Raw genomic sequence first — 113,758 nt, forward strand, 5'->3', positions numbered from 1 at the left:
ATTCGGGAGCCATGATCATGCCCGGGGAAGATCGCCGGACAGGATGGCCGGCATCAGCCGTTCGGCAAGCGCCGCGTGGAAGCGCCCGATCCTGGCCGCCACGAAAGCGTTCGCGTCGGGCGAGGGCGGTGCGCCCCGGAAGATGTTGCGGCTGACGGCTTCCTCGAGCCCTTCGCCCATATCAAACGCGGCGCGGAATGCGCCGATCCGGCCGCCCAATGTTCCCATCATCTTGCCGATGCGCTTGCCAACGACCAGGTCGCCGGTGCCGAGCTGGCGGATATTGCCGTCCATGTCGGCGATGAACAATTCGGCGAGCAATGCGGAATCGGCCCGCGTTTCCGCCCCGCCTTGTTCAACCCGGATTAAGACGAGGGCGAGGATGGTGGCGATCATGTCGAACCGTCCGTCGATCGTGTCCGGAACCTGGCCATCGCGATACCAGATGGGATCGCGGCCGATTGCGACCACCGCTTCGTAAAGCGGCCGCAATTTTTCCGTGTCCCGCCGGCGTCCGAAAAGTCGTGAGAGAAAAGACAATGGTTTTCCTTGGCTGCGTCCCCGGGCTTGCGCCCGGCGTTGTGGAGCGCATATTGGGGCTTCACGTCGCGGCCTGCAAGGCGGACACCGGCGTCATATCGGCGATGGTGTGTTCAGGAGAATGATTAAGATGACCGTCCGGACGGCAAAAAGCTTTGCCTTGGCCTCACTCCTCGCCGCGAGCGCGCTCGTGTCCGGCTGCGGCCAGATCGTCGACCGGCAGGGCTATATTCAGGATCCCGTGCTGACCGCCGCGATCCAGCCCGGCATCGACAATCGCGATTCCGTCGCCGGGACGCTCGGCCGCCCGACCTTCGTTGGCCAGTTCGACCAGCGCGACTGGTATTATGTGACGCGCACAACGAAGCAGTTCGGCTTCAACCTGCCGCGCGTCGCGGACCAGAGCGTGCTTCACATCCGCTTCGACGATGCCGGCAATGTGACGACCGTCGAGCGGAGCGGCGTCGACAAGGTCGCCTCGATCGAGCCTTATGCGGACAAGACCCCGACTTTGGGCCGCGACCGCAGCTTCTTCGAGGAACTGTTCGGCAATATCGGCACCGTCGGCGCCCCGGGCGCGGGCACGAACCCAACGCCTCAATAACACCCACCCGTCATTCCCGCGAAAGCCGGAATCTCGTGTCGAAAGGGTGCTTTTCCCTCCTGAGACCCCGGCTTTCGCCGGGGTGACGTTCAAGAGGCGAGGGCGCGGGCCAATTCGCCCAGGGTAACGACCAGGCTCAGCGCGCGATGCCGCCCGCCGACAGCACGGCGAGCGTCACGAGTTCCGAAGCCGTCGCCGACATGGACGCGATCTGCACCGGCTGATCCATGCCGACCAAGATCGGCCCAATCACCGAATCGCCGCCAAGCTCACGCAGCAATTTCGCCGACAAGTTCGCCGACTGAAGCCCCGGCATGACGAGAATGTTCGCAGGACCCGACAGCCGCATGAACGGATATTTTTCCGCCATAGCCGGGTTGAGCGCCACGTCCGGTGACATTTCGCCTTCATATTCGAAATCGGTCTGGCGCGCGTCGAGCAGGGTCACGGCGTCGCGGACATTATCGAGCCACTTACCTTCCGGATTCCCGAAGTTCGAATAGGAAAGGAACGCGACACGCGGTTCGTGCCCCATGCGGCGGGCGACGGCGGCGGCCTGCACCGCGATATCGGCAAGCTGGGCCGCGGTCGGCCGCTCCGTCACCGTCGTATCGGCCATGAACACCGTGTGGCTCTGCCCGACGAGGATGTGCATGCCAAAGGGCGTGCTGCCCTCCGCCGCGTCGATCACGCGGCGCAGCTGGCTGTAGGTCTGGGCATAGGGACGGGTCACGCCGCTAATCAGCGCATCGCCCGCGCCGAGAGCGAGAAGGGCGGCGGCAAAGACGTTGCGGTCCTGCTTCACGTTCCGCTCGACTTCGCGGGCGAGATAGCCGCGCCGCTGCAGCCGGGCGTAGAGATGGTCGATCATGCGCGGCACGAGCGGCGAATTGCGGCTGTTATGCACTTCGTAGCTTTCAGCGTCCGCAACGCCCATGGCGCGCAGGCGGTCGTGCACGTCGTCACGGCCGACCAGCACCGGAATGCCGTAGCCGCCTTCCTTGAAGGCGACGGCGGCGCGCAGCACCACTTCCTCCTCGCCCTCCGCGAAGATCACGCGGCGCGGATTGGCGCGGGCGGCTTCGTAAGCCAATGTCAGGACCGAGGTGGTGGGATTCATCCGCGCGCGCAGGGAATGGCGATAGGCGGCCATATCCTCGATCGGCTTTTGCGCGACATTGCTGTCCATCGCGGCCTGGGCGACGGCGGCGGGCACCATTTCCATGAGGCGCGGGTCGAAGGGCGCGGGAATGATATAGTCTGGGCCGAAGCTGTGCGCCTTGCCGCCATAGGCCGCCGCCACTTCCTCGGGCACCTGCTGGCGGGCGAGTTCGGCGATGGCATTGGCGGCGGCTATCTTCATTTCATCGTTGATCGTCGTCGCCCGCACGTCGAGCGCGCCACGGAAGATGAAGGGGAAGCCAAGCACATTGTTGACCTGGTTCGGATAATCGGAACGCCCCGTCGCGACGATGGCGTCGGGCCGCGCGGCCTTGGCTTCGGTCGGCAGGATTTCGGGATCCGGATTGGCCATGGCGAAGATGATCGGCTGGGCCGCCATATCCATCACCATGTCGGGCTTGAGCGCGCCAGCGGCGGACAGGCCGAGGAAGATGTCGGCGCCGACGAGCGCCTCCTTCAGCGTCCGCGCGTCCGTCGCGGCGGCATGGGCGGACTTCCACTGATCCATACTGTCGGTGCGGCCTTGATAGATGACGCCGGTGCGGTCGCACATGATGACATTGTCATGCGCCACGCCCATCGCCTTGATGAGTTCGGTGCAGGCGATCGCCGCCGCGCCCGCGCCGTTCACCACGACCTTTACGTTCTTCAAATCGCGGCCGGTGAGGCGGCAGGCGTTGATGATCCCGGCGGCGGTGATGATCGCCGTGCCGTGCTGATCGTCGTGGAAGACCGGAATGTTCATCCGCTCGCGCAAGGCCTGTTCGATGATGAAGCAGGATGGGGCGGCGATGTCTTCGAGGTTGATGCCGCCGAAAGACGGCTCAAGCAGCGCGACCGCATTCACGAACGCGTCGACATCCTCGGTCGCAAGTTCGAGATCGATCGAATCGACGTCGGCGAAGCGTTTGAAGAGGACAGCCTTTCCTTCCATCACCGGCTTCGACGCCAGCGCGCCGAGATTGCCAAGGCCGAGGATCGCCGTGCCGTTGGAGATGACCGCGACCAGATTGCCCTTGGCGGTATAATCATAAGCGCAGGCCGGATTTTCTGCGATGGCGCGCACTGGCACCGCGACGCCGGGCGAGTAAGCGAGGGAGAGGTCGCGCTGCGTCGCCATCGGCTTCGACGCCACGATCTCGATCTTTCCGGGCCGGCCCTTGGAATGGAAATGCAGCGCTTCGGCTTCGGAAAATTTGATGTTGCTATCGCTCATGCGGGGCTCCTCGTTGCAAGCTCACTAGAGCGCAACGCCGGGGAGTTGAACCCCATTGTGCTCCGGCGAAAGCCGGAGCTCAGCGGCACCGGTCGAGCGGCTGGGTTCCGGCCGTAGTTTATCCTGAGCTTCGCCGAAGGGCCGGAACACAATGCACCTTGTCTCAAACTATCGAGCCTTTATCGCTGCTCCCATGGCAACGAAGGCGAAGACGGACAGCGGGCCGACCCCGATGATGGCGCAATATCTGGCGCTGAAGGCCGAGGCGTCCGATTGCCTGCTTTTCTACCGCATGGGCGATTTCTTCGAATTGTTCTTCGATGACGCGAAGGCGGCCGCCCAGTGCCTCGACATTGCATTGACCGCGCGCGGTGAGCATGATGGGGAGCCCGTGCCGATGTGCGGCGTACCCGTCCACGCCGCTGAAGCCTATCTCGCCCGCCTCATCAAGGGCGGCTTCCGCGTCGCCATCGCCGAACAGACCGAAAGCCCCGCCGAAGCCAAGAAGCGCGGTGGCAAGGCCTTGGTATCCCGCGCCATCGTCCGCGTGGTGACGGCGGGCACGCTCACCGAAGAGGCGCTGCTCGACAGCCGCGCCGCCAATTGGCTCGCCGCAGTCGTGAAGGTCGGCGAGCGCTACGGCATTGCCGCCGCCGACGTGTCGACCGGCACGTTCGAGCTGTTCTCGGTAGAGCCCGGCGCGATCGATGCCGAACTCGCGCGTCTTGGCGCGTCGGAAATCGTCGCCCCCGAATGCTACGAGGCACTCGCCGGGCAGGACGTGCGCGAGCGCCGCGGGGGCTTTGACAGCGTCGCGGCCGAACGGCGCCTCAAGGAGCGGTTCGAAGTCGCGACCCTCGACGGCTTCGGCCAGTTCGACCGTGCGGCCCTCTGCGCGGCGGGCGGCCTCCTCGCCTATCTCGACGAAGTCGCACGCGATTCGCTGCCCTTCCTCCGCCCGCCCGCGCCGCGCCTTGCCGATGGGCATATGATGATCGACGCGGCAACGCGCGAAAGCCTGGAGCTTTGCGTGTCACAGGGCGGCACCCGCGCCGGAAGCATGCTCGCCGCCATCGACCGCACGGTGACGGGTGCTGGCGCCCGCCTCCTTGCTGCCGACATCGGAGCGCCCTTGCTCGACCCGGCCCGGATCGGCGAGCGGCTCGATCTTGTCGCCTTGTTCGAAGGCGATGGCGGCCTCCGCGACAGCCTCCGTCGACAGCTGAAAGCCCTCCCCGATATTGGCCGCGCGCTCGGGCGCCTCGTCGCGGGCCGGGGCAGCCCGCGAGATTTGGGGCAACTCCGCGACGGCCTCAGCGAAGCGCGGCGCCTGCACGACAGGCTCGCCGCCCTGCCCGAGGCGCCCGCTCTGCTCACCGCCTTGCTCCCGGCCCTGCGCGGCCATGGCGCGCTCGTCGATCACCTGTCCCGCGCCCTCGTCCCCTCGCCGCCGATCGATACGGCGCAGGGCGGATACATCGCGGAAGGCTATGATCCCGCGCTCGACGCCCTGCGCAGCACCGGCGGGGAAGGGCGCCGCGCCATCGCCTCATTGGAAGCGCGCTACAAGCAGCAGACCGGCATCACCGCATTGAAGATCCGCCACAATGCGGTGCTCGGCTATCATATCGAAGTGCCCGCCCGGCATGGCGATGCGCTGATGGCCGCTGATTCCGGCTTCACCCATCGCCAGACGCTCGCCGGAGTCGTCCGCTTCAATGCGCCCGAACTTCACGATGAAGCGATGCGCGTCGGACAGGCGGGCGCCCATGCGCTTGCCGCCGAAGCCGCGCATCTCGAAGAACTGATCGACGAGGCGCTGAAGCGCGTCCACCCGATTGCCGCCGCCGCCGATGCCCTCGCCCGGCTCGACGTCGCCGCCGCTCTCGCCGAACGCGCCGCGGAAGGGGGCTGGTGCCGTCCGCACTTCGAAGACCGCAATTGCTTCGAGATCGAGGGCGGCCGCCATCCGGTGGTAGAAGAGGCGCTGAAGAGCAGCGGCGCCCGCTTCGTCGCCAATGATTGCGGCCTTTCCGAAGCCTCGCGCCTGTGGCTCGTCACCGGCCCGAACATGGGCGGTAAGTCGACCTTCTTGCGCCAGAATGCGCTGATCGCCGTGCTCGCCCAGGCGGGCTCCTATGTGCCTGCATCGAAGGCGGTGCTCGGGCCAGTCGACCGCCTGTTCAGCCGCGTCGGCGCCTCGGACAATCTCGCGCGCGGGCGTTCGACCTTCATGGTCGAAATGGTCGAAACCGCAGCCATCCTCGCGCAGGCGACGGAGAAGAGCTTCGTCATCCTCGACGAAGTCGGGCGCGGCACGTCCACTTATGACGGCCTCGCCATCGCCTGGGCGGTGGTGGAGGGCATTCACGACCGCAACCAGTGCCGCTGCCTGTTCGCGACCCATTATCACGAATTGACGCGCCTTTCGGAGCGATTGGACGCCCTCTCCCTCCACCATGTCCGGGCTCGCGAGTGGAAGGGTGAGCTCGTCTTCCTCCACGAACTCGCCGACGGCCCCGCCGACCGCAGCTACGGCCTTGCTGTTGCCAAGCTCGCCGGAATGCCGCCGCCCGTCCTCGCCCGCGCCAAGGCGGTGCTGGCGAAGCTTGAAGAGGGAAAGGCAGCCACCGGCGGCATAGCGGCGGGCCTGGACGATCTCCCCCTCTTCGCCGCCACCGCCGCGCAGGAGGAAGAGGCGCCCGATCCGCTCGTCGACATGCTCGCCGGGATCGACGCGGATGCCTTGAGTCCGCGCGATGCGCTCGACCTCATCTATCAGTTGAAGCGGCTGGCGGCAGAGCAAAGCGTGTAAGTGTTCCTGCTTTCGCGGGAACGCACTACATTCCCCTTATGCCGATCCGCGACACAGCGATTCCCAGCCGCCGCTCTATCATCGACCGCCGTTCGCTCGCCGAGCAGCTGGACGCGATCGGCGGCGAGGGCGAAGGGCGGCGGCAGAAGGCCGTTTGTCTCCTGAAAGACGCGCTCGCCGCAGGGCGCGCCGAAATCGCCCGCCGCCTTGCCGATGCGCCTTATGCGGGCACGGAAATCGCTGCGGCCTACGCCTTTCTCACCGACCAGATCCTCCGCCTTGTCCACGACTTCACCGTGGCGCACCTCCACCCGCTCTCCAATCCCACCGATAGCGAGCGGCTGCTGCTGCTCGCTGTCGGCGGCTATGGGCGCGGCGAAATGGCGCTCCATTCGGACGTCGACATCGCCTTCATCACGCCGTGGAAGCCCAATGGCTGGCCGGAGCAGGCGATCGAATCGATGCTCTATCTGCTCTGGGATCTGGGCCTGAAGGTCGGCCATTCGAGCCGCAGCCTCGACGAGACGATCGGCGTCGCGATGAACGACCATACGGTCCGCACCGCGATCCTTGAATCCCGCTATCTCTGGGGCGACGAGCGGCTGCATGACGAAATCACCGCCCGCTTCTGGCGCGAAGTGGTGGGCGACAAAGCGGGCGCATTCGTCAATGAGAAGCTGGAAGAGCGCGACGCCCGCCACCGCAAGCTTGGCGACAGCCGCTATGTCGTCGAACCCAATGTGAAGGACGGCAAGGGCGGTCTTCGCGATCTCCACACCCTCTACTGGATCGGCAAATATGCCTATCGCGTAACGTCGGTGCCGGACCTCGTCGAAAAGGGCCTGCTCACTCCCGAAGAGCTCCGTCTTTTCCAGAAAGCGGAGCGCTTCCTGTGGGCGGTGCGCTGCCATCTCCATATCCTCGCCGGGCGGCCCGAGGAGCGCCTCACCTTCGACGTCCAGCCCGAAATCGCCGCGCGCATGCATTATGCCAATCGCCCGGGGCGTTCGGCGGTCGAGCGGTTCATGCAGCATTATTTTCTCAACGCCAAAGCGGTGGGGGATCTGACCGGCCTCTTCCTCGCGCATCTCGACGAAAAATTCGCGCAGAAGGAGCGTCGCTTCGGCCTGCCCACCTTGCGCCGCCGCCCGCGCAAGCTGGAAGGCTTCGTGCTCGACAAGGGCCGCCTCGCTCTCCCGTCCGACGATTTCCTCGAGCGCGATCCGGTCCGCCTTATCCAGATGTTCGCGCTTGCCGACCGTCACGAACTCGATATCCACCCGCTCGCCATGCGGGCGGCGGCGCGCGACGCGAAGCTGATCGACGCAGCCGTACGCGAGAACAAAATCGCCAACGCCCTCTTCCTGGAAGTCCTCACTTCCCCGCGCGATCCGGAAAAGGTGCTGCGCTGGATGAATGAGGCTGGCGTGTTCGGCCGCTTCGTTCCCGATTTCGGCCGCGTCGTCGCGCAGATGCAGTTCGACATGTATCATCATTATACGGTCGACGAACATTCGATCCGCGCCATCGGCCTCCTCTCCCGCATCGAGAAAGGCGAGCTGAAGGAGGACCACCCCCTTTCCACCGGCCTGTTCAAGCGCATCGCCTCGCGCCGGGCCCTCTATGTCGCCGTCCTCCTCCACGACATCGCCAAGGGCCGGGGCGGCGATCACAGCATCTTGGGCGCCGAAGTCGCGGACCAGCTCTGCCCGCGCCTCGGCCTCGACGAAGCGGAAACGCAGACCGTCGCCTGGCTGGTGCGCTGGCACCTCCTCATGTCCGCAACCGCCTTCAAGCGCGACCTATCCGATCCGGAAACGATCGCTGACTTTGCCGAGCGGGTGAAAAGCCCGGAGCGGCTGCGCCTGCTGCTTCTCCTCACCGTCGTCGACATCCGGGCCGTAGGTCCGGGTGTGTGGAACGGCTGGAAGCGGCAGCTCCTGCGCACCCTGTTCGAAGGCGCCGAAGAATTGCTGCGCCTCGGCCACAAGCAGAAAGGCCGGAGCGAGCGGATCGCGGCGATTCAGGACGATCTTGCCGCCCGCCTCGATTGGGAGGAGAGCCGCTTCGCCCGTCACATGACGCGCCTCGCCGATTCCTATTGGCTCGCCGAACCGGTCGAGGTGCTGGAGTGCAACGCCCGGCTGATGGACGCGGCGGACCGCGTGCCCGACGGCGGCCCCGCGCTTGCGATGAATGAGGAGGAACGCGGCGCGACCCTCGTCACCCTCTATGCCAAGGATCAGCCCGGCCTCTTCTACCGCACCGCCGCCGCGATCAGCATGGCGGGCGGCAACATCATCGACGCACGCATCCACACGACCTTGGACGGCATGGCGCTCGACAATTTCCTCGTTCAGGGCGCGGACGGCGCGCCCTGCTGCGACCGCTATCAGCTCGAACGGTTGGAAAAGGCCGTGCTTGCGGCGGCCAATGGCGAAGAGCCCGAAATGGCCCGGCTCGAAGCGCGCGCATTGCCTTTGCCGCGCGCCAATGCCTTCCCGATCCAGCCCGCCGTCTTCATCGATAATGGCGCGTCGAGCCGCTACACGATCGTCGAGGTGAATGCCCGCGACCGCGCCGCACTGCTGAGCGGCCTCGCGGGCGCGATCCTGCACGCGAAGATGGATATCCACTCTGCCCATATCGCCACTTATGGTGAACGCGCGGTCGACGTCTTCTATCTAACCGACGCCAAGGGCGCGAAGATCGAAAGCCCGGCCAAGCTCAAGACCCTGAAATCGCGCCTCACCTCAGCGGCTGCCGGAATGCGAAAGGTGAAAACGGCGGCCTGATTGGCGGCGGAGCGGTGGTTTGTAAGCGCCCTCGAAATCTTGAATCCAACCTCCGCTAGCCCTGAGCCTGTCGAAGGGCGTGTGAATCGCGCGTTGCCCACGCCCTTCGACAAGCTCAGGGCTAGCAGTTGTGGGGAGGGTGCGGCTGAAGCTTTCAACCCAGAAGAAAAGCCTCCCGCCCGAAGGCGGGAGGCTCTCTTATTTCATAAATGCGTGCCCCGCTCAGAAGCGGCCGCGCACCGTGACGCCGTAGGTCCGCGGTTCGGCGAGATAGCTCGAGAAGAGCTGGTTCGCAGCCGCGAAGGACGGGGCACCGAAGGCCGCGACATGCGCCCGGCTGTTTGCGCCCTGGAACGGCGAGTTGAACGCGACCTGCTGGTAATCTTCGCCAAGCAGGTTCTGCGCCCAAAGTTCGACCGCCCAACGCTCGTCCCGGCCGCGAACGCCGATGCGGGCGTTGACCAGGGCATAGCCATCCTGTTCCTTCTCAGGGAACAGGTCGGAGCCGGTATTATAGTCCGACGTCAGGCGGCTATCGACGTAGACAAGGCCGGTCAGACCCGAATTGCCGAGCTCCGGCGTCCAGGAGAAGGACGTCGTCACCACATGTTCCGGCGCGTTCGAGACATTGTCGCCCGGCAACAGGAACAGGAACGGATCCAGCGGATCTTCGCCCGCGCCGGTCAGGTTGTTCCGATATTTGGTCTGGGCGTAGGTGTAGCCGATATTGACGTTGATATCGCGGTGCGGACGAAGCGAGGCTTCAACCTCGACGCCGCGCGAGCGCACGCCCGGCTTCTTGTCGCCGGTGCAGGCGCCGGTCGCCGCCGAAGCATCGCCATCGCCGCCGCCCAGATCGTCCGAGCAGGATCCGATATTCTGGACGATGAAGACCGATCCGTTGAAAGTGTTCAGCTGGAAGTTGCTGAACTCCTGCCAGAAGCCAGCGACGTTGAGCGTGAAGCCACGGCCCGAATATTTGAAGCCAAGCTCATAGGCATCCACCTTCTCTGCGTCGAAGCGCAGGTCGGTGACATCGTCATTGTCGCGCAGGCCAAGGGTGGGGTTCGCGCCCACCGGACGGGTGCCGAGCGCGGAGCGGTCGAGATTGTAGCCGCCCGCCTTGTAACCCTTCGAATAGCTCGCATAGGTCATCAGATTGTCGGTCGGCTTGAACGAGATGATGCCGGTGCCGGTCAATTCGCCATCGTCAAATTCGTCGGCGAGATCGAGGCCATTGAGGGATGGCGATGAATTGCCCTGACAAGTCAAGGTTATGATGCCCCCCACAACCTGCTGGAGCTGCGCGCGAGCGGCAGCGGCCAAGAGCGGATCGGTGGAAATATCTTGCAGGACCGGCAAGAGCGCCGCTTGCTGCGCCGGGCAGGCGGCATTGTCGTTGTTGAAGTCCGCAGAGAACTTCTTGTTCTCGTTGGTGTAGCGCAGGCCGAGCGTCAGGCTGAGCTGATCGGTGATGTTGAAGATGTTGTGCGTGAAGAAGGCGTAGTTCGTGCTGTCCTGATAATAATTGGCACGAATGTCGCCCGCATCGCTGATGTCGCTCAGGCGATCGAGACCGGCAAGGATCGTACCCGCGCGGGCCAGGCCGGTTGCGCCACCGCCGGCAAGGCCGACCAGCTGGCCGGTCAGCGCTTGGCGGAAGTTGACCGGAAGGCCGGGCACCGGCGCCGTGCTGACGCAGCCCGGATCGTTGATGCCGATGAGAAGCGGATTGTTGAGCCCCGCGACCACGCGGCACGATGCGAACGTGCCATAATCCGTGCCGAAGCGGGTATTGTCCGCGACGTGCAAATCTTCCTTGGCGTAATAAGCGCCGACCAGCCAGTCGAGGCGGTCTTCGAACGCGGAGCCCTGAAGACGAAGCTCTTGGCTGAACGTCTCGAACTTCCGGAAGTTGTTTCCATCATCGGGTCTGTAGGCGATGTCGGCGCGGCCATAATCGACGTCGGCTGCGCCCCCGGCCTTATAGCCGCGATAGGCGGTGATAGAGGTCAGGGTGCCGAAACCCGCATCCCAATCGATCTGGCCGGAAATGCCGTAATCTTCCGTTTCGTTGCGATAGGTCCGGCCCGGGCTGATCGATACGTTGCGGCGATAGGGATTCTGATCGTAGGCGTTCGGGCCGTTGGGGAAGGTTTCGCCCAGCGCCTGAAGAATGTTCACGATCGGATTGGCGGCCGAATAGGCATAGTCGCCCGGAGCGCCCGGCGTCGGATCGAACGTCTGGCGCGTCTCGATATAGACGGCGCCGCAGCAGCTTTCGTCGCGCTTCGAATAATCGCCGATCAGGCGGACTTCGAGGTCATTCCCGGGTTCATAAAGCAGCTGGCCGCGCACGAAATAGCGGTCGCGATCATTGACGCGGCTTTCGGTGCCCTCGGCGGGATCTTCCACGCGATAATAGCCGTCACGCGTCACATAGACGCCGTCGAGCCTGTAGCCGAGGCCGCTGTCGCCGATCGGGCCGGTGATACCGCCGCCAAGGCGCAGCAGGTCATAATTGCCGAGCGTCGCCTCGCCATAGCCTTCCATCTGGTTGAGGTTCGGCTTTTTTGAGACGATGTTGAGGATGCCGGCCGATGCGTTGCGGCCGAAGAGGGTGCCCTGCGGACCGCGCAACACTTCGACGCGGTCGATTTCGCCGAGTTCGTTGAGGCCGATGCCGGTGCGCGAGCGATAGACGCCGTCGATGAACACCGCGACCGAGCTTTCAAGGCCGGGATTGTCGCCGACCGTGCCGATGCCGCGGATACGCGCGGAGCCATTCGACTCCGAACCGGTCGAAGAAACGAGGAGCGAGGGCGCGAGCTGATTGAGCGCGCGAATGTCGGTGGCACCCGAATTTTGGAGCGCTGCGGCATCGACGACGTTCACCGCGAGCGGCACATCCTGCAGAATCTGCTCGCGCCCTTGCGCGGTGACGATGATGTCGGCGTTCATGTCGAGATCCTGATCCTGCTGAACCGCCGCTGCTTCGGTAGCGGTGTTGTCCGCAGTCTCGCTCGTATTATCCTGCGCGAAGGCCGGCGTGGAAATCGCAAGCGCGCCAGCCGACAGCAACCAGATGGATTTCGTCATTCCCCTCTCCAATTCTTATTGGTTCAACCTTATGGGCCGAGCGTATCGGAAAGGTTGGGGGGCAGCTAGCGGGAAAATGGCGGATTCCCGCGCGTATCGGCAACGTCATTGCAAAATCGCAACAAGCCGGTTTCAAATAAAAACTGTGCAGATAAACGCCGCGTCGCTTGACCCTACGGCAAGCTCAATTCTCCACTGTTGCGACGCAGCAAATAATTTCGCGAGTGCAGCATATCCGCAGCGATATTACTGCGGATATGCTGTTTCGAACTGAGCTATTATTTGGGCGCAAGCACCATCAGCATCTGGCGGCCTTCCATGCGCGGATGCTGTTCGACCTTCGCGGTTTCCACGGTGTCGGCCTGAACGCGTTGGAGAAGCTGCATGCCGAGCTGCCCGTGGGCGAGTTCGCGGCCGCGGAAGCGCAGGGTGACCTTCACCTTGTCGCCTTCGCCGATGAATTTGTGGATCGCCTTCATCTTCACGTCATAATCGTGATCGTCGATGTTCGGACGCATTTTGATCTCCTTGATCTCCTGCGTCCTCTGCGATTTACGCGCGAGGTTCGCCTTCTTCTGCGCCTCGTACTTATATTTGCCTACGTCCAGGAACTTGGCCACGGGCGGATCGGCGTTCGGCGACACTTCGACAAGGTCGAGACCGACCTCGGCTGCCTGCTCGATCGCTTCGCGGGTGAACATCACCCCCAGATTTTCGCCTTCTTCATCGATCACCCGCACCTTGGGCGACTGAATGAATTCGTTATAACGAGGGCCGTTCATGGGCGGCGCCATCGGGCGCCGGTTCAGAGGGGGACGTATAGCTCAATCTCCTTCGAGCCTGTTGAAGGCCGCTTATCTAGTGATTTGCGCGGCGAAAGGGAAGACGGGACAGGCGGCCCGCTTCCATTTCACGCCGCAATGTTGCCGCACGGTCGCGGGTTTCCCTCGTTCGTCATGCTGAACTTGTTTCAGCATCCATCCTGCGGGCAGGCAGACTGTCTCCGGCATGGACCCTGAAACAAGTTCAGGGTGACGAAATGGGCTTAGCGCAGATCCGGCGGTGTTGCTTCGTCCTTGAGCATGGCGATGAGGTCTTCCACCTTTACCACTTGCTGCCCTTCCTGGCCAAGGCGGCGGACGGCTACGGTGCCTTCTTCTGCCTCGCGCTTGCCGACGACGAGCAGGGCCGGAACCTTGGCGAGGCTATGTTCGCGGACCTTGTAGTTGATCTTCTCGTTGCGCGTGTCGGTTTCAACGCGCAGGCCTGCGGCGGCGAGCGTGGCGCGCACCTCTTCGGCATAGCCGTCCGCATCCGACACGATCGTCGCGACCACCGCTTGTACTGGCGCGAGCCACAGTGGGAAGCGGCCGGCATGATGCTCGATCAAAATGCCAATGAAGCGCTCGAACGTGCCCAGGATCGCGCGGTGAAGCATGATCGGGCGGTGGCGCTGGCCATCCTCGCCGACATAGCTTGCGTCGAGGCGTTCGGGCAGCACCGTGTCGGTCTGCAGCGTGCCGCACTGCCAGGTCCGGCCGATCGCATCGGTCAGGTGGAATTCGAGCTTCGGTGCATAGAAAGCACCTTCGCCCTCTAGTTCCTCCCAGCCGAATTCGGGAGTTGCACGGCCCGTCGCGGCGACGGCATCGCGCAAGGATTGCTCGGCCCAATCCCACATTTCGTCGGAGCCGAAGCGCTTTTCCGGGCGCAGCGCCAGCTTGATCGCGTAATTTTCGAAACCGAGATCCTTGTAGATCCCGTCAAGCAGATCGCAGAAAATCCGCACTTCCTCGACCAACTGGTCCGCGCGGCAGAAAATGTGCGCGTCGTCCTGCGTGAACTGGCGTACGCGCATGATGCCGTGCAGCGCGCCATGCGGCTCGTTGCGGTGACAGCAGCCGAATTCCGCAAGGCGCATCGGCAGGTCGCGATAGGAGGTGATGCCCTGGCGGAACACCTGGACGTGTGCCGGACAGTTCATCGGCTTCAGCGCCATCCAGGCGGCGTCGCCGCTAATGACCGGTCCTTGCTCTTCCGTATTCGGCACTTCGTCCGGCACCACGAACATATTCTCGCGATATTTGCCCCAGTGCCCGGACTGCTCCCACAGCCGCGCGTCCATCAGCTGCGGCGTCTTGATCTCCTGATAGCCGGCCGCGTCCAGTTTGCGCCGCATATAGGCTTCAAGCTGGCGCCAGATCATCCAGCCTTTCGGATGCCAGAAGACGCTGCCATGCGCTTCCTGCTGGAGGTGGAAGAGGTCCATCTCCTGCCCGATCTTGCGATGATCGCGCTTGGCCGCTTCCTCAAGCCGCGTCAGATGCTCCTGCAGCTGCTTCTTGTTGAGCCAGCCGGTGCCGTAGATGCGCGAAAGCATCGCATTCTTCTGGTCGCCCCGCCAATAAGCGCCGGACACGCGGGTGAGCTTGAACGCCTGCGGGTCGAGCTTGCCGGTCGAAGCCAGATGCGGCCCACGGCACATATCGAGCCAGTCGCCCGCGCGGTAGACGGTCAGTTCCTCGCCCTCGGGAAGCTCGGCCGCCCACTCCCCCTTGAACGTCTCGCCCTGCGCTTTGAAATAGGCAATGAGATCGTCGCGCGTCCAAACCTCGCGTACCAATGGCGCGTCCTTGGCGATGACGCGGCGCATCTCCTCCTCGATCGCGGGGAGATCCTCTTCGGTGAACGGCCGGTCCTTCGGCGCGAAATCGTAATAGAAGCCGTCGTCCGTCGCCGGACCGAAAGTGATCTGCGTGCCGGGGAAGAGGTTCTGCACCGCTTCGGCCAGCACGTGGGCGTAATCGTGCCGCGCTAAATCCAGCGCGTCCGCCTCGTCCCGGCTCGTGACGAGCGCAAGCTGCGCGTCGCCTTCGAACGGCCGGCCGATGTCGCGAAGCTCGCCATTCACCCGTGCCGCGATCGCCGCCTTGGCGAGCCCCGGCCCGATCGCCGCCGCCACGTCGCCCGGAGTGGTGCCGGGCGCCACTTCGCGCACGGAACCGTCGGGAAGGGCGATCTTGAACATTTCGGACATGGGAAACCTGCGCTCCGGCAATAAAATCAGCGTTCCGCCATATAAGGGGACTTCAACCTGTCAAGCCAAGGCCTCCCCGCTTAACCTTCGCCTTTTCGTCCTTCGATCCGGCACCGAAGTATCCCCAATCAGGACGAGCGGAGTTGGGAGTGGCCTTTGGATCAGCCTACCGCGCTTGCGCCGCTGCCTATCCAGCATCCTTTAGCTTGACCTCGCGCCCGCAATGGCTTTGTTGACCCCAACAACAAGCGAGGGGCTGCCTGGTGGCGAAGCGTTTAACTTATTTCATCTTGGCTGGCTTGGTGCTCGGCATCATCGTCGGTTGGGCGATCAACGCCGGGGTCGGCAGCGACACGCCGGAAAGCCAGGCGCTGCTGACGGATATCGCCGGCTATTTCTCCATCGTCACGACGCTGTTCCTGCGCCTCATCAAAATGATCATCGCGCCTTTGGTCTTCGCGACCCTGGTGTCGGGCATCGCTCATATGGGCGACACGGCGGCTCTCGGGCGCGTCGGCTTCCGCTCGGTCGCATGGTTCATCTGCGCAAGTCTTGTTTCGCTGACCCTCGGCCTCATCCTCGTCAACCTGCTCCAGCCCGGTGTCGGTCTCAACTTCCCGATCCCCGACGCGACCGCGGCGAGCGGCGTTGAAAAGGCCGCCTTCAATTTGAAGGATTTCATCACCCACCTTGTCCCGGCTTCGATGATCGCGGCGATGGCGGACAATGAAATCCTGCAGATCGTCGTCTTCTCGATCTTCGTCGGCGTCGCGCTGACCGCTGTCGGCGAAAAGGCCGCGCCGCTCGTCAAGGCGGTCGAGGCGCTCGTCCACGTCATGCTGCAGATCACCGATTATGTGATGCGCGTGGCGCCGATCGCGGTGTTTGCCGCCGTCGCGGGCACGATCGCCGAGCGCGGTCCGGCGATCCTTGGCACCTTCGGCTATTTCATGGGCAGCTTCTATGTTGGCCTCGTGCTCCTCTGGGTGTTGCTCATTGCCGTCTGCTTCCTGATCGTCGGCCCGCGCACGAAACTGCTCGTCCGCTATATTCGCGATCCGCTGATCCTCGCTTTCTCGACGGCCTCCTCGGAGGCAGCCTATCCGCGCACGCTCGAAGCTTTGGACAAGTTCGGCGTGCCGCCGCGCATCGCGAGCTTCGTGCTGCCACTCGGCTATTCGTTCAACCTCGATGGCTCGATGATGTACATGACCTTCGCGACGATCTTCATCGCGCAGGCTTATGGCATCGATCTGACTTTGGGACAGGAGATCACCATGCTCCTCGTCCTCATGGTGACGTCGAAGGGGATTGCGGGCGTGCCACGCGCCAGCCTCGTCATCATCGCGGCGACGCTGGCTTTTTTCGACATTCCGGAAGCAGGCCTGCTCCTCATCATCGCGGTTGACCATTTCCTCGACATGGGCCGCTCGGCGACCAACGTCGTCGGCAACGCGGTGGCGAGCGCGGTCGTGGCGAAGTGGGAAGGCCATCTCGACCCAATCGAACCGTCCGAGATCGTGCCGCCCAAGGCGCCCTCGCACATGCCGCCGCCGGCCGGGGATGAAAGTTTTCGCTGATGCCGGAATTGAAGTTCCTCGACCGCGACGGTCGGCGCCTCGCTTACCGGTTCCGCGAAGGAGACGGCCCCGCCATCATCTTCCTGCCCGGCTACATGTCGGACATGGATGGGACGAAGGCCCTCGCGCTCGATGCCTGGGCGGAGGCGCAGGGCCGCGCGATGCTGCGCTTCGACTATGGCGGCTGCGGGCAGAGCGAAGGCGCGTTCGAGGATCAGGCGCTGTCGGACTGGTGGGATGACACCCTGCATGTAATCGACACGGTCGTGCGCGGCCCATGTGTCATAGTGGGATCGTCGATGGGCGGCTGGCTGATGCTGCTCACCGCGCTCGCTCGCTCGACCCAAGTGAAGGGCCTCGTCGGCATCGCGGCCGCCCCCGATTTTACGAGCTGGGGTTTTAGCGATTCTGAAAAGGCGACGATCCGCGGCATGGGGCGCCTGGAAGAAGCCTCGCCTCATGGCGACCAGCCCTACGTCACCACCCGCACCTTCTGGGAGAGCGGTGAAAAGTTGAAGCTGCTCGAAGGGCCGATCGACATTCGATGCCCGGTGCGGCTGCTCCACGGCCTCAATGACGATGATGTGCCTTTCGCCATATCTCTCAACATCATGGACCGCGTGCGTTCATCGGACGTGCAGGCGACATTGATCAAGGACGGCGATCATCGCCTGTCGCGGGATTCGGATATCGCGCTGTTGATCCGGACGGTTGGCGGGCTGCTGGAGGCCCTGTGATCCTTTCCCTGCTTTTGGCTGCCGCCCAGTCCGCTGCCGCGCCCGCCCTCGTCGCCCCGCCGGAGGATCCGGCCTACAAAAATTGCATCGCGAAGGTGCAGACCGCGCCCGAACAGGCGGTGGAGCATGCAAGCGACTGGCGCGTCCAGGGCGGCGGCCTCGCCGCCCGCCAATGCCTCGGCCTTGCTTATGTCGCGCTCGAACGCTGGCAGGACGCCGCGCTCGCTTACGAGCAGGGTGCGCGCGATGCGGCGGCGATGAAGAATCCGGCAGCGGCTGATTTCTGGGCGCAGTCCGGCAATGCCTGGCTCGCCATGAACGATGCCGCCCGCGCCAAGACCGCCTTCGACGCGGCGCTGACAGTGGAAGGCACCGTGCCCGCGCTTCGCGGCGAAATCCATCTCGACCGCGCGCGTGCCGACGTCGCCCGCGGCGATCTCGTCGCGGCGCGCGTTGACGTCGATCAGGCGCTCACCCTCGTCGCGGAAGACCCCTTCGCCTGGTACCTCTCCGCAGCCCTCGCCGACCGGCAGAATGACGCGGTCCGCGCCGCCAGCGACATCGCCAAGGCCGTGGAACTCGCCCCCGACGATGCCGACGTCCTCCTCCAGGCCGGAACGATCGCCGGCAAGGCGGGCAAGGAAGATGAAGCCCGCGCTTATTACGAACGCGCCGCCAAGGCCGATCCGAACGGCCCGGCCGGACGCGCGGCGGCAGCGGCTCTGGGCGGTCCCGGAGAGGAGTGAACCGTTCGCCCTGAGTAGCCGCTGATCCTGAGCCTGTCGAAGGATCGAAGCGGCGTATCGAAGGGTTCTGTGCAGGCGCTTCGATACGGGTCTTCGGCTTCGCTCAGCCCCTACTCAGCACGAACGGTCCGGCTGGAATAGTTGGGATTCGCCTCCCATATGGCGGCCACGCCAGCGAAGAAGGGAAAGTCCGTGAAATATCTCCACACGATGATCCGCGTGTCCGATCCCAAGGAGACGATCCGCTTTCTCGAACTCGTCGGCCTCAAGGAAGTCCGCCGGATGGAGAATGAGAAGGCGCGCTATACGCTGATCTTCCTCTCCGCGCCGGGCGATGAAGGGGCGGAGGTCGAGCTCACCCACAATTGGGACGAAAAAGGCTATGATGGCGGCCGCAATTTCGGCCACCTCGCCTATCGCGTCGAGAACATCTACGCGGTCTGCCAGCGGCTGATGGACGCGGGCTATACGATCAACCGCCCGCCACGCGACGGCCACATGGCCTTCGTTCGGACGCCCGACAATATCTCCATCGAACTCCTCCAGGACGGCTATCTGGAACCCGCCGAACCTTGGGCGTCGATGCCGAACACCGGCACATGGTAGACATCGCCCGCATCCCCGTCCTCAGCGACAATTATATCTGGCTGATGCACGATGCGGGATCGGGCGAGACGGTGGTGGTTGACCCCGCCGTCGCCGATCCGGTGCTGGCGGAAGCGGCGGCGCGCGGCTGGCACATCACCCAGATCTGGAACACGCACTGGCACCCGGATCACACCGGCGGTAATGAAGCGATCAAGGCTACGACCGGCTGCACGATCACCGGTCCCGCCGCCGAAGCGCACCGCATCCCGACGCTGGATGTGCTGGTGAAGGAGGGCGATCGGGTCGCGATTGGAGGGGTCACGGCTGACGTGCTCGACGTGCCCGCGCACACCGCCGGACACATTGCCTATCACCTCCCCTCGGAGAAGGCCGCCTTCGTCGGCGACACGCTCTTCGCCATGGGCTGCGGGCGGTTGTTCGAGGGAACAGCGGAGCAGATGCACGCCAATATGCAGCGCCTCGCCGCTTTGCCCGAAGACACGTCCATCTATTGCGCGCACGAATATACGCTGTCCAACGGGCGGTTCGCGCTCAGCGTGGACCCGGGCAATACCGCCCTTGTTGAGCGTATGAAGGCTGTAGAAAATGCCCGTGCGCGCGGAGAAGCGACGGTGCCGACGACAATCGCCCTGGAGCGGGCTACCAACCCGTTCATGCGGGCTTCTTCGGCGGAAGAGCTTGCGCAGCGGCGTCAGGCCAAGGATAATTACGCCGGATAGACAAGGGAGAAGAACGATGCGCCTGCTGACCGTCCCCGCACTCCTCCTCGGCCTTGGTGCCTGCGCCCAGACGCCCCCGACCGATCCCGATGCCCCGCCCGGCCCGGAACTCGCCGCCGCCATCAGCGGCCACACGCCCGGCAAGCCCGCCAGCTGTGTGCTCCAGCGCGACCTGCGCGGCAATCGATCGGTCGATAATGGCGCCGCGATCATCTTCGACGGGCCCGGCAATCTCATTTACGTCAACCGCGCTCCGGGCGGCTGCCCCTCGCTGCGTTTCGGGCGAACCCTGGTCACGAAGACGACCACCGGCTCGCTGTGCCGGGGCGATATCGTCGACATTGTCGATCTATCCACCCGCGCTCATTACGGCAGCTGCAGCCTCGGCGATTTCGAACCGTATCGGAAGGTGGAGCAATAAACCGATGCGTCACCCCGGCGGAAGCCGGGGTCTCCTGCCAGGCAAGGCGCCTTGCTGTCCCGAGATCCCGGCTTCCGCCGGGATGACGGTGCGGGGTTGGAGTGCATCGTCACATCGCAGCCACGCCCCCCGCTCCCGCTAGTCCTGAGCCTGTCGAAGGACGTTCCAGCGCGTTCCGGCTACGATTATAGATCAGCGCTTGTACAAAGCGTCCAGCCGCGCGCCGTACACATCCTTCACCACGTGACGCCGCACTTTAAGCGATGGCGTCATCTGCTCGTTCGCCGTAGTGAACGGCTCATCGGCAATGATGAAGCTGCGCACCTTTTCGATCACCGAAAGCTCAGCGCTCACCCGATTGACCGCCGCGCCCACCGCCTTCACGAAATCGGGATCGCTCTTCAGCACCGACAGGTCGCTCGCCTTGCCATTGGCCTTCGCCCATTCCGCCATCCACTCGGCTTCGGGCACCATCAGGCCGACCAGATAGGGGTGACGGTCCCCCACCACCATCGCCTGCGCGATTTCGGGCTGCAGGGTCAGCATGCCTTCCACACGCTGCGGCGCGACATTATCGCCCTTGTCGAGGACGATGATGTCCTTCTTGCGATCGGTGATGACGATGCGGCCCTTGTCGTCGATATGGCCGACATCGCCCGTATGCAGCCAGCCGTCGACGATCGTCGCGGCGGTATGCGACTCATTGCGCCAATAGCCCTTCATGACGAGCTCCCCCTTCACCAGGATTTCGCCATCCTCGGCGATCCTGACTTGGGTATTTTTGAGCGGCGGGCCCACCGTATCCATCTTGAGGCCGAATTTCGGGCGATTGGCGCTGATCACCGGCCCGGCCTCGGTCTGGCCATAGCCCTGAAGCAAAGTGAGGCCGATCGAATGGAAGAAGATGCCGACGTCCGGATTCAAGGGCGCGCCGCCTGAAATCATCGCCTTCATCCGCCCGCCGAATTTGGCGAAGATCTTGGGCCGGAACGTCTTGTCGAGGATGAAATCCATCGGCCGGTCTTTGAGCGGCACACTTCCCGCATAATCCTTGGCGCCGATCTCCAGCGCGCGCTTCAATAGATATTGCGTGGCTTTCCCCTGCTTCTCGATATTTTTCAGGATGCGGGTGCGCAGCACTTCGAACAAGCGTGGCAGCACCATCATGATGGTGGGCCGCACTTCCTCGATATTGGCCGCGAGCTTCTCGAGGCTCTCGGCATAGTAAATCTGCCCGCCAAGGCTCGTCGGGAACATCTGCCCGCCGCTATGCTCATAAGCATGGCTGGCGGGGAGAAAGGAGAGGAACACCTCGTCGTCCCAGCCGAAATCCTCGGAAATGACAGCTGCCGCGCCCTCGCAATTGTGGAGGATCGCGCCGTGATGCTGCATCACCCCGCGCGGCGCGCCGCCCGTGCCGGACGTATAGATGATGCAGGCAAGGTCGTCGCGGGCGATCACTTTGGCTTCCTCCGCGCAAGCCGCGACATCATTGCTCCCCGCGTCGATCAGCGCATCCCAATCGTGGAAGCGCAGGTTGGATGCCTGGTTGCGGATCGGCTCCATGCCGATGATATGCTCGCAGCCCGAACGGACGGCGGCGGGAAGCAGGGTCTTGGCGAGCTTCTCGCTCGACACGAAGATCGCCCGCGCGCCGCTATCGTCGATGATATGCTGGTGATCGCGCGTCGTATTGGTGATGTAGGTGGGAACCGAAACGCAGCCCGCCGCCATGATCGCCAGGTCCGCGATCAGCCATTCGGGCCGGTTTTCCGAAACAATCATCACCCGGTCGCCGCGCTGAAGGCCGAGCTTCCTGAGGCTCGACGCGAGCGCCGTGACGCGGGCCGCGGCCTCCGCCCAGGTCGTCGTCTGCCACGTCCCGTTCTTCTTCGCCCAAAGGTAGGGCGCATCGCCTTTCTCGCTGGCGCGCGTGAAGAACATGGTGACGAGATTGTTGAAATGTTCGAGTTGCCGCATCGCTCTCCCCAGCGCGGTTTGACCGCGTCTGCTGCTCTAGTCCTAAGCGAACGATGTGAGGGAGCAAGCCCCTATGACGTCAAACTCCTCTCTCATCCCCACCCCGCTAGCCCTGAGCCTGTCGAAGGACGGATCCAGTACGCGCGAACGCCCTTCGACAAGCCCAGGAGTAGCGGTAGAGTGGCTATTCTGAGAGCGCGGTTCCCTCGCTGCGCGGGTCAGCGGCCCCCCGCCATGCCCCATCCACATATTCGGCGGCATTCACCTTGGAGCCAAGATCGCTCGAGCTGACGAGGCCGTTATAGCGCGTCAGATCGGCCTGCATTTCGCTCAGGAACGTATCCTTTTCGACCAATGTCGCGTCGCCGCCAAAATAGATATTGGGAAGTGCGATCGCCTCGGCGGCCGGCAGGCCGAAGTCGATCCAGCCGATCAGGGTTTTGGCCACGTGCATGATGATGCGCGGTCCGCCCGCCGATCCCAGCGCGAAGACCGGCCTGCCTTTCGCGTCGTAGACGATGGTCGGCGACATGGACGAACGCGGGCGCTTCCCCGCCTCGACCCGGTTGGCAAGTGGCGCGCCGTTCTTCTCCGGCGCGAAGCTGAAATCGGTCAACTCATTGTTGAGGAAGAAGCCGTCGGCGACCAGCTGGCTTCCGAAAATCCCCTCGATGGTCGACGTCATGCTTGCGACGTTCCCCGCCGCGTCGACGGCGACGAAATGGGTTGTGCTCGGCACTTCACCGGACGCGGCAGCGGTGCGCGGCTCGGCGCCCGGCGGCGTGCCCGCTTCATAAGTGCCGAGCGGCCGGGTGAGCGAAATCCTCCCCGCACGTTTTTTCAAATAAGCGGGATCGATCAGGCCCGCGACCGGCACCGACACGAAATCGGAATCGCCGATCCATTTATCGCGATCGGCATAAGCGAGCTTCATGGCTTCGGCGATGACATGCCAGGAGCGCGGATCGTCCTTCCCCAAGCGCTTCAGGTTGAACCGCTCGACGAGCTTCAGGATCTGCAAGACGGTGACCCCGCCCGACGATGGCGGCCCCATACCGCAAATCTTGTAGGTCCGGTACGGTGCGCAAACCGGGGCACGCTCCTTTGCTCGGTAGGCGGCCAGATCCGCGAGGGTTAACGGCGCGGGATTAAGCTCCGCGCCGGCGACGGCCTTCTCAATGTCGGCTGCCACCGGTCCGGCATAGAAGCCTTCCGGTCCTTTAAGCGCGATGGTGGACAAGGTGACGGCAAGGTCCGGATTGCGAACAAGCGCGCCTTCGGCCAGAGGCGCGCCGTCCTTCCAGTAAATAGCCTGCGCGGCCGGAAAATCCTTCCACAAGGGCGCGACCTGACGCAGGAAACCGGCGGTGGATTTGCTGACCGTAAAGCCTTGTTCGGCAAGGCGGATGGCAGGTTGGAACAGCCGTTCCCACGGCAATTTGCCCCAGCGGCGATGGGTTTCGGCCATCAATGCGATATTGCCTGGCACGCCCACAGACAGGCCGCCCGGAAACGCATCGCGGAACGGCACGGGCTTGCCGTCCGGTCCAACGAAGCGATCCGGCGTCGCCGCTGCCGGGGCCGTCTCCCGCCCGTCAATCGTCTGCGTGCGCTTGTTCGATGCGTCGTGGTGGACCAGGAAGCCGCCGCCGCCAATGCCGGACGATTGCGGTTCGACCACGGTCAGCGCCAGCATCATCGCCATCGCCGCGTCCGCCGCGCTCCCGCCCTCGCGCAATATCTCCTGTCCCGCTTGCGTCGCGCGCGGATCGGCGGAGGAGACGACGCCCTGCGCCGAAACGGCGGCCGGGGCGACAAAGAGGGCGATGATGAGGAAGAGGCGGGTTAACATGGCCGCAAGTCTTAACGCGCCCGGCAGGCGCCGCAAAGCGTTAGCGCAAATCTGCTCCCACCGCTTCGCTGACATTCGCGAAGCCGTCGCGGCGCAGCAGGGCTTTCAATTCCCGATTGATCCGCCGCGCCAATCCCGGCCCTTCATAAACCAGCGCCGAGTATAGCTGGACGAGACATGCCCCCGCCCGAATGCGGGCATAAGCATCCGCGCCGCTCGCAATACCGCCCGCTGCGATCAGGGGAATGGCGCCGCCCGACGCGGCACGAAATTGCTGCAGGGCGTCGAGCGCTATGGCTTTTAGCGGCGCTCCGGAAAGCCCGCCCTGCTCGCGGCAGTGGAGTGAATGGAGATGCGGCCGGGCGAGCGTAGTGTTGGACACGATCAAGGCGTCCATCCCGCGCGCCATCGCCACCGCGACGATATCGTCAATCTCGCTCCGCTCCAGATCGGGCGCGAGCTTGAGGAAGACAGGCGGCCCGCCCGGCCCCCGCGCCTCGGCCACTGCGGCGAGCAGGTCGTCCAGCGCCTGCCGGTCCTGCAGCGCCCGCAGTCCCGGCGTGTTGGGTGACGAGATGTTGACGGTCAGATAGTCGGCAACCGGCGCCATCTCCCGCACGCCAATTGCATAATCCGCGATCCGGTCGGCAGCGTCCTTGTTGGCGCCGATATTCACGCCGACGATGCCCAGCCCCCGCGCGGCGAGGCGCGGTTTGGCCGTCGCCTGCCCGTCATTATTAAAGCCCATGCGGTTGATCACCGCCTGATCCTCGACAAGGCGGAACAGGCGCGGCCGGGGATTGCCCGCTTGAGCGCGCGGCGTCAGCGTGCCCACTTCCGCAAAGCCGAAGCCCAGCCGCAGCATCTGCCCGAACACCTCGGCATTTTTGTCGAAGCCTGGAGCGAGGCCCACCGGATTGGGGAAGTCGAGGCCAAACAGCTGGGTGTGCAGCATCGGATCGGGCGCGGTGACGCCTGCGGGCATCATCTTCAGCGCCGTCAGCGTCAGGCCATGGGCGCGTTCGGCATCGACCTTGAAGACGATCGGGCGGAGGGCGGCATAGAGCGTCATGGGCGATAGCCTATGGCAGTGCGGGGGAGGCTGGTCAAAAGCCGCGATACCGTTAGGTTGACGCTCAATATAACCATCCGGGGAGGCCCAACCATGATCCGCGCTCTTCTGCTCGCTTCGACAATCCTGCTCGTCCCCGCTGCAGCGAGTGGGCAGACCACGCCCGCCCCAGCCGCGGCGGCGACTGTGCAGAAGAACGCCGATCTCGCCGCCTTGTTCGAAGCCTATGACAAGGCCGAACTTGCGCTCTCCCCTCTGTCCAAGGCTTATCGCGGCATCAAGGACGCCGATTATGGCAAGTGGGACGAGATCAGCGATGTCGCCGACGCGCGGAGCCGCGCGCTCGACCTACAAACGCTCGCCGGCATGCGTGCCCTCTTCCCTCGCGCCTCCCTCTCACCCGAAGATCAGCTGAGTTTCGACATTTTCGAGAACCGGGTCGCGCGGGGCGAGGCGCTCCACCCCTATCGCGACTATGGCTATGTCTTCGATCAGATGAACGGCGCGCAGAGTGATGGGCCGGCCTTCCTCATCAACATTCACCGCGTCGACACGCTGACGGACGCTGAGGCCTATGTGTCGCGTTTGCGCACGCTCGACACCTTCCTCGATCAGGCGGTGACCGAGGCGAAGAAGCGCGCGGCTCTGGGCGTCCTGCCGCCCAAATGGGTCTTCCCATATGTGATCGATGATGCGCGCAACGTCATTTCCGGCGCGCCGTTCGAAGCAGGCGAAGACAATGACGTCTTCGCGGACTTCAAGGCCAAAGTCGCCAAGCTCTCCATCGCCGATACCGAAAAATCCAGGCTCGTTGAGGATGCGCGCAAGGCGTTGGTCGACGAGGTGAAGCCCGCTTATGAGCGCGTCATCGCGCTGATGCAGGATCAGGAAAAGCAGGCAGGCACCGACGACGGCATCTGGCGCTTCGAAAATGGCGCGGCCCAGTACAAGGCGCTCCTTGGCTACTATACGACCACCGATATGACGCCCGATCAGGTGCACGACCTCGGTCTCGCGCAGGTCGCGCGCATCCATGACGAGATGCGTGGGATCATGAAACAAGTCGGCTTCACCGGCACGCTGCAGCAATTTTTCGAGAAGATGCGGACGGATCCGCAATTCTATTTCGCGAACACCGACGCGGGGCGGCGGCAATATCTGGACAAGACCCAGGCCTTCAATGTCGAGATGGAAAGGCTGCTGCCGACATATTTCGGCACGACGCCCAAATCGCCGCTGCAGGTGAAGCGTGTGGAGGCCTTCCGCGAGAAATCGGCGGGCAAGGCCTTTTACAATAGCCCGGCGCCCGACGGCTCACGTCCCGGGACTTATTATGTGAACCTGTTCAGCATGGCCGATATGCCCGCGACCGAGGTCGAGGCGCTTTTCTATCATGAAGGCATTCCCGGCCACCATCTGCAGCGCGCCGTGCAGACCGAGCTTGGCGGCAGCGTCCCGCCTTTCCGTCAGTTCGGCGGCTTTACGGCTTATTCCGAAGGCTGGGGCCTTTATGCCGAGCGGCTCGGCAAGGATATGGGCCAGTATAAGGATCCCTATAGCGACTTTGGCCGCCTGCAGCTCGAACTCCACCGCGCCATCCGCCTCGCCGTGGATTCCGGGCTCCACCACAAGCGCTGGACCCGCGAACAGGCGATCAAATATGTCGAGGATAATAGCGCGGATGCCAAGGGCGGCATCGTCAAGGCGATCGAACGCTACATCGTCTATCCGGGCCAGGCGACCGCTTACATGGTCGGCAAATTGAAGATCGAGGAACTGCGCGACCGCGCGCAAAAGGCGCTCGGGGACCGCTTCGACTATAAGGGCTTCCATGACGCCGTTCTGCTCTCGGGTCCGGTGCCGCTCGACATCCTCGAGCGCAATGTCGATCAGTGGATCGCCAGCAAGAAGGTCAGCTAACCGCCGCCTCACGTCACCCCGGCGAAAGCCGGGGTCTTATGCCTTAATGCCCACCTTCGAGCACGAAATCCCGCAATGCCCGCGCGTCGTGCAGGGCATTGTGGGGCACCTTACTGTTGCGAGCCGTGGAAAAGCCCGGCGTGCGGAGCAATTCGAACTTCAGACGGTAGACGTCCGCGATATCGCCCGGTCCGGTGACGAGCAGCTGGCAGAAAAGCGCGATATCCTCCGGCCAATCCGCGACGATCAACGTATCGTGATCGTGCGACAAATAGCGCGCCACCTCATGCGGCGCCGATTCCCGGCTTGTCCGTCCACCGGGAAAATCGGCCGGGATCATATCGAGATAGGGGACGACATTCTTCTGCACCCATTCGTGCACCGTCTCGGGCAGCGGCAGGACGAGATACAATTCCTCGCCGCCATCTTCCGGCACCAGAGCAAGGCTGATCAGCTCACCGCCCGTGCCATTATATTCGGTGTCGAGGAAATAGCGCATGGGGGCGCCCTACAACCTTCCCGCCCCAACCTCCACCACCGTTCGCTTCGAGCGAAGTCGAGAAGCGTTGGCGCAAGCGTGTCTCGACTTCGCTCGACACGAACGGAATGTGAGTGGTTGATTTCCTGGAGCTACGCGACCACATGGCAATCGGAACGAATCAGTCCGATTAGCTATGAAACTCACCTCCCTTGCCGATTATGCCGTCGTGATGATGGCCGCAGCCGCCCGACACGGGCCGGGCGCGCGCCTCAACGCGACCATGCTGGCGGACGAGACGGGCGTGCCGCTTCCCACCGCGCAGAAACTGGTGGGCCGCTTGGCCTCCGCAGGCCTGCTCGCTTCGGCGCGCGGCGCGGGCGGTGGCTTCCAGCTCCTCAAGGCCGCCAGCGAAATCACCCTTGCGGATATCATCGAAGCGGTGGAAGGGCCCATCGCGATGACCGCCTGTGCCGAAACGGCGCGCCACGATTGCGCGCTGGAACGGAATTGCCAGGTCAAACCCCATATGAGCGCCGTTTCGGGCGCGGTGCGCGGCGCGCTTGCAAGCGTCAGCCTCGCCACCCTCAGCCAAGGTGAACCAGCGTGACAGACGTGCGTAACCGCGAAGCCCAGGAGGCGGCCGACAAGGCCTCGACCTACGAATGGGGTTTCTCGTCCGACATCGAACAGGAATTCGCGCCCAAGGGCCTGAACGAAGACACCGTCCGCTACATTTCGGCGAAGAAAGGTGAGCCGGAATGGCTGCTCGACTGGCGCCTCAAGGCCTATCGCGCTTGGCTCACTATGGAAGAAGTCGACTGGGCGAAGCTCGACATCCCGGCGATCGACTATCAGGACGCATATTATTACGCCGAGCCCAAGAAGAAGCCGACGCTGGCGTCGCTGGACGAGCTCGACCCCGAAATCCGCCGCACCTACGAAAAGCTCGGCATTCCGATCGAGGAGCAGAAGGTGCTGGCTGGCGTCGAAGGCGCGCGCAAGGTCGCGGTCGACGCCGTGTTCGACAGCGTCTCGGTCGCCACCACCTTCCGCAAGGAACTGGAAGCCGCCGGCGTCATCTTCCGCTCCATATCCGAAGCGGTGAAGGAATATCCCGACCTCGTCCGCAAATATCTCGGCAGCGTCGTTCCGCAGCGCGACAATTATTTCGCCTGTTTGAACAGCGCGGTCTTCTCCGACGGCACCTTCGTCTACATTCCCGAAGGCGTCCGCTGCCCGATGGAGCTTTCCACCTATTTCCGCATCAACGCCGAAAATACCGGCCAGTTCGAGCGCACTTTGATCGTCGCCGACAAGGGCAGCTACGTCTCCTATCTCGAAGGGTGCACCGCCCCGATGCGCGACGAAAACCAGCTCCACGCCGCAGTCGTCGAAATCTTCGCGCACGAGGATGCGGAGGTGAAATATAGCACCGTCCAGAATTGGTATCCGGGCGACGCGGAAGGCAAAGGCGGCATCTACAATTTCGTCACCAAGCGCGCTTTGTGCGCGGGCGACCGATCGAAAGTGTCGTGGACGCAGGTCGAAACCGGCTCCGCCATCACTTGGAAATATCCGTCCTGCATCTTGAAGGGCGAAGGCAGCGTCGGCGAATTCTATTCCGTCGCCCTCACCAACAATTATCAGCAAGCCGATACCGGCACCAAGATGATCCACATCGGCAAGAACAGCCGATCGACCATCGTGTCGAAGGGCATTTCAGCGGGCCGCTCCAACAACACCTATCGCGGCCTCGTCCGGGTGAATGCGGGCGCGGAAAATGTCCGCAACTTCACCCAATGCGACAGCCTTCTCCTAGGCGATCAATGCGGCGCCCACACCGTCCCCTATATAGAGGTGAAGAACCCCTCGGCGCAGATCGAGCATGAGGCGACCACCAGCAAGATCAGCGACGACCAGCTCTTCTACGCCATGCAGCGCGGTTTGAACGCGGAAGACTCCGTCGCCCTCATCGTCAACGGCTTCGCCAAGGAAGTCCTCCAGCAGCTCCCCATGGAGTTCGCCGTGGAAGCGCAGAAGCTGCTGGGCATTTCGCTGGAAGGCTCAGTCGGATGACGGACCTCCTCTCCCGTCATGCTGAACTTGTTTCAGCATCCATGCCGGTGACAATCGGACAGTCGTACGGATGGACCCTGAAACAAGTTCAGGGTGACAATGTGCGGGTTGCGAAGGAGGCCCAGAAGCTGTTGGGAACCAACCTCGAGGGGAGCGTGGGATGATCACTTTGTGGGGCGCCGTCGGTATTGCGTTCGGACTATGGTTCGCAACTGGTTGGTATCTAAATGAGCGCCTGCAGTTAGTTCACGCAAAGCTAGATAGGCTTTTAGAAAACTTCGACGGTCTTCGAGAGTATCTCTACGAAATTGACCCTCAGTTCGATGATGAGCGCCGACTTTTGACTGAACTGTTCTCGGATAAGCCCGGAACGATGTTCTCGGGCATGGACCACATGGAGCTTGAAAAACGGAAGAGAGAAGAGGGTTATCGTACTTTGAACGCTCATTTTTTAGACGGAGGCTTCCGTGCTCCAAATCAATAACCTCCACGCCGAAGTTGACGGCAAGCAGATCCTGAACGGCCTCAGCCTCGAGGTGAAGGCGGGCGAGGTCCATGCGATCATGGGCCCCAATGGCGCGGGCAAATCGACGCTCGGCTATGTGCTCGGCGGCCGCCCCGGCTATGAGGTGACGAAAGGATCCGTCCTTTTCCGCCCCAACACCGTTCGGGCTGAGCTTGTCGAAGCCCTGCCTTCTTCTTCAAATACCGAAGAAGGGAAGGACAGCCCTTCGACAAGCTCAGGGCGAACGGACGGGTGGGTCGATTTGCTCGACCTCGATCCCGACGAACGCGCCGCCGCGGGCCTGTTCTTGGGCTTCCAATATCCGGTCGAAATTCCCGGCGTGTCGAACGTCCAGTTCCTGCGCACCGCGCTCAATGCCCAGCGCCGCGCGCGCGGTGAGGCGGAGATCAGCGCGGGCGATTTCCTCCGCCTCTCGCGCGAGCAGGCGGGCGGCCTCGGCCTCGACATGGAGATGCTGAAGCGCCCGGTGAATGTCGGCTTTTCGGGCGGCGAGAAGAAACGGAACGAGATGGTCCAGATGGGCATACTCGATCCCACCTTCGCCGTGCTCGACGAAACCGACAGCGGCCTCGACATCGACGCCCTTCGCGTCGTCGGCGAAGGCATCAACCGCATCATGCGCCGCCCGGACAAGGCCGTCCTCCTCATCACCCACTATCAACGCCTGCTCGACATCGTGCAGCCCGACGTCGTCCACGTCCTCGCTGCGGGGCGCATCGTGAAAACGGGCGGTCCCGAACTCGCGCTCGAACTCGAACGCGAAGGCTACGGAGCGATCGCGGCGTGAGTAACGTCCCCAATCGTCACCCTGAACTTGTTTCAGGGTCCATCTGGACGACCGTTCCGTCGCTTCAGAGATGGATGCTGAAACAAGTTCAGCATGACAGAAGGGCTTTGGCTCTTTCAACTTTCCTACACCCCCTCACCCGTGCTGAAAGGGAGGCGGCTCATGCAGCTTGATCTCCCCTCCAACCGGGCGGAAGCCTGGCGCTGGAGCGACCTTTCGGCGCTCCCGGCTCTTGCCGGGGAGCCGAAATTTGCCGGGACGTACCCCGACTTTCATCAACTTCCGTGGCTTGGCGACGCCCCGGAAGGCCCGCGCCTCGTCTTCGTCGACGGCACGCTGGACGCGGACCGCAGCAATCCCGGCCCCATCCGATTCGGCCCGGTCGAAGCCCGCGCCGAGGATCACCCCCTCGCCCGCCTTGCCGGGCAGCAAGGCTGGTCGCTGCGCCTTGGCCCCGATCATGCCCCCACCGGCCCCGTCCAGATCGTCCACATCTCGACCGGCGCCGCCGATCATCTACCCGCCGAAATCGCGCTCGATACCGACGCGCAGGCGAGCATCGTCGAAACCTATATCGGCAGCGGCTGGACGAACCGCCTGACCGCCATCCGCCTCGCCAAGAGCGCTCGCCTGATGCTGAGCCGCCGCCTGATCGGCGACAGCGGCTTTGTCAGTCTCACCGACCGCGCTGAACTTGGCCAGGCCGCGAGCCTTATCTCGGTCACGCTCGCTGCGGGCGGCACCGACACCCGCCTCGACGGCCGCATCGACCTTCAGGGCGAAGAAGGCTTTGCCGAAGCGGGCGGCACCCTGCTCGCACGAGGGCGTCAACGCCATGACGCCAATCTCGTCCTTCGCCACAGCGCCGCGCACGGCATGAGCCGCCAGGTCTGGCGTTCGGTCGCGGACGACAAGGCAACCTGCTCGGTGGCCGCCCGCGTCGAAGTCGCGCGGGCTGCGCAGAAGACGGACGGCGAACAATCGCTGCGCGGGCTCCTCCTCCAGCGCTCGGCGACGATCAACGCCAAGCCGGAACTGGAAATCTTCGCCGACGACGTCAAATGCGCCCATGGCGCGACCGTTGGCGAGATCGACCGCAACGCCCTCTTCTACCTCGCCAGCCGCGGCGTGCCGGTGGAGGAAGCGAAAGCCCTTCTCACCCAAGCCTTCGTTGCCGACGCCATCGACCGTATCGGCGAGGAAGCCGTGCGGGAAGCGTTCCACGCCGACGCGATGGCATGGTTCGGCTTTCCTCTCCCTTTGGGAGAGGAAGGGGCCCGCCGCGAAGCGGTGGGAAGGTGAGGGCGATGAACAAGCCGGATCACCTTCACCCTCCCATTGCTGGCACAATGGGCCCCTCCCTCTCCCAAGGGGAGAGGGAGGGGCCCCTCGACGTCGTCGCCGATTTCCCGGCGATCCCGGAAGGCTGGCACTATCTCGACACGGCGGTCAGCGCGCAGAAGCCCAGGCCGGTGATCGACGCGATCGACCGCGCTTATGCGGAAACCTACGCCTCCGTGCATCGCGGCGTCTACACGCGCTCGGCCGACATGACGGTCGCTTATGAAAAGGCGCGGGAGCGGATCGCCCGCTTCATCAACGCGAAGAGTCCGTCCGAAATCGTCTTCGTGCGCGGCGCGACGGAGGGCATCAATCTCGTCGCCCAAAGCTGGGGCGGGATCAGCCTGAAGCCCGGCGACCGCATCCTACTTTCCGTGCTGGAGCATCATTCCAATATCGTTCCGTGGCAGATGATCGCCGAGCGGACCGGCGCGGCGATCGACGTCGCGCCGCTGGCGCAGGATGGCCGCATCGACCTCGACGCCGCCGAGGCGATGCTGACCGATCGTCACAAGATCGTCGCCTTCGCCCATGTCTCGAACGTTTTAGGCTCCATCCTCGACGCCAAGCGCGCGGCAAGGATCGCGCACAAGGTCGGCGCCAAATTGCTCCTCGACGGCTGCCAGGCCGTACCGCGCCTTCCGGTCGATGTGCAGGATCTGGATTGCGATTTCTACGTCTTTTCCAGCCACAAGCTTTATGGCCCGACCGGCATCGGTGTCCTCTGGGCGCGCGCGGAACTGCTGGAGGCCATGCCCCCGATGCAGGGCGGCGGCGCGATGATCGACCGCGTCACCTTCGCAAAGACAACCTATGCCCCGCCGCCGATGCGGTTCGAGGCGGGGACGCCGCACATTGTCGGCGCGCTGGGCTTGGAAGCCGCGATCGATTATGTCGAAGGCATCGGCCTTGAGGCCATCCACGCCCATGAAACGGCTTTGGTCGCGCAGGCCCGCGAGGCGCTGTCGCGCATCAACAGCGTCCGCCTGCTCGGGCCGGAGGAAAGCGCGGGCATCGTCAGCTTCGTCATGGAGGGGGTTCATCCCCACGATATCGGCACCATATTGGATGAGGCCCAAGTGGCGATCCGCGCCGGGCATCATTGCGCCCAGCCTTTGATGGATCATTTCGGCGTCCCCGCCACCGCCCGGGCAAGCTTCGGCGTCTATAACGGCCCGCAAGATGTCGAGGCGCTGGTGAAGGGCATCGAACGCGTAGCGAGAATTTTCGGATGAATCAGGAACGAAAAATCGAGGTCGAGGAAGTGACGGAGGCTACAAAGCCGCCCAAGGCGCGCGTCGACGACGCACCACGCGAAGGCTTCGAGCGCAAGCGCGATTATCTCGCCGGCTTCCTCGCGCAAAAACCGCAGGACGATCTGCCGACCGATCCCGGCGGCAACCTCTATGAAGCGGTGATCGAGGCGATCAAGGAAATTTACGATCCGGAAATCCCGGTGAACATCTACGATCTCGGCCTCATCTACGATGTCCAGATCAGCGCGGACAATCACGCCAAGGTGTTGATGACGCTGACGACGCCGCACTGCCCAGTTGCCGAATCGATGCCCGGCGAAGTGGAACTGCGCGTCGGCTCCGTCCCCGGCGTCGGCCATGCCGAAGTCGAGCTCGTCTGGGATCCGCCCTGGGACCCGCAGAAGATGAGCGACGAGGCAAAGTTAGAATTGGGGATGCTCTAAACATGCCAAGCACCTCGGTCCGTTCGTCTCGAGCGAAGTCGAGAGGCGCATGTGGGATGATCGTGCCAGCGCCCCTCGACTACGCTCGGGACGAACGACAATCGGATGAATTGAAATGACAACAACAACCCGCGCCCGTCCCGCAGCCCTGACGCTGACCCCGACCGCTGAACAGCGCATCACTGACCTCATGGCCCGCGCGCCCGAAGGTGCGGTGGGCGTGAAGCTCTCGACGCCCCGTCGCGGCTGTTCGGGCCTCGCTTACTCGGTCGATTACGTCACGGATGCCGATCCGTTCGATGAGCGGATCGACACACCAGGCGGCACCTTGTTCGTCGACGGCGCCTCGATCCTCTATCTGATCGGCAGCCGCATGGATTGGAAGGAAGACGATTTCACCGCCGGTTTCGTCTTCGACAATCCCAACGCCAAAGGCAGCTGCGGCTGCGGCGAAAGCTTTACAGTCTGATCAGAGGCCGAGCGTAAACCGAACGGCCGCCCCCACATCCGCGCTCGCCGCCTGGATGTGGCCCGGCTGCATCCGATAGAAGGCATTGCCGCTCACATAGCCGCCGAACGCCGGAAGCCCGTAAGCCGCCTCGAAATCCAGCTCCCGTCCGGTCGGCGCGAGGTTGAACAGCTGCCGCTCGAACGTCGCGGTGCCTGTCTCGTAATCCCAGGCGATAGGTACATTCATCCCATAGCCGCCCGACCGCACCCGTAGCGGCTGGCTGATCCGCAGGGCAAGGTTGTCGCCCAGCGCCCAATTGCCCCGCCGCGAAAGATCGAAGGAAAAGGCATCGCTGACGACGCTTCCCCGATCCGTGAGCGCGCCCACATTCATGCTGGTCCAACCCCGGCGATAGGTGGCGAGTGCATTCCACCCCTTCGCGACCGGGAAGCCGATCGCCGCATCCACGAAACGCGTCCGCGATCCGCCGCCGCCAAAGGCTCCACTGAAGCGACCGCCGAGCACCGTGTCTGTCTCGGTCAGCTGCGACACACCCACCGACAAGCCGGCAGGCCCGGCCTTGCGATCGACCGTCACCCCGGCGATCCGGTACGAAGCATCGCTCGCATCGAAATCGGATCCGGAGCGATAGACATTCCCGGCCTCGTGCGTCGCCGTGACGCCAAAGCCCTTAACCTCCTGCCGCAAGCCAAGGCTCGTGCTGCCTTCCGCGAAGAAGCCGTTGCGGGCGCCCGGGTCGCGCGCGACGAGGAAGGCGTTGCCGCTCCGCCCCGCCAGCTTCTGCTGCAGGGCATGGCCGCCTTCGGAAAAACCGATCGCCGCCGCCGTCTGCGGGGTGAGGCGTGTGACCGCAATGCCCGCTATGGCCCGTGCTTCGCGGCTGTCGTCATAGGTGAGGCCCATCTGCGCGAAGCCGACATGCGCCCTGCCGGTAAAATCCTGCTTCATGGTGAGCGATACGGCGACCGGTCCGGCATCGACCGAGCGGGTCCGGGTGTTCGCGGCAAAGGCGGCGGACAAGGGCCGCTCCACCGGCGCCCGCGATATCGTCCGGGCGAGATCCAGCGCATAGGCGCGCGAATAGCCGTCGAGGATGATCGCGCCCTTCATCGCGGGCCGCGCATCACCCATCGGGCCGGATGCCGTGCCGTTCGACGACGTGGAGACCGGAACGGCGGTCCCGGCCATCATCGTCTGCCCCTGCGGCTGGAAGGCGCGGGCTATGTTGAGGATGCCGCGTCCGTAAACGCCATCCTGCCCCGTCGCGCCCGCATCATCGGCGGTCGACAGGAGCAATTGCACGATCTGCTGACCGTTGAGGTTCGGGAAGGCGCTGGCGAGAAGCGCCGCCGCCCCGCTGATCACCGGCGCGGAAAAGGACGTGCCGCTCCAATAGAGCAAGGTGCCGTTCTCATCCGGCGCCACCACGCGGCTTCCCAAAGCGGTAAGATAGCTGCCTGCTCCATTTCCCGCCCGATTGGAAAAGGACGATAAGGCTCGTGCTCCATCATGGGCGCCCGCGATGATGAGCAGGCCGTTGCCCTGCGCTGCCGACTGCAGCGCGAAGCCGCTCGGGTTGGCCTCCCCATCATTGCCGGCCGAGATGACGACGACGACACCCGCGGCCGTCGCCCGGCTGATCGCGGAGGTGACGGTCGTGCCTGCGCCGTCGCCGCCAAGCGAGATATTGATAACGCGCGCGCCGTTCGTCCGCGCAATGTCGATCGCCCGCCCGATATCGCTGTCGCGATGGAGGCAGCCGTCGTCCGTGCTGCAATCATTGGGGTTGGAGGTGTTCAAGGACAGGATCGTCGATTCAAAGGCGACGCCCATCATACCGCTCGCGTTGCGGTTCGCCGCAATTACCGCGGAAACGGCTGTGCCGTGCCCCTCGCTGTCTGAAACGCCGCGACTGGCGACGACGTCACGGCTCGCGGGATCGATGCGTCCCGAAAATTCGGCAAGGCCTGCGTTGATGCCGCTGTCGACCACGGCGACCTTAATGCCCTGTCCGCGCCCGCCCGCCTCATAAGCGCTGAGTGCGCCCGCCGCGACCGCGCCGTTCGAATTGCGATATTCCGCAGTGTCGTAATTGACGTTGGCGGGGGGAGGGGGAGGCGGCGGGGGTGGAGGCGGCGGTGTCGGCTCCGGGGCGCTCGGCGGCGCAGGCGTTGGCGCCGGGCGCGTGCCCGAGCTCCCCCCGCCGCCGCACGCGCTGAGTGCGAATGCAAGCCCGCCAACGGACAGGGCAAGTGCGACACGGCGGGAAGATATGTTGGCCATCAACAACCTCTGATTTGAAAGGCGCGGGCCAAAGGCGGCGTATCATCCGCCTCCACGTCCCGCCGCTCCCTTAATCGTATTTTCCTTTCAAGATGTTGAATATCAATGAAAATCACAAACCTAAAACGAAGCGCAGAGCCGCGCCGACATCCGCGTCGGCGGTGGCGATGTGACCAGGCTGGCGACGGTAAAAAGCATTGGCGCTGACATGCCCGCCAAAGGCCGCGACGCCATAAGCCGCCTCGAAATCCAGTTCGCGGCCGGTGGGCGCGAGGCTCAGATGCTGCCGTTCGTGGCCAACCGCGCCGGTTTTGTAGTCGTAAGACACCGGCACGTTCATGTCATAGCCCCCCGAACGGACGCGCAGTGGTTGGCTGACGCGCAGGGCAAAATTGTCCCCAGCGCGCCACAGATTGGGCCGCCCCAAGTCGAAGGAGAAAGCATCGCTGACAAGCCGGCCGCCTTCCACCAGCGTGCTGCCCGCGCCCATGCGCGTCCACCCCCGCCGATAGCTCGCCTCCAGCGCCCAACCCCCGGCAACCGGGAAGGCAGCCGCCACGTCGAGGAAGCTGGTTGACGAACCGCCGCTGCCGAACAGGCCGGCAAAGCGTCCCCCAAGCACCGTCTCGCTTTCGCGAAGGGTGTTGAGGCCAAGGCTCAACGTTGCACCTTCGACCGTGCGATCGATCGTTATCCCAGTCAGCCGATAGCGCGCCTGCTCGCCATCAACCTCAAATCCGGACCGGTAGACGCCGCCGCTTTCGCTGGTCGCGGTGAGGCCGAAGCCAGCCATGTCCTGCCGCAACGCAAAGCTGCTGGCGTCCGTGGCATGAAAGCCATGCCGCGCCATCGGATCGCGAGCGACAAGGAAGGCCCCCTGCCCGCGCCCGGCAAGGCGTTGCTGGAGCGCCCGCCCGCTTTCCGAAAAGCCGTAAGCGGCAGCCATATTTGGTGTTAGGCGTGCAATCGCCATGCCGGCAATCGCCTTGGCTTCGCGATGATCGTCATAGGTAAGCCCCATCTGCGCGAAACCGATCGAAGCCTTTCCGGTGAAGTCTTGGCTCACGGTAAGCGACATGGCGACCGGCCCTGCACCCGACATGCGAGTGCGGACATTGCCCGCGAAGGAGGCGGAAAGTGGCCGCTCCTGTGGCGCGCGGGCAAGGGTGCGGCCAAGATTGACCGAATAAGCCCGCTCATAGCGGTCGAGCACGACGACGCCCTTCATTGCCATGTCGGCATCACCCATCGGCCCGGAGGTGCCGCCATTGCCGCTCGTCGAAACCGGAACGCCGCTCCCAGCCGCCTTGGTGACACCCTGAGGCGCGAAGGCGCGGGCGATATTGAGGATGCCGCGCCCATAAGTGGCGTCCTGGCCCACAGCGCCCGCATCGTCGGCGGTACTGAGCAGAATTTCGACAATCTGGCGCCCGGTCAGGTTCGGAAAGGCGCTGGCGAGCAAAGCCGCCGCGCCGCTGATCACGGGCGCCGAAAAGGACGTGCCTTTCCACGTGTAAAGCTGCCCGTTTTCGTCGGGCGCGAGGATGTTGCGGCCAAGCGCCATCAGATAATGCGCAGCCGCAGCGCCCGCCTTGTTCGAAAAGTCCGCGCTGGTGCGGTTGCCCTCGTGAGCCCCCGCAATGATGAGAAGGCCGTTGCCCTGGCTCAGCGCGTCGAGAGCAAAGGCGCTTGGATCGGCGCCGCCTTCATTGCCCGCGGAAACGACGACAACAATTCCGGCCGCCGCCGCCTTGCTCAAGGCGGCAAGCGTATCGCTGCCAGCCCCTTCACCGCCGAGGGAAATGTTGATGACACGTGCGCCGTTTTGAATGGCGACATCGATCGCCTCGCCAATATCCGCGTCATTGTGGCGGCAGCCTCCTGTCGGGCAATTGGCGGGATCGGCGGTGTTGAGGGACAGGATCGTTGCTTCGAACGCCACGCCCATCATGCCGTTGCCATCGCGCGCGGCGGCGAGCACGGCGGATACCGCCGTGCCATGGCCTTCCTGATCGGTCACGCCGCGATTGCCCGCAACGTCGCGGCTCGCAGGGTCGATCCGCCCCCGGAATTCGGGGAGGTTCGCGTTGATGCCGCTATCGACCACCGCAACCTTGATCCCCTGGCCCCGGCCACCAGCCTCATAAGCGGAGATCGCACCCGCCATGTTGGCGCCGCCCGACCGCTGATATTCAACGGTGTTGTAGCTCGTGCCAGGCGCTGGCGGCGGAGGGGGCGGCAACGGTACGCTGGCGGGAGGCGAGGAAATCGGCGCGGGGCGGGCACCGCCTCCGCTGCTTCCGCCGCCGCAACCGGCAAGCGCGAGGGAGGACAGGCAAACCGAAAGAATAAGCGCATGGCGCGTAGCACGAATACCCATAGGATAACCCGTTCGATGAGGTTGGAGTATTTTCGCTACGAGGGTGAGGCTTAGGGCCGAGCCGTTACTTTTTGCTGAGGCTTCATGGTGAAAATGGCGTTCACCATCATTGCAATCCGCGTATTGTGCTCCGGCGAAAGCCGGAGCCCAGCGGCGCCGACCGAACGGCTGGACCCCGGCTTTCGCCGGGAACTTCCAAGCTGGCGTCCATAAGACTAAAGCCCAGTCCATGCACGCCGACCTTGCCCATATCGACGCCTGGATCTTCGATCTCGACAACAGCCTCTATCCGGCCTCGGCCAACCTCTTTTCTCTGATCGATGTCCGGATGGGCGAATATATCGAGCGGCTTTTGGGCTGCGATTCCGTGGAGGCGCGCCGGGTCCAGAAAGCCCATTTCCTGGAACATGGCACCACGCTTGCCGGGCTGATGGCGACGCACGGCATCGATCCGCACGATTTCCTCGATTACGTCCATGACATCGATCTCGCCCGCATCTCCGCCGATCCTGCTTTGGTGAGCGCGATCGACCGGCTGCCGGGCCGCAAGTATATCTTCACCAATGCGTCGGTCGGCTATGCGGACCGGGTGCTCGACAAGCTTGGCCTCGCCAATTTGTGGGACGGCATGCACGACATCCATGCGATGAATTATGTGCCAAAACCCAATCCCCTTTCCTATGCCGCCCTCTGCGAAACCCATGGCATCGATCCGGCCCGCGCCCTGTTCGTCGAGGACATGGCCCGCAATCTGAAGCCCGCAAAGGCGCTCGGCATGACGACGGTCTGGATCGACAATGGCTCGGAAAGCGGCGGTCACGATGCCGATCCGGCCTTTATCGATTACCGGATCGCGGATATCGGCGTCTGGCTAAATGAAATCTTGGGGAATGAGACACGATGACGAGCGCGCTGCAGCAGACGATCGAACAGGCCTGGGACGCGCGCGAGGGCATTTCGCTCACCACCACCGGTGCCGTTCGTGATGCGGTGAATAAAGCGCTCGCCCTTCTCGACAGCGGCGCGGCCCGCGTCGCGCAGCCGGACGGTCAGGGCGGCTGGCAGGTCAATCAGTGGCTCAAAAAAGCCGTCCTCCTCTCCTTCCGCCTCAACGACAATGAACTGGTCGACGGCGGCGCGGCGGGTGCCCCGGCCTTCGACAAGGTTCCGTCCAAATTTTCCGGCTGGGATGAAGCCGCCTTCCGCGCGGCGGGCTTCCGCGCGGTGCCGGGCGCCGCCGTTCGCCGTGGCGCCTTTATCGGCAAGGGCGCCATCCTGATGCCGAGCTTCGTCAATATCGGCGCCTATGTCGGCGAAGGCACGATGGTCGATACCTGGGCAACCGTCGGCAGCTGCGCGCAGATCGGCAAGAACGTCCACCTGTCCGGCGGTGCTGGCATCGGCGGCGTGCTCGAGCCGCTCCAGGCCAATCCAGTGGTGATCGAGGATGGCTGCTTCATCGGCGCACGCGCGGAAGTCGCCGAGGGCGTCATTGTCCGCGAAGGCGCGGTCCTTTCCATGGGCGTCTATCTCGGCGCCTCCACCAAGATCGTCGACCGTGCCACCGGCGAAGTGTTCCGGGGCGAAGTGCCCCCTTACGCCGTCGTCGTCCCCGGCGCACTGCCCGATCCGAACGGCGGCCCATCCCTTTATTGCGCGGTGATCGTCAAGCGCGTCGACGCGCAGACGCGTGCCAAGACTGGCATTAATGAACTCCTGCGCGACTGAAACGCGTTGGGGAGAGCATAATCAAGCTGGCCATTGATCTGCGCGAACGCCTGTCCTGGCTCCGCACTGGAGCCGGACGGCGCACCCTCGCTATCGGCCTAGCCCTGCTGGTCGAAGCGCTCCTGCTCCTCCTTCTGCTCTCGCTCGGCGCGGACAAGCAGCCTGGCCAAGAAAAGAACAGCCTGACGGTCGTCGACCTCAGCGCCTTCGAGGCTTCGGATGCGCCTGAACCGGACAGCCCAGAGAGCGCGCCACAAGCGGAGGAACAGCCCACCCCGCTCTCGCCGACAGAGCAGCCGCCAGAGCCGCAGCCCGCCGAACCTCTGCAGCCCGTACAACTTCCGGCAGCACCGGTCGCGCCTCCCGTTCTTCCGACACCCAATCTCCGGCCCTCATCTCCCGAGGCTCCCCGCGCTCCCGCCCAACCAGCCCCCGCGCGCCGGGCCGTTTATGGACCGCCGGACAAAGGCGGCTCTCCTACGCTCAGGGACAGCGAGCGGGTGGGGACTGCGCCCAATGGCGAACCGCTTTATGCCGCGGCCTGGTATCAACGGCCGCGCCCCGACATGCTGCGCGATTATCTGTCGACGGCAAGCGGCCCGGGCTGGGGCCTGATCGCCTGCCGCACGGCGCCGAATTATCGGGTCGAAGATTGCGTGGGGCTCGATGAATATCCGCAAGGCTCGCAAATCACCCGCGCCGTCCTTGCCGCCGCCTGGGAGTTCAAGGTGCTGCCGCCGCGGCTCGGCGGCAAAACATTAGTAGGCAGCTGGGTCCGGATCAGGATCGATTACGGCATCGAGCGGCGGCGTTAGCGACGAGCGCCAGCTCCGCCGCTTCAGCGGGCCTCGGCGATGAGCTTGGCGGCTTCTTCGCCCGCCCAGTCCTTTTCGCCGACCATCCGCCAGACTTCCTTCCCCTCCGAATCGTAAAGGATCGTCGTCGGTAAGGTGGACGTGTTGAGCGCCATCATCAAAGCTGCGTCGCCATCGAGATGGCTCTCCAGCACCTTCAACGGCCGCTTGGCGAAGAAGGCATCGACCGCCTCGCGGCCGCCCATATCCTGGCTGATCAGCACGACCTGAACATCGCCTCGCCTCGCCAGCGCATCGAGCGTCGGCAGTTCGGCGATGCAGGGCGCGCACCATGTCGCCCAAAGGTTTGCGAGCACCGGTTTGCCCGCGAAATCCGCCAGCGTTACCTCCTCGCCGTCCGGCCCCTGAAAGGCGGTATCTGGCGCGGCTTTTCCCGCCTGGCTGCGGTCGATGCCCTTGCCGCTCGCGGACGCCGGGGTGGGCGCAGTCTCATTGGCCTGCGCTTGCGGCGCTGGGGCCTTTTCCCTATCGCAAGCGGCGAGCGCCAAGGCGCCGATGATCGGGAGAAAAAAGATCGAAAGCCGCACGGGCAACTCCAATTCAATGTGGGGCGGGCGCTTCGCCGAAGGGCCGTCTGCTGTGATGCGCGAGATAAATGCCTCCATCCCCTTCGACAAGCGATTGTGGCGGCAGGATATCGCCGCGTCCAAGGCCCATGTCGCAATGCTCGGCGCGCAAAAGATCGTCGCTGCCGAGGATGTGCGCGCGATCAGCGACGGCCTCGACCGTATCGCCGCCGAATATGAGGAAGGCGGCGTTCCGGAGGAACTCGCGCTTGAAGACATCCACATGCACGTCGAAAGTCGGCTGAAAGAGTTGATCGGCCCCGCCGCCGGGCGGCTCCACACCGCCCGTTCCCGCAACGATCAGGTCGCGACCGACTTCCGCCTGTGGGTGCGCGACGCGATCGACGCGGTTGATGCGGGCCTCGCGGCCTTCCAGTGCGCGCTTATTGCTCGCGCCGAGGAACATGCCGATACGGTGATGCCGGGCTTCACCCATCTTCAGGTCGCCCAGCCGGTGACGCTCGGCCATCATCTCCTCGCCTATGTCGAGATGATCCGCCGCGACCGCTCGCGCTTTACCGATGCCCGCGCCCGCATGAACGAAAGCCCTTTGGGCGCCGCCGCGCTCGCCGGAACCAGCTTCCCGCTGGACCGGGACGCCACCGCGGCGGCGCTCGGCTTCGACCGGCCGATGGCGAACAGCCTTGATGCCGTCTCCGACCGCGATTTCGCCCTCGATTATCTGATGGCCGCCACCCAGTGCAGCCTCCATCTCTCGCGTCTTGCCGAGGAGATCATCATCTGGGCGAGCCAGCCTTACGGCTTTGTCGCGCTGCCCGATGCTTATTCCACCGGCTCATCCATCATGCCGCAGAAGCGCAATCCGGACGCGGCCGAGCTGGTGCGAGGTCATTCGGGCCGCATCACCGGCTGCCTCACCAGCCTGATGATGACGATGAAGGGTCTGCCGCTCGCTTATTCGAAGGACATGCAGGACGATAAGCCACCGGTCTTCGAAGCGCATGATCTCCTCGCCCTTTCCATCGCCGCGATGACCGGCATGATCGAAACCATCGCCTTCCGCCCCGAACGGATGCGCGCGGCGGCGGCGGGTGGCTTTTCGACCGCGACCGACCTTGCCGACTGGCTGGTCCGCGTCGCCAATGTGCCGTTCCGCGAAGCCCATGAGATTACCGGCAAGGCCGTGCGCGCCGCCGAGCAGAAGGGCTGCTATCTCTGGGAACTCGATCTAGCCGATCTCCAGGCGATCGATCCGCGTATTAATGCCTCGATCTTCGACGTTCTGAGCGTCGAAGCCTCCGTCGCCAGCCGGACGAGCTTCGGCGGCACCGCCCCGTCAGAAGTCCGTGTCCGCATCGCGGACGCTCGCCGCCTGCTGGAGAAACAGCCATGAAGGCCCTGATCCTCGCCCCCCTCATCCTCCTTGCCGCCTGCGGGCAGCGGGAGGCGCTGCGTCCCGCGCCGGGGCAGAGCCTGCCGCCAACCCCGCTCGGCGCCCCCGACCAGCCGACGCCGGCGGAACTTCTCGAGGTTCCGGCCATTGCGCGTCCGGAGCGAACCGAAGAGGTTTTGACGCGATCGGAAGAGCGCGAGACGGACCGCTTCGATCTGCCGCCAACCTGACCCCCACTCATCCGGAGTTATGATGAAACCCGTTCGCAAGGCAGTCTTCCCGGTCGCCGGTCTTGGCACGCGCTTCCTTCCCGCCACCAAGGCGTTCGCCAAGGAAATGCTGCCCATCGTCGATCGCCCGCTCATCCAATATGCGGTGGATGAAGCGCGGGAAGCCGGGATCGAGCAGATGATCTTCGTCACCGGCCGCGGCAAAGGCGCGCTCGAAGATCATTTCGACATCGCATTCGAGCTTGAAACGACCATGGCCGCGCGCGGCAAGTCATTGGATCCGCTCGCCCCCACTCGCGCGCCTTATGGCGGCGTCGTGTCGGTCCGCCAGCAGGCGCCGCTCGGCCTCGGCCACGCCGTCTGGTGCGCCCGCGATATCGTTGGCGACGAGCCCTTCGCCGTCATCCTTCCCGACGATCTCATGTGGGGTAAGCCCGGTTGCCTTGCCGAGATGATGGAAGCCTATCACCGTTATGGCGGCAATATCATCTGCGTCGAGGAAGTCGCCCGCGAACGCACCGCGAGCTACGGCATCATCACCCCAGGCGCGCGTGACGGCAATGTCACCGAAATCACCGGCCTCGTCGAAAAGCCGAAGCCCGAAGAAGCGCCCTCCACCCTCGGCGTCATCGGCCGCTACATCCTCCAGCCCGAAGTCATGAAGGTGCTCGACAATCCGGTGAAGGGCGCGGGCGGGGAAATCCAGCTCACCGACGCCATGGCGACCCTGATGGGCAAGCAGCCCTTCCACGGCGTCACCGTCGCGGCGAAACGCTACGATTGCGGCGACAAGGCCGGTTTCGTTACCGCCAATATCGCGCTGGCACTGGAGCGTGACGATGTCGGCCCGGCGGTCCGGGACTTCCTGGGCAGCATCGGCTAGACATGCGCTGCTTCGGCCTCCTTGTCGGCGATGGTCCGGTCCGCCGGATCGCACGCGAGGAGGCCGCAGCTTATCGCGGGCCGGGCTTCGTCTGGCTCCACGCTGAAAACGGCATCGACAGGGAAGTCGAATTGCTGGCGGGCGAGGAAGACATTCCCGATGTCGCGGCGAGCGCGCTGACCGCCACCGAAACCCGTCCGCGCTGCGACCGGATCGGGGACGGCGCGCTCGTCAATCTGCGCGGCCTTGCCGAACAAGGCGTGGAGAGCGCCGACCGACTCGTCTCCATCCGCTTCTGGGTGCGCCACGGCCGAGTCACTTCGGTCTGCCGCCGCCCGATGTCCGCGACGGACAGCGTGGTGAAGGAGATGGAAGCCGGACGCATCCTCGATCCTGGCGACCTCGTTGCCGCCTTTGCCCGCACCCTCAGCCAGGAACTCGATCCGGAAGTCGCCGATCTCGGCGACCAGCTCGACGATTGCGAGACGGAACTCGAAACGCGCAACATCTACCGCCTGCGCGCCCGCATTGCCGCGATCCGGGTTGAAGCCATCGCCTATCGCCGCTTCGTGGCACCGGACCGCGACGCGCTCCTTAGCCTTGCCGCGATGGACTTTGACTGGTTGGCGGAGGAAGACCGGCTCCACATCCGCGATGCCGCCGACCGTTTCGCACGCATGGCGGAGGAGTTGGAGGCCGTCCGCGAACGCGCCGCGCTCCTCCACGAACAATTGACCGATCTGCGCGCCGAACAGCTCGACGTGCGTTCGCTCATCATCGCCATCGTCGCGCTCATCTTCTTGCCCCTTACCTTCATCACCGGCCTTCTCGGCATGAACGTCAAGGGCATTCCCTATGCGCAGGAACCTTGGGCGTTTTGGGGCGTCGTGGCCTTCTGCGCCGTGATCGGCATCCTTGTCGCGATTTACTTCGCCCGCATTCACTGGTTTCGGCGTTAAACCCGTATTTCCCGTTTCCCCGCTTTATTTTATCCTGAGCGGCGATTTGTGTTCGGCCTAAAAACGGAGGCGATGATGGGTTCCATGCGATTGCTCGACCATATGCTTGGCCGGATCGTGGAGGAAGGCGAACTCATCGTCACGCAGGCGGACGGCACCGTTCACCGCTATGGCCGCCCCGCACCCGGACGCCAGCCCGTCGCCATCCGGTTCACCGACGCGCGCGTGCCGTTCGACATTGTCCGCGATCCCCGGCTCGGCGCGGGGGAGGCTTACATGGACGGCCGGATCGTCATGGAGCGGGGCGAGATACTCGACCTTCTCGATCTCGTGCGCGGCAATGGGCCCTATGAAGCGGGCGCCGCGCGCGGGCTCAAGACGCGGGGCAAGGATCTGCTCGCCCACCTCGATCGCTTCAACTGGCGGCGGCGGTCCAAGCGCAACGTCGCGCATCATTACGACCTGAGCGACCGGCTTTACGATCTTTTCCTCGACGCCGACCGCCAATATAGCTGCGCCTATTTCACCGATCCGGAAAAGGGGCTCGAACAGGCGCAAAGCGACAAGAAGGCGCATATCGCGGCCAAGCTCCACCTGAAGCCGGGACAGAAGGTGCTCGACATCGGCTGCGGCTGGGGCGGCATGGCGCTTTATCTCAACAAGGTTGCCGATGTGGACGTACTCGGCATCACCTTGTCCGAGGAGCAGTTAAAGGTTGCGCGTGCGCGGGCACAGAAGGCCGGCGTCGCGGACCGCGTGAAATTCGAGCTGATCGATTATCGCGATGTGGCCGGTCCCTTCGACCGCATCGTTTCGGTGGGCATGTTCGAACATGTCGGTCCGCCCCATTATCGCGGCTTTTTACGCAAATGCCGGGATCTGCTGGTCGAGGACGGCGTGATGCTGCTCCACACGATCGGGCGCATGGGGCCACCGGGCACAACCGACGCCTGGACGTCCAAATATATCTTCCCCGGCGGCTACATCCCCGCTCTCTCGGAAATGGTCGCCGCGAGCGAGAAGACGAAGCTGATTGTTTCCGATGTCGAGACGCTGCGCCTTCACTATGCCTTCACGCTCGACCATTGGTATCGCCGCGTCACGGACCGCAGGACCGAGATCATCGCTCTTTACGACGAACGCTTCTTCCGCATGTGGCAATTCTATCTGGCGGGCGCGCTGGTCTCGTTCCGTCATGGCGGCATGGTGAATTATCAGCTCCAATTGATCCGCAATCGCCACGCCGTGCCGCTGACGCGCGATTATATGGCGGAGGCGGAAAGGGCGCTTCGCGGAGAGGCAGCTTAAACGCTTGAATAGCGGGCCCTCCCTTGGCATTGCGCCGCGACTCCTTTGAGAAGGCTCAGGCAATATGACGCAGACTGTGAACAAGGTGGTGCTGGCCTTTTCGGGCGGCCTCGACACGAGCGTCATCCTGAAATGGCTGAAGGAACATTATAATTGCGAGGTGGTGACCTTCACCGCCGATCTCGGCCAGGGCGAGGAGCTGGAACCCGCGCGTGCCAAGGCCGAGCTGATGGGTGTTCGCCCCGAAAACATCTTCATTGACGATCTGCGCGAGGAATTCGTCAAGGATTACGTCTTCCCGATGATGCGCGCCAACGCGCTTTATGAAGGCCTCTACCTCCTCGGCACTTCGATCGCGCGCCCGCTTATCGCCAAGCGCCAGATCGAGATCGCAAAGATGGTCGGTGCCGACGCGGTGAGCCATGGCGCGACTGGCAAGGGCAACGACCAGGTCCGGTTCGAGCTTGGCTATTATGCCCTCGCGCCGGACATCAAGGTGATCGCCCCGTGGCGCGAATGGGATCTGACGAGCCGCACCAAGCTCATCGAATATGCCGAGGCGCACCAGATTCCGGTGCCCAAGGACAAGCGCGGCGAAGCGCCTTTCTCGACTGACGCCAATCTCCTCCACACCTCTTCCGAGGGTAAGGTGCTGGAAGATCCGTGGGAGGAAGTGCCGGACTATGTCTATTCGCGCACCGATCACCTCGAAGCCGCGCCGGACAAGGCGGAGTACATCACCATCGATTTCGAGCGCGGCGATGCCGTTGCGTTGAACGGCGAAGGCCTGTCGCCCGCGATCCTGCTCGCCAAGCTGAACGATCTTGGCCGCACCCACGCCATCGGCCGCCTCGATCTCGTCGAGAACCGCTTCGTCGGCATGAAATCGCGCGGCATGTACGAAACGCCGGGCGGCACGATCCTCCACGCCGCCCATCGCGGTATCGAGCAGATCACGCTGGACCGCGGCGCGGCGCATCTGAAGGACGAGCTCATGCCGCGCTATGCCGAGCTCATCTATAACGGCTTCTGGTTCTCGCCGGAGCGCGAGATGCTGCAGGCCGCGATCGATCACAGCCAGGAAAAGGTCAGCGGCACCGTTCGTCTCAAGCTCTACAAGGGCGGCGCCCACATCGTCGGCCGCAAGTCGGCCAACAGCCTCTATTCCGAAAAGGTCGTCACCTTCGAAGACGACCAGGGCGCCTACGACCAGCGCGATGCCGAAGGCTTCATCAAATTGAATGCCCTGCGCTTGCGTTTGCTGGCACGGCGGGACGGGCGTTAACCATTATTTGAAGCCCCTTGCGGAATAGAGACCGCGAGGAGAAACTTATGGACGCTGCGTTGGCGCCAGGGCGTGACATGGAGGGCGATGGCGCGGGGCGGGACGCCCGCATCGCCTTCCAGAACTGGATGATCTGTTGGGTCTTGCTGCCCAACGCGCCCTTCTGCCTGCTTTGGTTCATCGGCGGCCCGCAACGGGGCATTGCCATCCTGGTTACCGCCTTCCTGGGCCTCGCACTCAATCGCGCGCCCTTCGCGGTGCGTTACGTGGGCTTCGTCGCCTCGATCATCCTGTCGTCGCTTCTGCTCGTGTCGAGCATCTTCAACCTTTCGATCCTGTCGCTTTTCGACGCGCTTCGTTATGCCGGAGAGCTAAAGGCATCCTCGTCGCCGGAATATATCGCCGCCGGTTTGGCAGCTTTTCTGACACTCGCCATTGGCTGGCGGGTGTTTCAGTGGCCGGGCCGGTTAAGCGGGCGGCCGTATTTTCTGGCTGCGCTAATCGGGGTCGGTTTGCTCCAGATCGCCGATGCGGCAATCGGGCGGAGCGCGCGGGGTTTTTATGGCCGTGTGCCGTCCATCGATGCGCCATTCAGCTCCGCAGTATCGGAGAGTGGTTTTGAGGCGCTGGCGACGGGCAATCGCCATTTGGTCATCATCATGGTCGAAGCCATGGGGGCGCCCGCGACGGATGATCTGAAAGCGCGGCTGATCGACGCCTGGGCGCCGCCGGCCGTTCAGGCGCGCTATGAGGTGTCGAGCGGCACAAATCTCTATTACGGCTCGACGACCAGCGGAGAATTGCGCGAACTGTGTGGACGGTGGGGCGACTATCGGGATCTGATCGACACGCGCGAAACCTGCCTTCCTGCGCGCCTTGCGGCCAAGGGTTACGATACACAGGCCTGGCATAGCTTCGAAGGATCGATGTTCGACCGCAACCTTTGGTATCCCAATATCGGCTTCCAGAAGATGGTGTTCAGCGATGCGATCCTGGCCAGCGGTGCCCGGCGTTGTCCCGGCGTATTTCCCGGCGCATGCGATGCCGACGTGCCCGCGCAGATCGGTGGGGTGCTGAAGGCGGCGAATCGACCGCAATTTCTGTACTGGCTGACGGTCAATTCGCATCTGCCCGTCATCGCTCATGAAGCCTTGGAGACGACCAATTGCGTGCATTATGATGCGGGGCTGGCTGCTGACTACCCGATGATCTGCCGTCTTTTCCAGGTTATCGACGGGACCGGGCGCACTGTCGCCCGCACGATCACCGCCGACGATTTTCCCGAAGCGGACATATTGATCGTCGGCGATCATATCCCCCCATTCTTCCAACGGCGGGACCGCAATCTGTTCCAACCGGACAAGGTTCCGTGGATGTTGCTGCGGAGAAAGAACGCCACCGCGCCGCACCTTGGTGGTTGACCCAGGCGCCCAAACCGGGTGAGAGCCGGATTCCGGTTCGCGAGGGCGAGTGTGAAACAGGGACAGGCGGAATATTGGTGGGAAAAGCCATGGGTCGCGGCATTGGCCGTGATCCTGTCTGCCGTTCCGCTGCTCTGGCCGGATATCCCGCCCACGGTCGACCTGCCCGGTCATATGGGCCGCTACGAGGTACAGCTGAGCATCGCGGAATCGCCGACGCTGCAGCAATTTTATCATTTCGATTGGTCGTTGATCGGCAATCTCGGGCTCGATCTGCTCATCATCCCGTTGTCTGCCATTTTCGGGCTGGAGCTCGCGACTAAGCTGATCGTGATCGCGATACCGATGATGACGGCGGGCGGTTTCCTGTGGGTAGCGCGCGAAGTGCATGGGCGGATACCGCCGACCGCCTATTTCGCCTTGCCGCTCGCCTATAATTTCCCCTTTCACTTCGGCTTCGTCAATTTCGCGCTGTCGATGGGCCTGGCTTTTCTCGCCTTTGCCTTCTGGCTGCGGTTAGCTCGCCTCGGCAAGACCGGGCTTCGGGCCTGGCTGTTCGTGCCGATTTCCCTCATCGTTTGGGTGACGCACACTTTCGGCTGGGGCACGCTCGGCGTCATGGCCTTTTCGGCCGAGCTTGTTCGCCAGTTCGACCTGAAGCGTCCCTTCTTCACATGCTGCTTCCGCGCGTGTCTTCACTCGCTCGCTTTGGCACCGCCCGTCCTACTCATGGTCCTGTGGCGTTCAGGCGGCCACGTGACCGGCGAGACGGCGGATTGGTTCAACTGGGATCGCAAGCTCGACTGGCTGATCATGGCCCTGCGCGACCGCTGGGAGATGTTCGACCTAATCTCGCTCGGGATCATCGGCATGGTGCTTCTTTGCGGGCTGCTCTTTTTCCGGAAGCTCCAATATTCCCGCAACCTTGCGGCGTCCGCCATCTTCCTCGGCCTCGTCTTCCTCCTCCTTCCCCGCATCGTATTCGGATCGGCTTATGCGGACATGCGGCTCGTCCCCTACATGATCGCCGTCGCGGTGATCGCGATTCGCTTCCGGGGGGCGACCGATCCGCGCTGGGCCCGCGTCATCGCTGTCCTGGCCATCGCCTTCTTCACCGTTCGCACGGCAGGCACGACAGTCAGCATGTGGCTGTACGACAAGGATTATGACCGGCAGCTCGCGGCGCTGGATCATGTCCCGCGCAATGCCCGCCTCATCACCTTCATGGGCCGCACCTGCTATGATCCGTGGAAGATGTCGCGGGTCGAGCATCTATCGGGCATTGCGATTGTCCGCCGCCACGCTTTTTCCAACGATCAATGGTCGATGGCGGGGGCGCAGCTTCTCACCGTCCGTCACCCGCAGGGGCGCGGCTATAATCACGATCCATCGCAGATGGTGACGGATCGCAAGTGCCGGGGCGAATTCTGGCGGCCCGTCGACAAGGCGCTCGCTCACTTTCCGCGCCAAGGCTATGATTATGTCTGGCTGATCCACCCGCCGGCGTTCGACCCGGTGCTGACCCGGGGCCTGCAGCCGCTCTGGCGCGATGGCAGCAGCATATTGTATCGGGTCGTGGATCGGACGCCGCCCTTGGCGCCCGCTAAGGGGGCTCCATGACCAGACCGGCGCTGTCGATCGTCATTCCTTGCTATAATGAAGAGGCCTGCCTCGCCGAACTGCACCGGCGCGTATCGGCTGCGGCGCGCGCGGCGGTGGGTGAGGATTACGAACTCGTCCTGGTCAATGACGGTTCGCGCGATGGCAGCTGGCAGGTCATGCGGCAGCTGGGCGCGGGCGACCCCCGTCTCGTTGCCATCAATCTTTCCCGCAATCACGGACATCAGCTGGCGCTGACGGCCGGGCTCGACCTTTGCTCGGGCTCGCGTATCCTCATCATCGATGCGGATTTGCAGGATCCGCCCGAGCTTTTGTCCGATATGATGGCCGCGATGGACGCGCAGGAAGCAGACGTCGTCTATGCCGTGCGCCGTGCGCGGGCGGGGGAGACGGTCTTCAAGAAGGCGACGGCTTCGGCTTTCTACCGCTTGCTCTCGCGTCTGACCGACGTCGAGATTCCCGTCGATACTGGCGACTTCCGATTGATGAGCCGCCGTGCGCTCGACGCGCTGCTGAGCCTTCCTGAACAGGCGCGTTTCATTCGCGGCATGGTGGCGTGGATCGGCTTCCGGCAAGTGCCATTCCTCTACGACCGGCACGAACGCCATGCCGGGCACAGCAAATATCCGCTGTCCAAGATGCTCGCCTTCGCCTTCGACGCGATCACCGGCTTTTCGACTGCGCCGCTGCGTTGGGCGAGTCACTTCGGCCTCGCGCTCGTCGGCGTATCCTTTCTGCTCCTTGTCTACATCGCTTATGGCTGGCTCGCCGGGAATGCGATCCAGGGCTGGACATCGATGATGCTGGTCGTCGTCGTCCTGGGTGCCGTACAGATGTTCGTGCTCGGCATGATCGGCGAATATTTGGGGCGGCTCTATATCGAGACGAAGCGGCGACCGCTCTACATCGTAGCGGACGTGGTTGGGAAAGCGGGCGGCCGTCAGTCCCTCGGCTATGTCGCCGAAACCACCGCCCCGATCGAGACGCCCGGCGTGAATGGCAACCGCCCGATCGCGTAAGCCTCGAGCCCGAACAGGGTTTCGAACAAGCTGTTAATAGGGCTCGGCGGTAGTGCGTCGTCGCTCCCTTCCTTCCCTGTCAGCCGGTCCTTGATCCGCACGGCTGCGGCGAGAGGGAAAAGGATCGAGTTGAAATAGCTCATCGTTTCGATCCGAAGGCCTGCGGCCTGAACGACGTCCGACAGCGTCTTTTTCGTGTACCGGCGCTTATGGTGGTTGGCGACATCGTGCGCACTCCACATCCAGGGGTGGGCAGGGACGGTGAGCAGTAATTTGCCGCCCGGCTTCAGGCGTCGCGCGATCGAGATGAGCGCATCGCGGTCCGCATCGACATGCTCCAACACGTCGAGCAGGGCGATAAGGTCATAGGCCCCCTCGGCCACGCCCGGCAGTTCGGGGAGGGGGGCATTGCCCACTGCGATGTTCAGGCGTTTCGAGGCGACCGCGCGGGCGTCGTCGTCGATTTCAACCGCATCAACCGCGCCAAACTGGCGGAGCATCAGGACATTGTGGCCCGTGCCGCAGCCGATTTCGAGGATATGAGCGTCCCTGGGCAGCGCGATCTTGCGGGCGATGAGGCTCGCCAGCACCTTGCGCCGCGCGCGATACCACCAATGGCGCTCGTCGAGCTCGGCCATGCGATCGTAGATGATCCGTTCCATCAGGCGAAAACCCAGCGGCGGTTAAGGGAGAAGGTGACGAGGGGGGTGATGAATAGCATCGGGATGGTCGGCCACCAGTCCGGCCCGCCCATCGGCTCGGTCAGCGCCCAGACGAACAGGCTGTTCAGGGCAAGGCTCACCATCGACACGATGAAAAAGCGGCTGGTGGTCCGCGCCACATTGTCGCGCCGTCCATGGCCCCGGAAGCTGAAGCGGCTGTGCATCACATAGCCGACCGCGACCGCAATGGCATAAGCGAGCAAATTGGCGAGAAGCGGCGCGAGATCGGCCATTGTCGCGGCGGCCATATAGACGCCGATGCCGAGCAGGGTTACGAAGCCCCCCGTCATGCCGAAGCGGACCAGCTGGCCGAACATGACGTAAGCTTCGCTGTCTTTCCTCAAAATATCCATCAACGCCTTTGCCCTTTGCTGCTCAGCGACTAATGACCGGGCAGGCGCTTGGGAAGAGCAAAGGGGATGATGGCGGATCGGATCACGATGTGGGCGTCGCGGCACTGGCGCTGGCTGGTCGCGATCGTCGCGGTGGCGACGGCAGCGTGGCTGCTCAACGAGCGGTGGGCGCTGATCCGGTGGTTCGCGCCCGTCGATACCGACGATCATATGCGCATCATGCAGGTGCGCGCCCTGCTGGGCGGGCAGGGCTGGTACGATCTTCGCCAATACCGGATGGATCCGCCTTATGGCGCGAATATCCACTGGTCGCGTATCCCGGACATGCCGATTGCCGCCTTGATCCTGCTGCTAAAGCCCTTCCTTGGCGGCGCGATGGCGGAGAAGGCGGCCCTGTCGCTCGCGCCGTTCTTGCCGATGGCGGTGACGATGTGGGCCGTGGCGCTGCTTCATCGTCGCATACTTGGGTCCCTCGCTTTCCTGCTTGGCCTTGCTCTTCTCCTCACAGCGGCGTCGCTGCGCGGCATGTGGATGCCGCTGCGCGTCGATCACCATGGCTGGCAATTGGCGATGCTCGCCATCGTGATGCTCGGCCTTGCCGATCCGAAGAAGGCCAGGGGCGGGCTGACCGTTGGCTTGGCCACTGCGGTATCGCTGGCCATCGGGCTTGAAATGCTGCTCTATCTGGCGCTGGCCGGGGCGGCGCTTGCCCTGCTGTGGGTGTGGGATGGAGAGGAAAAGCCACGGCTTGCCGCTTACGGGGCGAGCCTCGCTGGCGGCACGGGTATTTGCTACCTTCTCTTCGCGTCCGTCGCCAATCGCGCCCCGGTCTGCGATGCGCTGTCGCCGGTCTGGCTCTCGGCCATGGCGGCGGCGGGCGGGCTTGCGGTGCTTCTCGCCCAAACGGTGCGAGGCGGGCCGCTGCGCCGCCTGGTGTTCGCGGCGGCGGGAGGTGCTCTCCTTGCCCTTGGCTTCGCGCTTGCCTGGCCGCATTGCCTGGGAAGACTGGAGGGCGTGCCGCCGGAGCTCGCCCGCATGTGGCTCGACAATGTGAAGGAGGCGCGACCCCTCTACACGCATAGCCTGCAGACAATCGTCACCATCGCCGCTTTACCCTTGGCCGGAATGGTTGGCTTTACGCTGATGCTATGGCGCGAGCGCGGCAATTGGACCCGTTTTGCGACATGGTCTGCGCTGGCCGGCCCGGCTCTCGTGTCGACCCTGCTGCTCTTGTGGCAGACACGGGCCGGAGCAGCGGCTCAGCTCCTCGCGGTTCCAGGTGCCGCGGCGCTGATCTGGGTGCTTTGGCCGATCGTGCGCAGCCGCACCCATTGGCTTGTGCGCCTGATCGGTATGGCGGCGCTCGCCCTGCTGGCATCGGGGATCGGGCCGCAATGGGTCGCCAGTCAGATCAAGAAGCCGGACGATAAATTCCGTTCAACCGTCAACCTCGCCAATCGCCGTTGCCCGAGCCTGCCTGCGCTCAAGCCTATCGGTGAACAGCCGCGCGGCTACGTGCTGACCTTCGTTGACTTGGGGCCGCGGCTTATCACGGTCACGCATCACGATGCGATCGCCGGGCCCTATCATCGCAACGCGCAAGCGATCCTGGATGTGCAACGCGCGTTCCGGGGCACCCCCGAAGCCGCCTATGCGATGATCGAACGGCGCGGGATCGATTATGTGCTGATCTGCCCGAACCTGTCGGAATCCACCATCTACAAGGCAAAGGCGCCGAACGGTTTCTACGCGCAGCTCGCGGCGGGGAGGGTGCCCGCCTGGCTGTCGCCGATCCCGTTGCCGGAGGACAGTCCCTACAAGATGTGGCGCGTCAAACCTTGAAGCTGACCGCGATGCCGTCGATCACGAACTGAGCGGCAAGCGCGGCAAGGATAACGCCGAGAATACGGGTGATCATCGCCTCGATCTTCGGGCCGACAAGCCGCATCAACGGCCCGGCAAGCAGCAGGGCGACGAGGGTCAGGGCAAGTATCGACGCCAGCGCGGCAAGGACGATCGCCGATTCTTCAGGGCCATCGGAACGCGCCATGAGCAGCATGATAGAAGCGATGGAGCCGGGGCCCGCGATCATCGGGATCGCCATCGGGAAAACCGAGATATCCTCTGCTTCCGGCGTGGCGGTGATTTCCTGCGCCCGGGTTTCGCGGCGCTGCGTGCGCTTTTCGAAGACCATTTCGAGCGCGATCAGGAACAGCATGATGCCGCCCGCGATGCGGAAGGCGGCAAGGCTGATGCCGAGCGCGCCCAATAATTTCTCGCCGAGCAGCCCGAAGAAGAGCAGGATCGCGGCGGCGATCGATACGGACCGGATCGCCATGGCGCGGCGATGCGCGGCTTCCGTCCCGCTCGTCAGGCTCGCAAAGATCGGCGCGCAACCGGGCGGATCGATGATGACGAAGAAGGTGACGAAGGCCGAGATGAAGAGGTCGATCATTCAGCTATTCCCCAACCTGATCGTCATTCCGGCGAAAGCCGGAATCTTATGACGAAAATGCGTTTTATTCGTCCTGAGACCCCGGCTTTCGCCGGGGTGACGTGATGGGACGGTGCGGATCACAGACCTTTCGGCGCCTCGAGCCCGGCGCGGCGATGGGCTGCGACGAGCGTGTTGCGCAGCAAAACCGCTATGGTCATTGGGCCGACACCGCCGGGGACCGGAGTGATCGCGCCCGCGATGTCCGCAGCGCTGGCGAAATCAACATCGCCGGTAAGGTGGCCCTTGCCGTCTTCGGTCGCGACGCGGTTGATCCCGACGTCGATCACCGTGGCGCCGGGCTTCAGCCAGTCGCCCTTCACCATGTCGGGCCGGCCAACGGCGGCGACCACGATGTCGGCGCGGCGCACGACGGCGGGGAGGTCTCGGGTGCGGCTATGGGCAATGGTGACGGTGCAGCTTTCCTGAAGAAGGAGCTGGGCCATGGGTTTGCCGACGATATTGGAGCGGCCGATCACTACGGCTTCCAGTCCTGACAGATCGCCAAGGCGATCCTTCAACAGCATCAGACAGCCAAGCGGGGTGCAGGGAACGAGCGCGTCGGCATCGCCGACCGCCAGCTTGCCCGAATTGATGACGTGGAAGCCATCCACATCCTTGGCCGGATCGATGGCCGCGATTACCGCTTTTTCATCCATTCCCGCCGGAAGCGGCAGCTGGACGAGGATTCCGTCGACGGTTTCGTCGACGTTCAATCGCTCGACAAGCGCAATGAGCTCGGCTTGGCTGGCGGTAGCGGGCAGGCGATGTTCGAAACTCTCCATGCCTGCGGCGACGGTCGCTTTATGTTTTGATCGGACATAGACCTGGCTTGCCGGATCCTCGCCGACCAGCACGACCGCGAGACCGGGCGCGCGGCCGATTGCCGCCGCGAATGCAGGTATGGCAGCAGCGACACGGCCGCGAAGCCCCTCGGCAAACGCTTTGCCGTCGATGATCGCGGCGGCCATCGGCTTAATATCCGAGCAGCAGGCTGCGAAGCAGGATACGCACCACGGCGATCAGCAGCAGCACGACGATCGGCGAAAAATCGATGCCGCCAAAGTCGGGAAGCAGACGGCGGATCGGGCGATAGAGAGGCTCGGTTATCCGGTCGAGCGCATAGAGAAACTGGTTCACTCCGCCGCTGCCGGTATTGATGACATTGAACGCGACGAGCCAGCTGATGATCGCCTGAATGATGATGATCCAGGTGAGGACCGTCAGGAGCAAAGACAGGATTTCGTAGAGCGCGTACACAATGACCTCCGCCCGGTGGGTGAAACCAGCATGTAGCCACCGGCTTGCCATGGGGCAATGGCGCGGTGGAGGTTGATGATGATGCGGGGCTGAAGCAGGGCTTGCCGCTAGCCCGCTTCAAGGTGCGAAGCGTGGCGGCTCCGCCTCGGCCAGGAGAAGTGCGAACTGATCCTGCTCGTCCACATATTCGGCGCGTACGCCCCAACCGGCGGCGTGAAGCAGCAGGCGCGCGTCGCGCGGGCCATATTTATGGCTGTTCTCGGTATGGATCGTTTCGCCCGCTTGCATGGCGAAGGGTCGCCCTTCGACGGTGAAGCGGACATCTGCCAGCGCTTCCAGGTGCATTTCGATGCGGGCCTTGCCGTCGTTCCAGATCGCGCGGTGAGCAAAGGACGCGGTCGGGATCATACCGCGAAGCTCGCGATTGATGCGGTGGAGAAGGTTGAGGTTGAAGGCCGCCGTGACGCCTTGTGCATCGTCATAAGCGGGAATGAGGATCGAAGCATCCTTGATCCGGTCCATGCCGATCAGGAGGAATGCGCCATCGTCCAATGTGTCCTTCATGGCACGGAGCAGGTCGACGGCAGTACGGGGCACCATGTTGCCGATCGTCGATCCGGGAAAGAAGCCGAGCTTGGGGAGGGCCGCGACGGCTTCGGGAAGCGCGATCGGCTTCATGAAGTCGGCCTCGACCGGATGGATCGGCAGGGCCGGGAACCCCACTTGCAGGACGGCGGCGGAATCGCGCAGGAAATCGCCTGAAATGTCGATCGGCACATAGGCCGCAGGATGGACGCAATTGAGCAGGATGGGCGTCTTGTAGGAGGAGCCTGAGCCGAATTCGATCACCGCGCTGCCCTTGCCGACGATCGCAGCGACGTCCGGACAGTGACGCTTCAACAGGGCGACTTCGGTACGGGTCGGATAATATTCGGGGAGCGCCGTAATCTTTTCAAACCATTCCGATCCCGCGCGGTCGTAAAGCCAGCGGGCGGGGATTGCCTTTACCGGCGCCGAAAGGCCCGCCAGGACATCAGCCCGGAAAGCGGGATCGACATCGATCGAGGCGCGGATCGCGTCCATCATAAATCCCTTGCCAGCCGCAGGCCGGAGAACATCCAGCGTTGATGCGGATAGAAGAAGTTTCGATACGTGGCCCGGCTATGGCCGCGCGGCGTCGCGCAGCTTGCGCCCTTCAGCACGAGCTGGCCGCTCATGAACTTGCCATTATATTCGCCGACCGTGCCCGCCGCGGGCCTGAATCCGGGGAAGGGCAGATAGGCGCTCATCGTCCATTGCCAGACGTCGCCGAACATCTGGCGCAGACCCGAACCACTCGCGGGGCGGGGCCGGGCGGCACTGGCATCGTCAAGCTGGTTGCCCGCGCGAGGATCGAGGGTCGCTGCGGCAACTTCCCATTCCTGCTCCGTTGGCAGGCGAGCGCCTGCCCAGCGCGCGAAAGCATCCGCCTCGTAATAGGAAATGTGGCAGACCGGCTCGGCGGAATCGAGGGGTTGGAGTCCATCGAGGCCGAAGCGAAGCCAGCCCTCCGGGCTTTCGCGCCAGTAAAGCGGTGCCTTTGCGCCCTCCGCTTGTATCCAGGCCCAACCGTCCGACAGCCAGTGATCCGGCCGCCGATATCCGCCATCCTCGATGAAGTTCAGCCATTCGCCATTCGTCACCAGCCGGTCGGCCAGCGCATGACGCTGCAATAGGACGGCGTGACGCGGCCCCTCACAATCGAAGCCGAAGCTCCGCCCGTCATGCCCGACATGGGCAAAGCCGCGACGGCCTTCGACCCATTGGATGTCTGGCACATGAGGTGAACCGGGTTTAACGCGTTCATCCCATACCGCAGGCGCCAGCGGATTTTCGGCGAAGGCGACCTTCATATCCATCAGCATCAATTCCTGATGCTGTTGTTCGTGATGGAGGCCGAGTTCCACAAGAGCGCGGGCCGCCCCTTCGAGCAGGGGCATTGCGTTCGTAAGTGCCGCATCGACATGGCTGCGATAGGCCAGCACTTCGTCAAGGGACGGGCGGCTCAACATTCCCCGGCGTAGGCGGGCATGGCGTTCGCCCTCGCCGTCATAATAAGAGTTGAACAGGAACGGCCAGCGTTCATCGAAGAGGCGATAGCCCGGCACATGGTCGCGCAGCACAAAGGTTTCGAAGAACCAAGTCGTGTGGGCGAGATGCCATTTGGCGGGCGAAGCATCCGGCATTGGCTGGATCGTCGCATCGGCATCCGACAAAGGCGCGGCGATCGCACGCGATAAGGCGCGAACGGCTTCGAAGTGCCGGCTCAGCTGATCGTCATTGTCGTTCAGGCGCGGATGCGTCGCCATGGCCGTCCCCTGGACACCATTAGTCTGGGTTAGGACGCGTAATCGAAAAGAATGTTCCGGAGCCGTTTCGGAGCCGAAGCGGTTGCTCTTAGCGCGTGGCGCCCGGTTGCCACAGGATTTCGCCGCCCGCGCGTGAAGCCAGGGTACGCGCCATGACGAACAAGTGGTCGGACAGGCGGTTGAGGTAGATAAGGGCGGCAGGATTGACCTGACCGGCAGCGATAGCGTCGCGTTCAGCCCGGCGCACAATTGCGCGGGCGAGGTGGACGGCCGCCGCGCCGCCACGTCCACCCGGCAGGATGAAGCTGCGCAGCGGCGCGAGCTTTTCATTCATCGCATCGATTTCCCGCTCGAGCCGCTCGATCTGTGAGGCCGTGATGCGGAGCGCCATCTCGGAAGAAGCGAAATCCTCGCCAGGCGTGGCAAGATCGGCACCCAGGTCGAACAACTCGTTCTGGATCAAGCGCAGGCTGGCCCGTGCTGCATCGTCCGCCACCGCTTCGATCGCGACGCCGATCGCGCTGTTCGCCTCGTCCACCGATCCGATGGCGGCTATAAGCGTACTTGATTTGGATATGCGCGACCCGTCGGCGAGACCGGTGTCCCCGGCATCGCCGGTGCGGGTGTAGATTTTGGTGAGCTTGACCAAAAAGGATCAGCTCCGCGCCATCATCAGGAACAGGATCATCAGGATGATCGCCCCGGCCTGAAGCATGACGCGCTTGCGCATCAATTGCTGGCTGCGCTCGCCGGTCAGATCCTTGCCTTGCGCCATGCCTATAACGCCGCGCACAAGCACGGAGAGCGTCGCGAGGGCAACCAGAACGATGAGGATGATAAGGAAAGTGTCCATGCCACCCATCTAATCCCCCGCCGCCAAATATCCAGCCGGGATTCGTCCCGAACGAAGATCGGTGAGGAGAGCGGCGGGATCCGTGCCATTTGCGCGCAGATCGGCCAGCGCGGGCGCTCCGCTCCGCTTGGCGAGCCTGTTTCCCTTCGCGTCGGTTAGTAAGGCGTGGTGGTGATAATGCGGCGTAGGGAGGCCGAGCAGGGCCTGGAGCAGGCGGTGAATATCGGTCGCGGCATAAAGATCGCGGCCGCGCACGATGTCCGTCACGCCTTGCGCTGCATCGTCCACGGTGACGGCGAGATGATAGGAGGTCGGCGCGTCCTTGCGGGCGAGGACGACGTCGCCGAACAGACCGGGCTCGGCCTGCACTTCGGTGTCGCCGTCCTCCCAGTAAAGCCGTCCGGCGCAGGCTGCTGCCTTTTCCATGTCGAGCCGCCAGGCGTGGGGCTCGCCGGCCATCCGCCGGGTGCGCTCGCCATCGCTCAAGGCGCGGCAGGTGCCGGGATAGAGTGGTCCGTCGGGCCCGTGCGGCGCGGAGGCGCTGGCGGCTATCTCCGCCGCGATTTCGGTGCGTGTGCAGAAGCAGGGATAGAGGAGGCCCATCGCTTTCAATCGCTCCAGCGCTTCGGCGTAAAGCGGCAGGCGATGGGACTGGAAAATAACCTCGCCATCCCAGTGGAGGCCGAGCCAGCTCAGGTCTTCGACAATCCCCGCCACATGTTCCGGGCGGGCTCGACCGGGATCGATATCCTCGACCCGGAGCAGGAAGGTGCCGTCGCGCTCCCGTGCATAATCGTGCGCGAGCAAGCATGAATATGCATGGCCGATGTGGAGGCGCCCGGTCGGGCTCGGCGCAAAACGGGTGACGAGGGGAAGCATGGAGAAATCAGGCCTTGACCGCGAATCGCGGCTGGTGTGACATGGCGATGTCACCTTTTGCCCGCAAAGGGTTGGCGGAACACAGGAGAGGATGGCTGACGAAGCCCCTTCTCCCGCGCTCTGAGTGCGACAGGTACGGGGGCCGGCGTTTCGGGAGGTCATTCTCCAGGAAACGGGAGCTTGTTGCCGTTTTATGTACCATCCCGACCTTATCCGGCATCCCGAAGCCTGCCCCGCATTGGTGCTGAACGCCGATTATACGCCGCTCAGCTATTACCCGCTTAGCCTGTGGCCGTGGCAGACCGCAATCAAGGCGGTGTTCCTCGAACGGGTGGATATCGTTTCCTCCTACGAGAGGGAAGTTCATAGCCCGACGCGGGCGATGCAGCTGCCGTCCGTCATTGCGTTGCGCCAATATGTGAAGCCTTCGGAATTCCCGGCCTTCACCCGCTTCAACCTGTTCCTGCGCGATCGTTTCGCCTGCCAATATTGCGGGACGCCGAGGGATCTGACCTTCGATCATGTTATCCCGCGGGCTTATGGCGGTCGCACGACCTGGGAAAATGTCGTGGCAGCCTGCGCGCCGTGCAACCTTCGTAAAGGCGGCCGGACGCCGGCTGAAGCTCATATGCATCTCTACCGCACCCCCGTGCGCCCGACGAGCTGGCAATTGCAGGATCACGGCCGCAGTTTTCCGCCCCACTATCTACACCAGAGCTGGCGCGATTATCTCTATTGGGACATCGAGCTGGAGGCATGATCTTTGTGCTGGGTCCGACAAGTTGAGGCGAAGCGTGCTGGATACGGGCCCCGTCGGTTTCCGGTTGCGTATGGCTACGGATGGAAACCGGCCCCGCTACTGGAAAGTGAGTCACTTTTCTGTTATATAGGCTCCATCGCGGCGGGTGCGTGATGCGCCCGCTTTTTTGGTGATCATTTAAAGATTCGCCGCAAATGGGGATTTTCGGGCCGTGCCAGGGGCAGGTGCGGGTTGGCTCGATTGACGGCGATCCATAGAAAGGTGCGTACATGGCGACGAAGGCGTTGGATTTCGACGTTGGCGATTATGTCGTTTACCCCAAGCACGGCGTTGGCCGGGTTGTTGAACTGCAAAGCACCGATATTGCGGGCATGAAGCTCGAACTTTATGTGCTCCGTTTCGAGAAGGAAAAGATGACGCTGCGCGTTCCGACCAACAAGGCGGAAAGCGTCGGCATGCGCAAATTGTCGTCGGACAAGACGATGAAGGAAGCGCTCGACACGCTGAAGGGCAAACCGAAGGTGAAGCGCACCATGTGGTCGCGCCGCGCCCAGGAATATGAAGCGAAGATCAATTCGGGCGACCTCGTATCCATCGCCGAAGTGACGCGCGACCTGTTCCGCGCTGATGATCAGCCGGAACAGAGCTATTCGGAACGGCAGATTTTCGAAGCCGCCTCCAGCCGCCTCGCCCGCGAACTTGCTGCGATGGAACAGGTTGACGAGCCGACCGCGCTTCAGAAGATCCTCGAAATTCTGAACAAGGCGGCGGCGATCTATAACAAGGATAAAGCTGCGGCTGAGAAGTGAGCTCCCTATCCGTCACCCGGCGAAGACGGGGTCTCGGGCGGGGGCGTGACTTCTTCGTCATGAGATACCCGCTTTTGCCGGTATGACGAATGAGATGTGAAAAGGGCGGCTCCATCCGGGGCCGCCTTTTTTCATTTGCGAAGCCCCCCTCTATGGTGTATTAATCAGACAACACACATGGGAGGATCATCATGCATCTCAGCCTTCTTCTCGCTACGGCCGCCGCCGCGCTTGCTGGCTGCAACATGTCAGCCAACGCCCAGCGCAACGACACGGCTTCGACCGCCCAGACCCAGCGCAGTTTCGATGTTGGCGCCTTCGATTCAATAGAATTGGAAGGGCCGCACGATGTGACTGTTGCAGTTGGCAGTGCCCCATCGATTCGGGCCGAGGGCGCGGCAAACGTGCTGGAGGAGATGGAGGTCGTCGTGGAAAGCGACGGCAACCTCGTCATCCGCGACAAGAAAGACGGCCTCAATTGGGGCCGCAACCGGAAGCCCGCGAAAGTCTTCGTGACGGTGCCGTCCCTGAAAGCCGCAGCGATCGGCGGGTCGGGCGATATGCGCATCGACCGCGTCACGGGCGACGATTTCGCCGCAGCGGTCGGCGGGTCGGGCAATATCGATCTGGCCTCGCTCACCGTGGCCAAGGCGAGCTTCTCGATCGGCGGATCCGGCAACATCAAGGCGGCGGGCAAGGTCGATGATATGAGCGCGGCGATCGCCGGCTCCGGGAATATCGGGGTCGGAGAAGTCGAAAGCCGCCGTGCATCGGTGTCGATTGCGGGCTCCGGCAACGCCAATGTACGCGCGAGCGAAAGCGCCGACATCAATATCGTCGGATCGGGCGACGTTCATGTCGGCGGCGGTGCCAAATGCACGGTCAACAAAATGGGATCGGGCGACGTCGAATGCGGCGCCTGATCGCCGGGCTCACCGGCTGTTAACCAAAGGGACGGCAAGAGGCTTTCATGAAACGCCTTGCCGTCCTTTTTCTGTCCTTCATCTCCGCGCCCGCTTTGGCCGACGAAAGGCGCTATACGATCACCGATTTCGATCGCATCCGGATCGATGGTCCATATAGGGTCGAGGTGAATGCGGGCAGCGCTTCCACCGTAACAGGCACAGGCGCCCGCGATGCCCTTGATCGTGTGGCCGTGGATGTTGAAGGCCGGGTGTTGCGCATCCGCACGGACAAGAGCAGCTGGAAAGGATCGGGCAATGCCGGTCCCGTCTCACTGCGCATCACGACGCGCCAGCTCCGCGGCCTTATCCTGAGCGGCTCGGGCAGCGCTGAGGTGCATGGCATCAAGGGTCTTCGCTTCGATCTGTCGCTGGCCGGAAGTGGTCAGGCCAAGATTGACAATATTGCCGCCGATCGTGTCGTGGTGACCTTGACCGGCGCAGGCGGTGCGACGTTGGCCGGGCATGCGAAGCTTCTTGAAGCCAACCTCATCGGATCCTCCTCGCTCGATGCCGCGGCACTGACGGCGGAAGATGTGAAGATCGCGTCGGCGAGCGCAGGGAATGTCACCGCAGCTGCCCGGCGGACCGCGACGATCACAGGTGGCGGCACAGGTGATATTATGGTGAAAGGATCCGCTGCCTGCACAATCCGGGCGGAGGGCGCGGGCGCTGTGTCCTGCGGAGATGCCCCTTAAATCAGGGCCAGCGATGCCAGCCGGATGGCGAGAGCATCCGGTAAATCCGCGACGCCATCGCCGCTGCCTATGTCCTGCGGCGCATCGTCCATTTCAAGATAGCGCCAGCCTTGATGAGCGCGCTTGGGCCGGGCTTTGACCGGTACCAGCTGCGCATCGCAGCGAATGATCGCGCGGCCTTCCTCCGTTTGGTCAAAACCCAGGATCGTCTGACGCGCGACGAGGCGGTGTTTGACGATCCAGAATATCGATCCGCCAATCAGTTCATCCGCGCGCTTGGGCTTGAAGCGGGTAACGATCGGCACTTCGCCCGCCGCCGCTCGCCCTTCCATCCGCGCACGCAGCGCGGAAAGGCTCGCGCATCCGACCGCGACCTTGCTGATATGGAGGTTGGGCATAACCTCTATCTGGGAACCGCGCGTTTCCGGTTCAACGGCTTGAGCGGGTTTAGCCGACCAGTCCCGTTGCCACCGCCAGGCCGAGAAAGGCGAGGAATCCCATCGTATCCGTCGTCATCGTCACAAAGACCGTCGAGGCCACAGCCGGATCCTGGTCGAGCCGCTCAAGCGCAACCGGCACCAACACGCCCGCCAGTCCGGCGATCAGCACATTGATCAGCATCGCAGCTGCGATGACCGCGCCCAATTGGGGATTGGCAAAGACGACCGCCGCGCCGAAGCCTACCAGGACGGCAATGGTCAGGCCATTCAGCAGGGCGATGGCGATTTCGCGCTTTATGGTCCGGATCGTGTTCGATTGGGTGAGCTGATTGGTGGCAAGGGCACGCACCGCCACGGCCATCGTTTGCGTTGCCGCATTGCCGCCGATTGACGCGACGATCGGCATCAGGATCGCAAGCGCCACCATTTGCTCGATCGCGGCCCCGAACAGCGAAATGACAGAGGAGGCGAGGAGGGCCGTGAAGAGATTGGCGACGAGCCAACGGACACGCGCCTTGTAACTGTCCTTGACCGGCTCGTTAATATCGCCTTCGCCCGCGCCGGACAGGAGCAGAGCGTCTTCGCCTGCCTCTTCCTGAATGATGTGCACGATATCATCGACCGTGATCATGCCGACAAGGCGGCCGGACGGATCGGTGACGGCGGCGGAGATCAAGGCATATTTCTGGAAGCGGAGCGCCACCTCCTCCTGATCCATCTCAACCGGGATCAAAGTCTGTTCGCGCTTCATTACATCGGCCATCCGCACATGGCGGGGCGTGCGCAGGATCCAGCTTAAATGCGCCGTGCCGATCGGGTGGTGCTGCGGATCGACGATGAACACCTCCCAAAAATCGGTGGTCAGCTCATCGCCCGCGCGGAGGTAATCGATAACCTGGCCGACCGTCCAATGTTCGGGCACCGCGATCAGATCGCGCTGCATCAGGCGGCCCGCCGATTCTTCCGGGAAGGTCAGCGCTTCTTCGATGGCGGCGCGATCGTCCGGATCGAGAGCGCGCAGGACAGCGCGCTGCTCATCCTCCTCCAGATCCTCAATCAGCGCGACGGCGTCGTCGGTGTCGAGCTGCCCGGCAATATCGGCGACTTCATGGGGCTCGAGCGCGTCGATCAGGTCTTCCCGCACCCAATCGTTCATTTCGGAAAAGACGTCGCCGTCCAGCAGGTCGGACAAGGCGGCGGCGAGCGGACGCCGCTGGTCGGATGCAACCAGTTCGAACAGATCGGCGATGTCGGCGGGGTGCAGCGGCTCGACCAGAGCGCGCGCGCCGTCGGCGTCGCCCGCCTCCACATGTTCCATCACGCTGCGGACAAATTCGGGCTTCAGCCGATCGTCCTCATCCAATTGCTCGACGGGGGGAGGGGGCGCCGAATTGGGGAATTGGGTTTCGAGATCGCTATCGCTCATCGCCCGTCTCCCATCGTTACGCGTGAGAGGGCCTTAAGCCCGGTTTCCAACAGTGTCGACACTCTCATTCGCTGCAATCAATGCCAAGCCAAACACCCACCAAGGTCAGCCTCTCTTAAACGGCGTCATTTCCGCCAGTTCCTCAATATCCTCTACAACTGCGCGCCGCTCGGCCTCGAGATAACGTGCAACGGCATCCCGAAAACCCGGTTCGGCAATGAAGTGGGCGGAATAGGTCGGGACGGGTTGATAGCCGCGCGCCAATTTGTGGCCACCCTGGGCACCCGCTTCCACGCGCGCCAGCCCATGTTCGATGGCGAAATCGATTGCCTGATAATAGCAGATTTCGAAATGGAGGTGCGGCACCTCCTCAACTGCCCCCCAATAGCGGCCATAGAGAGTATCGCCCCCGATAAGGTTGAGCGCGCCGGCAATCGGCCAGCCATTCCGCTCGGCGAACACGAGCAGGAGGCGGTCTGCCATGCGCTCGCCCAGCAGCGAGAAGAAGCTGCGGGTGAGATAGGGCTGCCCCCATTTTCGGGAGCCCGTATCCTGATAAAAGGTCCAGAAGGCGTCCCAATGCGTCTCGGTAATCTCTGGGCCAGTCAGGAGCCTCACGGTAAGGCCGTCGAGCGCAGATGCCCTCTCCTTGCGGATGGCCTTTCGCTTGCGTGAGGCGAGGCTGTCGAGGAAGTCGTCGAATACCGCGAAGCCCTGATTATGCCAATGAAATTGCCGGTCGATGCGGATCAGCCATCCCGCCTGTTCGAAGAGCGGCACTTCGGCTTCGTCGATGAAGGTCGCGTGGGCGGATGACAGGCCGTTATTGCGCACAACCGCTTCGGCAGCGGCGATGAGGCCGGATGCCAGTGCCGGATCGCGGGCGAGGAGCCGCCGTCCCGGCACCGGCGTGAACGGTACGGCAATCTGGAGCTTGGGATAATAATCCCCGCCCGCGCGCTCGAATGCGTCGGCCCAGGCATGGTCGAACACATATTCGCCCTGGCTGTGGCTCTTTGCATAAGCGGGCATGGCGGCGGCGAGCGCCCCATCCGCGCCGTCGATCAGGATCGGCACCGGCTGCCATCCGGTCCGTGTCGTCGCGCTGCCGGATTCTTCCAGAGCGGAGAGAAAGGCATGGGAAAGAAAGGGATTGCCCGTCCCCGCCAGCGCATCCCATTGCGCGGCGTCCACGCTCGAAATCCCTGCCGCCAATCTAGCTACAACATCCATTTTCGCATCCGTTCGGGCTGAGCCTGTCGAAGCCCTGCCTTTCTTGCTTCAGCAGGTAAGGAAGGACAGCCCTTCGACAAGCTCAGGGCGAACGGTGATGGTTCCACGTTGCGCGAAATCACGGCCGAACGGGATGTTCATAAATGATCTGGTCCGCGTGCAGAGCTGCGGATGCGGCGCCCTCTTCGCTTCTCACCGTCCAGCTATAAACGGGCATGCCTCGCGCCCGCGCTCTCGTCGCGAAGGGCGAAGGGAAGTCGCGCACGTCATAGGCCAGGAACTCCGCCCGCGACCACCAGAGCGACAGGCGGCGCTGGATCGCGCCCTTGAGGCCCCTTTTCCATTCCTCCGTGACGACAAGGCCGCGCAGCATCTCCGGGCGGTGGCGCGCGAACCAATGGCTGACGGCGGGGTTGAACGACATGATTCCGAAACTGCCCGAATATCGGTCGAGCGCGCCAGCCACGGCGCGGCAGAGCGCCGCCACTTTGCGATGCGGCGCCTTCACTTCAATGAGTAAAGGTGCGTGCCCGCCGATCAAGGCGAGGATATCGGTTAAGGTCGGGATGGTTTCGTCCGAGCCCCGGAGGGGGATGCCGCGTAGATCCCCTGTGCTGAAATCCGCGACGCGGCCTTCGATGCCCGTCAGCCGCTCTAGCCGGTAATCGTGGAAGACGACGGCGCCGTCGCGGCTGCCCTGCACGTCCACTTCCATGCCGTGACCGGCCTCAATCGCAGCGAGAACGGCGGCGCGGCTATTTTCCACCCGCCCGTCGCCGAACAATCCGCGATGGGCGAAGGGCCTCGCGCCCAGCGCCTCAAGCCGCGCGGATCTGGATGATCGCATCGATCTCCACGGCGGCACCCAGCGGCAGGACGGGCACGCCGACCGCGCTCCGCGCATGACGTCCAGCTTCGCCGAACACTTGCTCCATCAATTCCGAGGCACCATTGGCAACTTTCGGCTGATCGGTGAAGCTGGCCGCGCTGCTCACGAATACGCCGAGCTTTACGATCCGCTCCACACGATCGAGCGAGCCAAGCGCCTTCTGGATCTGGGCGAGCAGCATGACGCCGCAGCGGCGCGCGGCCTGCTGGCCATAATCGACATCGCGATCTTCGCCGAGGCGGCCGGTCATGAGCTGCCCATCGTCGAACGGCAGCTGCCCGGAAATATGGAGAAGCCCATTGGCCTCCACCGCCGGAACATAAGCTGCGACTGGCGCGGCGGCTTCGGGAAGGGAGATGCCAAGCTCGGCAAGGCGCGATGCGATTTTGGTCATAGGGTTCGGGTAAGCATCGCGGCGCGTCGGAGGTCAAGCACAAAGCCCCCCATCAAGGGGAGGGGCTCTAAGAAAGCTTGTCCAGCACCCATGGCAAAGCTTCCTTCCAATCGTCGATCCGCGCATGGGCATGTTCGGCGGGGAGGAGGTTTCGCGCGAGGCGGGGTTCGGCGACCATGTGGAGGCGCCAGACGTCCGGCGCGTGCGTGGCGACCGACTCGTGATGGACGGGGAGATCGTCGACGAACACCACTGCGCTGGGGCGCATGTCCGCGACCAGTTCGGCCACCGGGCGCCCCTTGCCGCCGCGATTGCAGAGCACGCGATGACGGATGTCGAACGCCTCAAGCTGGGCGACGCGATTGGCGTGATATTGATCGCCGATATTGGTGACGATGACGATGTCGGCCACCTCGCCGATCGCGCGCAGCGCTTCGCCCGCGCCGGGCACGAGGTTCTGGCGGTGCATTTCGGAATCGAAGAACGTGTCGAGCAGCGGCCAGACCTGTTCTGGCGCCACTGCGGCGCCGGTCGCCCGGTCGCTCACCGCGCTCGAAAAGCCGGGATCGTCGAGATTGAAGTGATAGCCATGCTCTTCTCCCAGCCAGTCGGCGAAATGGCTGACCATGTGAAGCAGAACTTCGTCGCAATCGGAGATGAGAAGCGGGCGGCTCATCGATCGAGGCTCCGGCGCGCATCGATGAGGGCGGCGGGCGTCGCGCTGATCGCGTCGGCGCAGACGATGAGGTCCGGCTCATGCGCTTCGAGGAAAGCGAGCACGGCAGCGAGCACCTCCGGACTGGAGACGCGATTGCGCAGATCGTCGGGGGTGAGGCCGGTCAGCGACAGCAGACGCTGGGCGCGGCCCTCGTCGCTGAGGATCCAGCCCAAAGCGGCCAGCGCTTTCAGGGTAGCGGAATCTTCATCTCTGGTGTCTTTAATATTCATGACGTAAGACGCCCTCCCCTCTCAAGGTCTTGTCGCGTGGGACAAAAAATTCTCGTTGTCGAGGACAACGAACTCAATCTGAAGCTGTTCTGTGACCTGTTGCGTGCGCATGATTATAGCGCCGAGCCGGTACGTGATGGTCGCGATGCCATTGCCCGCGCTCGCGATCTTCGTCCCGATCTCATCGTCATGGACATTCAGATGCCGCATATCAGCGGCCTGTCGATCATCGAGGAATTGAAGGCCGATGCGGAGCTGAAGGCAATCCCGATCATGGCCGTCACTGCTTATGCCGCCAAGGGCGATGAAGAGCGCATCCGCGACGCGGGCGCCGAGGGCTATGTGTCCAAGCCGATATCGGTGGTGAAGTTTGTAAAGGCGGTTGAGGCGCTGCTGGGCCGGTAAACGATTCGCGGAGCCCGGAAATGCAGAACCCCGGCAGTGCCGGGGCTCAAAGCGAATCGAAATGAGCGGGAAAGCCGCTTACTTGATCTTCGCTTCCTTGAACTCGACGTGCTTGCGCGCGACGGGATCGTACTTGCGGAAGGTCATCTTCTCGGTGATATTACGCGGATTCTTCTTCGTCACGTAGAAGAAGCCCGTGTCGGCCGAGCTGACGAGCTTGATCTTGACGGTTGCTGGCTTGGCCATGGCAGCCTCTTCTCACTTCAAAAGGTTTGAAAAACAAAAGCGGCGTCGCCGCCGCTCCAATCGGGTGAGCCTCTGCCGATTCACCGCGCTTCTGTCAAGGGGACGCATCCGATCCGCGCGCTGGCGGGTTGTCGAGGCAAAGGAGTTTCCATGACCGGCGATCCCCGAATCGGCTTTTGCTGCACCTTCCAGTCCCCGATCGGCAATGCTGAGGAAGAGCGGCGCATGAACATGCGCACGACGACCATCGCGCATTTAAAGCGCCTCAGCCCCGGCGATGCGTTCGACAAGCTTTCGGGCATCGTGGCGCACAATCTCGACACGCTCGACAATCAATTGGCCTTTATCGCGGAGCTCCCCTCGCTCGAGCGGATGTTTCGCATTTTGAGCGGCATTTTGCCCGGTTTCTCCCATGCCGAGGTCCGCCACTATTATGAGGACGCCGATCTCAACGCGCTGATCGAGCGGCGGCTCGCCTCAGCCGGTGCATTCGCCCGCGCCCGCGACATCCGCCTGTCCATGCATCCGGGCCAGCACGCCATTCTTGCCACGCTGCGACCCGAAGCCTTGGCCAATGCCATATCCGATGTGATGGAGCATGTCGCGATCATGGCGATGCTCGGCTTTGGCGGCGGTTGGCATCCGCACGGCGCCCACGTGAATATCCATGGCGGATCGCGCCAGGCGGGGGTCGAAGGGCTGCGGCACGGTATCGCGCAATTACCCGAGGAGGCGCGCAACCTCGTTACGCTGGAAAATGACGAGACGAGCTTCGGCCTCGACGACCTCCTCGCTGTGAAGGAAGACCTCGCGATCGTCGTCGATTTCCACCATCACTGGATCTTCACGCAGGGCGAATATCTGGAGCCCGACGATCGGCGCGTTGCCGATATCGAGGCCTCCTGGCGTGGCGTGCGGCCTGCCGCGCACATCTCCGTATCGCGCGAGGCACTTGTGCCTCATCTCTCTCCGTTCGACCGGCCCGATTATGCAGCGCTGAACGAAGAGGGTTTCAAGGCCGCAAAGCTGCGCGGGCACAGCGACATGATGTGGAATCTTGCGGTCAACGATCTTGTCGCGCGGCACTTGAGCTGGTGCGACGTTGAGGTGGAGGCAAAGGCGAAGAATCTGGCGAGCGCGCAACTTGCCGATCACGTACGGCAGACACGGTCCCAGTAATCGTCATTGCAAGCGCAGCGCGGCAATCCAGTGGCGCCGAGCTTGGCCCCAGGATGGATTGCTTCGCCGCGCCCGCAAAGACGATGGCATCAGAAGATAGCGTCGAGAAGCCCGAACACCATCAGCAGGGCGAGGACGACAACGGCAACGACGACACATCCAATGGCACGCAGCATGGGGCAAATCTCCTTTCCCCTCTAACCCACCCTCCCGTGTCGCGTTCCATCGGGAACCGAGCGCCCATATTCGTTCGTTACGCGCGCGATGCGCGATTTTTCGAAGCTCCTCGACGCCCTCGTCTATACCCGGTCGCGCAATGCGAAGCTGAAGCTGATCGGCGATTATCTGCGCGCGACCCCGGATCCAGATCGGGGCTGGGCGCTTGCCGCGCTCACTGGCGAAATCGACATTCCCGGCGTCAAACCCGCTGTTATTCGCGGCATTGCGGAGGAGCGGGTCGATCCCGTGCTGCTCGCAATGAGCCGCGATTATGTGGGGGATATGGCCGAGACGGTCTCCTTGCTCTGGCCCAAGGCGATCGACCAGCCCGGCGATATCGATGACGGAACATTGCGCATTTCCGTAATCGTAGAGCGGTTGATGACCCTGGGCCGCGCCGAGGCGCCGGGCGCGCTTGCCGCGATGCTCGATCACCTCGACGCGAGCGGGCGCTTCGCTTTGCTGAAGCTTGCGACGGGCGCGCTGCGCATCGGCGTTTCCGCGCGCCTTGCCAAGCTGGCGCTCGCCGAAGCCTTCGGCATAGATATCGATGCCGTCGAAGAGGTGTGGCACGGCATTCCCCCGCCCTACACGCCGATCTTCGATTGGGCCGAGGGGCGCGGCGAACAGCCCACGGCGGCCAACATGCCGGTTTTCCGTCCTTTCATGCTCGCCCACCCACTTGAGGAATTGCGCGTCTCGCTCGATGATTATGCCGCCGAATGGAAATGGGACGGCATCCGCGTCCAGATTGTGCGGACGGCGGGTGAAACCCGGCTCTATAGCCGGGCGGGCGATGACATTACCCGCAGCTTTCCCGATGTTGCCGAAGCTTTTGCTAGCGATGGCGCCGTCGACGGCGAATTGCTGGTGAAGGGCGAGGCGCAGGGCGCCGCTGAACATGGCGGCGCGGCGGCAAGCTTCAATGCCCTGCAGCAGCGGCTCGGCCGCAAGATCGTATCCCCCAAAATGCTCGCCGATTATCCGGCCTTCGTTCGGCTTTACGACATCTTGATTGATGGTGAGGAAGATGTGCGGGCGCTCTCTTGGGAAGAGCGCCGCGCACGGCTGGAGGCTTTCGTGCCGGGGCTCGAGCCCGGCCGCTTCGACATATCCGCGCTGATTGAGGCTGATAATTTCGAAGCATTGGAGGAACTGCGCGCACTCGCTCGTGACGCAGCCATCGAAGGCGTCATGCTGAAGCGCCGCGATAGTCCCTATATTGCCGGGCGCCGGGTTGGCCATTGGTACAAATGGAAGCGCGATCCGCTCACCGCCGATTGCGTGATGATGTACGCGCAACGCGGCAGCGGAAAGCGATCTTCTTATTATTCGGATTATACCTTCGGCTGCTGGACCGAAGAAGGCGAGCTATTGCCCGTCGGCAAGGCCTATTCGGGCTTCACCGACGAAGAACTTCGCTGGCTGGACCGGTTCGTGCGCAACAACACGGTCCAGCGCTTCGGCCCCGTACGCGAAGTCGAAAAGAGCCTGGTTCTCGAAGTCGCCTTCGATTCGATCCATGCGAGCCGCCGCCACAAATCCGGCCTCGCCATGCGTTTTCCCCGCATTGCCCGCATCCGCCGCGATAAGCCTGCCAATGAGGCGGACCGGATCGCGGCGTTATTGCGGATGGCCACGTGAGAGCCCGAAGCTCTTATTTGGACATTTCCTGGCCGAGCTTTTCCATACGCTGCCCGATCGCCATCAAATCGTTCGCTCGTTTCTCGATCTGCTGACCGCAGGACGTCGCAAGCATTTCGATGTCTGGCTGAGTCAGCGCCTTGGCTTCCGTGACCATCGCGCCCTCAAGGTCGAAACCCGGGGCCCGTCCGTCCAGGCGGCCCAGGAAATATTGGACGCCGATCGCGCCGGTCGTCGCGGCATCCTTGTCGTCACCCGACGATAGAAGCGAAAAGATGATGAGACAGCGAACGTCATCGCGATTGGAATTCGAAGCAGGCGCGGGTGTCTGTGCCAATGCGAGTGCAAGTGCAGTTGTAAAAATCATTTCCCTACCCCTAAAAAAGAAGCCCGGCAGCTTCAGGAACTGCCGGGCCTCCTTAAGTTCGTTCCAGATCTTACTGGAGCGGCTGAAGATTGACTGCCGCGGTCTTGCCGCGACGATCGACTTCCAGTTCGAACTCGAGCCGGTCGCCTTCGTTCAGCGACACCATGCCGGCGCGCTCGACGGCCGAAATGTGCACGAAAGCATCCGGCTGGCCGTCGTCGCGGCTGATGAAGCCGAAGCCCTTCATGGCGTTGAAGAACTTGACGGTGCCCGAAGCCTTCTCACCGGTCAGCTGACGCTGCGGTCCGCCACGATCGCCGCCGCCGAAGCCGCCGCGATCTTCACGGGGCGCGCGTTCCGGCACCGGAAGCGGATCGCCCTCGATCTTGAGGTCGGTCGCCGAAATCTTGCCGCCACGATCGACAAGGGTGAATTCCAGCGGCTGCCCTTCGGCAAGGCCAGTGAAGCCTGCTTGTTCGACCGCCGAGATGTGGACGAAAACGTCTTCGCCGCCATCGTCACGGACGATGAAGCCGAAGCCTTTCTGGCCGTTGAAAAACTTTACGATGCCTTTGCCTTCGCCGACAACCTGGGGGGGCATGCCGCCGCCACGGCCGCCGCCGAAGCCGCCACCGCCGCCGCCGAAGCCGCCACCGCCGCGATAGCCACCGCCACCGCCACCGCCACCGCCGAAGCCGCCGCGGTCGCCATAACCGCCTCCGCCGCCACCGCTGCCGAAGCCGCCGCGGTCACCATAACCACCGCCGCCGCCGCCGAAGCCGCCACGGTCGTTATAGCCGCCGTAATTTTCGTCACCGAAGCTGTCACGCTTATCTTTGCTGCCGCGTCCGCCGCGACGACCCCTGTCAAAACCCATGCAGTCAAAACTCTCTTGCGCCCTAAATCCATTCGAAAACCCTTGCGCGGGGGGCTCATCACGCAAACGGTTCCGGCGCGCTGGGAAGACGCACCCGCGACTCTCATAGACCAATTTATCCACAGCCGCGAGTCGGTTTCGGCGGGATTTCGTGATGCGGGCTAGCCTCGCCGCCCATGTTCGTGCATCTGGACGAAAATTTTAAGTCAGGGAGCCCGCACAGACCATGGACTCGATCCCCGCCCTTCTTGCCGATCCGGCCGCCTGGGCTGCCCTTGCCACATTGGTGGTGATGGAAGTGGTTCTCGGCATCGACAACCTCATCTTCATCTCGATCCTGTCCAACAAATTGCCCGAAGAACAGCGTCAAAAGGCGCGCAAACTCGGCATCGGCCTTGCCCTCGTCATGCGCCTCATCCTCCTGTCCGGCATTGCGTGGCTTGTCGGATTGACCGCGCCGGTCTTCGATCTCGGCATTACCGGCGCGCCCGGCGCCCATGGCGAGCCGACCTTCGAAACTCAATTCTCCTGGCGCGACCTGATCCTGATCGCGGGCGGCCTCTTCCTCGTCTGGAAGGCGACGAAGGAAATCCACCACAATGTCGATCCGGTTTCGAACGACGATGTGTTCGATACTGCCAAGGTAACACTCACCTTCGGCGCGGCTATCTTCCAGATCCTCCTGCTCGACCTCGTCTTCTCGATCGATTCGATTCTGACGGCCGTCGGCATGACCGAGCATCTGCCGATCATGATCGTCGCGGTCATTTCCGCCGTCATCGTCATGCTGGTCGCCGCCGATCCGCTGGCGAACTTCATCCACAAGAACCCGACCGTGGTGATGCTGGCCCTGGGCTTCCTGCTGATGATCGGCGCGGTGCTGATCGCGGACGGCTTCGGTGTGCATGTACCCAAGGGCTATATCTACACCGCCATGGCCTTTTCTGCCGGTGTGGAGATCCTCAACATCGTCTCGCGCCGTCGCAAGGCGCGGGCGGAGGCGGCCAAGGTCACCACGCACTGATCTTGCGTGCCACGGGCGGGGGCTCCGGCGCTATCGGCCGGATCCCCGCCCGCGCGACACTGGCGCAGTCTCCACAATCCGGTCATTGAGGAGTCAGGCGCTTGGCCCTATGCGGGGCCGATGAGCGTTTATTTCCATGAAGAAGATTTGCCGGAGGGCGTGTTCGCCCCCGGCGCCTCCGTTGCCGTCGACACCGAAACCATGGGGTTGCAGCCTGGCCGCGACCGGCTGTGCGTTGTCCAGATTTCCGACGGCGGCGGCGACGAACATCTCGTCCGCTTTCGCCCGGGTAGTGATTTCGCCGCGCCGAAACTGAAGGCCGTACTCGCCGATCCCAATCGCCTCAAACTCTATCATTTCGGCCGCTTCGACCTTGCTTCCATCTACGCCTATCTCGGCGTGATGGCGGCCCCGGTTTATTGCACGAAGACGGCCTCCCGCCTCATCCGTACCTATACGGATCGCCACGGCTTGAAGGAGATCGTGCGCGAATTGCTGGGCGAGGAAATTTCCAAGCAGCAGCAATCGTCGGACTGGGGTGCCGCTGAACTCAGCGATGCGCAGAAGGATTATGCCGCTTCAGATGTGCGTTACCTCCATCGGTTGAAGGAAAAGCTCGATGAACGGCTGGTCCGCGAAGGCCGCGTCGGCCTTGCCCAGGCCTGCTTCGACTTTCTGCCGCACCGGGCCCTCCTCGACCTTGCAGGCTGGCCGGAGGTGGATATCTTCGCCCATGTCTGAGGTGGACCATGTCTGAAGCCGCCGATCAGGAGCGGATCGTCAAGCGCCACTGGGCCGAGCCCGGCAGCGGTCACGACCGCTTCGTCGGCCTGTTGAAGCTTGCGCTGCCCGCCCTGATCGGCGTCCTTATCGCCTATCTCGCCCTCGCACCGCTCACCAAGGGTGACGAATTGAGCTTCCTTCTCGACAAGAATGAAGTTGACGTGGCCGAGGAACGGATGCGCGTCATGGCGGCCCAATATCGCGGGCAGGACGACAAGGGCCGGTCTTTCACGATCGGTGCGGATTCGGCGATCCAGGCGACATCCGCCGAGCCGATCGTCGATATAAACGGCATGGCTGCGCGCATGTTGCTCGAAAACGGCCCGGCGAACCTCACCGCCTCCACCGCCCGCTACAATATCGAAGAGGAAACGGTCGCCGTCACCGGACCGATCCGCTTCACCGCCGCCGATGGCTATCAGCTCGATACGCGCGACGTGATCGTCGATTTGAACGAGCGCACCTTGTCGGGGGACCAGGGCGTTCAGGGTCAGATGCCGCTCGGCTCCTTCACCGCTGACAAGATGCAGGCCGATCTTTCCAGCCGCACCGTCACCCTTACCGGCCGTGCCCGCTTGCATATCGTGCAAGGCGCGGCCAGATGAGCGGCATGACCCGGATCCGCACCTTCACCGCTGTTGCGCTCGCCGCGCTCCTTGCCGCCCAGCCCGTGCTTGGCCAGGGAACGTCACTCGGCAATCACGACAGCAATGCGCCGATCGATTTCGCCGCCGACCGGATCGAAGTGCAGGACCGCGCCGACCGCGCCGTCTTCTCCGGCAATGTCGTGGCGCGCCAGGCCGAATTGACGCTCACCGCAGCGCGCCTCACCGTCGCTTATTCCGATGCGGGCGGCATCCAGATCGAGCGGCTGGATGCAAGCGGCGGCGTGACACTGCGCAGTCCGGACGAAACCGCGCGCGGCAATTTCGCGATTTACGATATCAACCGGCGGATCATCACCCTGATCGGCGGCGTCACGCTGACCCGCGGCGCCTCCAACGTGAATGGCGGCCGGCTCGTCATCGATCTCGATAGTGGCCGGGCGGTGATGGACGGCAGCGCGACCGGAGCCCCCGGCACCACGACAAGCGGCGGCCGCGTCACCGGCACCTTCACGGTTCCTCAACGCGGAAACTGATTTCTTCGCTTCGTTCGGAATGACGACGTCTCCGTCCCCGGCATGAATCTTGCCTGTTGAGGCTGGCGCCTGTCCGGCCTACATGGTTCTTCGACATCTGCGCCGCCCCCGGCCTGCCGCATGAAGCCTTTCCTTTCCCAAGGGAAAAGCGGCAACGTTCCAAAGGCGGCCCGAATATGACGTGAAGGCCCGGATGAACGACGCGACGACTTTCAGATGCCATGAAACCGATGCGGCGACCGCGCTCGTCGACGGCCTCAACGTGATGTGCATCGCCAAATCCTATGACAAGAAGGTCGTGCTGACCGACGTGTCGCTTTCCGTCGCGCGCGGCGAAGTGGTCGGCCTGCTCGGGCCCAATGGCGCGGGCAAGACAACCTGCTTCTATTCGATCATGGGCCTGGTCAGGCCGGACAGCGGCCGCATCCTCCTTGACGGCGCCGACATTACCGGCCTCCCCATGTATCGCCGCGCGGTTCTCGGCCTTGGCTATCTGCCGCAGGAAACTTCGATCTTTCGCGGCATGACGGTGTCGCAGAATATCTCCGCCGTTCTCGAGGTCGCCGAGCCCGACAAGATCGCCCGCGCGCAGCGTCTGGAGCAGCTGCTCGACGAATTCGGCCTACAGCGCCTGCGCGATGCGTCGGCCATGGCGCTGTCGGGCGGGGAGCGCCGCCGCTGCGAGATCGCCCGTGCCCTTGCCGCCGATCCCTCGATCATGCTGCTCGACGAACCATTTGCCGGCATCGATCCCATCTCCATCTCCGACATTCGCGACCTGGTCGGCGAACTCAAGAAGCGCGACATCGGCGTGCTCATCACCGACCACAATGTCCGCGAGACGCTCGATATCGTTGACCGCGCCTGCATCATCTATGACGGCAAGGTGCTGTTCGCGGGCAGTCCGCAGGAGCTCGTCGCCAACGAAGACGTCCGCCGCCTCTATCTGGGCGAGAGCTTCGAGTTGTAACCATGGCCCTCGGCCCCCGTCTCGACCTGCGCCAAAGCCAATCGCTGGTCATGACGCCGCAGCTGCAGCAGGCTATCCGTCTGCTGGCGCTCTCCAATCTCGAAATTGAAACCTTCATTGCCGAGGAATTGGAGCGCAATCCGCTTCTTGAGGCTGGAGGGCAGAACGTCCGCGAGCGCGCCGAAGCCCCGATCGCCGACGAATATGAAGCCGCGCCCGAACCCGACGCCATCAGCCAGCTCGCGAAAGCCGACGGCGAAACCGCGCTCGACCTTGGTGAAACCGCGCAGGAAAATACCCACCAGGATAGCGCCGCCGATAGCATCGGCAGCCTCTCCGGCCTGTCGGCAAGCGGCGGATCGGCCGGACCCGAGGACGGCCCCGATTTCGACAGTTTCGCGAGTGCGGGCCTTTCCCTCCACGAGCATCTGATCGCGCAGGCGGGCCTCACCTTTCAGGGCGGCGATCTCCTCATCGCCACAGCCCTTATCGAACAGATTGACGAAGCAGGCTATTTGACCGCCAATCTCCTCGACATATCCGACCGCCTCGGCGCGCCGCGCGCCGCAGTGGAGCGGGTGTTGGAGACGCTCCACACATTCGATCCCGCGGGCGTCGGCGCGCGCAGTCTTTCCGAATGCCTTGCCCTCCAGGCAAAGGAAGCGGACCGCTACGATCCCGCCATGGCGCGCCTCATCGACAATCTCGATTACCTCGCCAAAGGCAATCTCGCCGCCCTGCGCCGCATCTGCGGTGTGGATGACGAAGATCTCGCCGACATGATCCGCGAGCTTCGCGCTTATGATCCAAAGCCCGGCTGCCGGTTCGAGCAGAGCACGCGCGTGGATGCGGTCGTCGCCGACGTGCTCGTCGCCCGCGCCGCCGCTGGCTGGCGGATCGAGCTCAACAGCGCCACGCTTCCGCGCCTGCTCGTCAACCGCACTTATTATGCGGAACTCGCGCGCGGCGCGCAGGACCGCAAATCCAAGGCCTGGCTCAGCGACTGCCTGCAAAGCGCAAACTGGCTGATGAAGGCGCTCGACCAACGCGCCCGCACCATCACCAAGGTCGCGACCGAGATCGTCAAACAGCAGGAAGAGTTCTTCCGTAGGGGCGTAGCCCACCTCCGCCCCCTTACCCTGCGCACCGTCGCCGAAGCTGTCGGCATGCACGAATCGACGATCAGCCGCGTCACGTCGAACAAATATCTGAGCTGCGAACGCGGCCTCTTCGAACTCAAATATTTCTTCACGAGCGGCATCCAGAGCGCGGACGGCGGCGACGCCGTTTCGGCTGAAGCGGTAAAGAGCCACATCAAGGCCCTGATCGGCGCCGAAGGCGACAAGATCCTCTCCGACGATCAGCTCGTCGACCTCCTCAAGGCCAAGGGCTTCGACATCGCCCGCCGCACCGTCGCCAAATATCGTGAGGCTATGGGCATCGGCTCTTCCGTGCAGCGGCGGCGGCAAAGGGCGATCAGCGGTTAGTCGCTTAGTCGCAGGCGCGTTGCGGCCCCGCCTGTTGGTAAATATTCAGAGTCGATAATCTAATCAGGCCTCAGCGTCTGTTTGGGGATTTTGAAGGGGAAGAACGATGACAGCATTGGTATTGACCGCCATGCTATTTGCAACCGCGCCGCAGGCCGCAACATCTGTGGGGGCACCCGATTTGAAAAGCATGACATGCGCGCAGTTGAAGACTGAAGGCGATCGGCATCTGGCCATCATGATGCACGGGCCGGATCCCGAGGGTACGAAGCTGGCCGAGGAGAAGTTGAACAGAGACATGACCAATCTCGGCCGCAGCCAAGGCGCCCAGGGCGCCTTGCTGGGGGTTGCCCAGGCCGTTGGAGGGGTATTAGTCGGCGCCGGTGCCGCGATTGGCGTAGACGCGGCCAATAAAGCCGCCACTGCGGCCAATATGGGCCAGCGCGCAGAAATCATGGCGCGCGCCGATAGTCTTCATAACTCCAACCAGAAGGCCCAAAACACATCGGGCGATCTGTTCATGACAATTTCGGCGGAGTATCGTCGCCGCGGTTGTGAAAGCCCGACCAATATCCAGGTAACGCCGCCCAAGATCGATGGATCGGGAACGGGTGTTTCCGTTGAATCCATGAAAGCACGCGCTCTTGACGAGCTTTCGGAAGATCTCATGAAAGAATTTGAGGAAGACAGCAAAAAGAAGCAGGGGGTTTACAACGGCCAGCCCGATTAAACGGGCTAGCTCTGCACATTCTTTCTTCGCTCCTTATCCATCAGGACGTCCGAGCCCAAGACTAATTTCTGGACTACTCAAACGTCCAAATTTGCCACGTTGAGCGCATTTTCCTGGATGAAGTCGCGGCGCGGTTCGACGACGTCACCCATCAGGCGGGTGAAGATTTCGTCGGCGACGTCGGCCTGGGCCACTTCGACCTGGAGGAGCGAGCGGTTGGACGGATCGAGCGTGGTTTCCCAAAGCTGCTCGGCGTTCATTTCGCCAAGGCCTTTGTAGCGCTGGATCGACAGGCCCTTGCGGCCCGCCGTGAGGATCGCCTCGAGTAGTTCGGACGGGCGCGTGATGTGCGTGCCCTTCGTCGGAACTGCCGCTTCCTCGCCCTCTTCACCTTCCGCGCTCGCCGCCTTCACCGTGATGAGGCGCGACGCCTTGGCATAGGTCGCGGCCTGTTCCGAGGCGAGGCCGTGCAGCTTGCGGGCCTCGGCGGAGACCAGGAACTTGTGGTCGATGAGGTGATGATCGGTGACGCCGCGCCACAAGCGATTGAGGGCATAATTGCCCTCTTCCGTGGCGCCGCCCGTCCACTTGCCCTCGACATCGCCGCCGTCGAGCCAGGCAGCGGCGCGCTGGATCGCAGCTTCGCGGTCGCGGTCCTTGAGCTCCGGATCGAGCGCGCCGGCGAGAGCCAGCGCCTCGATAATCGCGGGATCGTAGCGGCGCGGCACATAGCGCATCAACGTCCGCATCCGCCGCGCATGATCGGCGAGCGCGCGCAGGTCCGCGCCTGAGCGCTGACCCTCGGCGGTTTCCAGCACCATCGCTTCGGTGCCCGCTTCGACGAGATAATCGTCGAGCTTGGCATCGTCCTTCAGATACACTTCGGACCGGCCGCGCGCGACTTTGTAGAGCGGCGGCTGGGCGATGTAGAGGTGCCCGCGATCGATAATCTCCGGCATCTGCCGGTAGAAGAAGGTCAAGAGAAGCGTGCGGATATGCGCGCCGTCGACGTCGGCGTCGGTCATGATGACGATTTTATGGTAGCGCAGCTTTTCGATGTTGAAATCGTCGCGGCCGATGCCGGTGCCCATCGCCTGAATAAGTGTGCCGACTTCTTTCGACGAGAGCATACGATCGAAGCGTGCGCGCTCGACGTTCAAAATCTTGCCCTTCAGCGGCAGGATCGCCTGAACGTGACGGTCGCGGCCCTGCTTGGCCGACCCGCCTGCCGAGTCACCCTCGACCAGGAAAAGTTCGCACTTGGCGGGATCCTTCTCCTGACAGTCGGCAAGCTTGCCGGGGAGCGAGGCGATGCCCATCACGCTCTTGCGGCTCGCCTCGCGCGCCTTGCGGGCGGCTTCGCGGGCGGCGGCGGCGTCGATGATCTTCTGGATAATCGTCCGCGCGTGGGCGGGATTTTCCTCGAGCCATTCAGCGAGCTTGTCGGCCATCAGGCTTTCCAGCGGCTGGCGCACTTCGGAACTGACGAGCTTGTCCTTGGTCTGCGAGCTGAACTTCGGGTCCGGCAGCTTCACCGACACGATGGCGGTCAGGCCCTCGCGCATATCCTCGCCGGTGAGGCTCACCTTCTCCTTCTTCATCATGCCGCTCTTGTCGGCATAGCCGTTAAGCGTGCGGGTCAGCGCCGCGCGGAACGCCGCGAGGTGGGTGCCGCCGTCGCGCTGCGGGATGTTGTTGGTGAAGCAGAGAACCTGCTCATAATAGCTGTCATTCCATTCGAGCGCGACGTCGATGCCAATATCCTCGCGCTGGCCGGTGACCGAAATCGGTTCGGGGATGAGCGCCGTCTTGGTGCGATCGAGATAGCGCACAAAGGCCGCGATGCCGCCTTCGTAGAAGAGCTCGACATCCTTCACATCTTCATGCCGCGCGTCGGTGAGGAGCAAGCGGACGCCCGAGTTGAGGAAGGCGAGTTCGCGATAGCGATGCTCGAGCTTGTCGAAATCGAATTCGATGATCTTGAAGGTGGCGGGCGAGGGCAGGAACTTGACCTGCGTACCCTTCTTGCTCGGAGGCGCATCGCCAACAACCTTCAGCGGCGCTTCGGCGTCGCCATGGCGGAAGCGCATCCAATGTTCCTGGCCATCGCGCCAGATGGTGAGTTCCAGCCATTCGGAAAGCGCGTTCACAACCGAAACGCCGACGCCGTGGAGGCCGCCCGACACCTTATAGGCATTGTCGTCCGAGGTGTTTTCGAACTTACCGCCCGCGTGAAGCTGGGTCATGATGACTTCGGCCGCCGACACGCCTTCTTCGGGGTGAATGCCGGTCGGGATGCCACGGCCATTATCCTCGACCGTGACCGAACCGTCGGCGTTCAACTGGATCTTCACCAGATCGCAATGGCCTGCCAGCGCCTCGTCGATCGAATTGTCCGACACCTCGAACACCATGTGGTGGAGGCCGGAGCCATCGTCCGTGTCGCCGATATACATGCCCGGGCGCTTACGCACCGCGTCGAGCCCTTTCAGAACCTTGATGGAGTCAGCGCCGTACGAGTTTTCAGAAGGTGAAGTTGCCATGACAAGGATATAGCGAGGCGGAGGGGGGAACCCAAGGAAAAACGGCCGATTCGCATGCCCCGGGCCGTTCGAAGCTGACAGTGTTGAGGGCTTGGCGCGACGATCTTGTCATCTTTGTCAGTTTTCGCCCCTTTGCCCCGAGAAATTCCAGACCGGCATGACGGCAAAAGGCCGTGTGGGAAATGGATTTTGGGGCGACGTTATCCGGGCGCTCCGGGCAGGCACCGTCCAAGAGAGGGGCCGTTCTCTCGCGTCCTGCTCAGCCCTTGTGCCGCCGCCAGCGTCGCCTGGGTCAGCGGATAGGATTTTTCGAGCCTTTCGCTCGTGCGCAGCGCCTGATCATAAGCGAGAATGAAATGTTCGGGGGGCAGGGAGAGGACGCAGACCAGCGCCTGAGGCCCGAAATCCCGATCGATCTCCGCCGCCATCTGCTCCCCGACAAAATAGGAGAGTTCGCCGAAAGCGCCATCGAAGGCGAGGCCGTAAAGCTCCTTGAAGTGCGCCCCGTAATCCTGCCGGGGCTCGGCCAGCGCTTCGACGACCAGATTGAACAGGCGGAAATTGTAGGTGAGCCGCGACCGGTTGCGCCTTGCGTCCTCGCGCGATCGGGTGGCGTAGCGGCCATCGCCTGCCACCTCGGCCATGCGCGCGACATAGGTAGCGGAGCCCTCGGCGGCGAGCCGGTGAAACAGATATTCATGCGCCTCGGCAGGGGTGGCCACGGTCGACAGGCTCGCTTTGGGATCGGGCATGAATTCGCCCTGGACGGCATGATAGGTTTCATGCGCGACAAGGCGGCGAACCGCGTCGAATTCCCCCTCTACCTGCTCGGCGATGCAGGGAAGGTCGATGAAGAAGTGGCCGCCGCGCGCGAAACCGCCGCAGGACAGGGTGGCGGGCGCCAGGACGACGCTGCCCGCGAAGCGCGTTCCGGCGGGCACATAGGGCGTCGTCAGCGCTGCCGCTCCGTCGCCAAGCTCGGCCTTGCGGGCGGAAAGGGTGGCGATCGCCTTGGCCATCTGGCCGCGCTGCGTGACCAAAGCGGTAAAGCGAAACGGATCGGGATCGGGCGCCTTGCACGCCGCGATCGAACGGACCCCGGCCACATAATTTTCCAGCGAATATTTTTCGCCGAAGCGGGCGTGATGGGCGAGCTGCGCCTTGAGCAGCGAGGAAGCGGCAAATTCGGCTTCGTCCACAGGCTGGCCGGAGCAGCTCAGCGTCAGCAGCCGGTTGGCGAGGGCCGTATCGACGTCGATCGTGATTTCCGCCGCGTCCGTCCGACCGGTGAGCGTCAGGCCCAATAGAAGGCCCATGAGTGACATGATCGACCGCATATTCCTCTCCCCCAACGGCGGAATGCCATAATGCGACAGATGTAGCAACTAGCCGTGGTGGACGTTCCCGTTGGCGACAGTCAACAGAGTCGCGTCCCCACCGAGCCCTTCGAACAAAGCCCTTTCGGTGCCCGTCATCCAGACCTGACCCCCGGCGCTTTCAAGACGGGCGAACAAGGCCGTCCGCCGCGATGGATCTAGATGCGCCGCCACTTCGTCCAGCAGCAGGATGGGGCGCCGCCCCGCCCGGTCGGCGACGAGATCGGCATGAGCGAGGATGATCGAGAGCAGGAGCGCCTTTTGCTCGCCGGTCGAGCAATGTTCGGCAGCCTGCCCCTTGGCGAGATGGGTGACGAGGAGGTCGGTGCGGTGGGGCCCGGCAAGCGTCCGCCCCGCCGCGCCGTCGCGCCCGCGCGCCGTCTTGAGTTCGGCCCGGAAGGCGCTTTCGGCGTCCTCAGCGGGGCGCCAGCCGCCGAAGGCGAGCCCGGCGCGGGCGAACGGCCCGTCGGCTTGCGCCGCCAGCCTTTCGCCGAGCATTGCCAAGGCCCGCTCCCGCGCCTCGGCAATGCGTGCGCCATGTTCGGCCATTCCCGCTTCCAGAGCCGAGAGCCATGCGGGGTCGGCGGTTTCGGGTTCAGCGAGCAATTTATTGCGCGCCCGCATCGCCGCTTCGTAGCGGGCGGCGTGGGTGGCGTGGGACGGTTCGAGCGCCAGCACGAGCCGGTCGAAGAAGCGGCGGCGGCCTGAGGCGCCTTCGGTGAACAGGCGGTCCATGGCCGGGGTGAGCCAGAGGATTGAGAGCCATTCGCCGAGCGCGGTCGCGGAGCCGGTGGCCCCGTTGATGCGGACTTGGCGGCGCTCGGGCGCGGTGGCAAGGATGCCGGTGCCGATGTCGATGCCCCCCTCCCCCTCAGGGGAGTGGCTGGGGGTGGGGACGGTCGGCGCCATAAGGCTCGCCTCTTCGAGGCTCGCACCCACCCCTCGATCCCCTCCCTTGAAAGGGGGGGGAGGTAGGAGGCGCGCCGCCACGCTGAAGCCCCCAGCACCTGCCTGCCGGGCCATGTCGGACAGGCTCGCGCCCCGGAGCCCCCGTCCAGGGGTCAGCAGCGACACCGCCTCCAGAATGTTCGTTTTGCCCGCGCCATTCTCGCCGGTCAGCACGACAAGGCCCGGTCCCGGCGACAGGACGGCGTCGGCATAAGAGCGGAAATCGGTGAGGGAGAGGCGGGAGAGGTGCACCCATGCCTCTTACGCCTGCACCCGGCCAGGCGACAACCTCGATCGACTGTTTAGACCGTCATCCTGACCTTGTTCCAGGATCCATGCCGGGCATCGCGCCTGACGCTGGAATGGATGCTGAAACAAGTTCAGCATGACCAATGCGGATGGCTTACACCCGCATCGGCATCAGGACGTAGAGCGCCGGCGCGTGGTCGTTTTCGCGGAGGAGGGTCGGCGCAGCGGCGTCTGCGAGATGGACTTCCACCGTGTCGCCTTCGATCTGGCCGAGAATGTCGAGCAGATAGCGGGCGTTGAAACCGATCTCGAAGCCTTGCGCATTATAGTCGCCGGGCACTTCTTCGGCCGCCGTGCCGTTTTCGGGACTAGTCACTGAGAGAGTGACCTTGTCGCGATCGAGCGCCATTTTCACGGCGCGGGTTTTTTCGCTGGCAATGGTGGCGACACGATCGACGCCCTGCATCAGGCTCTTCGGATCGATCTTCAAGAGCTTGTCATTCGCGGTCGGGATGACGCGGGTGTAATCCGGGAACGTGCCGTCGATCAGCTTCGAGGTGAGGATCGCATTGCCCAGGCCGAAGCGGATCTTCGATTCCGATAGCGAAACCTGCACGGTGCCGTCCACTTCGTCGAGAAGCTTGCGAAGTTCCGTCACGCACTTACGCGGGATGATGACGTCAGGCATTCCGGCGGCGCCTTCCGGGCGCGGCACGGTGACGCGGGCGAGGCGGTGGCCGTCGGTCGCGGCGGCCTTCAGCACCGGCTGCGCGTCGTCCGAAACGTGAATGAAGATGCCATTGAGATAATAACGCGTTTCTTCGGTCGAAATGGCGAAGCGCGTCTTGTCGATGATCTGGCGGAGCGTCGCGGCGGGAAGCTCGAACTGGGTCGGCAAATCGCCTTCCGCGATCACCGGGAAATCGTCGCGCGGCAGGGTCGCGAGATTGAAGCGGGCGCGGCCCGCGACGACTTGCATCTTGCCTTCGGCGGCGGTGATTTCGACCTGTGCGCCTTCGGGCAGCTTGCGGGCGATGTCGAAGAGCGTGTGCGCGGACACGGTGGTCGCGCCGGGCTGGCTGACATTGGCTTCGACGATTTCGTTGACCTGAAGATCAAGATCGGTCGCCATCAGGCGCAGGCCGCCTTCCGTCGCATCAATCAAAACATTGGAGAGAATGGGGATCGTGTTTCTGCGTTCCACCACGGATTGCACATGGCCAAGGCTCTTGAGCAAGGTGGCCCGTTCGATCGTCGCCTTCATTCTTAACCCCTATTTTCCCGCATGGATGCCGGACGGACGGGTTATAACGAGACTGCGCCGCGCCGCTAGAGGCATTTCGCGCCAAAAACAGGGGGCCGAGGCTTAAAAAGCCCCGGCCCCGGTACGCCCCAGCGCCCTAAGGCTTTGGGAAAGGGTATAAGGATTTAGAAACGCATGCCGACGGACGCGACCACCTGGTGACGGTCAAGATCGATGTCGGTGCCGAAATCCTCGGCCTCGAACTCGTCGAGATCGAAATTGTCGCTGAAGTCGAGGTTAGTGTAGTTCGAATAGCGATATTCGAGCTTGCCGTAGAGGTTCGAACCAAACTTCTGCTCGACACCGGCGCCCAGCCTCCAGCCGTCGACATTGCTGTCGAGCTCATAACGATCGCTCGACGTCTCATAACCGGCTTCGATGCTGGTGTTGGTGTAGCCGCCCTTCACATACAGAAGGGTCGACGGCGTCACCGGGACACCGATACGGCCACCAACATAGATATCGCGACCGGTTTCGACGCGGGAGGCAATTGCGACGTCGTTGATCGTCTCGTTGGCATCCTGCTTGCCGGAAGATTCGGTATATTCGGCTTCGACACCGGCGACTACGCCGCCAAGGTCGAAATCATAACCAACGCCGACGCCGTAGACGACGCCATCGATGGTTTCATCGCCCTGGTCTTCGCCGGTATCGACGCCATCGCCTTCACGATCGCCGGACTTCAGCTGATCGTAACCGACAATGCCTTCGACGCGGGGACCGACAAAGGCGGAAGCGTCCTGCGCCAGGGCAGGTGCCGCGGTCGTGCCTGCAAGAAGCGCGGCAAGAACGACTTTACGCATAACAAAACTCCATGGTTAACATGTGCATTAAGCAACGGCCGGTCCAGCGCCCAACCCCCTGAAAAGTTTCATGAACGCCAGATAAACGGGATTGTTCTGGCATCTTGGCTGCTTCTGTTTCATGATTGGCGCATCATGCGGGGTTGGGTATTTTTCGTTGGTTTTCTGTGCCTTGCATCACCTGCCGTTGCAGCGCGGCAACAGGTGGGGCAGTTTTACGGCTGGGGCGCATTTTCCGAGCGCGCGGCGGGCCGGTGCTTCGCCGCGTCCGAACCGGCGGGGCGGCAGGGCTCCGGCGGCGCGGCTTTCGTCACCTTCTGGCCCGATGCCGGCAATCGCGCCCGGCCGAGCTTCCGCCTGCGTAGCCCGCCGCGCGCCGGATCGGCGATCCTGCTGCTGATCGGCGGACGAAGCTTTCCGCTGAAATCGATTGGAGGCCGCGAGGTCATTCCCGCCGATCCGCGTGTAGAGGGCGCGATCCTTGCCGCGATGCGCAGCGAACCGCGCTTGACGATCGTTACCCGCACCGCGCGCGGCGGGCGTATCCGCGACGATTATGCGCTTACCGGCTTCTCCTCGGCGGTGGATGCCGCAGCACTCGCCTGCGCCCGCCCATAAACCCGCGCCCGCTGGTAAAATCGCCACATTTCCCCTACATGGGCGCCATATGACAGCAGCGATGGCCATTCCGGGGCATATCGACCCCGTTCCCGTTCCGCGCCCTCAAGTCGCGAGCGACGACGCGCGCGTGGACATTCTCGGCCTTTCGCGCGAGGCGATCCGCGATGCCCTTCTCGAAGCCGGGCTCGACGAGCGGCAGGCGAAATTGCGCGCCAAGCAGCTCTGGCACCAGATGTATAATCGCGGCGCCACCGATTTCGACGCGATGAGCGACATTGCCAAGCCGCAGCGCGCCTGGCTCGCCGAACGGTTCAAGGTCGGAAGGCCCAACACTGTCGTCCAGCAGGTATCGACCGACGGAACCCGCAAATGGCTTTTGAAGACCGATGACGGCCATGATTTCGAGATGGTGTTCATCCCGGATGCCGATCGCGGGACGCTCTGCGTGTCGAGCCAGGTCGGCTGCACCTTGAATTGCCGCTTCTGCCACACCGGCACGATGCGCCTCGTCCGCAACCTGACGCCGGGCGAGATCGTCGGCCAGGTGATGCTGGCCCGCGACGCGCTTGGCGAATGGCCGAGCCAGCCGGAAGGCCGCATGCTTTCGAACATCGTGATGATGGGCATGGGCGAGCCGCTCTACAATTTCGACAATGTCCGCGATGCCCTCAAGATCGTCATGGACGGCGACGGCATCGGCCTGTCACGCCGCCGCATCACGCTTTCGACCTCCGGCGTCGTGCCGATGATGGAGAAAGCGGGCGCGGAGATCGGTGTCAACCTTGCCGTCTCGCTCCACGCGGTCACCAAGGAAGTGCGCGACGAGATCGTGCCGCTTAACCGCAAATATGGCATCGAGGAGCTGCTCCAGGCCTGCGCCGATTATCCCGGCGCCAACAATGCCCGCCGCATCACCTTCGAATATGTGATGCTGAAGGACAAGAATGACAGTGACGAGGACGCCCGCGAACTCGTCCGCCTGATCAAGAAGTACAAGCTGCCCGCCAAGGTGAACCTCATCCCGTTCAACCCCTGGCCCGGCGCGCCATACGAATGTTCGTCGGACGAGCGGGTCAATCGCTTCTCCGACATCGTGTTCGAAGGCGGCATCAGCGCGCCGATCCGCCGCCCGCGCGGGCGCGACATCATGGCTGCCTGCGGGCAATTGAAGTCGGCGGCTGAGAAAAAGAGCCGGGCCGAGCTCGACAAGCTGGCGGAAGAGAAACTCGCCGCCCTGGGCTGAAACGCGCGCCGCCGCGCAATCTTTGCGAAATCGGGCTTCCGCTTCGCGGATCACAGGTCTAATCCTGGGTTTGGCGACGCGAAAGCAGGTTCATATGGTCATTTCTGCGCAGGATCGGACTTCGGGTGCCCCCCGATCCATGCGGGAGGCGATCAACCAGTTCGATTGGGCATCAACCTCGCTCGGACCGAAAGGCGAATGGCCCGCCGCTTTACGCTTCGCGGTCGATCTGTGCCTTCGATCGCCCCTGCCGATCTCTATCTATTGGGGCCCAGATTTATGCCTCCTTTATAATGACGCCTGGATGGCGGCCGCGGGGGACCGGCATCCGGGGGCTCTCGGGCGCCCGGCGAAGGAGGTGTGGGCGGATCTTTGGGACAGGTTCGGCCCCCAGTTTGAAACCGTGTGGCGTACCGGCGACGCGGTAAGCGCGGACGCCATGCTGCTGCCGGTCGTCCGCGACGGATGGCGATCGGACTATTATTGGACCTACGCGCTCACGCCCCTGATCGGCGAGGATGGCGTGATCGCCGGAATATTGAGTCAGGGCGCGGATATGACGGGCGCCGTGCTGGCGCAGCGGCGGCTGGCATTTCAGGTGCGGCTGGCGGACGCGCTCAGAAACGGGGCAAGCGCGGATGCTGTCAAGGCGACGGCGGCGCGGTTGCTTGGCGAGCATTTGAGCGCAAGCCGGGTTGGATATAGCGAAGTCGATCTGGAGCAGCAGACCCTGTCGACCAGCACCGATTGGACGCGCGACCCATCGATTCCAAGCCTGGTTGGTGTCAGTCGGATGCTTGGTGCCTTTGGCGAAACATCCCATGAATGGCTGCTCGACGGGCAACCTTTAGCGGTGACCGATCACCGCATCGACCCGCGCACCGCCGATCCGGAGATCCAGGCGACATTCGATGGTATTGGCGTCCGCGCGATGATTGTCGTGCCGCTGATCGGCCAAGGTGTTCTTCGCGCCATTCTATATGTGCACGATGTCAAACCCCGGGAATGGGCGGCTGCGGATATCGAGATTGCGCGCGACACCGCCGAGCGAACCTGGGAAGCGGTTCAGCGGGCACAGTCGGAACAATCCCTTCGCGAGAGCGAGGATCATTACCGCCACGCCGTGGAGCTTAATCCGCAAGTGACATGGACGGCCACGCCGGAAGGTCGAATCAACCGTGTATCATCCCGCTGGGAAGACTGGACCGGCACATCCGGTATCGGCGAATCCTGGTCCGCAGCAGTTCATCCCGACGATCTTGCGCGCACGGCAGCCGCCTGGGAGCAGTCGCTGCGGACGAGTACGCCGCTGGATGCAGAATCGCGGATTAAACGCCAAGACGGCACCTATCGCTGGGTGCGTTCCCGCGCCTATCCGCGCTTCGCCGCCGATGGCAGCGTCTGCCTGTGGTACGGCACGACGGAAGACATTCACGAGCGCCATCAGGCACAGGATCATCAGCGTCTGCTCATCAACGAGCTCAATCACCGGGTGAAAAACACCCTGGCGACGGTTCAGGCGATCGCGTTCCAGACCCTGAAGGGCGATATTTCGCTGGCTGACGCCCGCGCCCGTTTCGAGGCACGGCTGCTGGCCCTCTCCCGCGCGCATAATCTGTTGACCGAAGAAAATTGGGAAGGTGCGCCAATCTGGCGTGTGGTGGCCGATTCCATCGCGCATCTGTCCGCCGAATCCGGGCGTTTCGTGCTGAATGGCGAGCCAATGTGGCTGGCGCCACGCGCCGCCCTCGCTCTTGCCCTTGCTTGCCATGAACTCAGCACCAACGCCGTCAAATATGGCGCGCTGTCGAACGACCGCGGTCATGTCGAGGTGACGTGGCAGAAAAGGGCTGGCCAACTTTGCATCGAATGGAAGGAAAAGGATGGGCCGCCCGTCGCGCCGCCATCCGAGCGCGGCTTCGGATCGCGTCTTATCGAGCGCGGCCTCGCGGGAGACCTCGACGGCAAGGCGCGTCTCGACTTTGAACCCGACGGCCTTCGCTGCATGATCGAAGCGCCGCTCAGCGCGGTGCTGATTCGGGAGGGGCAGGTTGACGGATAGGCGCTACAAGGTGCTGATCGTCGAGGACGAGATGCTGGTCGCGATGAATATCGAGGATATGCTGACCGACATCGGCTACGAAGTGGCGGGGATCGCGAACCGCCTCGATGCCGGGATCGACCTTGCCCGCACCGCCAATTTCGACATCGCCATGCTGGACGTCAATCTCGCAGGCGATCTTTCCTTTCCCATCGCGGACATATTGGAAGAGCGCGGTATCCCCTATCTGTTCGCCACAGGTTATGGGCGGAAGGGCGTGAAGGAAGATTATGGCGCCGCGCCTGTGCTCCAAAAGCCGTTCCGAGCCCGCGACCTTGAGGAAGCGATCCGCATCCTCCCCGTGCAGTGAGTGAGATAGAAGCGGAAGGCGATGAGCGCTGCTTCCTTTGCGGCCGCCCCTTGGGCAAGCGGATAGAATGGCATCATCCCGTCCCCAAAAGCCGCGGCGGGCGCGAGACGCGGCCGATCCATCCGATCTGCCACCGAACCGTTCATGCGACGTTCGATAACAAGGCGCTGGAACGGCGTTATGCCGACCCGGATGCTCTACGCGCCCAACCGGACATTGCCGCCTTCCTCACATGGATCGCGGACAAGAATCCCGATTTCCATGCGCCTACGCGGAAACGGAAGCGTTAGCGTTAGCTAGTATCGGGCGATCAGTCGCCCTGGCCGGGCTCCGGCGAGAAATACTTCTCGAACTTGCCCGCTTCGCCCTTGTGCTCGTCGGCGTCGGCGGGTTGTTCCTTCTTACGGGTGATGTTCGGCCATTCGGCGGAGAATTGGGCGTTGATCTCCAGCCACTTTTCCTGATTGGCTTCGGTATCGGGCACGATAGCTTCGGCCGGACATTCAGGTTCGCACACGCCGCAATCGATACATTCGTTCGGATTGATGACGAGCATGTTATCGCCTTCGTAGAAGCAATCGACCGGACACACTTCCACGCAATCCATATATTTGCAGCGGATGCAATTTTCGGTGACGACGTAGGTCATGGGTCGATTTCTCCTGAACGGCCCTGCTCTAATCGGGCCTGAGTCCCCCAGTCAACGCCCCTGTTCCGGTCTTTTCTCCGATTTCCGTATAGAGAGACCGGGCCTCGGCGGGCGGCCCGCGCCGGACGGGGAGGACTTCGATGCGGATCACTCGCACCGTGCCCCGCTGCGCAAAGGCGAGCACATCGCCCACACGAACAGGGGCGTGGGCGCGGTCGACGACGCGGCCGTCAAGGCGCAGCCGCCCGTCCTCCGCCATCGTCTGGGCAAGGCTGCGCGTCTTGGCGATGCGCGCAAACCATAGGAATTTATCGATCCGCAGGGTTTCAGCCACGGCGCAAGCCGGCGAGCGCCGCAAAGGGATTGGACGGATCGACGGCGCGCTTTTCTTCCCGCTCCCGCACACGTCCGCGCCAGATCCAGCCGGCCTCGCTCGCCGCCGGGCGGAAACCGAGGTCGCGCATCAACCGGGCGATGGTCTGCGGCTGGAGGCCGAGCGAGGTGGCGAGGCTTTCGTTCACCACCATCTCCTGCTTGCCGCTCCGCGCTTCATGAGCGTGAGTGGCGAGCCGTTCGACCATATCGATGCGCACCATTTGGGGCCCGAGCACGCGGAAGCCGAGACGGCTCAAAAGCTGGCGGTCCTTATCCTTGGGCGCGGAGATGACCGCGGCTGCCTCGGGCGGCAAGGCAGGCATGAGCTGCGCGGTCGCGGCGATGCGCAAAGCGGTGCGCCAACGCTTGGCTTCCGGCTTCAACATGTCGGGCATGAAGAGGTCGAGCGCGCCGATCCGGATGCGAAGGCGGTAGAGGGTATGACGCTCGGCCTTGTCGAGCCGGGCGAGCGGCCCCGCAACCGCGTCGCGCGCGATAATCCCGCCTTCGTCAACCAGCAGGGCAAGCACGGCGCGAAGGGCGGGTGACGCGGTCGCTTCCCGCGCGGCAAGTCCGGCCCGGCGAAGCGGCGCCAGATGCCGCTCGACCCCCGCCGCCACCCACGCCTTCAGCCGCTGCGCCACGGCATCCTTGCCGCCCGGGGACAGGCGCTCCAGCCGGCGGTCGAGCAGGATGTTGGGCGACAGGAGGTTCTTGCCCGGCATAAGCCGCGCGACATCGTGACCGCGCCAGAGGATCGCAACCGGATCGCCGGGCGCGGTATGAAGCGTGAAATGCTGGTCGCTGTCGGCCGCGAGCGCGGCGGCACGCTTTTCATATTCACCGCCCAGCCGACGCTCGGCCGTGGCGAGCAGCATCTTGCGATCGCCCGCGCGGGCGGCGGGATCGACCTCGAAATTGAATCCGGTCATCCGCCCGATCGGGTGGCTGCCGACGCTCACCTCGCCCTCCGCGTCGACGACCACCGGAAATTCGCCCACGCCCTTGGCGCCGAGGTCGCGCATCAAGACGGCGGTGCGGCGATCGACGAAGCGCTGGGTCAGCCGTTCGTGGAGCGCGTCGGACAGCCGCTCTTCCAAATCGCGCGCGCGCGCGGCCATTTCCTCCGGGTTGAGCAGCCAATCGGCGCGATGCGCGATATAGGCCCAGGTTCGGATACCCGCGATCCGATCGGCCAGCGTGTCGATATCGCCCTGGACATTGTCGAGCGCGGCGATCTGCGCGGCGTAAAAGGGCTGTGGAATGCGGCCATTGCCTTCGGTCAAATGAAGGTAGAGGCGCTGGACGAGGCGGGCGTGATGATCCGCGCCGGTCTTCCTGAAATCGGGAAGGCCGCAGGCTGCCCATAGCCGCCGCACCCGTTCGGGCGAATTGGCACGGGCGCGAACGTCCGCATCTTCGGCAAGGCGCTTCAGCACGGCAAGATCGACGGCTTCGGGCGCGGGGCGAAGGCCCGGCTCGGACGGACGGCGTTCCAGGTCGCGGATCAAGGCGTCGATACTGCGCATGGACGGGTCGCCGTCGCGCCAGAACAGGAAGTCGAGCGGCGGAAAGCGATGCTCCTCGATCGCCGCAATCTCTTCGGCCGTGAATTCGGGGCTCGCCTCGCCTTCGAAGGTCAAGGTGCCGAACGTGCCGTCGCGCTGGTGGCGCCCGGCCCGGCCGGCAATCTGTGCCATCTCCGCCACCGTCAGGCGCCGCCGCCGCTTGCCGTCATATTTGGAGAGGCCTGCAAAGGCGACATGGGCCACGTCCATATTGAGGCCCATGCCGATCGCGTCGGTTGCGACGAGATAATCGACCTCGCCCGCCTGATACATGGCGACCTGGGCGTTGCGCGTACGGGGGCTGAGCGCACCCATGACGACCGCCGCGCCGCCGCGCATCCGGCGCAGCATTTCGGCGACCGCGTAAACCTGCTCGCCCGAAAAGGCGACGATGGCGGACCGCGGCGGCAGGCGGGAAAGCTTGCACGGACCTGCGAAGCTCAACGTGGAAAAGCGCGGGCGGCTGATGATCTCGGCCTTCGGGATGAGCGATTTCACCATCGGCTTCAGGCTTTCGGAGCCCAGGATCATCGTCTCTTCCCGCCCACGCGCGTGGAGCAGGCGATCAGTAAAGACGTGCCCACGCTCGGGATCGCTGCCGAGCTGCGCTTCATCGAGTGCAACGAAGGCGAAATCCCGCTCCATCGGCATCGATTCGGCGGTGCAGAGGAACCAGCGTGCGTCCTTGGGCAGGATCTTTTCTTCGCCGGTGATGAGGGCGACCTGATTCTCGCCCTTCAATTTCACCACGCGATCATAGACCTCGCGCGCCAGCAGGCGGAGCGGGAAGCCGATCATGCCGCTGGAATGGGCGCACATCCGCTCGATCGCCAGATAGGTCTTGCCGGTATTGGTGGGCCCGAGGACGGCGACGGGATGGGTCATGAGCGATAGATCGGCACTTGAGGGAAGAAAGGCAATGATCTTCGCCGGTTCCGCATAACTCGAACGCTTCGTCGGCCTGCCGCCCCGGCCCGCCGCATCGACGGGCAGCCCGGCTGGGCTTTAATTTGACTTTAACCCTGTTTCTCCACAGTCCTCGCCACCTGGCAGCGAGAGCGGGCCGGGGGTGAAAGCAACGTCCGCAGGGGCATAACCTTTTGTATCAGTTCACTGACTTCGGCCAGATTTCAGGCGGTGGCGCGATATCCTTGCGCAGCCCCGCTCTTGCCCCCCCGCCAATGCGTCCGGGCTTTGCGGCAAGGCTCCGGGATTTGCGGAGCGGGCGTGCAAGCCTCATCGTTGATCTGGGCAGCGATATCGGATCGCGCGACTGGCTGCGCGGCGCGGCTACCTGCCTTGCCCTGTGCCTCTCCGCGCTGGCCCTCTCACCGGGAGGTGAAACCGAAGCTCCTGTGCCCGCGCCGCTCAGCGACGCGCAATGGGAAGAGGCGCGCGCCTTGTCCTATGCGCCGCTTGCCTTTGGCGGCGACACCGGCCGCCGCATGGCCGCGACCAAAGCGGTCGAAGCCCTCACCGAAACGCCCGAGCGTCCGCGGATCGACCTTAACGCGACGCTGGGCCGGGGCGACACGCTGGCCGACGTCCTGCGCCGTTCGGGGGTTTCCCGTGCCGAGGCCGATCAGGTCGCCAGCCTGATCGGCGGCGCTATCGACCTGTCGGATATCAAGGCGGGGATTGGCCTTAACGTCACGCTCGGCCGCCGCGAGGCGCGCAACATGCCGCGCCCGCTCGAATCCCTCGCCTTCCGCGCGCGTTTCGACCTGAAGCTCGCCGTTGCGCGGCAGAACGGGGCGCTGACGCTCGAGCGCACCGTGATTGCGGTCGATAACACGCCGCTTCGCGTTCAGGGCGTGGTCGGCTCCAGTCTCTACAAGTCCGCACGCGCCGCAGGCGTACCGGGAAGCGCGATCCAGTCCTTCCTTCGCGCCGTTGATGCGCATGTGAGCGTCGGCTCGCTCGGCGCCAACGACCGGTTCGACATGGTGATCGAACATCGTCGCGCCGAAACCGGCGAAACCGAAACCGGCCAGCTTCTCTATGCAGGTCTCGATAGGGCCAAGGGCAAGGATCTCCAGCTCCTGCAATGGACGCAGGGCGGCAAGGCGCAATGGTTCGAAGCGTCGGGCGTCGGCCAGACGAGCGGGCTTCTCCAGCGACCGGTGCCGGGTGCCGTATCCTCCAATTTCGGCGCGCGGCGTCACCCGATCCTTGGCTATACCCGGATGCACAAGGGCCTCGATTTCCGCGCAGGGCATGGCACGCCGATCCTCGCCGCCGCTGACGGCCGCGTCACCCGCGCCGGATGGGCGGGCGGCTATGGCCGTCAGGTGCGCCTCAATCATGATGGCGGCCTTGGCACATCCTATTCGCATATGAGCCGGATTTCGGTGAAGCCGGGTCAGAGCGTGCGCCGCGGCCAGGTGATCGGCTATGTCGGCTCGACCGGCCTCTCGACTGGCCCGCATCTTCATTATGAAATGTACCGGGGCGGCGTTGCGGTGAACCCGGCGTCGGTCAAGTTCACCACGCGGGCGCAATTGAGGGGGGGCGAGCTTGCCAATTTCCGCGCGAGGCTGCGGAGCCTGCTGGCCACGCCGGTCGGTGGGGCTCAGATCGCACAGAAAACGCCCTAACAACACCGCTAGGGCTGGTGATGGAAACGCGCTGTCCCCCGGACAGCGCTCTGGCGTTCCATCACTGTCGAAGCCCGTGTGAATCGTGCTCTGCCCACGCCCTTCGACAGGCTCAGGGCTAGCGGCTGTTCTTTACGAAAATCAGCGCCCCTGATTGCGCCAGCGCTTGACCACGCGGCCGACGATCGCGTCTTCGTCCCCGGTCTGCCGCCACAATTCGGAGAAGAGCGGATCGGCCGATGCCGGGCGGCGATAGGGTTCAAGGTCGTCGAACGCGACGCGGATCGGGATCGCCACGCCTTCTCCGCAGACGATGCATTCCCGGTTGCGGAGCGCCGGTATGGCGTCGAGGAAGCCGCGCGCGCCTTCCGGCATGGCGGACTTCACATAAGCTTGGTCGCGGTCGTTGTTGAGGCGCATCGAGATGATCGTGCCGCATTGCGAGAGTACGCCTTCGGCAAGGTCCGAAGGGCGCTGGGTGATTAGGCCCAGCGAGACGCCATATTTACGGCCTTCCTTTGCGATCCGTTCCAGAATCTTGCGGACGGCCTGTCCACCCGAAGTCTTGTCGGCCGGAATGTAACGGTGCGCTTCTTCGCAAACGAGGAGGACGGGGCGCTGCGGCTCGTTGCGCGACCAGATGGCGTAATCGAAGACGAGGCGCGCGAGTACCGCGACCACCACGGAGGTGATGTCGGACGGCACGCCGGACACGTCGACGATCGAGATCGGCTTGCCGTTTGACGGCAGGCGGAAAATCTTGCCGATGAAATTCGCCATACTGTCCGCGACCAGCATGCCGGAGAACATGAAACTATAGCGCGGATCCTGCTTCAGTTCATCGATCTTTGTCTTGAGCCGCATGAACGGAGCGGTGTCCGTCGCCTTGTTCAAAAGGCCCATTTCATTACTGATCGCGGTCGTCAGATCCGACAGCAAATAGGGAACCGGCGAATCGACGGTGAGCTTGGCAATCCCCTCAGCGGCGCGATTCTTCGAGCGGGCGGCGAGCAGACATTTGGCGAGGATATCGCGATCCTGCTGCAAGTCGGCGCCGGACGAGGTGATGAACACCTCGCAATGCTCTTCGAAGTTCATCAGCCAATAAGGCATGGCGAGATTGTCGACGTTGAAGATTTCGCCGTTCGACTTGAACGCAGCGGAATATTCGCCGTGCGGATCGATCATCACAACATGGCCGTCCGGCGCCTCGTCGCAAATGCGGTGCAGGATGAGCGAGGCCGAGGTCGACTTGCCGGTACCCGTCGATCCCAACAGCGCGAAATGCTTGCCGAGCAGGGCATCGATATAGAGCGCGCCGCGCACGTCCCTGGTCGGATAGACCGTGCCGATCTCGATATGGGCGCGATCATCGGCCGCGAACATCTGCTTAAGGTCCGATCCGGTGACCGGATATAATTTGTCGCCCGGGATGGGGTATGAGGTGATGCCACGGCGAAAATTGACGAGGCGGCCGGTCTGCTCGTCCTCGTCGCCCTCGCCAAGAAAGTCGATGCCCGCCGTGATGAAGCCGCCATCTTCCATGCGCAGATCGCGAACGTTGGCGAGCAGCCATTTGCCGCCCGACTGCAACTTGATTTGACTCCCGACCTGGCCCGAAAGCGCGACGCTCGGGTCGCTATCTTTTTGCAAGTCCTTGAGGCCCGCCGCGCCCATACGAATGCGCGCGCCGCCGCCGCTGATTTCGACGATCTCGCCTATGGCCGGATGGCGCTGCACCGCCGGAGCCGCGCTGCGGATCGGGCTCATAACTGGGCCAAGGCCGCTTTCCTGCGGCTGAAGCGGCGTGCTGGACAGATCGTTCATTCATTCCCCCGGGACGATGTTGCGGCCATGGTTAATGGCCAAGCGTAAATAAGCGGTTGCTAGCTTCTGCGGAAAGCCGCGCTTCCAGCCCAGCCCAGGCCAAGCGACAGGAGCACGGACAGGATGCCGTAGGCGAAGGACCAATCATCGGCAAAATCGGCCACGGCCTTTTCGAAACCCAGTTTCTCAATCCTGATTTCGCGCGCCGCGCCCGCAATAACGCGGCCCTCGCGGATCAGAAAGGTTTCGGCGGTGTAGGTGCCGACCGGCACGCGCGCCGGGATCGAAATGCGGGCCCGGTAGAGGACATTTTCGCTAATCTCCACGCCACGCGGATTCTCATAGAAAAGCTGGCCGCGCTGGCGCAGATCGACCAGTCCTTCCTCAAACCGGCGGCGCTGTTCCGACGTCGCTCCGGACGCCGGGGACAATTGGAGATTCTGAAGGCCAAGCTCATAAATGGCGGAGGTTCGCTCATCGACCAGATTGGCAAGCGGACGGGACGAGGACACGGCATAAAAAGCCGGAGCGGAACGGAAACGCTCACTCTCCACATTCATCCAGATGCCCGCAACCTTCTGCTTTTCACGCACAACGATGCGCTGCGCCGGGCCGCGCACCACCACTGCAATATCCGTTGCCCCTTCGGGCACGCGTCCATCCGGATAGACGATGGCGCCGAAGAGAAGGAGTTCGGCGCCGGTGAAGGAATAGCGGATCTCCACCTGCCGCTGCGACACGTCCGGCACCAGCTTGGGCTTGGCCTGGCCCATGAGTAGGGGCGCCATGGCAAGGATCAAAAGGGCGCCGATCCGCCTCACAGCAATTGCACCGTGTAGATTTCCGACGGCCGCCATCCAAGGCCTAGCGCCATGCGGAGAGCAACCCCAAGGCAGATGATCGCCAGGAAGAGACGAAGAAGTTCGGGCTTCGCCTTTTGCGCCAGGCGTACACCGAATTGGGCGCCAACGACGCTGCCGATCAGGAGCAGGGTGGCAAGGACGATATCCACCGACTTGGTCGTCGTGGCGTGGATGAGCGTCGTCGCGCCGGTCACGAACAGAATTTGAAGGAGCGATGTGCCGACCACGACATTGGCCGACATGCCGAGCAAATAGATCATCGCGGGCACGACGATGAAACCGCCGCCGACGCCCAGAAGGACGGTCAATATCCCCGATACGAAACCAAGGGCCAGCGGGGCGAGCGGCGAAATATAGAGGCCGGAGCGATAGAAACGCCACCGCATGGGTAAGCTCGCGATCAGCGGATTATGGCGCGGCTTCTTTTTTGATTGAGCATCCTTGCGCTTGATGAAGCCAAGCGCCGTGCTCGCCTCCCGCGCCATCAGGAAACCGATGCTGCCCAGAAGGAGAACATAGAGGATAGCAATGGCGGTATCGATCTGGCCACTGCCCTGAAGAAAGCGGAACAGGAAGCCGCCCAATGTCGCGCCGAGCACGCCGCCCGCGATAATCACGGCGCCCATCCGGTAATCGACGCCCTTGCGCCGCCGGTGCGCGAGAACCCCCGACACGCTGGTGCCGGTGATCTGCGTCGTCGAAGAAGCGACGGCCACCGCAGGCGGGATGCCGTAGAAGATGAGGATCGGCGTGGTCAGGAATCCTCCGCCCACGCCGATCAGGCCGGTGAGGAAGCCGACGGCGCCGCCAAGGCCGATGATCATCAGCGCATTTACGGAAAGGCCGGCAATGGGCAGGTAGATGTCCATATCGCGCTTGACGCTAGACGCGAAACGTGGCGCGAAAAAGCCCCGCGCTAAAATCCTGCTGAAAGGGTGAGGGCGGGCCCTGAGGCTGGAGCGGCATTGCCCGCAACGCGCTGCCGCCAATCCAGCGAGACGGCGAGCGGCGTGTCCGCCCGCGGACGGACCGAAATGTGCGGGCCGATATCCACTCGCGACACGCCCGGCTGCGCGGCGGCCCAGATCCCGGCGCCAAGCCGGAATGTGTCGCCACGTCCGCCGAGGGACCAGCTGGCAATGGCGACGCCGTCCGCAAAGGCGTCACGGGACCGGGCGCCGACGATGCCGGTCTGGCCGTAAAGGTCGATGCGGCCACCTTGGGGTGCCGGATAGCTGGCACCGGCATAGGCAAAGGCTGAGAATGCCGAGCGGCCCCCAGCTCCGAACGCCTCGCGCCGCTCGACGACGAAATGGATCGGCATATCGCGGCGGGGGCGCCAATCGAGGCCAATTCCGGCATCCCCGGCCTCTACGTCCGACAGGGGGGCGTAGGCACGCAAGCTCGCATGGAGACCGTCACGAAGTCGGTAGCGTATCCTGCCGCCGATTTGACGACCGCCAAGGCTCGGCACTGAAAACGAGCCGCTCTCTCCCTGCCGCAGCAGTATCCAGAACTCTCCTGACCAGGGGGACGGGCTATTCGGAGCTGATGCAAGGATTTGGCGAGGGCGGTGAGGCTCTGCTTTTTCTTCCGGCGTTGCGGGAAGCAAGGAGGCTGCCCACGCCTCTATCGGCGGCGGCCGCAATATGGCCGGTGCGTTCGTCGTCCGCGGTTTGCTTATCGGGATAGGTGTAACAGAGGTGGGGCGAAATGTTCCCCGGATGGGCGCGGGGGTAGCCGGACCGATGCGATCAGTTCCCGCATATTCAAAATTTGGAGATACAGCTGCCGTTTGCGCGGTTCCTGCTGCCACGGGCTCGCCTTTGGTAAGCATCAGGGCCGTGCCGCGCGCGAACGTCCAGCCGCCCGCCAGAAGCATCAGAAATCTATATTGGGCCGGTGCGCGCATCAGTCGGCCAGATGGGCGGGGAACCGGTGCACCGTCTTGTCCCAGCGCGTGACGCCAGTTCGCCGCATGCTTGCGTAAAGCCGTGCGGCCTGCGCGGCCGCGGCAACCAGAATGAGCGTGCTGACGATCAGGCGAGGCACGGACAGCAAGCCCTGCCGCCAGCCATAGAGCAAAGTCGTGAACGCGAAGCGCACGAGCAGCCGCCAACCGAATAACGTAATATTCGCGGCGGCCATGAACGAGAAGGCCGAAGAGCTGAAAAGACGTGTCGCATCTTCTGCGCCCAAGCCGAGCAGCGGCCAAGCTGCTATCGCGCCATAGCCGATCATTGTGACCAGCGCGACGAATAGCGGCTGGCGGTCGCGCAGGCGCATCCAATGTTCGGCAAGACCGTCGCGCCACCCAAGCCGATCCCATCCGGCCAGCGCGATTCCCGCGATCCATCGCGCCTTCTGCCGGACGGCGGCGCGGAAATCGGACGGGAAATACTCGCCGGTTGCGATCAACCGGCCGTGTTCGTCACGGGCGCGAAGGAACAATGCGCGGCCTTTCCGTCCGATGGTGAGGCCGAGCTCATAATCTTCAGTGAGACTATCGGGATTGAAGGGGCCGTCGCCGCGCCTTGCCGCCAATTCTTCGAGCGGTTTCCTTGCAAAGGCGCATCCGACACCGGCGGATGGAAGCGCTGCGCCGATATGCTGGCGCACGATCATGTCCTTGGCATGGGCTTCGGCGAATTCGTCGCCATAATGGGCGGCGACCCAGAGACTGCCGGACAGGATCGGAACGACCGGGAGCTGGACCATGTCGTAATCGCCGATGAACCGCCCGAACTGACGAAAAGCCTGGGGATGAATGACGTCTTCGGCATCCTGCAAGATCACGGCGTCGAAAGAGCGCCCCTCCTGCCTTTCATCCTCCACCATCGCGCGCCAGATCGTATTGAGACAGTCGGCCTTCGTCGTTCCGCCCGGCCGCGGCCCGATCACCAGTCTGATGCGCGGATCGGGAACGGATTTTACCGCCTCAATGGTGCCCGGATCATTGGGGTAACAGCCCACATAGAGACGGAAATTCGGATAATCGGCCGCCTTCAACGTCGCCCGCAGCATGTCGCGGATGATGTTGCCTTCCTGCCACGCCGGTATGAAAACGGCGAGAGGGGGCGAAGATGCGGCGGAGTGATCGGGTGTTTCGGCATCCGTCGTCGTTGCGGGCTGGCGCCACGCACTGACTTTGACTTTGATCCAGATAACATCAATGGCAAGTTCATTGACGCCCAGTACCAAATAGCCGGCAGCGGCAAACATTGCCGCTTCACGAATAACTATAAACGGCACCAAGTCCCAATAATCCATGCCGCCCCCCCTCTTCGATTCGGCCGTTAGGGATCTTTTACGATCTTCGGTTATTAATGGGCCCGTGTCGGCATGGACGAAATGGCCTCGATATTGAAGCCGTAATGATCCGTTAGTTGCGCGGGCACAAAAAGGCTTATATGGCGTTCCCTCTCCCGCGCATTGACGCTGGAGAACGCAAGGAGGAATTTAAATGTTGAAGCAAGTGCTCGCGGCGGCTTCCGCCCTCGCCCTTTCCGCGACGCCCGTGATGGCTGCTGCCAATCCGGCTTCGGCTCTCTCGATTCGCTCGGGTGCCGAACTCCAGGACGAAAACGGCCTGGGTGGTAGCTGGATCGCCGCTCTCGTCGGCATCGGCGTTGCCGCTCTCGTTGTTATCGCGGTCACCGACGATGACGACAACGAAGACCTGCCCGTTTCGGCCTAAGGTCTGACGCTATACGCCGCCGCGATTCCTGAATGGGATCGCAGCGGTCTGCGTTTTAAGCGCCTCCTTCGACGAAGGGGGCGTTTTTCGTTTCAGCGAATGGGCAACCGGTCGCGATCTACCCACATCAACTCGTTGAGTGATAAGGTGCGCCCATCCTGCGCGCGCACCGCCATCGGCGCGATCGGCCGCTGGCTGTCCCTGTCGACCAGAACCGGATTGCTCGGCACGCCGGAAACCCAGCGCTCGCCCCATTGCCGAAGCGCAATCAGCACGGGCAGTAACTCACGCCCCTTATCGGTCAGCGTATAGGTCACCTTGCGCCGGTCCGCTGGATCAGGCTCGCGTTGTAATATTTCGTTTTCGACCAGCCTGGTGAGCCGGTTCGACAGAATATTTCGCGCGATGCCGAGCGTCCCTTGGAACTCTTCGAAATGGCTGAGGCCGTTAAAGGCCGCGCGCAGGATCAGGAACGACCACCGCTCGCCAACAGCGCTCAACGCTGCGGGAAGGGCGCACTCGGTCAATATCTTCTTTTGATATTCTCGCTCAATCACGGCCATCCCATCCATTTTTCTTTGTGACAAGAATGGCATGAAGCACGGGCCATTTCCAATTGCATAATAGAACGCGTCAGTTTATCAGTTTCATATCGAAACTATATAGGATTGCCGTGATGCGCGAGGTTTGTTTCCCCATTGCCGCCGCGGTTGCTGCGCTGTTCGTGGCAGCTCCTGTCGCCGCCCAATACGTAGCCGTTCCGGCTGCTAAGCCCGCTGCCAAAAAGCTTCCGCTTCAGGGTGTCGTGTGGAGATGCGGCGAGTATAATTGCGCGGCTGACAGGACAACCAGCAGGCCGGACACGGTCTGCGCGGCGTTCGTCCGGAAGGTGGGCCGCGTCTCTTCTTTTACGGCCGCTGGCGCGCCGCTCGACCCGACCGCGCTCGAAAAGTGCAACCAAAGCGCCAAAAACTAGCATTTTGTAATTGCAAGCAGGCCGGGCCAGCCCCCATGTTGGCCCGGTGCTGCGACAATATGAACTGCTCGATAAGGTCAAATCCTACGATCCGGATGCGGATGAGGCGCTGATCAATCGCGCTTACGTTTTCTCGATGAAAGCGCATGGCAGCCAGAAGCGCGCGTCCGGCGACCCCTATTTCAGCCATCCGATCGAGGTGGCGGGTATCCTCACCGACCTCCATCTCGACGACGAGACGATCGTCACCGCGATCCTTCACGATACGATCGAAGACACCGTCGCGACGCCCGAAGAGATCGAGAAATTGTTCGGCAAGAATGTCGCGCGGCTCGTCGACGGCGTCACCAAACTTTCCAAGATCGAAGCGCAGAGCGAGAGCGAGCGGGCGGCGGAAAACCTCCGCAAGTTCCTGCTCGCCATGTCGGGCGACATCCGCGTCCTGCTCGTGAAGCTCGCCGACCGGCTGCACAATATGCGTACCCTACACTTCATCGGGAATGAGGAGAAGCGACGCCGCATCGCTAAGGAGACAATGGACATCTATGCGCCCCTTGCCGAGCGGATCGGCATGTACGAGTTCATGAAGGAGATGCAGACGCTCGCCTTTCGCGAAATCGAGCCCGATGCCTATGAATCGATCGGCAGACGGCTGGAGCAGCTCAACACCGGCGATGGCGACCTTATCCAGCGTATCCAGCGCGGCCTGAAGGCGCATCTGGAAGCGAACGGGGTCGACGCCGATGTCCAGGGGCGTGAGAAGCATCCCTATTCCATCTGGCGCAAGATGGCCGAGCGTCATGTCAGCTTCGAACAGCTTTCGGACATCATGGCCTTCCGCTGCATCGTCGACAGCGTCGAGGATTGCTACCGCACCCTGGGCCTTATCCACCAGCGCTGGCCGATGGTGCCGGGGCGGTTCAAGGATTATATCTCGACGCCGAAGCGCAACGGCTATTGCTCGCTTCACACAACCGTCATCCACGATGAGAATATGCGGATCGAGATCCAGATCCGCACCCGCGACATGCACGCCCGCGCCGAATATGGCCTCGCCGCCCACTGGGCCTATAAGGAAGGCAAGACCGCGGCGGCGACGCAGCATCCCTGGATCACCGACCTGATCGAAATCCTGGAACATGCGGGCAGCGCCGAAGAGCTGCTCGAGCATACCCGCATGGCGATGTACCAGGATCGCATCTTCGCCTTCACGCCGAAGGGGGAATTGATCCAGCTGCCCAAGGGCGCGACGCCCGTGGACTTCGCTTATGCCGTCCACACCGACCTTGGCGACCAGACGGTGGGCGCGAAGATTAACGGCCGGGTGATGCCGCTCCGCACCCCGCTCGACAATGGCGACCAGGTCGAAATCCTGGTTTCGAAGGCGCAACACCCACAGCCCGCCTGGCTGGCCTTCGTCGTCACCGGCAAGGCGCGCGCCAAGGTCCGCCGCTTCGTAAAGTCGAAAGAGCGCGAGGAAACGATCTCGCTTGGCCGCAAGATTTTCGACGAGATTGTAGAACGGCTGCCCATGCCGCTGGGCTGGGAGGCCCTGACGGAAGCCTTGAAGCGCCTGCATCTGCCGGACGATGAGGCGCTGATGGAAGCGATCGCGCAAAAGCGGATCAGCGACACCGCCGTCATGGAAGCGCTGATGCCCGGCTCCACCGGCAAGGACGGCGTGAAGCCCCCGCCGCAGCGTTCCGCCATCTCGATCAAGGGCCTGACGCCCGGCGTCGCCTTCGACCTTGCCGAATGCTGCCACCCGGTGCCGGGCGACCGCATCGTCGGCCTGCGCCGCGAAGGGATCGGGATCGAGGTTCATACCATCGATTGCGAGAATCTGGCGAGCGGCCTCGATGCCGATTGGGTGGACCTTGCCTGGGGTGACGAGTCGGACGGCGGCACCGCGCGTCTGTCTGTCGTTCTCAAGAACGAGCCGGGCGCATTGGCCGCCATCGCAACCATCTTCGGCAATCATGGCGCGAATATCGTCAGCATGGAGCAGACGAGCCGCGACGGCAGCTTCCACACCTTCCAGCTCGATATCGAAGTGCATGACGTGCAGCATCTGATGCGAATCCTCGCCGCGCTCCGGGCGACGGATGTGGTTTCGACGGCTGAGCGCCTTTAAATCGTCACCCTGAACCCTTCGACCCGCTCAGGACATGCTTGTTTCAGGGTCCATGCTGATGACATATGCGAGGGTCGACCATGGATGCTGAAACGAGTTCAGCATGACGGCTGAGGGTGAGATGACCAACGCGAAAGACATGACCTACGGCCAATATCTCGGCCTCGATCAACTTCTTACCGCGCAGCATCCGCTGTCGGACCATCATGATGAATTGCTGTTCGTCATTATCCACCAGACCAAGGAATTGTGGCTGAAGCAGATCATCGCGGAACTGAAACTGTCCCGCGCCATGATCCGCGAGGACGCGCTGGTCCCGGTGCACAAGAGCCTGAGCCGCGTGTCCCGTATTCAATCGGTGATGACGCTGAGCTGGGACGTGCTGGCGACGATGACCCCGGCCGATTATTCAAGCTTCCGCGACGTGTTGGGCTCCAGTTCCGGCTTCCAATCCGCGCAATTCCGCCAGATCGAATATATGCTGGGCCTGAAGGATGGCGGGCATCTCAAATATCAGGAAGAGGGTTCGCCTGGCCATGACGCGCTGCGCCGCGCGCTCGAAAGTGCCAGCCTGTGGGATGAGGCCAATTGCGCGCTCGCCCGCGCCGGTTTCAGCCTGCCGTCCGAGGTGACGGAGCGGGATTGGACCCAGCGTTACCAACCCAATGCCGCCGTGGAAGAGGCCTGGCTCACCGTCTATCGCGACCCCAAAAAATGGTGGCCGCTTTACCAGCTCGCCGAAAAGCTGGTCGACCTCGACGATGCGATGGCCACCTGGCGCCACAAGCATGTCATTACCGTCGAACGGATCATCGGCTTCAAGCGCGGCACGGGCGGCACGGCGGGCGTCAAATATCTCCAGTCGACGCTTGAGAAGCGCGCCTTCCCCGAACTCTGGACTTTGCGCACCAAGTTATGAGCTGGAAGCGCCTGTTCAGCCGCGCGCTCGACGCCGCGCCCGGTCGCATCCACATGGCGGCGCACAGCCATCACCTGTGGCCCGACGCGAGCTTCCAGGGCCAAGTCGAAGCGTGGGAGGATGCCGCCGCGCTCGCCGACCACAAATGGGGAAAGGTGATGGGCTCGGTCTGGACCGAGGCGCAGGGTCATGTCGCCCGCACCCTTGGGCTGCCCGATCCGCAAAGCATCGTCTTTGCCGGCAACACGCATGATTTCATCATTCGCCTTGTCCTCGCGCTCGAACGCAAGCCGGTGCGTATCCTGGCGACAGATGGCGAATTTCACAGCTTCCGGCGCCAGATCGCCCGCTGGATCGAGGACGGCACGGTTACGCTCGACACCGTCGCGGTGGAGCCGTTCGAGGATTTCCCGGCGCGGATGATCGAACAGGCGAAGGCGGGCGCCTATGACCTCATCTTCCTGAGCCAGGTGTTTTTCGGCAGCGGCCATGTGCTGACCAATCTTGAGCCATTTGCCGCCTTGGCGCGCCCGGAGGGGCCGTGGGTGGTGGTGGACGGCTATCACGGCTTCATGGCCGTCGAGACCGATCTCGCGCCCGCCGCCGATCGCATCTTCTACCTCGCGGGCGGCTATAAGTATGCGATGGCGGGCGAGGGTTGCGCCTTCCTCCATTGCCCGCCGGGTTTTGGCGAGCGGCCCCCTCTCACCGGCTGGTACGCCGAATTTGCTGATCTCGCCGCGGCGCCCGGCGGGGGCATCGGCTATGCCAAGGACGCGATGCGCTTCATGGGCGCGACCTTCGATCCTTCCGCTCTTTATCGCGTCAATGCGGTCCAGCGGATGCTGCGCGACGAAGGGATTACGATCGCCAAGGCCAATGCTTATGTGCGCGCCCTGCAGCATAGACTGGTTGATGGTTTGCCCGGAACGAAGCTGTCGGCGGCGGCGCTCATCAATCCGCTGAACGACCGGCCCCATGCCCGTTTCCTCGCCTTCCGCACGCCGGGCGCTGCACGGTTGAGCGCGGCGCTGGAAGCCCGCAACATTGTCACCGACGTGCGGGGCGACGTGCTGCGGATCGGCTTTGCCCTCTATCAGGATCAGGGCGACGTGGACGCTTTGATCGCGGCGCTATCCCACACGTCATGCTGAACTTGTTTCAGCATCCATTCGGGGGACTGCGCGGCAGGTGACGAAATGGACCCTGAAACAAGTTCAGGGTGACGTCATTTCTAACCTGCTAGCACCCGATCCGCGACGAATGGGTTGCTTTGGCGCTCGTGGGCGAAGGTACTCATCGGGCCGTGGCCGGGAACGAAGGCGGTGTCTCCGCCCAGCGGCCAGAGGTTGCGCACGATCGCATCGAGCAGATCCTGATGGTTGCCGCGCGGAAAATCGGTGCGGCCGATCGACCCCTTGAACAAAACGTCGCCGACAATGGCGAGTTTGGACGGCGCATGGTGGAAGATCACATGGCCCGGCGTGTGGCCGGGACAGTGATAGACGTCGAGCGTCAGTTCGCCGACGTTCACGCTGTCGCCCTGATCCAGCCAGCGGTCGGGCGTGAAGGGGGTGCCGGGAACGCCGTAGCGCGCGCCGTCTTCGGCCAGCCGGTCGATCCAGAAGATATCGTCCCTGTGCGGCCCCTCGATCGGCACATTAAGCTCGTCCGCCAGCACCTTTGCCGATCCGCAATGATCGATATGGCCGTGAGTGATGAGCAATTTCTCGATGGTGACGCCCTGGCTTGCTGCGGCGGCCTTTAGCTGATCGAGGTCGCCGCCCGGATCGGTGAAGGCCCCGCGCATTGTCTTGGTGCACCAGATAAGTGTGCAATTCTGCTGGAGCGGCGTCACCGGGATGATGGCGGCTTTCAGGGGAGCGTCGGTCATAAGTCGGGCATGGCTTTGGCCGCGCGAAGATGCAAGAGACGGCACCGCCGTACCGCGCAGACGTTCGCGCAGAGATGGAGAGAAGGTTGATCCGGCAATATGGAGTGATTCCCTACCGGCGAAGCGCGAACGGCGCGATCGAGGTGATGCTTGTCACGTCGCGTGAGACGCGGCGCTGGGTGATTCCGCGCGGCAATCCGATATCCGGCTTGACCGGCGCTCAATCCGCCGCGCGTGAAGCCTTTGAGGAAGCGGGCGTCGAAGGGTCTTTGGCTGACGCGATCGGAACCTATGCCTATGATAAACGCAAGGCGAGCGGGATTGTCCCGGCTGAGGTCACCGTCTATCCGATGGCCGTTTCTTCGGTGCTGGACGACTGGCCCGAACGGCATGAGCGCGAGCGGCGCTGGTTCGCGCCGGGGGACGCCGCCGCGGCGGTGGACGAAGCGGGCCTCGGCGTCCTTGTCATAAAAGTGAAACAATTGTTGCTGGCTCCCTAGGCGTCGGCCTGTTAAGGGCGCGCGCGCAATTCAAGGGGAATGACATGCTGAAGTGGTTCCAGGCGGTGATGCCGAAGGAGGACGCGTTCTTCGGATTGTTCGCGAATCACGCGGAGGTGATGGTGAAGGGTGCCGACGCCATGGTCGCCCTGTTCCAGCCCGGCGCGGACATCGAGGATTGCTGCCGCAAGATCACCGAGTTCGAGCATCAGGCCGACGACATCACGCGCGAGACGCTGCACCTTGTCCGCCGCACCTTCATCACGCCGTTCGATCGCAGCGCCATTACCGGCCTCATCTCCTCCATGGACGACGCGATCGATGAAATGCGTCAGACCGCCAAGGCGATCACCCGTTTTGAAGTGACCGCGTTCGAGCCGCAGATGCTGGAAATCGCGAAGCTCGCCGCCGCCGCGTCCCGGCTTGTCGCGGAGGCTGTGCCGCTGCTCCGCAAGGTCGGCAAGAATGGCGGGCAGCTCCACACGATTACCGAGAAGATCGTGCATCTGGAGGGCGAGGCTGACGACATTCACGAAGACGGTCTCAAGACCCTCTATCTCCGCCAGGGTAAGGCCGACCCCATGGCCTTCATCGTCGGCCGCGAAATCTACAGCCACCTCGAGCGCGTGCTCGATCGTTATGAGGATGTCGCGAACGAGATTGACGGCATCGTCATCGATCACGCCTGATGGATCCGGCGCTCGCCTTCCCCTTGCTGGTCGCGCTGATCGGCGTTGCCTTGCTGTTCGATTTCCTGAACGGCCTGCACGACGCCGCCAATTCGATCGCGACCATCGTGTCGACGCGGGTGTTGCGGCCGCAATATGCGGTCGCCTGGGCGGCGTTCTTCAACTTCATCGCCTTTCTCTTCTTCGGCCTCCACGTCGCCGAGACGGTGGGCAAGGGGATCGTGGACGCGAGCGTCATCGATCCCGGCGTCATCTTCGGCGCGTTGATGGGCGCGATATCGTGGAACGTCATCACCTGGATGCTCGGCATTCCGTCCTCTTCGAGCCACGCCCTGATCGGCGGCCTGCTCGGCGCCGGCATCGCCAAAGCGGGTGTCGAAGCGGTGGTGTGGAACGGCGTCACCAAGACGACGGTCGCCATCTTCCTGTCGCCGACGATCGGCATGTTTGTCGCTTTGCTGCTCGTCCTTATCACCTCCTGGTTCATGCGACGCACGCCCGCGAACGAGGCGGATAGACGGTTCCGGCGGATGCAGATGGTCTCGGCCGCGCTCTATTCATTGGGCCATGGCGGCAATGATGCGCAAAAGACGATGGGCATCATTGCGGTCCTGCTCTTCTCCCAAGGGATGCTGGGAGGCACCTTCTACGTTCCCTTCTGGGTCGTCATCACCTGTCAGGCCGCGATGGGCCTGGGCACTTTGATGGGCGGCTGGCGGATCGTGCACACCATGGGGTCGAAGATTACCCGCCTGACACCCGCACAGGGTTTCTGTGCGGAAACCGGCGGCGCGATCATGCTGTTTTCGGCAACATGGCTCGGCATTCCCGTGTCGACGACGCACACGATCACCGGCGCGATTGTCGGCGTGGGCGCCGCACGCCGCGCGACGGCGGTGCGCTGGGGCGTCGCGGGCAATATCGTTATCGCCTGGGTCGTGACGCTGCCTGCCGCGGCCCTGATCGGCGCTGCCTTCTACTGGCTCACGCTCGCTTTCTGATCAGCATTCAACCACGTTGACGGCGAGCCCGCCGAGCGAGGTTTCCTTGTAGCGCTCGTTCATGTCGAGCCCGGTCTTGCGCATGGTCTCAATGACTTGATCGAGGCTGACCCGGTGCGTGCCATCGCCGATCAGGGCAAGGCGGGAGGCTTCGAGCGCTTTCACCGCGCCTACCGCATTGCGCTCGATACACGGCACCTGGACGAGGCCTCCGACTGGATCGCAGGTGAGGCCGAGATTATGCTCCATGCCGATTTCGGCGGCATTTTCGATCTGCTGCGGGGTGCCGCCAAGCGCCGCCGTTAGCCCCGCCGCCGCCATGGAACATGCAACGCCGACCTCGCCCTGACAGCCGACTTCGGCGCCCGAGATGGAGGCATTTTCCTTGAACAGGGATCCAATCGCCGCAGCGGTCAGCAGGAAGGCGCGGACTCCGTCATCCGACGCGGTCGGCGTGAAGCGCTGATAGTAACGCAGCACCGCCGGGACGATGCCCGCCGCGCCATTGGTGGGTGCAGTGACGACCCGGCCGCCAGCCGCATTCTCTTCGTTCACCGCCAAGGCCCAGAGATTGACCCAGTCGAGCACGGTGAGCGGATCGGACAGAGCCCGCTCCGCCCGTTCGGTGAGAAGCGTGTGGAGCGCAGGCGCGCGCCGCTTTACCTTGAGGCCCCCCGGCAAAATACCCTCGGCGCGGATGCCGCGATCGATGCAGGCCGACATGGCCGCCGCAATCGCGTCGAGGCGCGTGACGATCTCCGCTTCGGGCAAGGCCGCGCGTTCATTGGCATAAGCGATGGCGGCGATACTGAGCCCCTCGCGGTCGGCAATGGCGAGCAACTCCTCTCCGGAATGATAGTCGAAGGGCAGATCCCAGCCGCCTTCGGGCGGCGCGTTGCGGGCTATGGTGGCTTCGTCGACAATCGCGCCGCCGCCCACCGAATAATAAGTCGCCGCCGCAATCTCCGCGCCATCGGCATCGAAGGCCGCGAAATGCATGCCGTTGGAATGATGCGGCAGTCGCTCGCGTTGCAGGAACAGCAGGTCGCGATCCTCAACGAATGGCACGGCCCGGATGCCCGCGAGACTGATCGCGCCTTCGTCCCGCACGGTCGCGATGATCGCCTCGGCTTCATCCGGGCAGAGATTGTCGGGGTGCTTGCCCGACAGGCCCAGGATCACCGCCCGGTCGGTGGCGTGCCCCTTGCCGGTCAGCGCCAGCGACCCGTAGAGGCGCGCCTGCGCCCGGCCCACGCGATCCAGCGCGCCGCTTGCCGCCAGCCCCTCGACGAAGCGGGCGGCGGCCGTCATCGGTCCCATCGTGTGCGAACTCGACGGGCCGACCCCGATCTTGAACAGATCGAAGACGCTGGAAACCAAATGACCTCTCCTCAATGCATGGCGGATTGCCCCGCCTTATCGCGCAAGGGAATGACTTTGCCGTGAACGCTTGGCAAGACGGCGCGGCATGATCGATCCCGCTTCACCCTTTCTTTTGTTCGACGATGCGCGTTTCAGCGCTGGCCCGGCGCGCATGTATATGGACCCGCTGGAGATCGTGACGGCGCACGAACCCGGGGAAGTTCGCCCTGCGCTTGACCAGCTGCGCGCGGCGCTCGCGGCCGGTTTCCATGTCGCGGGCTATCTTGCTTACGAAGCGGGCCACGCGCTCGAACCCAGGCTCGCGCCGGTTGCGCGCAGCACAAGGGAGGGGGAGCCCCCCTTGCTCTGGTTCGGCTTGTTCCGCGACGTTCAATTCGCAGACCCTAAAGCCCTTCTGCCGCCAGCCGCAGGAAGCGCCGGACCGGTACGGCC

General features: G+C 63.4%; 109 protein-coding genes (2 of these 109 only partly in view). 60 read left to right on the forward strand and 49 right to left on the reverse strand.

Annotated elements, in window-relative coordinates; all coding sequences use genetic code 11:
* Positions 1-19: the 5' end (the start) of a YceD family protein gene (locus C7I56_RS10150; protein WP_199792381.1), read on the reverse strand. The gene continues 515 nt to the left of window position 1, outside the view; only the first 19 of its 534 coding nucleotides appear in the window; its start codon is at positions 17-19; the stop codon falls past the left edge of the window.
* Positions 16-492 (reverse strand): ubiquinol-cytochrome C chaperone family protein, encoded by a 477-nt coding sequence (locus tag C7I56_RS10155; RefSeq protein WP_245409673.1) that lies wholly within the window; start codon positions 490-492, stop codon positions 16-18. The genes C7I56_RS10150 and C7I56_RS10155 overlap by 4 nt, the downstream gene beginning before the upstream one ends.
* Before the next feature lie 169 nt (positions 493-661).
* Here C7I56_RS10155 and C7I56_RS10160 point away from each other — a divergent pair, with 169 nt between their 5' ends.
* Positions 662-1,144 (forward strand): outer membrane protein assembly factor BamE, encoded by a 483-nt coding sequence (locus C7I56_RS10160; RefSeq protein WP_106640484.1) that lies wholly within the window; start codon positions 662-664, stop codon positions 1,142-1,144.
* A 136-nt stretch (positions 1,145-1,280) separates the two neighbouring features.
* On the opposite strand, the gene C7I56_RS10165 is transcribed toward C7I56_RS10160, so the two are convergent.
* On the reverse strand, positions 1,281-3,542 hold the full coding sequence (locus C7I56_RS10165) for an NADP-dependent malic enzyme (RefSeq protein ID WP_106640485.1): 2,262 nt from the start codon (positions 3,540-3,542) through the stop codon (positions 1,281-1,283).
* A gap of 193 nt (positions 3,543-3,735) precedes the next feature.
* Between C7I56_RS10165 and mutS the strand changes: the two genes are divergently transcribed.
* Both mutS and C7I56_RS10175 read left to right on the forward strand, forming a co-directional pair.
* On the forward strand, positions 3,736-6,357 hold the full coding sequence (gene mutS, locus C7I56_RS10170; RefSeq protein WP_245409674.1) for a DNA mismatch repair protein MutS: 2,622 nt from the start codon (positions 3,736-3,738) through the stop codon (positions 6,355-6,357).
* 38 nt (positions 6,358-6,395) lie between these two features.
* Positions 6,396-9,152, forward strand: a complete 2,757-nt coding sequence (locus tag C7I56_RS10175; RefSeq protein WP_106640486.1) for a [protein-PII] uridylyltransferase — start codon at positions 6,396-6,398, stop codon at positions 9,150-9,152.
* Positions 9,153-9,374: 222 nt separating this feature from the next.
* Here C7I56_RS10175 and C7I56_RS10180 read toward each other — a convergent pair whose 3' ends face one another.
* From C7I56_RS10180 to thrS, 3 genes are all read right to left on the reverse strand, one after another.
* Complete coding sequence (locus C7I56_RS10180) at positions 9,375-12,251, reverse strand: TonB-dependent receptor (protein ID WP_106640487.1); 2,877 nt, start codon at positions 12,249-12,251, stop codon at positions 9,375-9,377.
* Between the two features lie 278 nt (positions 12,252-12,529).
* The gene (gene infC / locus C7I56_RS10185) at positions 12,530-13,033 is read right to left on the reverse strand and encodes a translation initiation factor IF-3 (protein ID WP_245409675.1); all 504 of its coding nucleotides are present in this window, start codon (positions 13,031-13,033) and stop codon (positions 12,530-12,532) included.
* A gap of 263 nt (positions 13,034-13,296) precedes the next feature.
* Positions 13,297-15,288, reverse strand: a complete 1,992-nt coding sequence (gene thrS, locus C7I56_RS10190; RefSeq protein WP_106640489.1) for a threonine--tRNA ligase — start codon at positions 15,286-15,288, stop codon at positions 13,297-13,299.
* 263 nt (positions 15,289-15,551) lie between these two features.
* Here thrS and C7I56_RS10195 point away from each other — a divergent pair, with 263 nt between their 5' ends.
* The 6 genes from C7I56_RS10195 to C7I56_RS10220 all read left to right on the forward strand — a co-directional run bounded on the left by C7I56_RS10195 (position 15,552) and on the right by C7I56_RS10220 (position 20,100).
* Positions 15,552-16,868, forward strand: a complete 1,317-nt coding sequence (locus C7I56_RS10195) for a dicarboxylate/amino acid:cation symporter (protein WP_106640490.1) — start codon at positions 15,552-15,554, stop codon at positions 16,866-16,868.
* Positions 16,868-17,605 carry an alpha/beta fold hydrolase gene (locus tag C7I56_RS10200; RefSeq protein WP_106640491.1) on the forward strand — a complete coding sequence of 246 codons (738 nt, stop codon included), beginning with the start codon at positions 16,868-16,870 and terminating at the stop codon, positions 17,603-17,605. Before C7I56_RS10195 ends, C7I56_RS10200 begins: the two co-directional genes overlap by 1 nt.
* Positions 17,602-18,351 carry a tetratricopeptide repeat protein gene (locus C7I56_RS10205; RefSeq protein WP_106640492.1) on the forward strand — a complete coding sequence of 250 codons (750 nt, stop codon included), beginning with the start codon at positions 17,602-17,604 and terminating at the stop codon, positions 18,349-18,351. Before C7I56_RS10200 ends, C7I56_RS10205 begins: the two co-directional genes overlap by 4 nt.
* A gap of 192 nt (positions 18,352-18,543) precedes the next feature.
* A complete protein-coding gene (locus tag C7I56_RS10210) occupies positions 18,544-18,957 on the forward strand; it encodes a VOC family protein (RefSeq protein WP_106640707.1) in 414 nt (137 codons plus the stop codon).
* On the forward strand, positions 18,951-19,679 hold the full coding sequence (gene gloB / locus C7I56_RS10215) for a hydroxyacylglutathione hydrolase (RefSeq protein WP_106640493.1): 729 nt from the start codon (positions 18,951-18,953) through the stop codon (positions 19,677-19,679). Before C7I56_RS10210 ends, gloB begins: the two co-directional genes overlap by 7 nt.
* Before the next feature lie 16 nt (positions 19,680-19,695).
* Positions 19,696-20,100, forward strand: coding sequence for a hypothetical protein (locus tag C7I56_RS10220; protein ID WP_106640494.1), 405 nt, complete (start codon positions 19,696-19,698; stop codon positions 20,098-20,100).
* A 192-nt stretch (positions 20,101-20,292) separates the two neighbouring features.
* Here the strand turns inward: C7I56_RS10220 and C7I56_RS10225 are convergent, their stop codons facing one another.
* The 3 genes from C7I56_RS10225 to C7I56_RS10235 form a co-directional block, all read right to left on the reverse strand.
* Positions 20,293-22,080 (reverse strand): AMP-dependent synthetase/ligase, encoded by a 1,788-nt coding sequence (locus C7I56_RS10225; protein WP_106640495.1) that lies wholly within the window; start codon positions 22,078-22,080, stop codon positions 20,293-20,295.
* A gap of 184 nt (positions 22,081-22,264) precedes the next feature.
* Complete coding sequence (gene ggt, locus C7I56_RS10230; protein ID WP_106640496.1) at positions 22,265-23,932, reverse strand: gamma-glutamyltransferase; 1,668 nt, start codon at positions 23,930-23,932, stop codon at positions 22,265-22,267.
* 40 nt (positions 23,933-23,972) lie between these two features.
* On the reverse strand, positions 23,973-25,004 hold the full coding sequence (locus C7I56_RS10235; protein ID WP_106640497.1) for a quinone-dependent dihydroorotate dehydrogenase: 1,032 nt from the start codon (positions 25,002-25,004) through the stop codon (positions 23,973-23,975).
* Between the two features lie 93 nt (positions 25,005-25,097).
* On the opposite strand from C7I56_RS10235, the gene C7I56_RS10240 reads away from it, so the two are divergent.
* Complete coding sequence (locus tag C7I56_RS10240) at positions 25,098-26,924, forward strand: DUF885 domain-containing protein (RefSeq protein WP_106640498.1); 1,827 nt, start codon at positions 25,098-25,100, stop codon at positions 26,922-26,924.
* A gap of 43 nt (positions 26,925-26,967) precedes the next feature.
* Here C7I56_RS10240 and C7I56_RS10245 read toward each other — a convergent pair whose 3' ends face one another.
* Positions 26,968-27,423: a 3'-5' exoribonuclease gene (locus tag C7I56_RS10245; protein WP_106640499.1), complete on the reverse strand. Its 456-nt coding sequence runs from the start codon at positions 27,421-27,423 to the stop codon at positions 26,968-26,970.
* A 175-nt stretch (positions 27,424-27,598) separates the two neighbouring features.
* Between C7I56_RS10245 and C7I56_RS10250 the strand changes: the two genes are divergently transcribed.
* The 8 genes from C7I56_RS10250 (at position 27,599) to C7I56_RS10285 (ending at position 34,303) form a co-directional block, all read left to right on the forward strand.
* Positions 27,599-28,012: an RrF2 family transcriptional regulator gene (locus C7I56_RS10250; RefSeq protein ID WP_106640500.1), complete on the forward strand. Its 414-nt coding sequence runs from the start codon at positions 27,599-27,601 to the stop codon at positions 28,010-28,012.
* Complete coding sequence (gene sufB, locus C7I56_RS10255) at positions 28,009-29,481, forward strand: Fe-S cluster assembly protein SufB (RefSeq protein WP_106640501.1); 1,473 nt, start codon at positions 28,009-28,011, stop codon at positions 29,479-29,481. Before C7I56_RS10250 ends, sufB begins: the two co-directional genes overlap by 4 nt.
* Positions 29,482-29,641: 160 nt before the next feature.
* A complete protein-coding gene (locus C7I56_RS12385) occupies positions 29,642-29,965 on the forward strand; it encodes a hypothetical protein (RefSeq protein WP_158703096.1) in 324 nt (107 codons plus the stop codon).
* Positions 29,949-30,794, forward strand: coding sequence for a Fe-S cluster assembly ATPase SufC (sufC, locus tag C7I56_RS10265; RefSeq protein WP_106640503.1), 846 nt, complete (start codon positions 29,949-29,951; stop codon positions 30,792-30,794). Before C7I56_RS12385 ends, sufC begins: the two co-directional genes overlap by 17 nt.
* 162 nt (positions 30,795-30,956) lie before the next feature.
* Positions 30,957-32,096, forward strand: a complete 1,140-nt coding sequence (locus C7I56_RS10270) for a SufB/SufD family protein (protein ID WP_106640504.1) — start codon at positions 30,957-30,959, stop codon at positions 32,094-32,096.
* 47 nt (positions 32,097-32,143) lie between these two features.
* Positions 32,144-33,370 carry a cysteine desulfurase gene (locus tag C7I56_RS10275; RefSeq protein ID WP_106640505.1) on the forward strand — a complete coding sequence of 409 codons (1,227 nt, stop codon included), beginning with the start codon at positions 32,144-32,146 and terminating at the stop codon, positions 33,368-33,370.
* Positions 33,367-33,834: an SUF system Fe-S cluster assembly protein gene (locus C7I56_RS10280; RefSeq protein WP_106640506.1), complete on the forward strand. Its 468-nt coding sequence runs from the start codon at positions 33,367-33,369 to the stop codon at positions 33,832-33,834. Before C7I56_RS10275 ends, C7I56_RS10280 begins: the two co-directional genes overlap by 4 nt.
* 115 nt (positions 33,835-33,949) lie before the next feature.
* On the forward strand, positions 33,950-34,303 hold the full coding sequence (locus C7I56_RS10285; protein ID WP_106640507.1) for a HesB/IscA family protein: 354 nt from the start codon (positions 33,950-33,952) through the stop codon (positions 34,301-34,303).
* Here the strand turns inward: C7I56_RS10285 and C7I56_RS10290 are convergent, their stop codons facing one another.
* On the reverse strand, positions 34,304-36,589 hold the full coding sequence (locus C7I56_RS10290; RefSeq protein WP_106640508.1) for a S8 family peptidase: 2,286 nt from the start codon (positions 36,587-36,589) through the stop codon (positions 34,304-34,306).
* A gap of 112 nt (positions 36,590-36,701) precedes the next feature.
* Positions 36,702-38,969 carry a S8 family peptidase gene (locus tag C7I56_RS10295; protein ID WP_158703097.1) on the reverse strand — a complete coding sequence of 756 codons (2,268 nt, stop codon included), beginning with the start codon at positions 38,967-38,969 and terminating at the stop codon, positions 36,702-36,704.
* Between the two features lie 229 nt (positions 38,970-39,198).
* On the opposite strand from C7I56_RS10295, the gene C7I56_RS10300 reads away from it, so the two are divergent.
* From C7I56_RS10300 to C7I56_RS12630, 3 genes are all read left to right on the forward strand, one after another.
* Positions 39,199-39,873, forward strand: a complete 675-nt coding sequence (locus C7I56_RS10300) for a pyrimidine 5'-nucleotidase (protein ID WP_106640510.1) — start codon at positions 39,199-39,201, stop codon at positions 39,871-39,873.
* On the forward strand, positions 39,870-40,697 hold the full coding sequence (gene dapD / locus C7I56_RS10305) for a 2,3,4,5-tetrahydropyridine-2,6-dicarboxylate N-succinyltransferase (protein ID WP_106640511.1): 828 nt from the start codon (positions 39,870-39,872) through the stop codon (positions 40,695-40,697). The genes C7I56_RS10300 and dapD overlap by 4 nt, the downstream gene beginning before the upstream one ends.
* A gap of 500 nt (positions 40,698-41,197) precedes the next feature.
* Positions 41,198-41,512, forward strand: a complete 315-nt coding sequence (locus C7I56_RS12630) for a hypothetical protein (protein ID WP_245409676.1) — start codon at positions 41,198-41,200, stop codon at positions 41,510-41,512.
* Positions 41,513-41,535: 23 nt separating this feature from the next.
* Here the strand turns inward: C7I56_RS12630 and C7I56_RS10315 are convergent, their stop codons facing one another.
* Positions 41,536-42,099: a TlpA family protein disulfide reductase gene (locus C7I56_RS10315; protein ID WP_245409677.1), complete on the reverse strand. Its 564-nt coding sequence runs from the start codon at positions 42,097-42,099 to the stop codon at positions 41,536-41,538.
* A gap of 16 nt (positions 42,100-42,115) precedes the next feature.
* Here C7I56_RS10315 and argH point away from each other — a divergent pair, with 16 nt between their 5' ends.
* The 9 genes from argH to C7I56_RS10360 all read left to right on the forward strand — a co-directional run bounded on the left by argH (position 42,116) and on the right by C7I56_RS10360 (position 52,217).
* Positions 42,116-43,492 carry an argininosuccinate lyase gene (gene argH / locus C7I56_RS10320; protein WP_106640514.1) on the forward strand — a complete coding sequence of 459 codons (1,377 nt, stop codon included), beginning with the start codon at positions 42,116-42,118 and terminating at the stop codon, positions 43,490-43,492.
* Positions 43,489-43,722 (forward strand): hypothetical protein, encoded by a 234-nt coding sequence (locus tag C7I56_RS10325; RefSeq protein ID WP_106640515.1) that lies wholly within the window; start codon positions 43,489-43,491, stop codon positions 43,720-43,722. The genes argH and C7I56_RS10325 overlap by 4 nt, the downstream gene beginning before the upstream one ends.
* Positions 43,723-43,744: 22 nt before the next feature.
* Positions 43,745-44,605 carry a UTP--glucose-1-phosphate uridylyltransferase gene (locus tag C7I56_RS10330; protein ID WP_106640708.1) on the forward strand — a complete coding sequence of 287 codons (861 nt, stop codon included), beginning with the start codon at positions 43,745-43,747 and terminating at the stop codon, positions 44,603-44,605.
* Positions 44,606-44,607: 2 nt separating this feature from the next.
* Positions 44,608-45,564: a zinc transporter ZntB gene (locus C7I56_RS10335; RefSeq protein WP_106640516.1), complete on the forward strand. Its 957-nt coding sequence runs from the start codon at positions 44,608-44,610 to the stop codon at positions 45,562-45,564.
* Positions 45,565-45,648: 84 nt separating this feature from the next.
* Positions 45,649-46,872 (forward strand): SAM-dependent methyltransferase, encoded by a 1,224-nt coding sequence (locus C7I56_RS10340; RefSeq protein ID WP_106640709.1) that lies wholly within the window; start codon positions 45,649-45,651, stop codon positions 46,870-46,872.
* Positions 46,873-46,936: 64 nt separating this feature from the next.
* Entirely contained in the window at positions 46,937-48,157 is a 1,221-nt protein-coding gene (locus C7I56_RS10345) for an argininosuccinate synthase (protein WP_106640517.1), read from the forward strand.
* A gap of 47 nt (positions 48,158-48,204) precedes the next feature.
* Positions 48,205-49,578, forward strand: a complete 1,374-nt coding sequence (locus tag C7I56_RS10350; protein ID WP_106640518.1) for a sulfatase-like hydrolase/transferase — start codon at positions 48,205-48,207, stop codon at positions 49,576-49,578.
* Positions 49,579-49,629: 51 nt separating this feature from the next.
* Positions 49,630-51,198: a hypothetical protein gene (locus tag C7I56_RS10355; RefSeq protein ID WP_106640519.1), complete on the forward strand. Its 1,569-nt coding sequence runs from the start codon at positions 49,630-49,632 to the stop codon at positions 51,196-51,198.
* Positions 51,195-52,217 carry a glycosyltransferase family 2 protein gene (locus C7I56_RS10360; RefSeq protein WP_106640520.1) on the forward strand — a complete coding sequence of 341 codons (1,023 nt, stop codon included), beginning with the start codon at positions 51,195-51,197 and terminating at the stop codon, positions 52,215-52,217. The genes C7I56_RS10355 and C7I56_RS10360 overlap by 4 nt, the downstream gene beginning before the upstream one ends.
* On the opposite strand, the gene C7I56_RS10365 is transcribed toward C7I56_RS10360, so the two are convergent.
* A complete protein-coding gene (locus C7I56_RS10365; RefSeq protein WP_106640521.1) occupies positions 52,151-52,879 on the reverse strand; it encodes a class I SAM-dependent methyltransferase in 729 nt (242 codons plus the stop codon). The two genes, C7I56_RS10360 and C7I56_RS10365, sit on opposite strands and share 67 nt — an antisense overlap.
* Entirely contained in the window at positions 52,879-53,292 is a 414-nt protein-coding gene (locus tag C7I56_RS10370) for a GtrA family protein (RefSeq protein WP_106640522.1), read from the reverse strand. Before C7I56_RS10370 ends, C7I56_RS10365 begins: the two co-directional genes overlap by 1 nt.
* A gap of 66 nt (positions 53,293-53,358) precedes the next feature.
* Here C7I56_RS10370 and C7I56_RS10375 point away from each other — a divergent pair, with 66 nt between their 5' ends.
* Positions 53,359-55,134, forward strand: a complete 1,776-nt coding sequence (locus tag C7I56_RS10375) for an AcrB/AcrD/AcrF family protein (protein ID WP_245409678.1) — start codon at positions 53,359-53,361, stop codon at positions 55,132-55,134.
* Here C7I56_RS10375 and C7I56_RS10380 read toward each other — a convergent pair.
* From C7I56_RS10380 to gluQRS, 8 genes are all read right to left on the reverse strand, one after another.
* Positions 55,124-55,747, reverse strand: a complete 624-nt coding sequence (locus C7I56_RS10380) for a MarC family protein (protein ID WP_106640523.1) — start codon at positions 55,745-55,747, stop codon at positions 55,124-55,126. The genes C7I56_RS10375 and C7I56_RS10380 overlap by 11 nt on opposite strands.
* A 119-nt stretch (positions 55,748-55,866) precedes the next feature.
* Complete coding sequence (gene folD, locus C7I56_RS10385) at positions 55,867-56,757, reverse strand: bifunctional methylenetetrahydrofolate dehydrogenase/methenyltetrahydrofolate cyclohydrolase FolD (protein ID WP_106640524.1); 891 nt, start codon at positions 56,755-56,757, stop codon at positions 55,867-55,869.
* A 4-nt stretch (positions 56,758-56,761) separates the two neighbouring features.
* The gene (locus C7I56_RS10390; protein ID WP_106640711.1) at positions 56,762-57,049 is read right to left on the reverse strand and encodes a YggT family protein; all 288 of its coding nucleotides are present in this window, start codon (positions 57,047-57,049) and stop codon (positions 56,762-56,764) included.
* A 114-nt stretch (positions 57,050-57,163) separates the two neighbouring features.
* Positions 57,164-58,132, reverse strand: coding sequence for an L-histidine N(alpha)-methyltransferase (egtD, locus tag C7I56_RS10395; RefSeq protein WP_106640525.1), 969 nt, complete (start codon positions 58,130-58,132; stop codon positions 57,164-57,166).
* Positions 58,129-59,394 carry an ergothioneine biosynthesis protein EgtB gene (egtB, locus tag C7I56_RS10400; RefSeq protein ID WP_106640526.1) on the reverse strand — a complete coding sequence of 422 codons (1,266 nt, stop codon included), beginning with the start codon at positions 59,392-59,394 and terminating at the stop codon, positions 58,129-58,131. Before egtB ends, egtD begins: the two co-directional genes overlap by 4 nt.
* Before the next feature lie 88 nt (positions 59,395-59,482).
* Entirely contained in the window at positions 59,483-60,043 is a 561-nt protein-coding gene (locus C7I56_RS10405; protein ID WP_106640527.1) for a cob(I)yrinic acid a,c-diamide adenosyltransferase, read from the reverse strand.
* A gap of 6 nt (positions 60,044-60,049) precedes the next feature.
* Entirely contained in the window at positions 60,050-60,247 is a 198-nt protein-coding gene (locus C7I56_RS10410; RefSeq protein WP_106640712.1) for an HIG1 domain-containing protein, read from the reverse strand.
* 9 nt (positions 60,248-60,256) lie between these two features.
* The gene (gene gluQRS, locus C7I56_RS10415; protein WP_106640528.1) at positions 60,257-61,126 is read right to left on the reverse strand and encodes a tRNA glutamyl-Q(34) synthetase GluQRS; all 870 of its coding nucleotides are present in this window, start codon (positions 61,124-61,126) and stop codon (positions 60,257-60,259) included.
* Positions 61,127-61,319: 193 nt separating this feature from the next.
* On the opposite strand from gluQRS, the gene C7I56_RS10420 reads away from it, so the two are divergent.
* The 4 genes from C7I56_RS10420 (at position 61,320) to C7I56_RS10435 (ending at position 64,355) form a co-directional block, all read left to right on the forward strand.
* Positions 61,320-61,886 (forward strand): HNH endonuclease, encoded by a 567-nt coding sequence (locus C7I56_RS10420; protein ID WP_106640529.1) that lies wholly within the window; start codon positions 61,320-61,322, stop codon positions 61,884-61,886.
* A 269-nt stretch (positions 61,887-62,155) separates the two neighbouring features.
* Positions 62,156-62,695, forward strand: coding sequence for a CarD family transcriptional regulator (locus tag C7I56_RS10425; protein ID WP_106640530.1), 540 nt, complete (start codon positions 62,156-62,158; stop codon positions 62,693-62,695).
* A 191-nt stretch (positions 62,696-62,886) separates the two neighbouring features.
* The gene (locus C7I56_RS10430) at positions 62,887-63,618 is read left to right on the forward strand and encodes a head GIN domain-containing protein (protein ID WP_106640531.1); all 732 of its coding nucleotides are present in this window, start codon (positions 62,887-62,889) and stop codon (positions 63,616-63,618) included.
* Positions 63,619-63,665: 47 nt separating this feature from the next.
* Positions 63,666-64,355: a head GIN domain-containing protein gene (locus tag C7I56_RS10435; RefSeq protein ID WP_106640532.1), complete on the forward strand. Its 690-nt coding sequence runs from the start codon at positions 63,666-63,668 to the stop codon at positions 64,353-64,355.
* On the opposite strand, the gene C7I56_RS10440 is transcribed toward C7I56_RS10435, so the two are convergent.
* The 7 genes from C7I56_RS10440 to C7I56_RS10470 all read right to left on the reverse strand — a co-directional run bounded on the left by C7I56_RS10440 (position 64,352) and on the right by C7I56_RS10470 (position 69,685).
* Entirely contained in the window at positions 64,352-64,753 is a 402-nt protein-coding gene (locus tag C7I56_RS10440; protein WP_106640533.1) for a DUF1489 family protein, read from the reverse strand. The two genes, C7I56_RS10435 and C7I56_RS10440, sit on opposite strands and share 4 nt — an antisense overlap.
* 49 nt (positions 64,754-64,802) lie before the next feature.
* The gene (gene mgtE, locus C7I56_RS10445) at positions 64,803-66,221 is read right to left on the reverse strand and encodes a magnesium transporter (RefSeq protein ID WP_106640534.1); all 1,419 of its coding nucleotides are present in this window, start codon (positions 66,219-66,221) and stop codon (positions 64,803-64,805) included.
* A gap of 105 nt (positions 66,222-66,326) precedes the next feature.
* Entirely contained in the window at positions 66,327-67,454 is a 1,128-nt protein-coding gene (locus C7I56_RS10450; protein WP_106640535.1) for a GNAT family N-acetyltransferase, read from the reverse strand.
* 118 nt (positions 67,455-67,572) lie between these two features.
* The gene (locus C7I56_RS10455; RefSeq protein WP_106640536.1) at positions 67,573-68,301 is read right to left on the reverse strand and encodes a glycerophosphodiester phosphodiesterase family protein; all 729 of its coding nucleotides are present in this window, start codon (positions 68,299-68,301) and stop codon (positions 67,573-67,575) included.
* Positions 68,273-68,737 (reverse strand): RidA family protein, encoded by a 465-nt coding sequence (locus C7I56_RS10460; RefSeq protein ID WP_106640537.1) that lies wholly within the window; start codon positions 68,735-68,737, stop codon positions 68,273-68,275. The genes C7I56_RS10455 and C7I56_RS10460 overlap by 29 nt, the downstream gene beginning before the upstream one ends.
* A gap of 67 nt (positions 68,738-68,804) precedes the next feature.
* Positions 68,805-69,413 (reverse strand): hypothetical protein, encoded by a 609-nt coding sequence (locus C7I56_RS10465; RefSeq protein WP_106640538.1) that lies wholly within the window; start codon positions 69,411-69,413, stop codon positions 68,805-68,807.
* Entirely contained in the window at positions 69,410-69,685 is a 276-nt protein-coding gene (locus tag C7I56_RS10470) for a DUF3572 domain-containing protein (protein WP_106640539.1), read from the reverse strand. The genes C7I56_RS10465 and C7I56_RS10470 overlap by 4 nt, the downstream gene beginning before the upstream one ends.
* Before the next feature lie 36 nt (positions 69,686-69,721).
* Between C7I56_RS10470 and C7I56_RS10475 the strand changes: the two genes are divergently transcribed.
* Positions 69,722-70,090 (forward strand): response regulator, encoded by a 369-nt coding sequence (locus C7I56_RS10475; RefSeq protein WP_106640540.1) that lies wholly within the window; start codon positions 69,722-69,724, stop codon positions 70,088-70,090.
* 78 nt (positions 70,091-70,168) lie between these two features.
* Here C7I56_RS10475 and rpmG read toward each other — a convergent pair whose 3' ends face one another.
* Positions 70,169-70,336 carry a 50S ribosomal protein L33 gene (gene rpmG, locus C7I56_RS10480; RefSeq protein WP_106640541.1) on the reverse strand — a complete coding sequence of 56 codons (168 nt, stop codon included), beginning with the start codon at positions 70,334-70,336 and terminating at the stop codon, positions 70,169-70,171.
* A gap of 150 nt (positions 70,337-70,486) precedes the next feature.
* On the opposite strand from rpmG, the gene C7I56_RS10485 reads away from it, so the two are divergent.
* Complete coding sequence (locus tag C7I56_RS10485; protein WP_106640542.1) at positions 70,487-71,515, forward strand: apurinic/apyrimidinic endonuclease family protein; 1,029 nt, start codon at positions 70,487-70,489, stop codon at positions 71,513-71,515.
* Between the two features lie 264 nt (positions 71,516-71,779).
* A complete protein-coding gene (locus C7I56_RS10490; RefSeq protein ID WP_106640543.1) occupies positions 71,780-73,378 on the forward strand; it encodes a cisplatin damage response ATP-dependent DNA ligase in 1,599 nt (532 codons plus the stop codon).
* A 13-nt stretch (positions 73,379-73,391) separates the two neighbouring features.
* On the opposite strand, the gene C7I56_RS10495 is transcribed toward C7I56_RS10490, so the two are convergent.
* Both C7I56_RS10495 and C7I56_RS12760 read right to left on the reverse strand, forming a co-directional pair.
* Positions 73,392-73,745, reverse strand: a complete 354-nt coding sequence (locus C7I56_RS10495) for a hypothetical protein (RefSeq protein WP_106640544.1) — start codon at positions 73,743-73,745, stop codon at positions 73,392-73,394.
* A 70-nt stretch (positions 73,746-73,815) separates the two neighbouring features.
* Entirely contained in the window at positions 73,816-74,622 is an 807-nt protein-coding gene (locus C7I56_RS12760) for a cold-shock protein (protein ID WP_106640545.1), read from the reverse strand.
* A 226-nt stretch (positions 74,623-74,848) separates the two neighbouring features.
* On the opposite strand from C7I56_RS12760, the gene C7I56_RS10505 reads away from it, so the two are divergent.
* The 7 genes from C7I56_RS10505 to C7I56_RS10535 all read left to right on the forward strand — a co-directional run bounded on the left by C7I56_RS10505 (position 74,849) and on the right by C7I56_RS10535 (position 80,757).
* Positions 74,849-75,646, forward strand: a complete 798-nt coding sequence (locus tag C7I56_RS10505; protein ID WP_106640546.1) for a TerC family protein — start codon at positions 74,849-74,851, stop codon at positions 75,644-75,646.
* A gap of 120 nt (positions 75,647-75,766) precedes the next feature.
* Positions 75,767-76,387 carry a ribonuclease D gene (locus C7I56_RS10510; protein WP_106640547.1) on the forward strand — a complete coding sequence of 207 codons (621 nt, stop codon included), beginning with the start codon at positions 75,767-75,769 and terminating at the stop codon, positions 76,385-76,387.
* Between the two features lie 8 nt (positions 76,388-76,395).
* Positions 76,396-77,034: an LPS export ABC transporter periplasmic protein LptC gene (gene lptC, locus C7I56_RS10515; RefSeq protein ID WP_106640548.1), complete on the forward strand. Its 639-nt coding sequence runs from the start codon at positions 76,396-76,398 to the stop codon at positions 77,032-77,034.
* 5 nt (positions 77,035-77,039) lie between these two features.
* Complete coding sequence (locus C7I56_RS10520) at positions 77,040-77,570, forward strand: LptA/OstA family protein (protein WP_106640713.1); 531 nt, start codon at positions 77,040-77,042, stop codon at positions 77,568-77,570.
* A gap of 193 nt (positions 77,571-77,763) precedes the next feature.
* Positions 77,764-78,540 carry an LPS export ABC transporter ATP-binding protein gene (gene lptB, locus C7I56_RS10525; RefSeq protein ID WP_106640549.1) on the forward strand — a complete coding sequence of 259 codons (777 nt, stop codon included), beginning with the start codon at positions 77,764-77,766 and terminating at the stop codon, positions 78,538-78,540.
* Between the two features lie 2 nt (positions 78,541-78,542).
* A complete protein-coding gene (gene rpoN / locus C7I56_RS10530) occupies positions 78,543-80,027 on the forward strand; it encodes an RNA polymerase factor sigma-54 (RefSeq protein WP_106640550.1) in 1,485 nt (494 codons plus the stop codon).
* 106 nt (positions 80,028-80,133) lie between these two features.
* Entirely contained in the window at positions 80,134-80,757 is a 624-nt protein-coding gene (locus C7I56_RS10535) for a hypothetical protein (RefSeq protein WP_106640551.1), read from the forward strand.
* A 77-nt stretch (positions 80,758-80,834) separates the two neighbouring features.
* On the opposite strand, the gene gyrB is transcribed toward C7I56_RS10535, so the two are convergent.
* The 5 genes from gyrB to C7I56_RS10560 all read right to left on the reverse strand — a co-directional run bounded on the left by gyrB (position 80,835) and on the right by C7I56_RS10560 (position 87,979).
* Positions 80,835-83,300 carry a DNA topoisomerase (ATP-hydrolyzing) subunit B gene (gyrB, locus tag C7I56_RS10540; RefSeq protein WP_106640552.1) on the reverse strand — a complete coding sequence of 822 codons (2,466 nt, stop codon included), beginning with the start codon at positions 83,298-83,300 and terminating at the stop codon, positions 80,835-80,837.
* Between the two features lie 200 nt (positions 83,301-83,500).
* Positions 83,501-84,637, reverse strand: coding sequence for a DUF5700 domain-containing putative Zn-dependent protease (locus C7I56_RS10545; RefSeq protein WP_106640553.1), 1,137 nt, complete (start codon positions 84,635-84,637; stop codon positions 83,501-83,503).
* A 48-nt stretch (positions 84,638-84,685) separates the two neighbouring features.
* A complete protein-coding gene (locus C7I56_RS10550) occupies positions 84,686-85,876 on the reverse strand; it encodes a DNA replication/repair protein RecF (protein WP_106640554.1) in 1,191 nt (396 codons plus the stop codon).
* 151 nt (positions 85,877-86,027) lie between these two features.
* Positions 86,028-87,137 (reverse strand): DNA polymerase III subunit beta, encoded by a 1,110-nt coding sequence (gene dnaN, locus C7I56_RS10555; protein WP_106640555.1) that lies wholly within the window; start codon positions 87,135-87,137, stop codon positions 86,028-86,030.
* A gap of 164 nt (positions 87,138-87,301) precedes the next feature.
* A complete protein-coding gene (locus tag C7I56_RS10560; RefSeq protein ID WP_106640556.1) occupies positions 87,302-87,979 on the reverse strand; it encodes an outer membrane protein in 678 nt (225 codons plus the stop codon).
* Between the two features lie 135 nt (positions 87,980-88,114).
* On the opposite strand from C7I56_RS10560, the gene C7I56_RS10565 reads away from it, so the two are divergent.
* From C7I56_RS10565 to C7I56_RS10585, 5 genes are all read left to right on the forward strand, one after another.
* On the forward strand, positions 88,115-88,597 hold the full coding sequence (locus C7I56_RS10565; protein ID WP_158703098.1) for a hypothetical protein: 483 nt from the start codon (positions 88,115-88,117) through the stop codon (positions 88,595-88,597).
* Positions 88,598-88,658: 61 nt separating this feature from the next.
* Positions 88,659-89,843: a dual-specificity RNA methyltransferase RlmN gene (gene rlmN, locus C7I56_RS10570; RefSeq protein ID WP_106640558.1), complete on the forward strand. Its 1,185-nt coding sequence runs from the start codon at positions 88,659-88,661 to the stop codon at positions 89,841-89,843.
* Between the two features lie 94 nt (positions 89,844-89,937).
* Positions 89,938-91,905 (forward strand): sensor histidine kinase, encoded by a 1,968-nt coding sequence (locus C7I56_RS10575; protein ID WP_106640559.1) that lies wholly within the window; start codon positions 89,938-89,940, stop codon positions 91,903-91,905.
* Positions 91,895-92,254, forward strand: coding sequence for a response regulator (locus tag C7I56_RS10580; protein ID WP_106640560.1), 360 nt, complete (start codon positions 91,895-91,897; stop codon positions 92,252-92,254). The genes C7I56_RS10575 and C7I56_RS10580 overlap by 11 nt, the downstream gene beginning before the upstream one ends.
* A gap of 5 nt (positions 92,255-92,259) precedes the next feature.
* A complete protein-coding gene (locus tag C7I56_RS10585; RefSeq protein WP_199792390.1) occupies positions 92,260-92,544 on the forward strand; it encodes an HNH endonuclease in 285 nt (94 codons plus the stop codon).
* Positions 92,545-92,564: 20 nt separating this feature from the next.
* Here C7I56_RS10585 and fdxA read toward each other — a convergent pair whose 3' ends face one another.
* Genes fdxA through C7I56_RS10600 form a run of 3 tightly spaced genes read right to left on the reverse strand, consistent with a single transcriptional unit; the run spans position 92,565 to position 95,731 of the window.
* A complete protein-coding gene (gene fdxA, locus C7I56_RS10590) occupies positions 92,565-92,903 on the reverse strand; it encodes a ferredoxin FdxA (RefSeq protein WP_106640562.1) in 339 nt (112 codons plus the stop codon).
* Between the two features lie 28 nt (positions 92,904-92,931).
* Positions 92,932-93,237 carry an RNA-binding S4 domain-containing protein gene (locus C7I56_RS10595; protein ID WP_245409680.1) on the reverse strand — a complete coding sequence of 102 codons (306 nt, stop codon included), beginning with the start codon at positions 93,235-93,237 and terminating at the stop codon, positions 92,932-92,934.
* Entirely contained in the window at positions 93,230-95,731 is a 2,502-nt protein-coding gene (locus tag C7I56_RS10600; protein ID WP_106640563.1) for a helicase-related protein, read from the reverse strand. Before C7I56_RS10600 ends, C7I56_RS10595 begins: the two co-directional genes overlap by 8 nt.
* A 329-nt stretch (positions 95,732-96,060) precedes the next feature.
* Here C7I56_RS10600 and C7I56_RS10605 point away from each other — a divergent pair, with 329 nt between their 5' ends.
* Complete coding sequence (locus C7I56_RS10605; protein ID WP_245409681.1) at positions 96,061-97,443, forward strand: M23 family metallopeptidase; 1,383 nt, start codon at positions 96,061-96,063, stop codon at positions 97,441-97,443.
* 141 nt (positions 97,444-97,584) lie between these two features.
* On the opposite strand, the gene C7I56_RS10610 is transcribed toward C7I56_RS10605, so the two are convergent.
* The 5 genes from C7I56_RS10610 to C7I56_RS10630 form a co-directional block, all read right to left on the reverse strand.
* Positions 97,585-99,270, reverse strand: coding sequence for an ATP-binding protein (locus C7I56_RS10610; RefSeq protein WP_425352390.1), 1,686 nt, complete (start codon positions 99,268-99,270; stop codon positions 97,585-97,587).
* 59 nt (positions 99,271-99,329) lie between these two features.
* Positions 99,330-100,058 (reverse strand): TIGR02186 family protein, encoded by a 729-nt coding sequence (locus C7I56_RS10615; RefSeq protein WP_245409682.1) that lies wholly within the window; start codon positions 100,056-100,058, stop codon positions 99,330-99,332.
* 29 nt (positions 100,059-100,087) lie between these two features.
* On the reverse strand, positions 100,088-101,002 hold the full coding sequence (locus tag C7I56_RS10620; protein ID WP_106640566.1) for a sulfite exporter TauE/SafE family protein: 915 nt from the start codon (positions 101,000-101,002) through the stop codon (positions 100,088-100,090).
* A gap of 47 nt (positions 101,003-101,049) precedes the next feature.
* Positions 101,050-101,535: a hypothetical protein gene (locus C7I56_RS10625; RefSeq protein ID WP_158703099.1), complete on the reverse strand. Its 486-nt coding sequence runs from the start codon at positions 101,533-101,535 to the stop codon at positions 101,050-101,052.
* Positions 101,536-102,044: 509 nt separating this feature from the next.
* Positions 102,045-103,403: a glycosyl transferase family protein gene (locus C7I56_RS10630; RefSeq protein ID WP_106640568.1), complete on the reverse strand. Its 1,359-nt coding sequence runs from the start codon at positions 103,401-103,403 to the stop codon at positions 102,045-102,047.
* A 193-nt stretch (positions 103,404-103,596) separates the two neighbouring features.
* Between C7I56_RS10630 and C7I56_RS10635 the strand changes: the two genes are divergently transcribed.
* Positions 103,597-103,830: a hypothetical protein gene (locus tag C7I56_RS10635; protein WP_106640569.1), complete on the forward strand. Its 234-nt coding sequence runs from the start codon at positions 103,597-103,599 to the stop codon at positions 103,828-103,830.
* A gap of 92 nt (positions 103,831-103,922) precedes the next feature.
* On the opposite strand, the gene C7I56_RS10640 is transcribed toward C7I56_RS10635, so the two are convergent.
* Positions 103,923-104,393: a winged helix-turn-helix transcriptional regulator gene (locus C7I56_RS10640; protein WP_106640716.1), complete on the reverse strand. Its 471-nt coding sequence runs from the start codon at positions 104,391-104,393 to the stop codon at positions 103,923-103,925.
* A gap of 113 nt (positions 104,394-104,506) precedes the next feature.
* Here C7I56_RS10640 and C7I56_RS12820 point away from each other — a divergent pair, with 113 nt between their 5' ends.
* The 4 genes from C7I56_RS12820 (at position 104,507) to C7I56_RS10660 (ending at position 109,013) form a co-directional block, all read left to right on the forward strand.
* The gene (locus tag C7I56_RS12820; protein ID WP_106640570.1) at positions 104,507-104,806 is read left to right on the forward strand and encodes a CC_3452 family protein; all 300 of its coding nucleotides are present in this window, start codon (positions 104,507-104,509) and stop codon (positions 104,804-104,806) included.
* 46 nt (positions 104,807-104,852) lie between these two features.
* Positions 104,853-106,940 (forward strand): RelA/SpoT family protein, encoded by a 2,088-nt coding sequence (locus C7I56_RS10650; RefSeq protein ID WP_106640571.1) that lies wholly within the window; start codon positions 104,853-104,855, stop codon positions 106,938-106,940.
* Positions 106,941-107,043: 103 nt separating this feature from the next.
* Positions 107,044-107,859, forward strand: a complete 816-nt coding sequence (locus tag C7I56_RS10655) for a tryptophan 2,3-dioxygenase (protein WP_245409683.1) — start codon at positions 107,044-107,046, stop codon at positions 107,857-107,859.
* Complete coding sequence (locus C7I56_RS10660; RefSeq protein ID WP_106640573.1) at positions 107,856-109,013, forward strand: aminotransferase class V-fold PLP-dependent enzyme; 1,158 nt, start codon at positions 107,856-107,858, stop codon at positions 109,011-109,013. Before C7I56_RS10655 ends, C7I56_RS10660 begins: the two co-directional genes overlap by 4 nt.
* 80 nt (positions 109,014-109,093) lie before the next feature.
* Here C7I56_RS10660 and C7I56_RS10665 read toward each other — a convergent pair whose 3' ends face one another.
* Entirely contained in the window at positions 109,094-109,753 is a 660-nt protein-coding gene (locus C7I56_RS10665; protein ID WP_106640574.1) for an MBL fold metallo-hydrolase, read from the reverse strand.
* A gap of 74 nt (positions 109,754-109,827) precedes the next feature.
* Between C7I56_RS10665 and C7I56_RS12800 the strand changes: the two genes are divergently transcribed.
* Genes C7I56_RS12800 through C7I56_RS10675 form a run of 3 tightly spaced genes read left to right on the forward strand, consistent with a single transcriptional unit; the run spans position 109,828 to position 111,943 of the window.
* Complete coding sequence (locus C7I56_RS12800; protein WP_342587707.1) at positions 109,828-110,253, forward strand: NUDIX hydrolase; 426 nt, start codon at positions 109,828-109,830, stop codon at positions 110,251-110,253.
* A gap of 44 nt (positions 110,254-110,297) precedes the next feature.
* Entirely contained in the window at positions 110,298-110,942 is a 645-nt protein-coding gene (locus C7I56_RS12805) for a DUF47 domain-containing protein (protein ID WP_342587708.1), read from the forward strand.
* A complete protein-coding gene (locus C7I56_RS10675) occupies positions 110,942-111,943 on the forward strand; it encodes an inorganic phosphate transporter (protein WP_106640575.1) in 1,002 nt (333 codons plus the stop codon). The genes C7I56_RS12805 and C7I56_RS10675 overlap by 1 nt, the downstream gene beginning before the upstream one ends.
* Here the strand turns inward: C7I56_RS10675 and C7I56_RS10680 are convergent, their stop codons facing one another.
* Entirely contained in the window at positions 111,944-113,323 is a 1,380-nt protein-coding gene (locus C7I56_RS10680) for an L-serine ammonia-lyase (protein WP_106640576.1), read from the reverse strand.
* Positions 113,324-113,411: 88 nt separating this feature from the next.
* On the opposite strand from C7I56_RS10680, the gene pabB reads away from it, so the two are divergent.
* A protein-coding gene (gene pabB / locus C7I56_RS10685) for an aminodeoxychorismate synthase component I (RefSeq protein WP_106640577.1) crosses the window boundary here: on the forward strand, positions 113,412-113,758 show its start. 799 nt of this gene lie beyond the right edge of the window; the window shows 347 of its 1,146 coding nt (coding positions 1-347); the start codon lies at positions 113,412-113,414; the stop codon falls past the right edge of the window.

Source organism: Allosphingosinicella vermicomposti (assembly GCF_003012815.1).
GTDB lineage: Bacteria > Pseudomonadota > Alphaproteobacteria > Sphingomonadales > Sphingomonadaceae > Allosphingosinicella > Allosphingosinicella vermicomposti.

Bases quoted from the DNA above. Each gene is read 5' to 3' on its own strand.
- mutS (WP_245409674.1), top strand. From the start codon at position 3,736: ATGGCAACGAAGGCGAAGACGGACAGCGGGCCGACCCCGATGATGGCG.
- C7I56_RS10350 (WP_106640518.1), top strand. From the start codon at position 48,205: ATGGACGCTGCGTTGGCGCCAGGGCGTGACATGGAGGGCGATGGCGCG.
- gluQRS (WP_106640528.1), bottom strand. From the start codon at position 61,126: ATGCTTCCCCTCGTCACCCGTTTTGCGCCGAGCCCGACCGGGCGCCTC.
- C7I56_RS12760 (WP_106640545.1), bottom strand. From the start codon at position 74,622: ATGGGTTTTGACAGGGGTCGTCGCGGCGGACGCGGCAGCAAAGATAAG.
- C7I56_RS10275 (WP_106640505.1), top strand. From the start codon at position 32,144: ATGGGCCCCTCCCTCTCCCAAGGGGAGAGGGAGGGGCCCCTCGACGTC.
- C7I56_RS10510 (WP_106640547.1), top strand. From the start codon at position 75,767: ATGAGCGTTTATTTCCATGAAGAAGATTTGCCGGAGGGCGTGTTCGCC.
- C7I56_RS12800 (WP_342587707.1), top strand. From the start codon at position 109,828: ATGGAGAGAAGGTTGATCCGGCAATATGGAGTGATTCCCTACCGGCGA.
- folD (WP_106640524.1), bottom strand. From the start codon at position 56,757: ATGGCCGCCGCGATCATCGACGGCAAAGCGTTTGCCGAGGGGCTTCGC.
- C7I56_RS10335 (WP_106640516.1), top strand. From the start codon at position 44,608: ATGCGCTGCTTCGGCCTCCTTGTCGGCGATGGTCCGGTCCGCCGGATC.
- C7I56_RS10440 (WP_106640533.1), bottom strand. From the start codon at position 64,753: ATGCCCAACCTCCATATCAGCAAGGTCGCGGTCGGATGCGCGAGCCTT.
- C7I56_RS10365 (WP_106640521.1), bottom strand. From the start codon at position 52,879: ATGGAACGGATCATCTACGATCGCATGGCCGAGCTCGACGAGCGCCAT.
- C7I56_RS10295 (WP_158703097.1), bottom strand. From the start codon at position 38,969: ATGGGTATTCGTGCTACGCGCCATGCGCTTATTCTTTCGGTTTGCCTG.
- C7I56_RS10380 (WP_106640523.1), bottom strand. From the start codon at position 55,747: ATGATCGACCTCTTCATCTCGGCCTTCGTCACCTTCTTCGTCATCATC.
- C7I56_RS10565 (WP_158703098.1), top strand. From the start codon at position 88,115: ATGCGGGGTTGGGTATTTTTCGTTGGTTTTCTGTGCCTTGCATCACCT.
- C7I56_RS10180 (WP_106640487.1), bottom strand. From the start codon at position 12,251: ATGACGAAATCCATCTGGTTGCTGTCGGCTGGCGCGCTTGCGATTTCC.
- C7I56_RS10665 (WP_106640574.1), bottom strand. From the start codon at position 109,753: ATGACCGACGCTCCCCTGAAAGCCGCCATCATCCCGGTGACGCCGCTC.
- lptB (WP_106640549.1), top strand. From the start codon at position 77,764: ATGAACGACGCGACGACTTTCAGATGCCATGAAACCGATGCGGCGACC.
- C7I56_RS10340 (WP_106640709.1), top strand. From the start codon at position 45,649: ATGCGATTGCTCGACCATATGCTTGGCCGGATCGTGGAGGAAGGCGAA.
- C7I56_RS12805 (WP_342587708.1), top strand. From the start codon at position 110,298: ATGCTGAAGTGGTTCCAGGCGGTGATGCCGAAGGAGGACGCGTTCTTC.
- egtD (WP_106640525.1), bottom strand. From the start codon at position 58,132: ATGATGGACGCGATCCGCGCCTCGATCGATGTCGATCCCGCTTTCCGG.
- C7I56_RS10470 (WP_106640539.1), bottom strand. From the start codon at position 69,685: ATGAATATTAAAGACACCAGAGATGAAGATTCCGCTACCCTGAAAGCG.
- C7I56_RS10460 (WP_106640537.1), bottom strand. From the start codon at position 68,737: ATGACCAAAATCGCATCGCGCCTTGCCGAGCTTGGCATCTCCCTTCCC.
- rpmG (WP_106640541.1), bottom strand. From the start codon at position 70,336: ATGGCCAAGCCAGCAACCGTCAAGATCAAGCTCGTCAGCTCGGCCGAC.
- C7I56_RS10620 (WP_106640566.1), bottom strand. From the start codon at position 101,002: ATGGACATCTACCTGCCCATTGCCGGCCTTTCCGTAAATGCGCTGATG.
- C7I56_RS10410 (WP_106640712.1), bottom strand. From the start codon at position 60,247: ATGGACACTTTCCTTATCATCCTCATCGTTCTGGTTGCCCTCGCGACG.
- C7I56_RS10225 (WP_106640495.1), bottom strand. From the start codon at position 22,080: ATGCGGCAACTCGAACATTTCAACAATCTCGTCACCATGTTCTTCACG.
- C7I56_RS12820 (WP_106640570.1), top strand. From the start codon at position 104,507: ATGCGCGAGGTTTGTTTCCCCATTGCCGCCGCGGTTGCTGCGCTGTTC.
- egtB (WP_106640526.1), bottom strand. From the start codon at position 59,394: ATGGCGACGCATCCGCGCCTGAACGACAATGACGATCAGCTGAGCCGG.
- rpoN (WP_106640550.1), top strand. From the start codon at position 78,543: ATGGCCCTCGGCCCCCGTCTCGACCTGCGCCAAAGCCAATCGCTGGTC.
- C7I56_RS10520 (WP_106640713.1), top strand. From the start codon at position 77,040: ATGACCCGGATCCGCACCTTCACCGCTGTTGCGCTCGCCGCGCTCCTT.
- C7I56_RS10160 (WP_106640484.1), top strand. From the start codon at position 662: ATGATTAAGATGACCGTCCGGACGGCAAAAAGCTTTGCCTTGGCCTCA.
- gloB (WP_106640493.1), top strand. From the start codon at position 18,951: ATGGTAGACATCGCCCGCATCCCCGTCCTCAGCGACAATTATATCTGG.
- C7I56_RS10325 (WP_106640515.1), top strand. From the start codon at position 43,489: ATGAAGGCCCTGATCCTCGCCCCCCTCATCCTCCTTGCCGCCTGCGGG.
- fdxA (WP_106640562.1), bottom strand. From the start codon at position 92,903: ATGACCTACGTCGTCACCGAAAATTGCATCCGCTGCAAATATATGGAT.
- C7I56_RS10450 (WP_106640535.1), bottom strand. From the start codon at position 67,454: ATGGATGTTGTAGCTAGATTGGCGGCAGGGATTTCGAGCGTGGACGCC.
- C7I56_RS10505 (WP_106640546.1), top strand. From the start codon at position 74,849: ATGGACTCGATCCCCGCCCTTCTTGCCGATCCGGCCGCCTGGGCTGCC.
- C7I56_RS10560 (WP_106640556.1), bottom strand. From the start codon at position 87,979: ATGCGTAAAGTCGTTCTTGCCGCGCTTCTTGCAGGCACGACCGCGGCA.
- C7I56_RS10345 (WP_106640517.1), top strand. From the start codon at position 46,937: ATGACGCAGACTGTGAACAAGGTGGTGCTGGCCTTTTCGGGCGGCCTC.
- C7I56_RS10495 (WP_106640544.1), bottom strand. From the start codon at position 73,745: ATGATTTTTACAACTGCACTTGCACTCGCATTGGCACAGACACCCGCG.
- ggt (WP_106640496.1), bottom strand. From the start codon at position 23,932: ATGTTAACCCGCCTCTTCCTCATCATCGCCCTCTTTGTCGCCCCGGCC.
- C7I56_RS12385 (WP_158703096.1), top strand. From the start codon at position 29,642: ATGATCACTTTGTGGGGCGCCGTCGGTATTGCGTTCGGACTATGGTTC.
- C7I56_RS10640 (WP_106640716.1), bottom strand. From the start codon at position 104,393: ATGGCCGTGATTGAGCGAGAATATCAAAAGAAGATATTGACCGAGTGC.
- C7I56_RS10420 (WP_106640529.1), top strand. From the start codon at position 61,320: ATGTACCATCCCGACCTTATCCGGCATCCCGAAGCCTGCCCCGCATTG.
- C7I56_RS10490 (WP_106640543.1), top strand. From the start codon at position 71,780: ATGCGCGATTTTTCGAAGCTCCTCGACGCCCTCGTCTATACCCGGTCG.
- C7I56_RS10545 (WP_106640553.1), bottom strand. From the start codon at position 84,637: ATGCGGTCGATCATGTCACTCATGGGCCTTCTATTGGGCCTGACGCTC.
- C7I56_RS10220 (WP_106640494.1), top strand. From the start codon at position 19,696: ATGCGCCTGCTGACCGTCCCCGCACTCCTCCTCGGCCTTGGTGCCTGC.
- C7I56_RS10630 (WP_106640568.1), bottom strand. From the start codon at position 103,403: ATGGATTATTGGGACTTGGTGCCGTTTATAGTTATTCGTGAAGCGGCA.
- C7I56_RS10635 (WP_106640569.1), top strand. From the start codon at position 103,597: ATGTTGAAGCAAGTGCTCGCGGCGGCTTCCGCCCTCGCCCTTTCCGCG.
- infC (WP_245409675.1), bottom strand. From the start codon at position 13,033: ATGAACGGCCCTCGTTATAACGAATTCATTCAGTCGCCCAAGGTGCGG.
- C7I56_RS10425 (WP_106640530.1), top strand. From the start codon at position 62,156: ATGGCGACGAAGGCGTTGGATTTCGACGTTGGCGATTATGTCGTTTAC.
- C7I56_RS10370 (WP_106640522.1), bottom strand. From the start codon at position 53,292: ATGGATATTTTGAGGAAAGACAGCGAAGCTTACGTCATGTTCGGCCAG.
- C7I56_RS10430 (WP_106640531.1), top strand. From the start codon at position 62,887: ATGCATCTCAGCCTTCTTCTCGCTACGGCCGCCGCCGCGCTTGCTGGC.
- C7I56_RS10235 (WP_106640497.1), bottom strand. From the start codon at position 25,004: ATGACGCTCTATGCCGCCCTCCGCCCGATCGTCTTCAAGGTCGATGCC.
- C7I56_RS10285 (WP_106640507.1), top strand. From the start codon at position 33,950: ATGACAACAACAACCCGCGCCCGTCCCGCAGCCCTGACGCTGACCCCG.
- C7I56_RS10655 (WP_245409683.1), top strand. From the start codon at position 107,044: ATGACGGCTGAGGGTGAGATGACCAACGCGAAAGACATGACCTACGGC.
- C7I56_RS10250 (WP_106640500.1), top strand. From the start codon at position 27,599: ATGAAACTCACCTCCCTTGCCGATTATGCCGTCGTGATGATGGCCGCA.
- C7I56_RS10615 (WP_245409682.1), bottom strand. From the start codon at position 100,058: ATGGCGCCCCTACTCATGGGCCAGGCCAAGCCCAAGCTGGTGCCGGAC.
- rlmN (WP_106640558.1), top strand. From the start codon at position 88,659: ATGGCCATTCCGGGGCATATCGACCCCGTTCCCGTTCCGCGCCCTCAA.
- C7I56_RS10200 (WP_106640491.1), top strand. From the start codon at position 16,868: ATGCCGGAATTGAAGTTCCTCGACCGCGACGGTCGGCGCCTCGCTTAC.
- C7I56_RS10300 (WP_106640510.1), top strand. From the start codon at position 39,199: ATGCACGCCGACCTTGCCCATATCGACGCCTGGATCTTCGATCTCGAC.
- C7I56_RS10485 (WP_106640542.1), top strand. From the start codon at position 70,487: ATGACCGGCGATCCCCGAATCGGCTTTTGCTGCACCTTCCAGTCCCCG.
- thrS (WP_106640489.1), bottom strand. From the start codon at position 15,288: ATGTCCGAAATGTTCAAGATCGCCCTTCCCGACGGTTCCGTGCGCGAA.
- C7I56_RS10455 (WP_106640536.1), bottom strand. From the start codon at position 68,301: ATGCGATCATCCAGATCCGCGCGGCTTGAGGCGCTGGGCGCGAGGCCC.
- C7I56_RS10270 (WP_106640504.1), top strand. From the start codon at position 30,957: ATGCAGCTTGATCTCCCCTCCAACCGGGCGGAAGCCTGGCGCTGGAGC.
- gyrB (WP_106640552.1), bottom strand. From the start codon at position 83,300: ATGGCAACTTCACCTTCTGAAAACTCGTACGGCGCTGACTCCATCAAG.
- C7I56_RS10330 (WP_106640708.1), top strand. From the start codon at position 43,745: ATGAAACCCGTTCGCAAGGCAGTCTTCCCGGTCGCCGGTCTTGGCACG.
- argH (WP_106640514.1), top strand. From the start codon at position 42,116: ATGTGGGGCGGGCGCTTCGCCGAAGGGCCGTCTGCTGTGATGCGCGAG.
- mgtE (WP_106640534.1), bottom strand. From the start codon at position 66,221: ATGAGCGATAGCGATCTCGAAACCCAATTCCCCAATTCGGCGCCCCCT.
- C7I56_RS10290 (WP_106640508.1), bottom strand. From the start codon at position 36,589: ATGGCCAACATATCTTCCCGCCGTGTCGCACTTGCCCTGTCCGTTGGC.
- lptC (WP_106640548.1), top strand. From the start codon at position 76,396: ATGTCTGAAGCCGCCGATCAGGAGCGGATCGTCAAGCGCCACTGGGCC.
- dnaN (WP_106640555.1), bottom strand. From the start codon at position 87,137: ATGAAGGCGACGATCGAACGGGCCACCTTGCTCAAGAGCCTTGGCCAT.
- C7I56_RS10435 (WP_106640532.1), top strand. From the start codon at position 63,666: ATGAAACGCCTTGCCGTCCTTTTTCTGTCCTTCATCTCCGCGCCCGCT.
- C7I56_RS10610 (WP_425352390.1), bottom strand. From the start codon at position 99,270: ATGAACGATCTGTCCAGCACGCCGCTTCAGCCGCAGGAAAGCGGCCTT.
- C7I56_RS10375 (WP_245409678.1), top strand. From the start codon at position 53,359: ATGATGGCGGATCGGATCACGATGTGGGCGTCGCGGCACTGGCGCTGG.
- C7I56_RS10175 (WP_106640486.1), top strand. From the start codon at position 6,396: ATGCCGATCCGCGACACAGCGATTCCCAGCCGCCGCTCTATCATCGAC.
- C7I56_RS10165 (WP_106640485.1), bottom strand. From the start codon at position 3,542: ATGAGCGATAGCAACATCAAATTTTCCGAAGCCGAAGCGCTGCATTTC.
- dapD (WP_106640511.1), top strand. From the start codon at position 39,870: ATGACGAGCGCGCTGCAGCAGACGATCGAACAGGCCTGGGACGCGCGC.
- C7I56_RS10465 (WP_106640538.1), bottom strand. From the start codon at position 69,413: ATGAGCCGCCCGCTTCTCATCTCCGATTGCGACGAAGTTCTGCTTCAC.
- C7I56_RS10280 (WP_106640506.1), top strand. From the start codon at position 33,367: ATGAATCAGGAACGAAAAATCGAGGTCGAGGAAGTGACGGAGGCTACA.
- C7I56_RS10360 (WP_106640520.1), top strand. From the start codon at position 51,195: ATGACCAGACCGGCGCTGTCGATCGTCATTCCTTGCTATAATGAAGAG.
- C7I56_RS10660 (WP_106640573.1), top strand. From the start codon at position 107,856: ATGAGCTGGAAGCGCCTGTTCAGCCGCGCGCTCGACGCCGCGCCCGGT.
- C7I56_RS10675 (WP_106640575.1), top strand. From the start codon at position 110,942: ATGGATCCGGCGCTCGCCTTCCCCTTGCTGGTCGCGCTGATCGGCGTT.
- C7I56_RS10240 (WP_106640498.1), top strand. From the start codon at position 25,098: ATGATCCGCGCTCTTCTGCTCGCTTCGACAATCCTGCTCGTCCCCGCT.
- C7I56_RS10535 (WP_106640551.1), top strand. From the start codon at position 80,134: ATGACAGCATTGGTATTGACCGCCATGCTATTTGCAACCGCGCCGCAG.
- C7I56_RS10245 (WP_106640499.1), bottom strand. From the start codon at position 27,423: ATGCGCTATTTCCTCGACACCGAATATAATGGCACGGGCGGTGAGCTG.
- C7I56_RS10575 (WP_106640559.1), top strand. From the start codon at position 89,938: ATGGTCATTTCTGCGCAGGATCGGACTTCGGGTGCCCCCCGATCCATG.
- C7I56_RS10600 (WP_106640563.1), bottom strand. From the start codon at position 95,731: ATGACCCATCCCGTCGCCGTCCTCGGGCCCACCAATACCGGCAAGACC.